Here is a 115084-nt window from a genome sequence, read left to right as displayed (position 1 = left end):
CCCGCTCGCGCCAGCCGATTCTAAAAAGAACCGATTCTGTCAGGCCCGCGCTATATGAACCAAGGCCATGCAGATTGCAACAGGTCAGCACCGGTAATTTGCGTTGTTTTCAATGTATGTGACCGGCAGGTGAAATCGCGTGTTTCACCGTCCGCCCGTTGCGCTTCCCTCCATCACAGCTGGCGCATTGGGTGCGAGCGCATTGCAGGATGGCGCGGCTTCAGCCGTCTGAGAGGTTGAAGCGGTTACACTATCCTGCTCGTATTTATCGACATTCATTGATTTGTTTTCGCGCCAGTTGCCGCGCAGGTAAAGAACACCCGCCATGAGCATGGTGGACAGCATGGCAACCGGAAAACTCAGCCACAGCGCATCCACGCCAAGCCATTGCCGCAAGCCGAGCGCAACGCCCAACCGCACCGGATACATCGATACGAAAAGGATGATGAGCGGCCAGATCACCTGTCCGTTGGCACGAACCGTTCCGAACAAAACCATTGAGACACCGAAGGCGATGAAGCCCCAGGTCGCCATTTTGCCAATATGCTGGCCGATCGGAATGGCCGGGCTTTCAGCGCCGAGAAATATTTGCATCGCTTGCCGGTCGGCAATGAGCAGCACAACAACAAGAATGCCGGTCATCAAGATTGCATAGAGCACACCGATGCGGGTGATACTGCTGACGCGGTCCCAGTTGCCAGCACCGATATTCTGCGCTGCCATGGCGCTGACCGCCGCTCCAAGCGCCATGGCGGGCATCTGCACATAGGTCCACAACTGTTGTGTTGCACCAAAAGCCGCTGTCGTATCGACGCCCTCCTGATTGACCAGTCGCATCATGGTCAGCATCGCGCTCGAAACCACGATCATCTGGATTCCTATCGGCAGCCCCTTGCTGAAAATGAGCTTCAGCACTTTGAGGTCTGGTATCAGAAACCGGAGTTCCGGCCCCTTCAAGCGCAAGGGGAGGTCCTTGTGGTAGATGTAAAACAGCATGGCGGCGAGGCTGATATAATTCGCGACCGCCGTGGCAAGCGCCGAGCCGGATATGCCTAATGGAGGAATAGGGCCAATCCCGAGGATGAGCAGGGGATTAAAGGCAATATCCAGAATAACTGCCAGGCCCATGAAGATCAGCGGGGTGATCGAGTCTCCGCTACCGCGCAGGGCCATCATCAGGATTGTCTGCATGAGGATGGCAGGCATGGCGACGAAGGTGACTTGCAGGAAGGCGCGGGCCAGAGGTTCGATCGTCTCCGGTGTGCCAAGCAGCGTCAGCACATGTGGCGCCAGAAACCAGCCGGCAATGGAAACAAGAATGCTGATCGGCACGAAAGCTCCCAGCGTCGTGCCGGTAATGGCGCGTGCAGTTTCGATTTCGCGGCGTCCGAAAGATTGTCCGATCAGAATGGTCGATGCCATGCCGAAGCCGAAGACAAAGGCCGTCAGCAGGAACATGACAAGATTGCCGTTGGTCGTGGCGGCCAGCGCATTTGTTCCGAGCAAATGGCCGATCCAGATCGTGTCTATGGAACCGTTTGCCGATTGCAGGATCGATGATCCAAGCGTCGGTAAGGCGAAGAGCAGCAGCGCTTGATTGATTGGCGCCGTCGTCAGATCCATCTGTGTCTTCATGCGCCCTCGGTAATATTATGAATTACGTTTTGCGAAATGCAGCATTTTCAAATTAAACCGAATTACCAAAATTTCTATATTTTTTGCTCGTTTGACTTGCAACGCACCGACTGCTTTCAAGCAATTCAAAAAGATTTTTATGCAATCTTGGTTTTGACGAATACGTCATAGCGGGTGCTTTTGCCGAGAATTTGATGTGATGGTTTACGCAGACCCGCCATTGGCTCGGCGCGCAATGGCCATTTCAGAACCACCCGATTGAGCGCTGCTTCCAGCGCCACCTGCATCAGCCTTTCCGCATCCGGGTCTGTACCGACGATCTCGCGGATTTGCCGCATTTCCTTTTTGACGAGCGCCGTGTTGCCGCGTGGCGGATGCATGGGGTCAACGAGAATTACCTGCGGCTTCAAGTTCGGCAGCAGTTCGCAGGAATCGCCATGCAGCAATGTCATGCGCGCAACGGTTTCGACATATTGTCCGCCCTCGGTGGCGGCGCGCGCCAGACCGTCGGCCAGCAATGCATGCATTTTCTCGGAACGTTCAATCAATGTGACCCGAGCGCCGAGCGATGCGAGCAAAAAGGCGTCACGGCCCAGACCCGCCGTCGCATCGACAATCTCCGGCGTGACGCCGCGGGTGAGGCCAACCGCTTTGGCAAGTGCCTGTCCGCGTCCTTCGCCGGAGCGAAACCGGTGACCGACAGCACCGCCAACGAAATCGACAACCAGCTCCGATGTATCTAGTTTCTGCGACATCATTGATCTCAGGGCGGGGTTAGAACGGGCAGGGCGCGGTGAATGTCACATCACGCCCATCGGGATGACGAAAGGCTAGCTTTTCGGCGTGGAGAAGCAAGCGGTCTGCTGCTGCCAGTGCTGCGCCTTCCGCATAGAATTCATCACCGAGAATGACATGTCCTATCGCCAGCATGTGGACGCGCAGCTGATGGGTGCGGCCAGTCAGGGGAAAGAGGCGCAAACGCGTGCTGTTTTCACCAACGCTCAGAACTTGCCAGCGTGTCTGCGCCGATTTGCCGTGCGCATGGTCCACGCGATGGCGCGGCTTGTTGTCGGGATCGATAGCCAGCGGCAGATCGATAAAGCCTTCATCACTATCCATACGGCCCCAGACTTCGGCGATGTAGGATTTCTCTGTGGTGCGAGCCTCGAACTGCGCAGCGACATGAGCATGGGCTTTCCGGTTCAACGACATCAGGACGAGACCGGATGTGTCCTTGTCCAGCCGGTTGATCATGAGCGCCTGCGGAAACTGTTTTTGCACCCGTGTAGCAAGGCTGTCGGAGAGAGCCGGGTGACGACCGGGAACGGACAAAAGCCCGCTTGGCTTGTCCAATACCAGAAGATCCGCATCGCGATGAATAATGGAGACATATGGCTCCAGCGGCGGATTATAAATAGGGGCTACGGATGACAACTCACTCATGCTGCCTTCTAGCATGGTTCAGCCGACACAGAGAAGTATGGTTGCTTTGGAACGGACATGGATATTGCTGGGAAACAAATGGCGGAGAGGGTGGGATTCGAACCCACGGTGGAGTTACCCCCACGCCGCATTTCGAGTGCGGTACTTTCGACCACTCAGCCACCTCTCCGCATTGTGCAATCCGGTAAAACGATCTATTTAATCGCACCGTCAAACAGCATCAAAAGCGAATGCTAAGTGTGTAGCGGCTCAATAGCGGGCTGATTGCAATTAGACAAGACCTAATTTGCATTCTCTCGTGAAAATTCTTGACTTTTCCCACGTTCCGAACCTATAAGCACCAGACCTTAGGCGTGGGGCAGTCCGCGCCTATTGTTTTGATTGAGGATTTCCGGATTTCCGGGTCGTCAATCAAGGGGCTCAAGCCCTTCACTTAACCGACTGATAAAAAGACGGCCCATCACTTCGGCGCTAATGTCGTGGAAATGAGAGCCGGACCGAACAACCGAAAGGACAACAAATGTTCGCAGTCATCAAGACCGGTGGCAAGCAGTATCGCGTTGCCGCAAATGACCTGATCAAGGTCGAAAAAGTTGCTGGCGAAGCCGGTGACATCGTAGAATTCGCAGAAGTTCTGATGGTCGGCACGACCATTGGCGCACCAGTCGTCGCAGGCGCTCTCGTGACCGCCGAAGTCGTCGAACAGGGCCGTGCCCGCAAGGTCATCGCGTTCAAGAAGCGTCGTCGTCAGAACTCGAAGCGCACCCGTGGTCATCGTCAGGAACTGACGACCATCCGCATCTCGGAGATCCTCACCGACGGCGCAAAGCCTTCGAAGAAGGCCGCTGAGAAGAAGGCTCCGAAGGCAGAAGCCGCCGAAGGCGAAGCCGCAAAGCCGAAGAAGGCAGCGCCTAAGAAGGCTGCAGCCAAGGCCGAGTCGGCTGAGTAAGTAGAGAGATTAAAGGAGAACACCAATGGCACACAAAAAAGCTGGCGGTTCCTCGCGTAACGGTCGCGATTCAGAATCCAAACGCCTTGGCGTGAAGAAGTTTGGCGGCGAAGCTGTGCTCGCTGGCAACATCATCGTGCGTCAACGCGGCACGAAGTGGCATCCGGGCGCCAATGTTGGCCTCGGCAAGGACCACACTATTTTTGCAACCACGAACGGTTCCGTATCTTTCCGTACGAAAGCCAACGGCCGCACGTACGTATCGGTAGACCCGATCGCGGAAGCAGCAGAGTAAGCCGGGCCTCTTAAAACCACCGGCGTCCCATCGGACCCGGTGTATATGGCAGCCTAGCCAAAAGATCGAAGGGAAGATGGGACCACCATCTTCCCTTTTTGCATCTGGAGGACAGACAAATGGTTGTCGACGTTTTAGAAGAAGATAGTTACGCAGAAAGCTGTACGAGCCGGAGAGAGCGTTTCGCCGATTTCTCTCCCGGTCTGGCAGCTGATCTGGAGTCAGAGTTGGCTCCTGAGTTAGCCCCTGAATTAGATTGCCCCGTCTTGGTCACCGAAAGGCTGGTTCTGCGCCCGCCGCATGTCGAAGACGTAGATGCCATTTCCTATCTTGCCAACAATCTTCGCGTCTCTGGCATGCTCACTCGCATGCCACATCCATATACGCGTGAGAATGCCGTCGACTTTGTCGAACGCGTGCGAAAAGGCGAGATGGGCAATTGCATCTACGCCATTACGCAAGCCGAGACCGGCATCTTTATGGGCTGTTGCGGCATTCATGCGAATAAACATGGCGACGGACTGGAGATCGGCTACTGGCTGGGCGAGCCCTATTGGGGGCATGGCTTTGCCACCGAAGCCGCCCATTCGTTGATCGATCTGGTGTTTCGGGCGACCGCAATCGACCGCCTGCATATTTCCTGCCGAGCGACCAACAATGGATCGCGTCGTGTGATCCACAAGTGCGGTTTCCAGTTCAGCAATATGGGCATGTCGGATACGCTTGCCGCCGGAAACGTGCCGGTTGAACGCTATGTTCTCGACCGGCGCACCTGGATCGGCCTAAGAAGCTGGCAGTCATAAGAACATAAGGCCCTGCGTGTTTCGCAGGGCCGCCTTGAACGCATCCCGAAAAGCATGAAGCGGTTTTCGGCAGATGGTCGGGAAAATATAAAGAGAATGGGGAATGCAATGAACGACGCTTATGTGAGTGCACCCGAAAGGATTGTGGTGCGCGCCCTCGATAAGGGCGATCTGCATCGCTATCGCGCTATCAGATTGAGCGCGCTGAGCCGCGCGCCAATGTCTTTCGGTTCAAGCTTCGAGGAAGAAAATGCCTATTCCGACAGCGTCTTCGCGCGCCGTCTGGAGCAGGTGGATGGCAATATTATCTTCGGCGCATTTGACGGTGAGAATCTGCTGGGCACGGCAGGGATGTTCCGCCACGATCGCAAATCCGAGCGCCATCGCGGAACGCTTTGGGGCGTGTTTGTAGCGCCGGAAGCGCGCGGGCTGGAACTGGGCAAGGCTCTGGTTCAAAAAGTGATCGAACATTCCGCGGCGCAGGTTGTGCTTCTCGATGCCAAGGTGGTGTCGACGAACGAACCGGCAAAGCGGATCTATCATGCGCTCGGCTTTAAGACCTACGGGCTTGAGCCGAAGTCGCTTTTTGTGCAGGGGCAGTATCTGGATCAGGAACTGCTCTATATCGACTTCAGCGAACCTGTCTGGAAAGACAAGTTCTGATGAAATCCAAGCACTGCAACTGTTTGCAGGAAACGGGTTTTGCTGTAATTGCAATTTGGCTCGCGCAAGATGATGCGCGGGCCCGGGTTTAGGGCGCGATTGCGCCGCAAGAGGTAAGGTTCAATGAAATTTCTCGATCAGGCCAAGATCTATATCCGCTCCGGCGACGGCGGGGCGGGGGCCGTATCGTTTCGCCGCGAGAAGTTTCTTGAATTCGGCGGTCCCGATGGCGGCGACGGCGGACGTGGCGGCAATGTCTGGGTTGAAGCGGTCGACGGCCTCAACACGCTGATCGACTATCGCTATCAGCAGCATTTCCGGGCCAAGACCGGCATGCATGGCATGGGTCGCAACATGACCGGCGGCAAGGGCGACGATGTCATTCTCAAAGTGCCGGTCGGAACGCAGGTTTTTGAAGAAGATGATGAAACGCTGATCTGTGACATCACAGAAGTCGGCCAGCGCTATCGTCTGGCCAAGGGCGGCAATGGCGGTTTTGGCAATCTGCATTTCACGACTTCAACCAATCGCGCGCCGCGCCGTGCCAATCCCGGACAGGAAGGCATCGAGCGCACAATCTGGCTGCGCCTGAAGCTGATCGCCGATGCCGGTCTGGTCGGTCTGCCCAATGCGGGCAAGTCCACCTTCCTGGCTAGTGTGACTGCAGCCAAGCCGAAAATTGCCGATTATCCGTTTACTACGCTGCACCCTAATCTTGGTGTTGCGCGCGTGGATGCGCGTGAATTCGTGATCGCGGATATTCCGGGTCTCATCGAAGGCGCCAGCGAAGGCGTTGGCCTTGGCGACCGTTTTCTCGGCCATGTCGAGCGCACGCGGGTTCTGCTGCATCTCGTATCGGCGCAGGAAGAAGACGTGGCGAAGGCCTATAAGGTCATTCGCGGCGAGCTTGAAGCTTATGAGCATGGTCTTGCCGACAAGACTGAAATCGTCGCGCTGTCGCAGATCGACACGCTCGATCCCGATGCGCGCAAGGCCAAGGTCAAGGCGTTGAAGAAAGCTTGCGGACGCGATCCGCTGCTGCTTTCCGCTGTCAGCCACGAAGGCCTGAACGATGCGCTCCGCCAGCTTGGCGCTGTTATCGACGCAAGTCGTGCGCAGGAAGCCGGAACGGCGCAAGTCGAAGAATAAGGCTGAATGCGGCGAGAGGAATGAGAGCATGCTGAAGCAACTGAAAGACTATCGCCGCATTGTTGTTAAAATTGGTTCTGCTCTTCTGGTGGATCGCGCCAAGGGGCTGAAGCGCGAATGGCTGGAAAGCCTGGGGCAGGACATTGCCGCCCTGCATCACGCAGGCGTCGAGGTGCTGGTGGTGTCGTCGGGCGCCATCGCGCTGGGGCGCACCGTGCTCGGCCTGCCGAAAAAGGCGCTGAAGCTTGAGGAAAGTCAGGCAGCCGCCGCTGCTGGCCAGATCGCGCTCGCCAAGGCCTATGCCGACGTGCTCGGCGGCCATGGCATCAAGTCGGGCCAGATTCTGGTGACGCTTTCCGACACTGAAGAGCGTCGCCGTTATCTCAATGCACGCGCGACCATCGAGACACTCTTGAAGCTCAAGGCTGTGCCGGTCATCAATGAAAATGACACGGTGGCGACGACAGAAATTCGCTATGGCGACAATGATCGTCTGGCCGCCCGCGTGGCGACGATGATGGGCGCTGACCTGCTGATCCTGCTCTCCGACATTGACGGGCTTTATACGGCTCCGCCGCATAAGAACCCGGATGCCGCGTTTCTGCCGCTGGTGGAAACCATCACGCCGCAGATCGAGGCTATGGCAGGCGCTGCGGCTTCCGAACTGTCGCGTGGCGGCATGAAGACCAAGCTCGATGCGGGCAAGATCGCCAATGCTGCTGGAACGGCGATGATCATCACATCCGGTATCCGCATGGGACCGCTTTCGGCGATTGATCGCGGCGAGCGTGCGACTTTGTTCGAAGCTGCCCGTGCCCCGGTTAATGCCTGGAAAACCTGGATTTCCGGCAATCTGGAACCGGCGGGTCGTCTCAGTGTCGATGCAGGCGCGGCCAAGGCGCTGAAATCGGGCAAGTCGCTATTGCCTGCGGGCGTGAAAAATGTCGACGGTCATTTCGAGCGCGGCGATACTGTGGCTGTGCTCAATGAAGATGGTCGTGAAATTGCGCGTGGATTGATTGCTTATGATGCCGAGGATGCACGCAAGATTGCCGGGCTTAAAAGCGATGAGATCAGCACCATTCTTGGCTATGATGCCCGTGCGGCAATGATCCATCGCAATGATCTCGTGGTGCGCGGCGCAGCCGTGGCAGCCTAGCGCACATCCCGAAAAGTGTGAAACGGTTTTCGGATAAGATGTGCGTTAAAATAAACATTGAGAGCGCCGATCTGATTCAATCAGATCGAAACGCGCTCTGACCGAAAATGCCTGAACAGGGAAAGGCGGGGAGAGGATGCTGAATAAAGTGGAAGCTGGAAGCGACATAGCCGCGATCATGGCCGAAGTGGGCCGCAAGGCGAAAGCCGCCGCAGCACCACTGGCGATTGCTGGCACGGAGCAGAAGAACAAGGCGCTTCTGGCTGCAGCCGATGCCATTCTCCAAAGCCGCGACGCCATCCTCGAAGCCAACAAGATTGATCTGGCCAACGCTGCCGCGAGCGGCATGGCCGCTTCCTTCGTGGATCGCCTGACGCTGGATGATAAGCGCATTGAGGGAATCGCGGAAGGCATCCGCGCCATTGCAGCATTGCCCGATCCGGTCGGTGCGGTGATTGCCGAATGGGATCGCCCCAATGGTCTGCATATCGAGCGCGTGCGCACGCCGCTTGGTGTTATCGGCGTCATTTATGAAAGCCGCCCCAATGTCACTGCGGATGCCGGTGCGCTCTGCCTTAAGGCTGGCAATGCGGTGATCCTGCGCGGTGGTTCGGATTCGGCCCATTCGTCTGCCGCGATTCACAAGGCACTGGTGGCAGGACTGGAAGCTGGCGGCTTGCCTGCCGATTCCATCCAGATCGTGCCGGTGACGGATCGCGCGGCGGTCGGTGAAATGCTGAAAGGGCTCGACGGCGCTATCGACGTCATCGTCCCGCGCGGCGGCAAAAGCCTCGTCGCACGCGTTCAGTCGGAAGCGCGCGTGCCGGTTTTCGCGCATCTGGAAGGCATCTGCCATCTTTATATCGACAAGACCGCAGATCTCGACATGGCGCGCAAGATCGCGGTCAACGCCAAGATGCGACGCACAGGCATTTGCGGCTCGGCTGAAACGCTGCTGGTGGATCGCGCGGTCGCCTCGACACATCTCGTGCCGATCCTTGAAGATCTGGCCGCCAAGGGTTGCGAAATCCGTGGCAGCGAAGAGGTGAAGGTGCTTTATCCGGCAGCCATTGCGGCGAGTGAAGAAGACTGGTCCACCGAATATCTCGACGCGATCATTTCAGTGACGCTTGTCGATGGCGTTGATGGTGCGATCCGGCACATCAACCGCTATTCCTCGCATCACACCGAAGCCATTGTCGCCGAGGATGCGGAAGCGGTTGCGCGGTTCTTCAATGAAATCGACTCGGCCATTTTGCTGCACAATGCCTCGACGCAGTTTGCGGATGGCGGTGAGTTTGGCATGGGTGCGGAAATCGGGATCGCCACCGGCAAGATGCACGCACGCGGCCCCGTCGGCGTCGAACAGCTCACTTCGTTCAAATATCGTGTTCGCGGCAACGGGCAGATTCGAAGCTGATGCGCTTTGGTTTCGGGCTTTCCGCACTGAAAGAACAATATCCGGACGTTGACGCAAAATATTTGCGCATGCCGCATGCCGAGAAAGGCATGGCGGTCGGCCTGTTCGGCGGTTCGTTCAATCCGCCGCATGGCGGTCACGCTCTGGTCGCGGAGATCGCCATTCGGCGGCTGAAACTCGATCAACTCTGGTGGATGGTGACGCCGGGCAATCCGCTGAAAGACACCCGTGAACTGGCACCTCTGGCCGACAGGCTGCGGTGGAGCGAAGAAATCGCCAGCGATCCGCGTATCAAGGTGACGGCGCTCGAAGCTGCCTTCAATGTGCGCTACACCGCCGATACGCTGGCCCTGATCCGCGACGCCAATCCCGGTGTGCATTTTGTCTGGGTGATGGGCGCGGACAATCTGGCGTCCTTCCATCGCTGGCAGCGCTGGCGCGAAATCGCCAATAATTTTCCTATTGCGGTGATCGACCGTCCTGGCTCGACGCTGGCATATTTGTCGTCGCGCATGGCGCAGACTTTTTCGCACAGCCGTCTTGATGAGCAATATGCGCCGATGCTGGCGCGCCGCACGCCGCCTGCATGGACTTTCATCCACGGGCCGCGCTCATCGCTGTCATCGAGCGCCATTCGCAAGTCCGGCACACGATCTTGATAGTTTGGTGACGGTTTAAACAAGATATATGCAAAAAAAGCGAGATAATCGAAAAAGTGAACGGCCCTGTAAGGTCGTGACTCTTGAAACAAAACAGGGACTCTGCCTATCTTAGGTTCGTACGGTGCTTTTACTGCCGTATCGGGTTGTTCTTGTTAGAAAGGCAATACACTGAGAACAGCACTTGAGAAGAAGGCTCTCCACGCGCCTTCACTGGTCAGGATGAACGAGACCGATCTCGTGTCCCAGACCTTCGACGCGGCCTTGGCCAGTCTCGAAAACTCCAAGGCAGAATCCATCATCCCCATCGACATTCGCGGAAGATCAACGATCGGCGATTATATGATCGTCGCGTCGGGCCGTTCGCACCGTCACGTGACGGCTGTGGCCGACCATCTTTTGCAGGCGCTCAATGAAGCGGGCTGCAAGAATGTGCGGGTCGAGGGGCTAGACAGTGGCGATTGGGTCCTGATCGACACGGGCGATATCATCGTGCACATCTTCCGTCCGGAAGTCCGTGACTTCTACAATATCGAGAAGATATGGCTTGATGACGATTTCGACGACGAACGAGCGTTGGAAACCGTCCATTGATCCGTCGACCGCTAAGGTCTGGCAGGCGTTGCGCACATCCCGGAAAGTGTGAAACGGTTTTCGGATAGGATGTGCGTAAAGTAAATGTTTGGAGCGTTGATCCGACGCAATCAGGTCGGAAGCGCTTTGGACCTCTGCCATATTGAGGGCGTGATGCGTGTGAGTGTTTTTGCCGTGGGCCGGATGAAAGCCGGCCCCGAACGGGAGCTGGTCGAGCGCTATTTCGACCGTTTTTCCAAAGCGGGTCCGCCTTTGGGGCTTGAATTCGCCGGTGTGAGCGAAATCCCGGAAAGTCGCGGCCAGACGGCAGAATTACGCAAGGCGGAAGAAGCACAGCGCATCAATGAAGCGCTGGACAATGGCGCGGCCCTCATTCTGCTCGACGAGCGCGGCAAGGCGTTGGGTTCCGAAGCCTTTGCCGAGCGCATCGGGCGCATGCGCGATGACGGCAAACGGCAGCTGATTGTTGCCATCGGTGGCCCGGATGGGCACGATCCGGCGCTGCGGTCGCGTGCCGATCTGGTTCTGGCTTTGGGAGAATTGACCTGGCCGCACCAGATTGCCCGCATTCTGATTGCCGAACAGCTTTATCGCGCGGCGACCATTCTGGCCGGTCATCCTTACCATCGCTCGTGATGATCTTTCTTTTGTCCATAAAGCGGTGAATCTGAGGATTGCTTCCCACAACGAAGTACGATCTAATATTATTAATAGGTTGTTTTTATTAGCAATATTTAAAATATTGGATTGAGATGAGCCGGTCTACTGTCATAACGCTATCGACCATTCCGCCACGTTTTCAGTTTTTAAGACCAACGCTGTTGTCGCTTCTGTCACAAAGACTGAAGGCGGCGGAAGTTCGCCTTTATATCCCCTACAAATACAGGCGTTTTCCCGATTGGGATGGAAAGCTGCCCGAAGTACCCGCAGGCATAACAATCGTCCGGTGTGATGAAGATCTCGGACCTGCGACCAAGGTTTTGCCTGCCGCCCGTGATCTACGGGGGCGGGACGTAGATATCCTGTTCTGCGATGACGACAAGATTTATGACGCCGGGTGGCACGGACGCTTCAAGGCGGAAGCGGCGCGCAAGCCGGGCCATTGCATTGTTGAAGTCGGCGAAACATTTCCCGATATTGCCGATGCGGGCAGGCTTGCCGACCGGCTTCCGCGCAGCCGCTGGAAGCTTAAGGACCGCAAATACAGAATGAAGCGCATTGCGTCCCTGTTTCTGCACAAGCCGGACCTCAGCACGCCCGGCTATGTGGACCAGATTTCGGGCTTTGCCGGTGTTCTCGTTCAGCCTGAATGGTTCGATGAACTGTTCTACAAAATTCCCGATGTCATGTGGACCGTGGATGACCCCTGGATTTCCGGCCATCTGGAAAGACGCGGCATTCCCATCTGGATGATCGGCCAGAACAGCCGCCGCGCCGAGGGTAAGGGCAGCTGCGTAAGCGCTTTGCTCGATTTTGTCGAAGACGGACAGGATCGCGTGGATGCAGATTTGCTGGTGATCGACTATTTCCGACAGAATTACGGTATCTGGAAGAAAACCGCTACGCTCGACGAGAAAGCGTGCCATCGCACGGCATCGATGCGCGAGATGATACGACGTAGGAAAATAGAGCTTGAACTGATCGCATCGTAAGACTGGTGAACAGAACTGTTCTGCGCGTTTTGTCCGCACCTGCTGGATTAAGTTTCGCGGGCCATTGTTTGCGATACCGGAGCTTATGGTTGATGTTTCGTTAACGGTATCGGGATAGGTTGATCGGAGCCTGATTTTTGGCCCTGATTTTAGCCTTGTTTCGCCCTGATAGAACACGCATGAGTCCTGTACGTCTTTTCAGCAAGCCCCGGCTGCTCGCTCTAGCGCGGGCGGGCTTTTTTGCGACCTGCGCTTTGGCTGGTATCGTGGCCTTTCCGCAGTCCGGTTTTGCGCAGGATGCCCTGCAGCAGCAACGCGATCAGGCGGCTGGCGAATATGAGAAGCTCACCGGTGAGCTTACCGTCACCGGAGACAAGCTCAAGCAGCTCGAGAGCGAAGTTGCGAGCCTCAAGAAGGATCAGGACACGATCACAGCCGCCCTGATCCAATCGGCCAAGACCGACAAGAAATTGCAGCAGGACATCACGGATATTGCCGAAAAGCTGGTCTCCCTGCATGAGCAGGAGGCTGGCATTCGCACGTCGCTGCGGGCGCGGCGCGGGGTTCTGGCGGAAGTGCTGGCCGCTTTGCAGCGCATGGGGCTCAACCCGCCGCCTGCCATTCTGGTCCGACCGGATGATGCGCTTGCCTCGGTGCGCAGTGCCGTACTGCTGGGTGCCGTGGTGCCGGAAATGCGCGAGCAGGTGGAAGAGCTGACGGGCGACCTGAAGGATATGCAGACAGTGACTGCGTCCATCTCGCAGGAGCGCGAGAAGCTGCAACAGACCCGCACCACGCAGGCTGAGGAGCAGAAGCGCCAGTCGCTTTTGCTCGATGAAAAGAAGAAGCTGCAATCCCAGTCGGAACAGGAAATGGAAGCGCAGCGCAAGCGCTCCGAAGAACTGGCCGCCAAGGCAGGCAGCCTCAAGGACCTGATCGACGGGCTCGACAAGCAGATGGCCGGTGTGCGCGATGCCGCCGATGCGGCGCGCAAGGCCGAGGCCGACCGTCTGGCATCGGCCCGCGAGCGGGCTGGCGAGGCGACGCCGGATGACAATCATCTGCGCGCGCAGACAAATTTCGCCTCCTTGCAAGGGAAGCTGGTTTTGCCGGCAGCAGGCAAGACGTCACGCCGCTTCGGCGACAAGGATGGCGCTGGCGGCGCCATGATGGGTCAGGTGCTGGAAACCTTGCCTTCCGCCACGATTACGTCACCTTCCGATGGCGTTGTGCTTTATGCGGGACCGTTTAGATCTTACGGGCAACTCTTGATCCTCGATGCGGGCAATGGATATCATATTGTGATGGCAGGCATGGGGCGAATCGACGTGGCGCAAGGCCAGTTTGTACTGGCGGGCGAACCGGTCGGGGCGATGGGAGATAAACTTCTCGCGAGTGTTGCGCCGATAGAGGTGGGCAATGGTGCGCCGTTGCTTTACATTGAGTTTCGAAAAGATGGAAAACCCGTCGATCCGGCCCCATGGTGGACCGAACGGCTTTCTGGAAGGACACAAAATGATACGTAAACTGTCGCTGCTGTTCGCCGGAGCCCTGATGGGGGCATCTGCCATGGTGATGGTGCAAGGCGCTCCAGCTTCGACGGCTTTCGCAGCCGCCAAGGATGCTGACGTCTATAAGGATCTGGCGCTTTTCGGCGATATTTTCGAACGCGTGCGCGCGCAATATGTGACGCCGCCGGATGACAAGAAGCTGACGGAAAGCGCCATCAACGGCATGCTGACCTCGCTTGATCCGCATTCGTCCTATCTCAATCCGGAAGCCGCGCAGGATATGCGCGTGCAGACGAAGGGTGAATTCGGCGGTCTCGGCATTGAAGTCACCATGGACAATGATCTTGTGAAGGTGATTGCGCCGATCGACGATACGCCTGCCTCGAAGGCCGGTGTTCTCGCAGGCGATCTGATCACCAAGATCGACGGTCAGGAAGTGCGCGGCCTCAGCCTTAACGATGCGGTCGACAAAATGCGCGGCGAAATCGGTTCCTCGATTGAGCTGACGCTGATGCGTCAGGGCGTCGACAAGCCGATCACGCTCAAGATTGCGCGTGCCGTCATCAAGGTGAAGGCCGTTCGTTACCGCGTCGAGAACGATGTCGGTTATGTGCGCGTGATTTCGTTCACCGAACAGACGGCTGACGATCTCGGCAAGGCGATCAAGGATATTCAGAGCAAGATTCCGGGCGACAAGCTCAAGGGCTTCGTGCTCGATCTGCGCCTCAATCCGGGTGGTCTGCTCGATCAGGCCGTTGCTGTTTCCGACGCTTTCCTCGACAAGGGCGAAGTCGTTTCGACCCGTGGCCGCGATCCGCAGGATGTGACCCGCTTCGATGCCCGCAAGGGTGATCTGACTGACGGCAAGCCGGTGATCGTGCTCATCAATGGCGGTTCGGCCAGCGCTTCGGAAATCGTTGCAGGTGCTCTTCAGGATCATCGCCGTGCGACGGTGCTCGGCACGCAGTCCTTCGGCAAGGGCTCTGTGCAGACGATCATTCCGCTTGGTGAAAACGGATCGCTGCGTCTGACTACGGCGCTTTATTACACGCCGTCGGGCAAGTCGATCCAGGGCAAGGGCATCACGCCGGACATCAAGGTTGAACAGCCGCTGCCGCCGGAACTGAAGGGTGAGGACGTCGTTCGCGGCGAATCCGAACTCAAGGGCCACATCAAGGGCAATGCTGAAGATGACAACGGCTCGGGTTCGTCGGCCTATGTGCCGGCCGACCCTAAGGACGATATCCAGCTCAACGAAGCTCTGAAGCTCCTGCGTGGCGAAGTGGCGAATGCCGCATTCCCGCCGGATCCGAAGAAGGGCGTGTTGAACTGATCGTTCCATGCTGGATCTGAACAGCCCGTTAGGACTGGATAAGAAACCGCGAAAGCGCGGGGGCGAACGCTCCCGCGCTTTTCGTTGGTCTTTGCTTGGCCTGGGCGCGGCAATCGTTCTGGGTGTCGCAGGCGGTATGATGGTCACCGTCTGGCAGACCAACCGCGATGCTTTTCGCAAGCCTGAAAAGGCGGCAGTCGCCGAGGTACAAACACCGGCTGATGCCGCGGTCAAAACTGGGCAGCAGGCATCGACTGCGACCGGTAACACACCCGCGCCGGGCACCGCGCTGCGCGGAACCGGAGGCCAGCAAACCGGCCCGGCAATCATCAAAGTCACGCCTGATATGCCAAATGTCACTGCCGGGACAGTGGATGGCAATGTTGTCGTCGTGCAGAACCAGCGCAAGACGGGGCAGGATCCGCGTGTTGCACATTTGCCGGAAAAGGAACTGGTCGAGCAAAGCCCGACCGGACCATTGCCAGTGCGCGGCTCTGACGGTTTGCGGCCGATGGATGCCTATGCCGTCGGCTGGTCGGGCGCGCGGGGCGCAAGGATCGCGCTGGTCATTGGCGGGCTTGGCCTGTCACAGACCGGTAGCATGGAAGCTGTAGAGAAGCTGCCATCGGAAGTGACGCTGGCCTTCGCGCCGCAAGGCAACAGCCTGCAACGCTGGATGCAGGCGGCGCGTCAGAACGGTCACGAGCTTTTGCTGCAACTGCCGATGGAGCCATTTGATTATCCGCGCATCAATCCGGGGCGCAACACGCTGACGGTGGATGACGGAGCCGCCAAAAACCAGACGTCGCTTTTGTGGGCATTGTCGCGCATGACCAACTATGCCGGTGTGATGAATTATATGGGCGCGCGCTTTACCGGTGAGGCAGATGCATTCGCGCCGGTGCTGGGCGAGATCGGCAGGCGCGGGCTTTATTATCTGGATGATGGCACTTCGGCGCGCAGTCAGGCCGATCAGATCGCGCAAAAGGACGCCGTGCCCTATGCGGCAGCCGATGTGCTGATCGATGCTTCGCAGGACCGTTCGGCAGTGCTCGACCGTCTCAATGAGCTGGAACGCATTGCGCGCGCCAATGGCAGCGCGATTGGCACTGGCTCTGCCTTCGGCGTGACCGTCGATGCAGTGCGGGATTGGGCGAACGAGGTCAAGAAGCGCGGCATCGAAATCGTTCCCGTTTCGGCGCTGGTCCGCGACCCGGAACGACACTAGTTTTTTTACGCATTATCCTACGCAAAACCGCTACGCACTTTTGCTGGAAATGCTGCATATCATGGAGAATGTCATGTCGAAGCACAAAGGCCCCGTCGATCCTGAAAGCTTGCCCTACCGCCCCTGTGTCGGGCTGATGGTGCTGAACAAGGCCGGTCTGGTCTGGGCCGGACATCGCATCGTCATTCCGGGCGATGAGATGGATGGCGCAACGCAACTCTGGCAGATGCCGCAGGGCGGCATCGACAAGGGCGAAGACCCGGTCGAAGCTGCACTGCGTGAGCTTTACGAAGAAACCGGCATGAAGTCGGTCTCGCTGCTTGCCGAAGCGCCGGACTGGATCAATTATGATCTGCCACCGCATCTGGTGGGGCAGGCGCTCAAGGGCAAATATCGCGGCCAGACGCAGAAATGGTTTGCCTATCGGTTCGAGGGCGATGAAAGCGAGATTGCAATCAATCCGCCGCCCGGTGGTCACACGGCTGAATTCGACAGCTGGGACTGGAAGCCGATGCAGCAACTGCCGGAACTGATCGTGCCGTTCAAGCGCAAGGTTTACGAGGAAGTCGTCGCTGCCTTCCGGCATCTGGCACCGTAATTTTCTGGCATATCCTGAAAAATGCGCAGTCGTTTCAGGATATGCTCAAATTTTCGCACCCCTCTTGTGTGCTCGACCAACATATTGTCAACTCACTCCAGATGCGCCGGGTGACGGCGCTCTAACTGTTTGTTTCGACGCACATCTCGCCCGAAAACCGTTTCACACTTTTCGGGATGTGCTCTGGAGGGAGAAAAGCGCATGGATGTTGGAAGTCTAATCGTATTTCTTTTTGTCGGTCTCGTCGCAGGCTGGCTGGCCGGCAAGGTCGTGCAGGGTGGCGGTTTCGGCATGATCGGCAATATTATTGTCGGCGTGATCGGTGCGTTCTTTGCAGGCTGGCTTTTGCCGCGCCTCGGCTTTTCCGTCGGCGGCGGTATCATTGCCTCGATCATCAATGCATTCATCGGCGCGGCAATACTTCTGATCATTCTGCGCATCGTCAAACGCGTCTGAGGATCAGTTCCATTTCTTGCAAGACCCGGCTTTGTCGAAGCCGGGTCGGTTCCTTTCCCGAAGTCCAGTGAAATGACACCGAATTCCAAACTGTCGCTCGGTCTGGTTCTTACCGCATCGGCTGGTTTCGTTGATGCGATAGCCTTTCTGCAACTGGGCGGTTTCTTCGCTTCCTTCATGAGCGGCAATACCACGCAGCTCGGCGTCGCACTCGCGGGGCAACCCGGCGTTCAAGGCTCCGTGCTGGTCTGGTTTCCCGCGATCCTCATCATATTGTTCTTCCTTGGCGCGTTTTTCGGCACGCTGACCGTGCGTGCCTATGGGCGCTGGGGCAGCCTCTATGTGATGGCCAGCGTCGTGGTGATCTTGCTGGCAGTGGGCGTGCTACGGCGGGAGGGATCGATGTTCATCCAGCCGGTGCTGCTGCTCGCCGCCGCCATGGGCGCGCAGAATGCCGCCGTACAGCCCATAGGCGCGGCGCGCCTTGGCGTGACCTATGTGACCGGAACGCTTTTCAATGCCGCCGCCGACCTTGCCTGTTCGCTGCGCGGCGAAACGCCAAAATGGCGCTGGTTGCAGCATGTTTCCGTCTGGCTGGCCTTGATGCTCGGCGCAGTTGCAGGTGGCCTCGGCCATGCGTTCATCGGCCTTGACGCATTGTTCGTTCCGGCGGCGATGATTGTTGGCGTGATGGTCGCCTATATGCGGCTCAATTGAGCATGCCTTATTTCAGCTGAACAGCGATTTTTCGCCTTCCACCAGTTCGGAGATGAGGGCGGATACGGCTGTCACACGCCGCAATGTGCGGGCGGATTCATGATAGGCGAGCCAATAGGCGCGCCGGATCACCCGGTCGGGCAGAACCGGCACAAGATCGGGGTCTGCGCGGGCGATGAACGAATGCAGAATACCGATGCCCGCACCTGCGCGCACCGCTTCCACCTGTCCCAATGCGCTCGACACCTCGAAAGCCGGTTTCCAGTCACGGCTGATTTCGGGCGCATAGGCAAGCGACGGGTTGATGACCAGATCTTCCACATAGCCGATCAGGCGATGGTGGTTGAGGTCTTCTGAATTCTCCGGTGTGCCATTGGCTTCCAGATAGCTGCGATGGGCATAGAGGCCGAGCGTATAATCGACCAGCCTGCGCGCAATGAGCCGCCCCTGATCTGGACGTTCAACGGTGATGGCAATATCGGCCTCGCGCCGGGACAGCGAGAAGGAGCGCGGCACGGGCACCAGCTGGATGGTGAGGTCTGGATATTGCTGTGTCAGCCGGGCGAGGCGCGGTGCAAGAAAGGTCACGCCGAAACCGTCTGGCGCACCTATGCGCACCGTGCCCGAAACCGCGACATCCGCATTGCCAACCTGCGCGCGGGCGGACAGCATTTCCGCTTCCATGCGCTCGGCGGCGAGCAGAAATTCCTCACCCGCCTGCGTCAGTGTCGAGCCATTGGTGCGGCGTGTCAGAAGCGTGGTGGAAAGCGCAGTTTCAAGCGCCGTCAGCCGCCGCGCCACAGTGGTGTGGTTCAGGCCAAGCCGCTTGGCTGCACCCAGAATCTGGCCCGAGCGCGCCACCGCGAGGAATATGCGAATATCATCCCAGTTCATAATGTACTTCACCTGAACATGATCTTGTCCGAAAACCGCTTCGCACTTTTCGGGATCATGGTCTCTTGCCTGAACATGATCTTGTCCGAAAACCGTTTCACACTTTTCGGGATCATGTTTCGTACTATAAAAAATGCACAACGGATACGCTTTTCAGCGCCTTGCAATCATGAATTTGCAGAGTCAGGATAGGGGCAAAGATGAGGGCAGGGTGTGTCCTCATAAACGGTAATCAGGGAGGTTTCTCGATGCGCAATATCGGACATTTCATCGGCGGCAAGCATGTTGCTGGTAATAGCGGTCGCACCGCCGACGTTTTCCAGCCGCTCGACGGCACGGTACAGGCCAAAGTCGCGCTTGCCACCAAGGCTGAAGTGCGCGCCGCTGTCGAAAACGCCAAGGCTGCGCAGCCAGCATGGGGCGCGACCAACCCGCAGCGCCGCGTTCGTATCCTGCGCAAGTTCCTTGAACTCGTTGAAGCCGAATATGACAGCCTGGCCGAACTGCTGGCGCGCGAGCATGGCAAGACCATTGCCGACGCCAAGGGCGACATTCAGCGCGGTCTCGAAGTGGTGGAAGTTTGCCTCGGCTCCGCACATATGCTGAAAGGCGAATTCACCGACAATGCCGGTACGGGCATCGACACCTATTCCATGCGCCAGCCGCTCGGCGTCGTTGCCGGCATCACGCCGTTCAACTTCCCGGCCATGATCCCGCTCTGGAAGGCCGGTCCGGCGATTGCCTGCGGCAATGCTTTCGTTCTGAAGCCGTCCGAGCGTGACCCGGGCGTTCCGATGCGTCTGGCTGAACTGTTCATGGAAGCCGGTCTGCCTGCCGGTATTTTCAACGTCGTCAATGGCGACAAGGATTCTGTTGATGCCCTGCTCGACGATCCGGACGTACAGGCCATCGGCTTCGTTGGTTCCACGCCGATTGCCCAGTATATCTACGGTCGCGGCTGCTCGAACGGCAAGCGCGTGCAGTGCTTTGGTGGCGCGAAGAACCACATGCTCATCATGCCGGATGCCGACATGGACCAGACTGTCGATGCGCTTATCGGCGCTGGTTATGGCTCGGCTGGCGAACGCTGCATGGCAATTTCGGTTGCTGTTCCTGTCGGTGAAGACACCGCCAACCGCCTGATGGAAAAGCTCATCCCGCGTGTTGAGTCGCTCAAGATCGGCCCATCCACCGATAATTCTGCCGATTACGGCCCGGTTGTCACGCAGGCCGCTCTTGATCGCATTCGCGGCTATGTCGATCTCGGTGTCGAAGAAGGCGCGAAGCTGGTCGTTGATGGCCGTAACTTCAAGATGCAGGGCTATGAAAATGGCTTCTACATGGGCGGCTGCCTGTTCGACAATGTGACGCGTGATATGCGCATTTATAAGGAAGAAATCTTCGGTCCGGTTCTCTCGGTCGTTCGCGCCAAGAACTACGAGGAAGCGCTCGCTCTGCCGAACGATCATGAATATGGCAATGGCGTCGCCATCTTCACCCGCGACGGTGATGCAGCTCGCGATTTCGCAAGCCGCGTGCAGGTTGGCATGGTCGGTATCAATGTGCCGATCCCGGTTCCGATCGCGTACTACACCTTCGGCGGCTGGAAGGCTTCCGGCTTCGGCGACCTCAACCAGCATGGTCCGGATGCATTCCGCTTCTATACCAAGACCAAGACCGTCACCTCGCGCTGGCCGTCTGGGGTTAAAGATGGGGCTGAGTTCGTCATCCCGACGATGAAGTAACCCCAGACGATTCTTTACGTTTGCGCGTCCTCGCTTCGCTGCGGACGCACGGCGTGGGGTTAAGGATGGGGCTGAGTTCGTCATCCCGACGATGAAGTAATTAGGCGTCTTAATAGTCGCGATATCTGATACGAAACCCCGCCTTTGAGGCGGGGTTTTTCTTTCGCCGGTGGTTTCCGGTCTTTTGCGGTAGGATTCCTTGTCCGACTGTGCTACGGCGACGCTGTCCCCTTTCCTGAACGCAAAACGCTTCAGCAACGAAGAGACCGTTTCCTATGGCTGTCAGCTCAAAGCATATTCCCGCTCCCGATCTTCATCGGGTGCGCCGCGCCCTCCTTTCCGTTTCCGACAAAACTGGTCTGATCGAATTCGCCAAGGCGCTTCATGCGCATGGCGTCGAGATACTCTCGACCGGCGGTACGGCCAAGTCCATTGCCGCAGAAGGCATTCCGGTTCGTGACGTTTCCGAAATCACCGGCTTTCCCGAAATCATGGATGGGCGCGTCAAGACGCTGCATCCGGCAGTCCATGGCGGTCTGCTCGCCGTGCGCAACGATCCGGAACATGTTGCCGCGATGGAAGAGCACAAGATCGGCGGCATCGATCTTGCCGTGATCAATCTCTATCCGTTCGAGGAAGTCCGCTTCCAGGGTGGCGACTACGACACCACGGTTGAGAATATCGATATTGGCGGCCCGGCGATGATCCGCGCTTCGGCCAAGAACCACGCCTATGTCGCAACTGTTGTCGATCCGACAGATTATGACGAGGTGGTCACCGAGCTTGAGAAGCATGGCGGTTCGCTGCCGCTCGCTTTCCGCAAGAAGCTTGCTGCCAAGGCCTTCTCGCGCACTGCGGCTTATGACGCGGCGATTTCCAACTGGTTCGCTGAAGCCATTGAAGAAGAAACGCCGGTTTGGCGTTCGGTTGCAGGCAAGCTGCATTCGGTCATGCGCTATGGTGAAAATCCGCATCAGACCGCTGGTTTCTATCTCTCGGGTGAAAAGCGCCCGGGCGTTGCCACGGCAACCCAGCTTCAGGGCAAGCAGCTTTCCTACAACAACATCAATGACACCGATGCAGCTTTCGAACTCGTCGCGGAGTTCGATCCGGCGCGCACGGCAGCTGTCGCCATCATCAAGCACGCCAATCCGTGCGGCGTGGCGGAAGGTGCATCGATTAAAGACGCTTATCTGAAGGCATTGGCCTGCGATCCAGTGTCGGCTTTTGGCGGCATTGTTGCCCTCAACAAGACGCTGGATGAAGACGCTGCCGAGGAAATCGTCAAGATTTTCACGGAAGTCATCATCGCTCCAGATGCAACGCCGGGCGCACAGGCCATCGTTGCCGCCAAGAAGAACCTGCGCCTGCTGGTGACGGGCGGTCTTCCCGACCCACGCGCCAAAGGCATTGCCGCGAAAACGGTTGCCGGTGGCTTGCTGGTTCAGTCGCGCGACAACGGCGTTGTCGATGATCTCGACATCAAGGTCGTGACCAAGCGCAGCCCGAGCGAAGCCGAACTGAACGACATGAAGTTCGCTTTCCGCATCGCCAAGCACGTGAAGTCGAACGCCATCGTCTATGTGAAGGACGGCGCAACGGTTGGTATTGGCGCAGGCCAGATGAGCCGTGTCGACTCCGCGCGCATCGCCGCCCGCAAGGCGGAAGATGCGGCGGAAGCTGCCGGTCTCGCAGAGCCGCTGACCAAAGGTTGCGTGGTCGCTTCCGATGCGTTCTTCCCGTTTGCAGACGGTCTGCTTTCGGCTGTGCAGGCGGGCGCCACGGCTGTGATTCAGCCCGGCGGATCGATGCGTGACGAAGAAGTGATCGCTGCCGCCGATGAGCATGGCATTGCCATGGTGATGACCGGGATGCGTCATTTCCGCCATTAATTCATTGGCTTACAATTTGAAAACGAGCCCCGAAACGAAAAATTTCGGGGCTTTTTGTTTTCGTTGAGTTTCGAATTGTTTCGTTTTAAATTCATTTATGAACTATTCCGCAAGTGCGGGCATGTTTTGCCTCACAGGGAGGATGCCAGGGTATGAGCGGAGATATTCATCACCGGATGTAAACTGAAAGCGTTTTACAGAAAGATATTCGACGGGAGGATACCGTGAGTACGAAGCAATTTATCGGTTCCATCGATCAGGGAACCACCAGCACGCGCTGCATCATTTTCGATCAGCGCGGCGATATCATCGCCATGGATCAGCGTGAGCATGAGCAGATCTACCCCAAGGCTGGCTGGGTTGAGCACAACCCGGTTGAGATCTGGCGCAACACGCAACACGTCGTCGCCGAGGCGATGAAAAAGGCCAGGCTGACGGCAGCCGATATCACCGCTGTCGGCATTACCAACCAGCGCGAGACAACGCTGCTCTGGGACAAGGCCACTGGCCAGCCGCTTTACAACGCGCTGGTCTGGATGGATACGCGCACCGCCGACCTCGTGGCGCAATATATCAAGGATGGTGGCGCCGATCGTCTGCGTGCCAGAACCGGCCTCCCGATCACCACCTATTTTTCCGGGCTGAAACTGCGCTGGATCCTCGACAATGTTCCAGGCGCCCGTGAAAAGGCAGAGGCTGGCGAGGCGCTGTTTGGCACCATCGATACATGGCTGACCTGGAATCTGACTGGCGGTCCGAAGGGCGGCATCCACATTACCGATGTTACCAATGCCTCGCGCACACAGCTCATGAATATTGCCAGCCTGCAATGGGACGAGGAAATTCTGGACCTCTTCCATATTCCACGCGGCTGTCTGCCGGAGATACGCTCGTCAAGCGAGGTCTATGGCGAGATTACCGTCCGCTCCCTGAACGGTGTGAGGCTTGCCGGCATTCTTGGCGATCAGCAGGCGGCGCTTTTCGGTCAGGCCTGTCTTGAGCCTGGTGCGGCCAAGAATACCTACGGCACGGGCTGCTTCATGCTGATGAATACGGGCGACAAGCTCGTTTCTTCCAATTACGGCCTGCTGACCACCGTTGCCTACAAGCTCGGCGATGCGCCTCCGGCTTACGCGCTGGAAGGTTCCATCGCTATCACCGGCGCTCTGGTGCAATGGCTGCGCGATAATCTTGGCATCATTCGCAACAGCAGCGATATCGAAACACTCGCCCGTACCGTTGATGATAATGGCGACGTCTATTTCGTGCCTGCATTTTCCGGCCTCTATGCGCCGCATTGGGAATCGTCGGCGCGTGGCGTCATTGCCGGGCTGACCCGCTTTGCCAATAAGGGCCATATTGCCCGCGCTGCACTGGAAGCAAGCTGCTATCAGGTGCGTGAGGTGCTGGAAGCCATGGTGAAGGATTCCGGTGTCGAGATCAGCGAATTGCGCGCTGATGGCGGCATGACCGTCAACGATTTCGTCATGCAGTTTCAGGCCGATATTCTGGACGTGCCGGTGGTTCGCCCCAAGATTGTGGAAACCACGGCGCTGGGGGCTGCTTACTCTGCTGGTCTCGCCGTTGGCTACTGGAAATCCACGGAAGATGTCGTGGAAAATTGGCAGGTTGGTCATCGCTGGCATCCGAAGATGCCGAAGAAGGAGCGCGAAAGCCTTTTCGCTTCCTGGGAAAAAGCGGTGCAGCGTTCCCTGAACTGGGTGGATTGAAGCTGAAGCGCGGTCTTTGAGACCAGGCAGAATAGAGAATTACAAAGCTTTTTTGGCAGGCCGGTGGGCAATACGCGTCCACCGGATGAATTTCTGCAAACTGATTTTTCGGGATGAGATTATGACAAGTGGTTTTTTAGGCGAATTTCTCGGCACAATGGTGCTGATCGTGCTGGGCGACGGGGTCGTCGCAAATGTGCTTTTGGCACAATCCAAGGGACAGAATTCCGGTTGGATCGTTATTTCGGTCGGCTGGGGGCTGGCCGTGTTGTGCGGTGTGATGGTTTCAGTTGCAGCGGGCGCTGCCGGCCATCTCAATCCTGCCGTCACGCTGGCTTTCTATGCGGCAGGAAGTTTTCCGGCGGCGGAAGTGGTCCCCTATATCGCCGCGCAATTGCTGGGCGCTTTTGTCGGAGCCGTGCTGGTTTATCTTGCCTATCTGCCGCACTGGAAGCCGACTACGGATAAGGCGCTAAAGCTTGGCGTGTTTTGCACGGCTCCGGCAATCAGGAACATTCCGGCCAATTGTGTGACCGAAGTCATCGGCACTTTCGTGCTTGTCTTCGTCGTCATCGCCATCGGCGCGAAGGCTGTTGGAGCCGATGGCGTTCTCGGTCCTCTGATGGTCGGTCTTCTTGTCTGGGCGCTTGGTGTTTCGCTTGGCGGACCGACTGGTTATGCCATCAACCCGGCGCGTGATCTCGGCCCGCGCATCGCGCATGCTTTGTTACCGATCCCGGGCAAGGGTGGATCGGACTGGTCTTACGCATGGGTGCCCGTTGCCGCACCGATCATCGGCGGCCTGCTGGCCATTGGCGCGGCCAGCGCGGTCGGCATGATGTGAGCGAAGATCATGGAACTGGCGCGATCATTCTCGCGCCAGTTTTCAGGACGGCTGGCTGGCAGGATAGGGCGTTGCCTTTGCCAAAAACAGACCGGCGGCGAAAAACAGAACAAGCACCGCCATTCCAATTGCTGCTGATCCACTGATGGCCGTGACGGTGGCGACCAGAAATGGGGCCAGAAAGCTGGTTGCACGACCCGCCAGCGCATAAATGCCAAAATAGCGGCCTGATTCTTGCGGCAGGATACTGCGTGCAAACCATGAGCGCGACGATGCCTGTACCGGGCCGAAGGCCGCGCCGATCATCAGGCCATAAATCAGATAGGCATGTTCGGCAGGCGTCGAGAAAAGCCCGTGCGCGCTGCTTTCGACAAAGGGAAGCAATCCGAAGAATGTATAGTCGCGCCCTGTCGATACGATGCCGAGCGTGGCGAGCAGCAGCAGCACCAGCGACCCAATGACCACGGCTTTCGAGCCGAAGCGCGTATCCACGCGGCTGGCGGCAAGGCAACTGAAGATCGCCATCACATTGAGGATCATGCCGAAAAGGCCAATCTCGGTAATCGACCAGTGAAACATGGCTGCGGCATAGCCTCCGCCCAGCGCCAGCAAAGCGTTGACGCCATCTTGATAGACCATGCGGGCAATGAGAAAACGCATGATGCCGGAACGCTGACGCACTTCGCGCAGTGTGGTTTTCAGTTCCGAAAGACCATGGCGCAGCGCCTTGCGCAATGGTTCGCCCCCTGCCGAATCCGGTGTGAACAGAAACATCGGCAGCACGAACACCAGATACCAGAGTGCGGCAAGCGGTCCGGTGATGCGCGCATCTTCGCCGGTCGCAGGATCAAGGCCGAAGAGAGGGTCAATGCCGATGATCGTCTTGCCGGTCTGCGGAGATCCGGCCAGAAACAGCACGACAAAGATCAGCACGATCATGCCGCCGAGATAACCAAGCCCCCAGGCGATATTGGAGATGCGCCCGATATCCGCGCGCGGCACGAGACGCGGCATCATGGAATCATTGAAGACGATGGAGAATTCGGCAGCAATCGAGGCGATTGCAAAGGCCAGCAACACCCAGAACAGGCTTGCGCCCGGCGCGGCGAACCAGAGCAGCGACAGGCTGACGATCTTCAAAACGGCGAAGAAGCCTATCCAGGGTTTGCGTGCCCCCGTGCGGTCAGAAACAGCGCCCAGAACAGGCGACAGAATGGCGATGACAAAGCCTGCCGCAGCGATGCCGTAGCCCCACGCAACCTGACCGGCTTCGGGGTTCGCCGCCATGCGGGAGATGAAGTAGGGGCCGAAAACGAAGGTCGTGACAACGGTGAAAAACGGTTGCGCCGCCCAGTCGAACAGCATCCAGCCCCATATGCCGCGACGAGATGCATAGCTGCGTTCGCTGACTGCCTGATCGGTCAAATGCCACTCCCTTGCGAATGTGGCCGGAGCTTATACGGACCATGGTTGCCCGACAAGAAATGAAAAGGGCAGCTCTAAGCTGCCCTTTAAATTTTTGTTGTCGGTGCGGATTATTGCGCCAGATCCGACATCAAGCCCGCAGCAACCGCCAGACGCGAGACGGTGAGGTCTCCACCTTCGGTGAGCGCGACCATGCGGTTTCTCACCTGTTCGATCTGGACGCCGTCCGCATCGAGCCATGCCGCAGCCGGGTCTTTCTCCTTGGCGAAGCGCTTCAGAGCGGCGATGGTGATCCCGCGTGCGGCCTGCGTGATGGTCTCGCTGGCACGCGACAGAGCCAACCCGTCATAATAGTCGGTGACGGGGATAGACCGTGCCGCATCTTCGATGCGTCCGATGCGGAAGGCTTCCGACACGCCGAAATAGGCCTTGGCCGTTGCCACCAGATCGGCTTCCGCCAGATGCGCGATCAGCGCGATATCCGGCATGATGCCCGCAAGCTGGAGATTGGCGAGACGCTGGGCCAGCTTTTCCGGTGCACCCTTTTCAACGAAGGCGGCCTTGTCGGCACGCACAGCGTTGCGCAGGAATTCCGGCATCAGGCCTTCGAACCGCGGTTCCAGTTCGGCACGCGCCTTGACGATGGTGCCGACCAGCTCGGTGAGGTTTGCGCGGGTCGTATCGTTGCGCAGCACCCAAGCCGTCGTCGCCTGCAGCATTTCGCCGACGAGATGGTAGAACTGGTTCTGCACATCGCCAGGGACCTTGTTGTCCAGCGCGTCGATGGCGTCGTAGATCGCATCGATCTCGAAGCCGTCACGCACCGCCACATAGGCGCGAACGATATCCGAAGGCGACTTGCCGGTCGTATCGGCCAGACGGCTGATGAAGGTGATACCGCCGCGATTGATGACATCATTTGCCAGCAAGGTTGCAACGATTTCCCGCTTCAGACGGTGGCCGGAGATTTCCTCGGCATAGGTTTTGGCCATGCGCTTCGGGAAATAGCCGAACAGCAGCGACTGGAAGTAAGGCTCGTCGGGGAGTGCACTCGCCACCAGATCGTCGGAGAGCGACAGCTTGGCATAGGCCAGCAGAACCGCCAGTTCCGGACGGGTCAGCGGCTGGCTAGCCTTCTGGCGCTCAGTCAACAGCGCATCCGACGGAAGATACTCGACCTTGCGGTCCAGAAGCTTCCGGTTTTCCAGCTCCGCCATGAAGCGCGCCTGATAGGGGAGCTCCGCCAAACCCTGACGCTCACTCAGCGAAAGCGCCAGCGGCTGGAGATAGTTGTTGCGCAGCACCAGTTCCGAAACATCGTCGGTCATGCTGACCAGAAGCTTGTTGCGGGCAGGGCGCTTCAGCTTGCCTGAACGCATGGCGGCGGCCAGAGCAATCTTGATGTTGACCTCAACGTCCGAGCAGTTGACGCCAGCCGAATTGTCGATGGCGTCAGTGTTGCTGCGACCGCCGGCGAGCGCATATTCGATGCGTCCGCGCTGGGTCATGCCGAGATTGGCGCCTTCGCCGATCACGCGGGCCCGCACGTCCGAGCCGGTGATGCGAATGGCATCATTGGCGCGGTCGCCGACCTGTGCATCGGTTTCGCTGGAAGCGCGGATATAGGTGCCGATACCGCCGAACCATAAGAGATCAACCTGAGCTTTCAGGATGGTCGTCATGATTTCCTGCGGCGTTGCCGTGGTCTTGGCAAGGCCGATTGCGGCTGCTGCTTCGGCAGACAGTGTGATGGTCTTCTGGCTGCGGCTATAGACGCCACCACCCGACGACAGCTTCGAACGATCATAATCCTGCCAGCTTGATCGCGGCAGTTCGAACAGGCGCTTGCGCTCGGCAAAGCCGTCAGCCGGAACCGGGGTCGGATCGATAAAGATGTCGCGATGGTCGAAGGCCGCAATTAGCTTGATCTGCTCGGAAAGCAGCATGCCGTTGCCGAACACGTCGCCCGACATATCGCCCACGCCGACAACCGTAAACGGCTCGGTCTGGATATCCATGTCGAATTCACGGAAATGCCGCTTCACGGCTTCCCAGCCGCCACGGGCGGTGATGCCCATGCCCTTATGGTCGTAACCGGCAGAACCGCCCGATGCGAAAGCATCGTCCAGCCAGAAATCATGCGCCTGGCTGATGGCATTGGCCGTATCGGAGAAGGTGGCTGTGCCCTTGTCGGCGGCGACGACGAAATAAGGATCGTCATTGTCGTGACGCACGACATTTTGCGGCGGTACCACATCGTTGTCGTGGATATTGTCGGTGACCGAAAGAAGCGTCGAGATGAACACCTTGTAGGCGTCGCGACCCGCCTCAAAGACGGCGTTGCGGTCGCCGCCCACTGGCAGGCGCTTCGGATAGAAGCCGCCCTTGGCGCCGACCGGCACGATCACGGCATTCTTCACCTGCTGCGCCTTCACGAGGCCCAGCACTTCGGTGCGGTAATCCTGTGCACGGTCCGACCAGCGCAGACCACCACGTGCGACAGCACCGAAACGAAGATGCACGCCTTCGACTTCCGGGCCATAGACGAAGATTTCGCGATACGGGCGCGGATCAGGCAGTCCGTCGACGAGACGCGGATTGAGCTTGAACGCAAAGGTCACGCGCGGCTTGCCGTCACCATCCAGCGTATAGGCATTGGTGCGCAATGTCGCTTCAATCAGGTTGCGGAACCGGCGCAGGATCTGATCGTCATCAATGCTCGGCACGCCCAGAAGCGCTGTTTCGATGGCGTCGATCAGCTTCTTTTCAGCCGTATCACGGCGCTTGGCCGATGGGTTGAAACGCAGATCGAACAGCGAATAGAGGTCGCTGGCGATTTCCGGATAACGGTTGAGCGCGGCTGCGATGAAGCCCTGCGAATAGGCGATACCTGCCTGTTGCAGATAACGGCCATAGGAGCGCAGGATCATGATCTGACGCGCGGTGAGGCGTGCCGTCTGTACCAGCGCATTATAGCCGTCATTGTCGGCAAAGCCGTCCCAGACAGTGCGGAATACGTCTTCCAGCATTTCGCCGTCATCGGTGAGATCGACAGGAGCGCCATAGGCGTTGACGAGCTGCATGTCGTGAACATAGACCGGCGCCCCGTCTTTACCGGCTTGCGGCAGGTCGATGGTCTGTTCGCTGACGACGCGGAAGCCCATATTTTCCAAAAGCGGCACGCGCTGTGACAGCACGACCGGTGCACCGTGATGATAGAGCTTCAGTGAAACCGCATCTGGTCCATCGGTGCGATAGCGGTAAAAATCCACGAAAAGCGGCGCTTCCGGGCTGAGACCGGCAATGCGCTCGGCATCGACCAGCGCTTCCGGCGCGGTGAAGATTTCGCGATAGGATGGCGGGAAGCTTGCGGCCAGCGCCACGACGCCTGCATCGGCATTTTCCACGCTTTCACGCACCGCATCTTCCCAGGTGCGAACCATGGCGCGGACTTCCGCTTCCAGTGCTTCGCGGTCGATATGCGGGGTGGATCGTTCGTGACGGCGAATGACGAACTGAACGCGCGTCAGGCCGTTCTGCAGGAAAACCGGATGGAATTCAAAGCTGTCGCCGCCATAGACGTCGACGAGATAGCGGCCGATCTTTTCACGCACGACCGAGTCGTAACGATCACGCGGGATATAGACGAGCACAGTCGCGAAACGGCCGAAACGGTCGAGACGGGGAATGGCACGGACACGCGGACGCTCGCCAAGCGCGAGGATGAGTTCGGCATTGGCCGTCAGACTTTCCGTGTCGATCTGGAAAAGCTCATCGCGCGGATATTCTTCCAGCACATTGATCAGCGCCTTGCCCGAATGGTCTTCGCGGTTGAAGCCCAGATGCTTGATGACCGCATCGGCCTTCGAGCGAATGAACGGGATGCTGGCGACCGAGCTGATGTAAGCGACCGAGGTGAACAGGCCGACGAGGCGCAGTTCACCCACGGCTTCGCCCTTCGGTCCGAAGATCTTCACGCCGATATAATCGAGATAGGAGCGGCGATGCACCAGTGACAGCGTATTGGCCTTGGTGACGATCAGCGGTTCGCTGCTGTCGAGGAATTCCGTGACCTCACGCGGCGTTACCGTGTCGTCGTCATCCTTGCGCAAGACGCGCACTTCATTGTCGCCAAGGACGCCGAGCGGCTCCTTGATGGCGACGAGGCTGCGCTTCTTGCCCGAGCCTTCAAAGGCCAGTTCACGCATGCCGAGGAAGATGAAATGATCGTCGCGCAGCCATTCGAGGAAGGCGATGGCTTCGGGCATGGCGGCATTGCCGTTCAGCTCGTAAGCGCGCTTGTAATCCACAATGGCGTCATCGAGACGCTTCAACATCGGCTTCCAGTCGCCCACGGCAAAACGCACCTGACCGAGAACGCGCTTGAGCCCGTCCGTCAGGTCGGCCTTGGCCTGCTTGCCAAGCGCGGGGAGGTGAATTTGCACAAGGCTGACGCGCTCAACGCCCTTGGCGGGTGCGAGCTGCGATGCTTCGCCGAGAATGACCAGTCCATCCTTTTCCCGAGCAATATCGAGAACCGGGTGCACGACCATGAAAATCTGGCTGACGTGATTGTTCAGCTCGCCCAGAATGGAATCGAGCAGGAACGGCATATTGTCGTTGACGATGGTGATGACGCTTACCGGGCGACCATGGCGTTCGATACCGTTATCGACGCTGATGATGCTCTTGCCCTTGCGGTAGGATTCAAGCGCCGCATAGCCGTGGCGGGCAGAACTGTCGAGAGCTTCGGCGTCGTAAGCAGCCAGATCTTCTGGCGGAGCCCACTCGAAGAGGAGCTGTGAGAAGGCTGCCAGCGCCTTCGGCTTCCCCCCCTTTTTTTCCTCTTTGCTTGCCTTGGAATTCTTAACTTTGCTCGACCGATCCTGCTTTGCAGTCACGTCGGATACTCCTGTCATGATGGCAATGCGCGCCAAACTAGCAGATTAGACATTTGTTTCGATGACAAATCGCTGCGAATAACGAAAATTTTCCCGAAAAGTCAGAAAAATGGCATCTAATCCATTTAATTTGGAACAAAATATCGAAAACTTCGGGCAATTTTTCTAAAAATACCGGAGAAATTCACCGTGCACTACAAATTGGCCTCCGACGGCGGCGGGAATGGCTCCGCTTCGCCGCAATTCAGACCAAAGTCGAAGATGATTCTGAGATGCTGGAGCGGTTCCAGTTGGAACGGAATCGTGGAACCGCTCCATCCATTTTTTAAGCATTATCCTACGCAAAACCGCTACGCACTTTTGCTGGAAATGCTCTGGAGCCGTCAAAGTTCGATCAGATGATCGTCCAGTTCGTTAATATTGTCGGCGCCTGCGGGGAAGTGTTTTTCCAGTAGCGTGCCCGCCTGACCAATCGCCATGACGAAGCCTTCCGCCATCTGCGAGCGCGATGCGTGATGGATCAGCGTTGCGACAATGGCGTTCCATTCGTCCTGCTCGACACGCGCATGAATACCCGCATCGGCGATGACTTCGGCATAGTGCTCAGCCATGGAAACGAAGAGCAGAATGCCGGTGCGTTTTTCAGTGATGTGGACGTTGCGCGCCAGGAATTGTTGCAGTGCGTTGAGATGGGCGCGCTTGTAGCGGATACGGCGGGGCACCAGCAACATGCGGATCGATGGCAGGAGCCAGAGAACCAGCATGGCCGAAATGAAGGCGGCAAGAATGGCAAGGCCGAACATCGGCAGGCTGATATCAAACCAGTACCAATGCGCGAGCAAGGCGGCGATGACCGAAGCAAGCAGAATGCCGCAGGTAGCGACAAAACCGGCTGCGAAGAAATAGTCGTCGCTGCTGCGCGCCAGCACGGCGTAGATTTCGCCGCTGGTCTCGGCTTCTGCCTGCCGGATTGCCTCCGCAATGCGGGCATGGTCTTCAGCGCCAATCAGCGTGTGATGCTTCATCGTCGCGTCTCCCTACCAGCTACCCGAGGCGCCGCCGCCACCCGATGAGCCGCCGCCGCCGCCAAAGCCGCCGCCGCCACCGCCACCGCCGGATGACCAGCCACCGCCGCCGCCCCAGCCGCCGCCACGACCACCGGAGCCACCGCTTGAATTGGTGTTGATTGTCATGCCCAGCCATTCATAGCGACCGGGGCCGAGCTTGCGTCCGAAGATCGGGGCAAGCACGGCAAAGCCAAAACCGCCGAAGAAGATCAGGCACCAGAAGGTGATGAAGATAACGGCAACCCAGTCCACATCGTCCGAACTGGTTTGCGCATTGCGCTTGGCGCGCGCTTCAAGCTCGGCGGCGTCGCCGGAGAGAACGGAGAGAATGCCGTCCACACCCTGCACGATACCGCCGCTATAATCGCCAGTACGGAAGGCGGGAATAATGGTGCCGTTGATGATAACGCTCGACAGCGCATCGGTCATCGTGCCCTCAAGCCCGTAACCGACCTCGATGCGCACCTTGCGGTCGTTCGGCGCGACAACGAGCAAGATACCGTTGTTTTCCTGCTTCTGGCCGAGAGCCCAGCTGCGGAACAGGCGGTTTGAATAGGATTCAATGTCCTCGCCATTGAGGCTCGGCACCGTCACCACCACCACCTGATCGGACGACTTGGCTTCAAAATCCGCCAGTTTCTGGGTCAGCTGCTGACGCTCTGCCGGATCGATGATGCCCGCATTGTCCACCACGCGACCGGTGAGGGTCGGCGTCTGCTTCGTTGTGTCCTGCGCATAGGCAACCGAGGTCGGTTGCAGCGTCAGGACAGCGGAACACAGCAGAACGATGCATGCAAACAGGTATCGCGGCCAGTGAAGGCCGCGATGATCACGCGAAAATGCTGTGCCCGCCGCCACGGAAGCGACCGTCAGTTAAACTTGACTTGCGGTGCTGTCTGGCTGCCAGCATCAGCGCTGAAGGTCTGCATCGGCTGGGCGTCGCGATACCAGATCCAGGTCCAGATCATGGTTGGCATGGTCCGTAGCGTGGTGTTGTAGACGCGAACCGCCTCAATATAGTCGCGGCGCGCCACGGCGATGCGGTTTTCCGTGCCTTCGAGCTGCGATTGCAGCGCGAGGAAGTTCTGATTGGCCTTGAGGTCCGGATAGCGCTCGACCACCACCATCAGGCGCGACAGGGCGCTGGTGAGATTGGCCTGATTGTCCTGGAACTGCTTGAAGAGTTCAGGATTGTTGAGCGTTTCCGGCGTGATCTGCACCTGCGTCGCCTTGGCGCGCGCATCGATCACCGCTTGCAGCGTATCCTTTTCATGAGCGGCATAGCCCTTCACGGTCTCGACCAGATTGGGCACGAGATCGGCGCGGCGCTGGTACTGGTTCTGCACCTCGCTCCAGGCGGCCTTGGCCTTTTCCTCATTGGTCGGGATCGTGTTGAAACCGCATGCAGAAAGCAGCGGAACAAGAACGGCAAGACCAAGAGCAATGAAAATACGGCGGAAAGAAAAAGAAGAGGCAACCGTCGCAGCCGACATGGGTTTCTCCTGAAAAAGGACGCTTTGCCAAGCGCCCGAACACGGATGTCGTAGCCCGAATATTCGCAATCACGCAAATGCGAGCCGTCAAATCAATAAGATAGCGTAATTTCGCGCCTCGTCCAGTCCGTTTGGTGAGAGTATGCCATGCATGTCAACTCTATGTTGACTTAGTCAACACTTTAGATATTGATAGAGTCAACATAGGGAGGCGCCGCGCCATGGCGTATGAAGCGATGACGAAACCGGAAAACCGGGATGATATTGGCGCATTGCGCGCTTTCAATCGTGTCTATACGCGCCGCCTTGGCCTGTTGAACGCGCATCTCGACAAAAGCCCGTTCACCTTGACCGAGGCGCGTATTCTTTACGAAATCGCACATCGTTCCGCGCCGACGGCGGCGGATATCATGCGAGCGCTCGGACTTGATCGCGGCCAGCTCAGCAGGACATTGAAGCGCTTCACCGAGCGCGGCCTGATTGAGACGGAGCCGCATCCGGAAGGCGGTCGCAGCCGCCCCATTTTGCTGACCGAAACTGGCGGCAAGACATTCAGCGCTCTGGAGCGCAATACCTGCGAGGCCGTGGGCGAACTTCTCGATGGTTTAAATCCCGACCGCCGCCGCGATCTGCTGACGGCAACCGGTGCGATCATGCGCGTTTTTGACGAAGGTCAAACGGGGCAGGTGCTTTTGCGTGATCTCAAAGCCGGTGATCTCGGCTGGATCATTCATCGCCAAGCCGTTCTCTACACCGGAGAATATGGCTGGAATAATGATTACGAAGCGCTCGTCGCCCGCATTCTTGCCGATTTCACGCAGAATTTCGACCCCGCCCATGATGCAGCATGGGTTGCGGAAATCGACGGTCGCATCGTCGGCTCGGTCTTTCTGGTCAAGGGCGACCAGCCCAGGCTTGGCAAACTGCGTCTGCTCTATGTCGAGCCGGATGCGAGGGGTGCGGGTGTCGGAGCGAAACTCGTCAATGCCTGCATCGAGCGCGCACGGGCTGTCGGCGATGAGCGCCTCACACTCTGGACGAATAGTGTTCTAACGGCTGCACGGCGTCTTTATGAGCGCGCCGGATTCAAGCTTGTCGATGAAGCACCGCACCATTCCTTCGGTGTCGATCTGATTGGCCAGACATGGGAACTGGACCTCGCGGCAAGTCTTCCCGGACAAATGAAGGCCAGCGCATAAAAGAAAAGCGGCGGATTGCTCCGCCGCTTTCTCAAAACGCAAACTGCGCGAAAGATTATTCGCTTGCAGCAGCTTCTTCAGCCGGAGCAGCGGCAGCAGCAGCGGCTTCTGCAGCCTTGGCAGCAGCTTCTTCTTCAGCCTGCTTGGCCAGAGCGATACGCTCCTGAGCCTTCTTGCCTGGCTCACCCTTGGTCGGGTTGCTGCGAGCAGGACGCTTGGCAATGCCAGCCTGGTCGAGGAAACGCAGAACGCGATCGGTCGGCTGTGCGCCCTGAGCGATCCAATGCTGGATGCGGTCGGCGTCGAGCTTTACGCGTTCAGCGTCCTTGGCCAGCATCGGGTTCCATGCGCCAACGGTTTCGATGAAACGGCCGTCGCGCGGGCTGCGGACGTCGGCAACGACGACGTGGTAGTAAGGACGCTTCTTGGAGCCAGCGCGGGCGAGACGAATCTTGAGGGACATTTTTTCTTTCCTTTAGACAATTGTTTGGCCCTGACGGGCTATCGGTAGTTCTGCCCGTCGGGGCAATGGATCGAGCCGTTATCGGCTATTTATTTTCCGCTGTGATTGGCAGCGGCATGCTCATGATGCCGAATGACTTCCTTCACGATGAAGTTCAGGAATTTTTCGGCGAAATCGGGGTCGAGATGGGCATCGACAGCCAGAGCGCGAAGACGCTCGACCTGACGCTTTTCGCGAGCCGGGTCAGCCGGGGCAAGGCCCCGTTCGGCCTTCAGTACGCCCACTGCCTTTGTGCAGCGGAATCGTTCGGCCAGCATATGGATCAGCGCCGCATCGATATTGTCGATGGAGGCACGCAGTGACAGAAGTTCGGCGGGTGCAGTGTTCTGTTCGTCGCTCATAATGCTCACTTCTTCTTCGGCAGACCTGGAAGGCCGCCACCAAGACCCGGAAGCTTGGGTCCGCCCAAACCGGGGAGACCGCCGCCAGAAAGTCCAGGCAGGCCGCCGCCTTTCGTCAGACCGGCTGCTTCCGCCTGCTTGGCAAGCGCTTCAAGCTGCTTCGGGTCCATCTTCGACAGATCCGGCATGCCGCCGAGGCCGCCCATGCCGCCGCCCAGACCGCCAAGGCCCATCTTGCTGGCAAGACCGCCCATCATCTGCTTCATCATTCCGCCCTTGCCCTTGCCCATGACTTTCATCATGTCGGCCATCTGGCGGTGCATCTTGAGAAGCTTGTTGATGTCGGCGGCGTTGGTGCCCGAACCCTTGGCAATGCGCTGCTTGCGGCTGTGCTTCAACAGGTCTGGATTGGCGCGCTCAGCCTTGGTCATGGAACCGATAATGGCGAGCTGGCGGTCAAACACCTTATCATCGAGACCGGCTGCCGCGACCTGATCCTTCATCTTGCCCATGCCGGGCATCATGCCCATGATGCCGCCCATGCCGCCGAGCTTCTTCATCTGGCCCAGCTGGTCGGCGAGATCGTTGAGATCGAACTTGCCGGACTGCATCTTCTTGGCCATCGCAGCGGCTTTTTCCGCGTCGATGTTTTCAGCAGCCTTTTCGACGAGCGAAACAATGTCGCCCATGCCGAGAATGCGGTCGGCGATACGCTTGGGATAGAACTCCTCAAGCGCATCCATTTTTTCGCCGGTGGCGATCAGCTTGATCGGCTTGCCGGTGATGGCGCGCATCGAAAGGGCTGCACCGCCGCGACCGTCACCGTCCATACGGGTCAGAACGATACCGGTGATGCCGACGCGTTCATCAAAATTGCGCGCCAGATTGACGGCGTCCTGACCGGTCAGGCTGTCGGCGACGAGCAGAATTTCATGCGGATTGGCGGCCTTGCGGATATCCGCCATTTCCACCATCAGCGGCTCGTCAATATGCGTGCGACCGGCGGTGTCGAGAATGACGACGTCGTGGGCGCCAAGCTTGGCGGCCTGTACGGCGCGCCTGGCGATTTCAACCGGCGACTGACCGGCAATGATCGGCAACGTGTCGACACTGGTCTGGATGCCGAGCTGACGAAGCTGCTCCTGCGCGGCCGGGCGGCGCGTATCGAGCGAGGCCATCAGCACTTTCTTGCGCTGGCGCTCGGTCAGGCGCTTGGCGATCTTGCCGGTGGTGGTCGTCTTACCCGAGCCCTGCAAGCCGACCATCATGATGACGACTGGCGCTGGCGCATTCAGATCGATGGAGACGCCTTCGGTGCCGAGCATTTCGATAAGCTCGTCATGGACGATCTTAACGACCATCTGGCCGGGCTTGATGCTTTTCAGGATTTCAGCGCCGACAGCCTTCTCACGAACGCGGTCGGTAAAGGAGCGAACCACTTCCAGCGAAACGTCGGCTTCGATGAGCGCACGACGCACTTCGCGCAGCGCTGCCGTCACGTCGCTTTCAGAGAGAGCGCCGCGTCCGGTGAGGCCGTTCAGGATGGAGCCAAGACGCTCCTGAAGTGATTCAAACATCGCGTTTCCTTATATCCGGGAGTAGGCGGGAGGCTTATCCGGGATAGATCGTCCCGCGTGTCTGCCAGTTCAAGAAGCACCCAAAGCGGTACAGCACCCGAGGGCGCAACGCGCTGTCGGATGTGGACCTCCGGGATCGCTTTATACCATAATGGGTCCCGGTCGGTGGCTCGCGTTCTGAAGATCGCGGATAGATTGAGGGGTGGATTAGGACTCGAAGCGCGGAATGTCAAGCAAAACTCGGTCGTTTTGCCGTTCTTTCACCCGATTTAGCGCATATCCGCCGATGACATTACAGTGTGGGAATGGCAAATTCCCGCATAAGGCGAATCAATTTCGCGGACAGTTCACAGCAGATCACTCACTAAGGAGATAAGAATGGCGTTGACTGCCAAGGGCCGGATTTGGGCGGCGACAGTTCTTGCAGCGGGCATGTTTGCGGGTGCAGGTGCGGCGGAAGCCGCACAATGCGGCAATAATGCTGCGGGTTACAATGCGTGGCTGCAGCAGACCCTGAAGGAAGCGCCATCGCGCGGTGTTGGCAAGGCCGGCCTCAGCGCGCTGGCCAGCACCAAATATGCGCAGGCTACCATCAATGCCGATCGCAACCAGAAGAGCTTCAAACTCTCCTTCGAAGACTTCATGAAGAAGCGCGGCGCGGATACGATCATCAAGCGCGGCAAGGCCATGAAGGCGCAGAATGCAGCTCTCTTCGCCAATATTGAAAAGCGCTATGGCGTTCCTGCCGGTCCGCTGATCGCGATCTGGGGCATGGAAACCGGCTTTGGCAACTATCTGGGCAAGCAGCACACGGTTTCAGCCGTTGCAACGCTGGCTTATGACTGCCGTCGTACCGACTATTTCACCGAACAGCTCTATGCTGCTCTCAAGCTCGTCGATCAGGGCGATCTCAGCCCGCAGGCTGTCGGCGCCATGCATGGTGAAGTTGGCCAGACCCAGTTCATGCCGGCTAACGTCCTGAAATACGGCGTCAGCGGTTCGGGCAGCGCCCATTTCGACCTGAAGAACAAGGCGGACGCTCTTCACTCGACCGCCAACTTCCTGGTCGGTCACGGCTGGAGCCGCGGCGCTGGCTACCAGCCGGGCGAGCCGAATTACGGCGCGATCCAGGGCTGGAATGCAGCGCAGGTTTACCAGCGTGCTATCGCCGTCATGGGCAAGGCTATCGACGGGAACTAAAGGGCATATGGAGCGCTGCTGAAGCGCTCCGTATGTTCTGGAACTAAAAAAGCCCCGGTCAAACCGGGGCTTTTTATTGCCGTCTGGCAAGAATTACAAAATGGGCTCGCCAGCTTCAGGGCGTTTGAAGTCGCCCGTCTGGTGATCCATCACCCAAAGCTCGCCGGTCGAAATATCGAACCACGCGCCATGCAGGCTGAGCTTACCCTTCTTTTCCAGAATATCGACGCAAGGGAAGGTGCGCAGATTATTCAGCGAATAGCGGATCGAAATGCGCTCCAGCGCTGTCTGGCGCTCGGTCGGCGTCATCAGGCTGTTGCCGCCGACGGCTTCAGCCGCTGGCGCAATCAGGCTCATCCATTTGCCGATGAAATCACCGGGCGACAGAGGCGCGCTTTCCGTATCGAGCGCAGCCTTGATGCCGCCGCATCGTCCATGGCCCATGACCACGATATGCTTCACCTTGAGGCTTTGCACGGCAAATTCCAGCGCAGCCGATGCCGCATGAAACTCGCCATCGGGCTCGTAGGGGGGGATGAGATTGGCAACATTGCGCAGGACGAAGATTTCGCCGGGCGCAGAGTTGAAGATTGTTTCGGGAGCAGCACGGGAATCGCAGCAGGCAATAACCAGAGTTTCCGGTGATTGTCCTTTTTCCGCCAGTTCGCGATAGCGCGCGGTTTCCCGTGCGAAATGCTCCGTCATGAAGGTTTTGTAACCCGAGAGGAGTGTGTCCGGAAGATCAGCCATGGCGTTCCAATATCCTTATCGAAAACCGAGATCAATCAAAATGATCAGGCCCATATCGTCATTCGCAGACCGTGTGCATCATGCTCGGCATGGGCAGGATGTGCTCGGGCTTTGCCGTGCGTATAACGTCTGGCCACGAGAAACATGGCGCAGGCGTCGAGAAAGTCATCATCTTTCGCGCCTCGCGGAGCGCGCAGACTGACAAAATTTTCCGGCAGGCCGCGACGTATCAGCAAGGCTTGGCGTTCCGCCATGCCTTCCGGATTGACAAGGCCTTTAATTTTCTTGGGCAGCGTCATGGCGCTGGGACCACTGGGCCCGCCGTTCAGCATGGCGAAGGCGAGTTCGGGGTGAGATTCGATTACACGCTCGCGCAATTCTGGCTCGCTGCGCAGAACCGTGTCTAGTTCGCGGATTTTCGGGAACAGCCCGAAAGCCTGCCGGGAAACCTTGCGTGGCGGATCGGACCGCTCCAGCGAACGCGCGCAGCTTTCGCGATAGTCTTCGGCATAAACGGCTTCGCGTGGCGGAATGGAAAAGAGGCTCGACTGTCTGGCACCAAGATGCACCCGCGCTGCGCGTTCGGCTGCCCGTGTGCCTGTTTCGGGCAGCCCGATCGGCATGTCGACCGCGATGGTGGCATTGTCCGGCAGCGCTGCAATCAATGCGGCAAAGCTACGGAAGACGTCGGCACGCATGCTGCTGCCTTCACCTGATACAGCGATCCAGCCGCCGGGGCAGCCATCGACGCCAGCAACGGGCGTCGCTTCACGCGTCAAGCGCGCAATCCCTTGGTTGGGTGCACAAGGCGTCGCGTCTGCACCATGGCCATGGGCGTGGCAAGGCTGGAGGCGTCAGCTTCCAGCATCAGCTCATCGGCGCCGCGTTTTGCCGACCGCGCCATGATCTCGAATACGGCAGCCGTGGTGCTCTGCAAGGTCTTTTCTTCCGACTGCCCGGAAAGGCGGCGTGCGAGAAACACAGCCGAAGTCAGATCACCAAGTCCGTTGGTCGGACCATCCACACGGCGGTGCTCGGCCATCAGCGCCATGGTCGGCGTCAGCAATATATTGCCGATACTGCCCGCCATCAGCGGGAAGGCGGAAGTAACCAGCATGGTGGCCGGTCCGGCGTCCAGTGCAGCTTCCATCAGCGATTTGTTGTCTTCCAGTGGCACGCCGGTCAGCCAGGACAGTTCGAACCGGTTGGGTGTTGCTATATCGGCAAGCGGCATGAGCTTGTCGCGGATGCCGATAGCGGTTGCCTCCGGCACATAGAGGCCTTTCTCGTCACCAATCACCGGATCGCAGAGATAGACGGCGTTCGGGTTTTGGGCCTTGACGCCCTTGACCAGCTCGGCAACGGCTGCCGCCTGTTCCGGGTGGCCAAGATAGCCGGTCAGGATTGCGCCGACTTCACCAAGCCATGGAGCACGCTGAAGATCCTGCATCAGGCGCAGAAACTCTTCCGGCGGCGGCACGATGCGCCCGGCAGGGCCATGGCCGGGATGCCAGGGCAGGACCACGGTTGGCACGGCCCAGACTGGAAACCCCAGTGTTTCCAATGCGAAGACAGCGGCTCGGTTGCCCACCGAACCGCGCACGACATGGCTTGAAATGACAATAACGGTTGTCGCGTCCGAAGGCGCAGAAAGCGTCATGTTAGACCTAGCTTTGCATGAGATAAAAGACGAGCCAGACGATGATCGCCAGCGTGATGAGAAGGCCGAGGGTTCGTCCGATGCGGGTGGCCCAGATTTCGATATGGTCGTTTTCCGGTGTGTCCCCGGCAGCAAGGTGATTGGCTGTGCGGGCAAAACCGCGACGGACGAGGCCGTCCGCCCCGGTTTGTTCGCGGTCCAGCCGATCCAGAATACGGCGCGCTTCTTCCTGGCGCTCGCGTCCCGGACCGCCGGCATCCTCGCCTATGCCAGCCTGCTGGCGTTCACCCATGATCTGTCTGCCTCGCCGAAGTGACTCGCAAAACCCGGCGTAGCATCATGCTTGCAACGTGGTTCTGCAAGCGGAATAGTTGCATTCTATGAGAGCTTTACGACGAGCTTGCCGAAATTGCCGCCTTCAAGCATCGAAATAAAGGCTTTCGGTGCGTTTTCGAGCCCTTCCACAATGTCTTCGCGATAGCGAATTTGTCCATCGGCGATCCATTTCGCCATATCGTGATAGAAGGCGGGGCGCTGGTCGGCAAAGTCGCGCTGGATGAAGCCGCGGATGGTCAGGCTCTTCGACAGGATATCGCGCATCAGCACCGGCAGGCGGTCGGGACCGTCAAATGGACCGCTCTGGTTATATTGCGCGATGAGCCCGCAAACCGGCACGCGGGCAAAAGGATTCAGCAACGGGAAGACCGCTGCGAAAACCTTGCCGCCGACATTCTCGAAATAGACGTCGATACCATTCGGGCATGCAATCGCCAGTTCCTGGGCGAAGTTCGGGCTGTGATGGTCAACGGCAACGTCGAAACCGAATTCGTCAATCAGCGCCTTGCACTTGTCCGCGCCGCCCGCAATGCCGACCGCCCGTGCGCCCTTCAGCTTGGCGATCTGACCGACAGCAGAACCAACGGGACCGGTAGCCGCCGCAACGACAACGGTTTCGCCTTCCTTGGGCTGGCCGATGGTCAAGAGGCCGGAATAGGCGGTGAAGCCCGGCATGCCGAGAACGCCAAGCGCCGTGGTCAGCGGCGCTTGCTCAGGATCAAGCTTGCGTAAGGTTGAAGCATTCGCCAACGCATAGCTTTGCCAGCCGGAATGGGACAGTACGAAGTCGCCCGGCGCGAAGCCCGCGCTTTGGCTTTCCACCACTTCGCCCACCGTGCCGCCTTCCATGACGGAACCGATCTCCACCGGAGCGGCATAGGATTTGGCGGCGCTCATGCGGCCGCGCATATAGGGGTCGAGCGAAAGATAACGCAGCTTCAGAAGCACTTCGCCTTCGCCCGCGCTCGGAACTGCCGCTTCTTCGAGCCGGAAGTTTTCCGCTGTGGGGCGTCCGTCGGGACGGGATGCGAGCACGATGCGCTGGTTGATCTTTTCGCCCATGGGATAAACTCCTGTTGTTGAGGACCGGCGTTAAACCGGAACGGTATGCTGTGCATCCGGTTCCGCAACGGTTACTCACTTTTGAAGACGGCTTGGTGAAGAACTGATATGGAATGACGAAGTGGCTATTTGTAAATCCATTCGCTCTGAGGCCAAAGCAAAATGACCCAAGATACGTTGTTTCTTCTGACGCCGGGTTTCAAAGATCCGGCCTATCCCGGACAGGAATTCTACTGCTGGCATTGCGCGCTGATTGAGGGTGTTCTGGCGTCATTTCCAAAACTTGGGCGCGATTTGAAGATCGAGCGCGTAGCGTTTGCCAGACCGCGTGAGACGGTGATCCAGCTTGCAGGCGAAGAAAACCAGTCTTTGCCATTGCTGGTTTTGAAGGACGGCGACCGCTCACCGTTCGAAACGGGCACCTATCAGGGACGATCACTGATTGCCGATCCGCACAAAATTCTGGCTGCTTTGACGGAGCGGCACGATTTCCCGCCGCTACATCCGTGATTGAACGGAAATTTGCTTAGACGTAGCTGCCGAGCGCCACGCGGCTGAACTGCCAGTTGATTTCCGGCAGTTCGGAAGCCGGGAAAGACAGCACGATCTGTTTGGATGTAACAGGCCCGCGGAAACCGGCGAAGAAGATCGTGTCTTCCAGTTGCGGCGCGACTTCGAAACAGGAGAAAACCCATGTGTCGTCGCGATCAGCAGACAGGACGATCAGGCCATTTTCATCGTAGGAAATATCGACCGTCGGGTGCAGATGGAACCGCACCGCAATATTGTCACGTCCATTGGATTTCAGCGGTCGCCCGTCGCCGCGATAGAAGCGGTCAGCACCCTGAATGACACTGCCATTGTGAGAGAGTACCAGCCGGCGCTCATGATAAATGCCGAACAGGCGCGCATAGCCGTCATGGCTCGCCACAAAACCCTGACGGCCCATTTCCTCGATGCGGTCGCGCTGCACACGCGTTGGCCCGGCAATGATCGGCGTGCCGATCATATTGGAAAGGCCTGCGTTGAGGCTGAACCGGCATGACGATGTGTCGTTGATGGTCGCTGTCGAATGGGCGGCGGTCGAACGTCCCAATGGACGAAATTCCGGCGGGCCGAAACGGTCGATGCCGGAATTGACGATATAGCGCTGGCGCCCGGAGGACATTTCGAAAGCGAGGCAGCCCGCATGGGCGTCCCGCGAAGCAGTGACCGGCGGCGGCAGGCCCGTATCGGCGATGATCGTTGTCGATCCCATGGAAAGACGTTCATAGCCGGAATAGGGCGCGTGGGTCAGTGGTGAACCAGCGGTTTCATCATGACGCAGCACTGAAATGATGCGTTCCGGCATGGTCGGGCCGACGCCGTTGAACAGCGCAAGGCTGCCATCTTGATGACGGAAGAAGCGCAATGCGGGCAGCATGCGCTCAACTGCCTCGATCAGGGCCTTTGGCGGGGATTCTGTGCCATTGGCATAGGTCTGGCGCAGTGGCAGAAGATCGGCCAGCAGCTCCAGTACCGTAACCGGATTACGCGAGATATGCCCGCCATCGGGCAAAATCTGGCGCTTCAGCTCATATTCGAGATTGCGTCGGGCAGCACGCGCGGTCGGCGGTGAGACCGGCAATGCAAGCGCTGCGAAAGCCAGCGCGATGCGTGCGCGCAGCCGCTCTTCACCGTCGTCCATCGCGCCCGCCACGGTGCGCAGATAGCGGACCTGCATGGCAAGAGAGCGCATGAATTTGCGATAGGCTGGCATTTCCGCGCCGGAAAGGATCAGGTTGGAATGCTGGAGCCAGGCGATGATACGCTGCGCCGTCACTTCGGGCGCCCAGGCGAGACCGCCGATGCGCTTGCCGAACATGCGCATCCAGTCATCGACAAGCGCCCGTGCATTGGCGGTTGCCAGTTCGCTGTTCGCGCTTTTCAGATGACGCAACCAGCCGAAGCTTTGCAGCGCCGCTTCCCATTCGGGTGTCGGCGGCTCAACGGCAAAGGGCGATAGCCCGCCGGTTTCGACAAGGCGGCCCGCAAGCGCAAAGCGCCCGTGATAGAATTCCTGCGCCAGCTGCGGGTCGGCAACACGCAGATCCGGCGGTGCAATCAGGATACGGTCGGGCGTAAAGCCGGTGAAGCGCCAGCTGTAAAGCGGCCCCATACGCAGGCGGCGGCTAAACTTGCGCCACGCCTGTGCAACGGCCAGTCCCCAAAGGTGAGGGGTTTCGCTGAGGGCGACTGCCACCCGGTCTTTCTCCGTATCGTTTGTCATTGTGTTTACGCATTATCCAACGCAAAACCGCTTCGCACTTTTGCTGGAAATGCTCTAATCCTTCAGGCCGGATCAGAATTCCGGCCTTCTTTACAATTCTATAGAATGGTGAATCGAGCGTTAACCATAACGGGTATCGCTGCCCGTTATGACAATTTTTACGATTTGCTCGGCTTGAAGCGGGCTAGATTATGCTCACGAGCACCGCTTGAAGCGTGCTGCGAAGAAACCGTCCATACCCGCCATATGCGGATCGCCGTCGAAACGGTCCGCTGGCAGATCGGCTGGCGTGGAGCGCAGATAGCCTTCGCTGGTGATCAGCCCTTCAAGACCGGGACAATCATCCAGAGTGATCGGGTAGGGCTCAAGCAGCGGATTTTCCGCCGCCTTGCGAGCCATTTCCTCACCTTCAAGCGGATGCAGCGAGCAATTGGAAAAGACGATAACGCCGCCCGGCTTTACCAGCGTTGCGGCATGGGCCAGCAGCTTGCCCTGAAGGTCGGCGAGCTTGGTGATATCTTGCGGCGTCTTTGTCCAAGGAACATCGGGATGACGACGCACCGTGCCGGTGGAAGAGCAGGGCGCATCAAGAAGAACAGCATCGAAAAGCTCTTCCGGCGCGAAATCCATCAGATTGGTCGCAACGGTCTTCGCCTCGTAACCAAGGCGTTCCAGATTGCCGCGCAAACGCTTCAACCGGTTTTCAGACAGATCGAGCGCGGTGACATCCGCGCCCTGCTGCACGAGCTGGGACGTCTTGCCGCCAGGTGCCGCACAAAGATCGGCGACGCGCTTGCCTTTGATGTCGCCCATCAGGCGGGCGGGCAGGCTTGCCGCCACATCCTGCACCCACCAGTCACCCTCGGCAAAGCCGGGCAGGTCGGTCAGTGCGCCATCAACGGTCTGCACGCGAACGGAGCCGTTCGGCAATGCAATGCCGCCGAGTTTCTCAGCCCAGACCTTCGGATCGCCCTTTACGGTGAAATCGATCGGCGGCTCGTAGGCGTGCATGGCGAAGATGGCTGCGGCTTTTTCCGCGCCGTAAGCATCGACAATGCTCTTGGAAAACCATTCGGGCACATTGCCTTCCGGTAGCAACGTGTGTGCGAGCGCACGTTCCTTGTTGCGCGACAGACGGCGCAGCAATGCATTGACCAGACCGGCATATTTCCGATTGCGTGGATCGGCATTGGCAGCTTCCACTGCCAGATCCACCGCCGAATGATCGGGAAGATCGAGATAGAAAATCTGCGCCACGGCGACATGCAGCAAATGCTTCAGCGCGACGGCGTTTTCCGGCAATGGCCGGTCGAGACGCTTCGAAATGGCCCGTTCAATAGCGCCGCGATTGCGCAGGCTTGCACCCAGAATAGCGCGCACCAGCGCGCGGTCACGCGGTTCCAGCGCCAGATATTGCGGGTGGCCATGGCTGTTGTCGGTCAGTCCATCGAGCGAAGTGTTCTTTTCAATCACTGCACCCAGCAGACGCGCCGCACATTGGCGCGCCGGCAAGCCGGGACGGTCCACCACATTGCTCTGTACTAACGGCTTGTTGTTTCCGCGTTTTGGCGCGGGTTTCTTATCGTTCACGCTGTTCTACTTTATCTGGCGCGGATCTCATCCAAAAACCGCTTGGCGCTTTTTGGGATACGCTTTTAGGACCATGGGCCCCGATAGCCGGAACCGCCACTGTTGTTATCGCCTGCATTACCCCATGGACCACTACTTTGGGAAGGGGCAGCAGCGCGGGGAGCCATTCCGGCTGAGCGAATACCCATTTCTCCGGCCAGCTGTTCAAGCGCTGCGATGCGATTATCGGTGTCCGGGTGGGTCGAGAAAAGATTGTCGGCGCCGCGTCCGCTCAGCGGATTGATGATGAACATATGCGCGGTTGCCGGGTTGTGTTCGGCTTCCTCGTTCGGGATAACCTTGGCGCTGCGCGCGATCTTGTTGAGCGCAGAAGACAGCCACAGCGGATTGCCACAGATTTCCGCGCCGCGCTTGTCGGCAGCATATTCGCGGGTACGGCTGACGGCCATCTGAACGATCATTGCGGCAAAGGGCGCGACAATCATCGCCAGAATAGTGCCGATGACGCCAATGACGCCATTGCCGTTTTCACGGTTGCCGCCCAGAAAGAAAGCGAAGTTGCCGAGCATCGAAATGGCACCTGCCAGCGTCGCCACGATGGTCATGGTGAGCGTGTCGCGGTTCTGCACATGCGCCAGCTCGTGCGCCATGACGCCTGCGACTTCTTCCGGGGTCAGGCGCTGGAGAAGACCGGTTGTGGCGGCGACTGCTGCATTTTCGGGGTTGCGCCCGGTGGCAAAAGCATTGGGCTGGTCTTCGTGGATGATGAACACCTTCGGCATGGGCAAACCGGCATTGGCGGCAAGCCCGCTCACCATGCGGTAATAATCCGGGGCCGTGCGCTCATCCACCTGCTGCGCATTGTACATGCGCAGCACCATTTTGTCGGAGTTCCAATAGCCGAACAGGTTCATGCCGACAGCGAACACCAGCGCGATCATCATGCCGCCGCCGCCGCCCAGCAAATAACCGATGCTCATGAACATGACTGTCATGAGAGCAATCAGCATGGCAGTTTTCGTCATATTCATGCGTCGTGGTCTCCAATTCAGCGAGAGTTTATCTCAAACAGGGTTTTGCGTCCCACCTATTCCTGCCTATATGATGGGTATCAAATGCCTGCGCTTCAATAATAGGACTTCAGCGGATGACCGATAAACTCAACGAAACCGACATCGACGAGAACGTTGCGCCGCGCAAGTTTGACGATCTGCCTCCGGCTGCCCAGCGCGCCCTCAAGGAAGCGGAAGAACGCCGCGCCGCTGAAACGAATGCCAAAGCCCCGCGTGAAATCGGCGGGCGCGGCGGCAAGGACCCGGCGCGTTTCGGCGATTGGGAGATCAAAGGGCGAACCATCGACTTCTAAGCGTGGGATATTTTGCTCCTGCGGCCTGCGCGCCCCTCATCCTGAGCCGGTGCGCAGCACCGTGTCGAAGGACGGGGTATACGTCCCTCCTGATCCTTCAGACAGCGTCCTTCGACAAGCTCAGGACGCTTCCTCAGGATGAGGAGGGCGGAGGGCGCTTCTCAAAAAGAAAGGCCGGGAAATTCCCGGCCTTTTTTGTTTTACTTCTTGTTCTGACGGTTGGCGATCAGATCGTCCACGACGCCCGGATCGGCGAGTGTCGACGTGTCGCCCAGTGAGCCGAAATCGTCCTCGGCGATCTTGCGCAGGATACGGCGCATGATCTTGCCCGAGCGGGTCTTCGGCAGGCCCGGCGCGAACTGGATCTTGTCCGGCGTTGCAATCGGGCCGATTTCCTTGCGCACATGCTGGGTCAGCTCCTTGCGCAGCTCATCAGCGTCCTGCGCCTCAGCGCCCGTCATCAAGGTGACGTAGCAATAGATGCCCTGTCCCTTGATCGGGTGCGGATAGCCCACAACGGCTGCTTCCGAAACCGAGTGATGCGAGACGAGCGCCGATTCGATTTCCGCCGTGCCAAGACGGTGGCCGGAAATATTCAGCACGTCATCGACGCGACCGGTAATCCAATAATAGCCGTCTTCATCGCGGCGGCAGCCGTCACCGGTGAAATACTTGCCTTTATAGGTGGAGAAGTAAGCCTCGATGAAGCGCTTGTGGTCGCCATAAAGCGTGCGCATCTGGCCCGGCCAGCTGTCGGTGATGCACAGATTGCCATCAGTCGCGCCGTCGACAACATTGCCCTCATTGTCCACGAGCTGCGGCTTGACGCCGAAGAACGGCCGTGTGGCGGAGCCGGGCTTGAGATCGGTTGCGCCGGGCAGTGGCGTGATCAGAATGCCGCCGGTTTCCGTCTGCCACCAGGTATCGACGATGGGCGACTTTTCATCGCCGACCACATGATAATACCATTCCCAGGCTTCCGGATTGATCGGCTCGCCGACCGAACCGAGCAGGCGCAGCGATGAGCGGGAAGAACGCGTGACGAATTCATCGCCAGCGCCCATCAGTGCGCGGATCGCCGTCGGTGCGGTATAGAAGATGTTGACGTGGTGCTTGTCGATGACTTCCCAGAACCGGCCCTGATCGGGGAAATTCGGCACGCCTTCAAACATCAGCGTCGTGGCGCCATTGGCCAGCGGGCCATAGACGATATAGGAATGGCCGGTGACCCAACCCACATCCGCCGTGCACCAATAAGTGTCGCCGTCATGATAGTCGAAGACATATTGATGGGTCATCGAGGCATAGACCAGATAACCGCCAGTGGTGTGCAGCACGCCTTTCGGCTTGCCGGTGGAGCCGGATGTGTAGAGGATAAACAGCGGATCTTCCGCATTCATCGGTTCCGGTTCGCAATGCGGTTCAACGCTGGCGACTTCCTGATGATACCAGAGGTCGCGGCCACGGCCCCAACTGACCTTGCCGCCGGTGCGGCGCACGACCAGCACCTTGTTGACCATGACATATTGCTTGGCGGCAATATCGATGGCGGTGTCGGTGTTTTCCTTCAGCGGAACCGGCTTGCCACCACGCACGCCTTCATCGGCGGTGATGACGAAAGTGGATTCACAATCGACGATGCGGCCAGCCAGTGCTTCCGGCGAGAAGCCGGCAAAAACCACCGAATGCACCGCGCCGATGCGCGCGCATGCCAGCATGGCATAGGCGGCTTCCGGGATCATCGGCAGATAGATCGTAACGCGGTCGCCCTTCTTGACGCCGTGCTTCTTGAGCACATTCGCCATGCGGCAAACGTTTTCATAAAGCTCGCGATAGGTGATCTTCTTGTCGATATAGGGGTTGTCACCTTCCCAGATGATGGCGACCTTGTCGCCACGGCTCTTCAGGTGACGGTCGATACAGTTGTAGGAGACGTTGGTAACGCCGTCCTCATACCACTTGATGGATACGTCGCCGTTGAAATCGGTGTTCTTGACCTTGGTGAAAGGCTTGAACCAGTCGATGCGGCGACCGTGCTTGGCCCAGAAGCCATCCGGATCGCTCACGCTTTCCTTGTACCATTCAAGGTAGGTCTCATTGTCAATGAGCGTGTTCTTCTTTGCCTCCGGCAGTACGGGGTAAAGCTTTTCCGACATCATTTCCTCCAAGTTTCACCAACGTCCTCTCGTCAGTGCGTGGTTCGTAACCACTGTTGGGTCTTATCTAGCTTCCTAAGCGGTGAAGGTAAATTAGACGATTGGTGCGTCTCCCGTCCACAATGACGCAGGCTAAATCTTTGAATTGGCAGCACTCATAGCTATTTGTTGCTAACATATTGTTTTTACACTTTAAAAACCATTTGGAGTGATTATCTCGAATACAGGAGCCGAATATATGGCTCTTCACAAAAAGGGGAAATCGCCATGACGACGTCCGCTTTTCACGCGAAATCGGCCTTCGAACTGCAACTCGCCGGTTATGGTTTGACGACGGCAAAACTCTTCTATCACATGCCGGATCATCCGCATCTGCTTCAGCTGTTTGTCTGGCAGGAATATGATGTCGCGCCGGAATTTCCGGTGCTGCATCATTTCATCGAATTCTGGAAACGGGAGATCGATGGGCCGCTGCATTCGGTGACCTATACGCATTGCCGCTTGCTCGGCCCATCGGACTGGAGGAATGTGCAAGGGGAGATCGTTCTGCACTGAACGATAATGTGAGCAAACAGGCAACCGAGGCCATATGACGCTTCCGCATCTGACCAATCCCGGCAAGGCACTCCTTTATGCCTCGAAGACATTGCTCGGTTGCCTTATTTGCTGGTTCGCACTTCGCTGGGCGGGGATTGAACATCCAATCTGGGCCGTGATTACTGTCCTGATCATTTCCGATCCGGATGTGCGCGCAACGCTGGCATTGGCGCAGGCCCGGGCGATCAACACGGCGGTCGGTTGCACCATCGGGATGCTGACGATCTGGATATTCGGTTATTCTCCGCTGGCCAGCCTGTTCGGCGCAGCATTGACGGTGTTGCTCATCCTGATGATCGACAAATATCCGATCAATTGGCGGCTGGCGCCCGCAACCGTGGTGATTGTCATGGATGCGGGACGCTTTGCCCAGACGCGCAATGAGGAATTGCTGCTCGCCCTTTCAAGGCTTGTCGAAATCGCGCTTGGATGCGCCGTGGCGATTGCGCTTGCCTGGGTCTACACGCGGATCATCGGTCGCATCAAAGCGCGCAGTGAGGTTCAGGCCGGAGACGCATAGGAACGTCCGCCAAAAATCGCCGAGCCGACACGAACCGGTTGGATGATCTCCAATATACCATGGATAGCACTTTTGATCGGCTTGTCTCTTTATAAGAGCACAATTGCGTTCGAATGTGCCTGTACATCAGCCGCAGTCATATACAATGATTGCACCGACTTCTAATAAATGAACTACTTTTAATTATTATTACTTATGCGTATGCCGGCATCAAGAATTTTGCGCCCTCTGGCGTTTCACTTGAATTTATTTCAGCGAAATAAGCACTCTTATCGTTTTCTAAATAAAAAAGCGTATAATTAGAATTTTTATCTTCGTAAATATTGACATAATCACGATCCGTATCGATAGATTTAATATTAAATTTTAACTGGTCTTCTATTTTTCCATAGGAAAGTTCGGAATAATGGAGTTTATATCCATTTTTTACGATAGTATTACTTGATACGCAAAGGTAAGGCCCTGCTTCAAATGCGTCCGAGCTTTTTGTATACTGAATAGCTGTAGGGTAACGTTCGTCATAATTAAGGTTCCAACGAGTACTATAGAAATCGGAATCTTTTGTAAGGATAACAGCCCATGTTTTTTCATCTATATTATCGCCTATTGTTAGAAAATTCTTTCGATCTTTCGTCAAAAAACCAAATGTTCCAAATAATCCATTATCATCCATAGGTTACTCTCCTCAAGCTTGATGATTTGAATCAGAAAATTTTAATATTATTTATCAATTAATACTTTTAGTATTACTGTTCTTCTATTAGGTCAAATTGTCGATCTTACGCGTTCTCGTTCATACTGGTGCTGCTTGTGATATCGGAATGACCAGTCATGCCCGGAGGCAACCCGAGGTAAAAATAAGTATGACGAAATATATGATTTCAGTTTTACATAGTTCCTATTATGCAAAACATTTCATCGTATATAGCAGACTGTTTTACATTGTCAAAAAAGTATAAATTTGATTTATCGTTCTGAATAGAAAAGAGTTTCCAATTTTCATCTCTGCTATCAACTATAGTTGACCAAATTATACCAATTAAATCTACGGTGGTGGGGGCTATTTTATAAGGGCCTATTAAGTTACTTTCATCGTTGGATAATACGGCGTAGCGGAGATCGTATCCATCCAGCTCTATGCTGTTGCTTCCCATTCCTAAATAAAGGCCGCCGCTGGATGTACTAAATGATGATTGTAGTTGTATGGTCGTGGGTTCATTCTCTGAATTCTCTGATATATTCCATGAGCAAGTGTTGGGATCAAAGTAATTCGAAATGCCGATACCCCACACGTTTTCTCCCATGCTTTTTCCGATTGTCAGGTAGCCGTTGTTAAGAAAATTTTTAATTGATACTTCCATCTAAGCAATCTCGCTGGATTACGCTTGAAGAACGCCATAATGTTACGCTGAATTCTCGAGAATTATAGCTGTAAAACATCGCCGCTTTACCTGCCGCCAAAAATCGCCGAGCCGACACGAACCGAAGTCGCACCGAAGCCGATGGCGGTTTCATAATCGCCTGACATGCCCATGGAGAGCTTTTCGACACCAGCTTCGCGGGCGAGCTTTTCCAGCAGGGCAAAATGCGGTCCCGGATTTTCATCTGCCGGTGGAATGCACATCAGTCCTTCGATGGCGAGGCCATGTTCGCTGCGGCAGCGTGTGACGAACGCAACGGCATCCTTCGGCGCAATGCCGGCCTTCTGCTCTTCCAGACCCGTATTGACCTGCACATAGAGTTTCGGGCTCTTGCCCTGCTTATTGATCTCGTCGGCAAGGGCTGCTGCGATCTTCTCGCGGTCGACGGTTTCGATGACGTCGAAGAGGGCAACGGCATCGGCGGCCTTGTTCGATTGCAGCGGGCCGATCAGATGCAGTTCGATGCCGGAATAGGCTTCGCGCAGTTCAGGCCATTTGCTCTGTGCTTCCTGCACGCGGTTTTCGCCGAAAACGCGCTGTCCGGCATCGAGCGCCGGGCGGATCGCATCCGCATCGAAGGTTTTCGACACGGCGACGAGCGTGATCGAGCCTTTGTTACGATGCGCTTCTTTTTCGGCAGTGGCGATTGCGGCCTTGACCGTGTTCAGGTTCGTGACGATATCTGACATGAAACTCTCGCTTTCAGGCTTTTCATCCGCAAAAGGTTGACGCTTTCGCCAATACGTGGTGAAGGTCGCCATTAAATATCGACTCTCCTTATTGCATCACCTTCGTACGAGTAAATACGGACATGGCAGCCGAACGTTATAATCCGCGCGTGGCGGAAGCTCACTGGCAGAAAGTCTGGGAAGAAAACCGGACTTTCGAAACGGACAACAGCGATCCGCGCGAGAAGTATTATGTGCTTGAGATGTTCCCCTATCCATCGGGGCGCATCCATATGGGCCATGTGCGCAACTATGCGATGGGCGATGTCGTTGCCCGCTACAAGCGCGCCAAGGGGTTCAACGTGCTCCATCCGATGGGTTGGGACGCGTTCGGCATGCCTGCGGAAAACGCGGCGATGCAGAACAAGGTGCATCCGAAGGAATGGACCTACCAGAACATCGACACGATGAAGCGCCAGCTCAAGTCGATGGGCCTGTCGCTTGACTGGTCGCGCGAATTCGCGACCTGCGATGTGGAATATTATCATCGTCAGCAGATGCTGTTCATCGACCTGTTCGAAAAAGGTCTGGTGACGCGCAAGACCTCCAAGGTCAACTGGGATCCGGTCGACAATACCGTGCTCGCCAATGAGCAGGTGGTGGATGGCCGCGGCTGGCGCTCTGGGGCGCTGGTCGAACAGCGCGAACTGACGCAGTGGTTCTTCAAGATCACCGATTTCAGCGAAGAATTGCTTGCCGGTCTCGATACGCTCGACCAGTGGCCGGAAAAAGTCCGCCTGATGCAGCGCAACTGGATCGGCAAGTCGGAAGGCTTGCAGGTTCGTTTCGCGCTCGACGGCAAGACGGCGCCGGAAGGCTTCTCGGAAGTCGAAGTTTACACGACACGTCCCGATACGCTGTTCGGCGCGGCTTTTGTCGCGATTTCCGCCGATCATCCGCTCGCCAAGAAGCTTGCAGAAAACAATGCGTCGCTCACCGGCTTCATCGAAGAATGCCACCAGCATGGCACCTCGCTTGCAGCGCTTGAAACCGCTGAAAAGAAAGGTTTCGATACCGGCGTCAAGGTCAGGCATCCGTTCGACGAGAACTGGGAGCTGCCGGTCTATGTCGCCAATTTCGTATTGATGGAATATGGCACAGGCGCTGTGTTCGGCTGTCCTGCACATGACCAGCGCGATCTGGATTTCGCCAATAAATATGCGCTGAAGGTAACGCCGGTCGTTCTGCCGAAGGGCGACGATGCGGCGACTTTTGCCATCACCGATACGGCTTATACCGATGACGGCGTGATGATCAATTCGCGCTTCCTTGATGGTATGACGCCGGAAGCAGCCTTCGACGAGGTCGCAAACCGTCTGGAACAGTCCACGCTCGGCAATCAGCCGCAGGCGGCCCGCAAAGTGCAGTTCCGTCTGCGCGACTGGGGCATTTCGCGCCAGCGCTATTGGGGCTGCCCGATCCCGATGATCCATTGCGAAAGCTGTGGCGTCAATCCGGTGCCGCGCGCCGACCTGCCCGTCAAGCTGCCGGACGATGTCGATTTCGACCGTCCGGGCAATCCGCTGGACCGTCACGCCACATGGCGTCATGTGAAGTGCCCGAAATGCGGTGGCGAAGCCCGTCGCGAGACGGACACGATGGATACGTTCGTCGATTCGTCCTGGTACTATGCGCGCTTCACGGCCCCTTGGGAAAACGAGCCGACGGATCGTGCGATTGCTGATCGCTGGCTGCCGGTCGATCAGTATATCGGCGGTGTTGAACACGCGATCCTGCATCTGCTCTATTCGCGCTTCTTCACCCGCGCCATGAAGGCCACAGGTCATGTCGGTCTGGACGAGCCTTTCAAGGGCCTGTTCACGCAGGGCATGGTCGTGCACGAAACCTACAAGGCCGATGGTCAGTGGGTTGCGCCTGCCGATATCCGTATCGAGGACATTGACGGCAAGCGCATTGCAACCATGCTGGATAGCGGCGCGCCGGTCGAAATCGGTTCCATCGAGAAGATGTCGAAGTCGAAGAAGAATGTCGTCGATCCTGACGATATCATCTCTTCTTATGGTGCAGATACCGCGCGCTGGTTCATGCTGTCCGATTCGCCGCCTGAGCGTGACGTGATCTGGACGGAGGCAGGTGCCGAAGGTGCGCATCGCTTCGTGCAGCGCGTCTGGCGTCTGGTGTCGGAAGCAGCCGAGCACCTGAAAGATGTGTCGCCCAAGACCGGTTCGCAGGGCGAAGCCCTTGCCGTTTCCAAGGCCGTGCACAAAACGGTCAACGCTGTTGGCGACGATATCGAAAAGCTCGCCTTCAATCGCGGCGTTGCGCGTCTTTATGAGCTGGTGAATGCGCTTGCAGCACCGTTGCAGCTTGTCGCCTCGGACAAGGCCGATGACGAGCTGAAGGGCGCTGTTCGTGACGCCACGGAAAAGCTCATTCAGATGCTCGCACCGATGATGCCGCATCTGGCCGAACAATGCCTGACGGAACTGGGCGGCAAGATCGCCGGACAGGAAACGTTGGTCGCCCGCGCGCCATGGCCGGCATTCGATGCCGCATTGGTGGTGGAAAACGAGATTGTGATGCCCGTGCAGATCAACGGCAAGAAGCGTGGGGATTTGACAATCGCCCGCGACGCTGATCAAGCTAGCATTCAGCAGGCGGTGCTCGAACTTGACTTCGTCAAGGCTGCGCTCAACGGGGGCTCGCCGAAGAAGATTATCGTGGTGCCGCAAAGGATCGTCAATGTCGTTGCCTGATCGTTTCCTCTCCGCAATCAAGACTTTCCGCGTCGCTTTTGTGGCTGTGGGAGCTGCGGCTCTTCTGGCTGCCTGTACAGTGCAGCCGCTCTATTCGTCGGGCGGCGGCGCTGGTGGTTCGATCGGTGGCAGCGTGACGCCGGATATGCGCACCAAGCTGGCTTCCGTGTCCATCGATGCGGCTCATGACGTATATGGCCAGCAGGTTCGCAATCGCCTGATCTTCCTGTTGGGCGGCGGCGCTGGTGAACCAGCCAATCCGATGTATCATCTGAGCCTCGGCCTGACCACGAGCACGATTTCCGCGGTGAGCGTCGATATCGGCGATCAGACCGACCGTACGGGCCGTCCATCGGCTGGTATCGTCAAGGCGACGTCGAATTTCGTGCTGCGTGACAAGGACGGCAAGCCGCTTGCCACGGGTACACGCACGACGGGCGCTTCCTTCGATCGTCCGCGTCAGGAATTCGCAAACCTGCGTGCAGAACGCGATGCGCGCAAGCGCGCCGCGGAAGAACTGGCAGAGCAGGTTTTCCTCGCGCTGGCACAGAAGCTGTCGAAGCTCTGATCGGTTCTTTGATCTGAAATTCAGAAAGCGGCGCCTCGGAGCGCCGTTTTTTTATTTCTTTTATTGCAAAAAGGCTCAAGGAATTCAGCAAGGTAACATCGCTGTTCCCTGCAAACATTTTTATAACTCCTTGTTTCAAATGAACTAATTTACAATTTGCATATTGCCCGAGGCGTGACGCGAAAAATGGGAAGGGACTTGCCCGAAGCGTCATGCATGAAAGCCGCTCGGTATTGCCGTCGGTTCAATCATAATTTCAGGAGTATTCAGATGATGCGATTTTCAGACGTTTTGCGAGGCGCGGTCTTTGCGGCAATAGGCGTGGCGGGTCTGGCCGTTGCTGGCCCGGCAGCGGCACAGGAAAAAGCAGCACCACTGAAGTGGCAGTTTTTTCAGGCCGACGAGAATGGCTTCAACCGGACGCCGGTTCTGTTGACCGGAGAGAAAGAGGCCATTCTTCTCGATGGTGGTTTCACCTTCTCCGATGGCAAGGCGGTTGCCGAGAAGATCAAGGAAACCGGCAAGAAGCTCACCACGGTCTATGTCAGCCAGAGCGATCCCGACTATTATTTCAATCTGCGTGAAATCAAGTCGGCTTTCCCGGATGTCAAAATCATTGCTGCCCCTGAGGCCGTTGCAGCCATCAACGGCAATGTCGAGACGAAGCTGAAGGTCTGGGGACCACAACTCAAGGAGAATGGCCCGCAGAGCCTGTCCGATCTTGTTCTGCCGCAGGCATCGGATGAGAAGACACTCACGCTGGAAGGCAACGAGATCGAGATTGTTCCGGCTGAAGGCATGAAGAACCGCCGCTATCTCTGGGTGCCATCGCTGAAGGCCGTGTTCGGTGGCGTCCTGATTGGCGCAGGCGAGCATATCTGGCTGGCCGATACGCCCGACCTGGCGCAGCGCGAAGCTTGGATCAAGACGCTGGATGCAATTGCCGCACGCAATCCTGAAGTCGTCGTCCCCGCCCATATGAAGGCTGGTTCTGCGACCGATGTTTCTGCGATCAAATTCACCCGTGATTATATCGCTGCGTTCGATGAAGAGGCCGCGAAGGTCAAGGACAGCGCAGAGCTTATCGCCGCGATGAAGAAGCGCTATCCTGATCTTGGTGGCGAAAGCAGCCTGGAACTGGGCGCGAAGGTCATCAAGGGCGAGATGAAATGGGAATAATGCGCCGGCAAAGCACAATCGGATCTCAGCCCGGACTGTAGTAACAGCCTTGGCTGGTTGATTGGAATTTGTGGTTCGCATCGAGATCGATATAAAGGGCGGCACGGTTTGTGCCGCCCTTTATTGTGTCAGCCTGTTGCGGAGATCATGCGCCTCGTTTCCTTTTCGGCCAAAGGCTATCGTTCGCTGCGTTCTGTCCGGTTTGATCTTGGGCAGGTGACGGTGTTCGTCGGTGAAAACGGCGCTGGCAAATCCAATCTCTATCGGGCTTTGCAACTGATCAAGGCGGCTGCTGAAGGCAATTTTTCGACAGAGATTGTCCGGGAAGGCGGCATGCAGTCGGCCATGTGGAGCGGCGGTCGTCGCAAGCACGAATCGGCGCGGATTATTCTGGAAGCGGATTTCGAGGATGAAAGGCTGGCATCGCGCCTGTCCTATCGGATCGAGGCGGGTTTGCCGCCACCAGTGTCCGGCGCCTTTCCGTTCGAGCCGCAGATCAAGGAAGAGCAGCTCAATCTCGATACAGGTCGCCGCCCGGTCGATCTCATGGATCGGCGCGGCCCGGCGGTTTTTGCCCGCGACGGGGAGGGGCGGCGCATGGAGCATCCGGCGCGGCTTCTGACATCGGAAAGCGGGCTGGCGGTGCTCGGCCAGTCGGGGCATTATCCGGAAATCGGCGACCTCTCGGCGCAAATGCGCGGATGGCGCTTTTATCACGGCTTCAGAAGCGATCGCGACGCACCGGCGCGTCATCCTTCTATCGCGGCCACAGCGGCCATACTGGACGAGGATGGCGGCAATCTCGCCTCGGTCTTCGCCACGCTTGCGCATATCCGTCAGGATACGGTCGATCTCGACCGTTTTATCGCAGAGGCGCTCGATGGCGCTAAACTGGTCGTTCCCTATCCGGAGGAAACCGCCAGTTTCGGTCTGAATTTCCCGGCTTTCCCGCCCCGCATTTTTCGTCCCGGTGAGTTGTCGGACGGACAGATTCGGCTGCTGGCGCTGGCAGGCGCGCTTCTGTCCTATCGCCTGCCGCCGCTGGTTGCGCTGAACGAACCCGAGGCGAGCCTGCACCCGGACATGATCCCGTCACTGGCCAGAATGATCGCGCAGGCATCCGAGCGCAGCCAGATCTGGGTGGTAACCCATTCCAGCGCGCTCGCCCATGCCATTGCCGACCATTGCGGCAGCAGGCCGATTCGCGTGAGCAAGCAGGACGGCGAGACGGTTCTGGAATAGTGAGCTGCAATAAAAAAGGCGGGCCATGAGCCCGCCTTTCATCTGTCTCGTTAGGTCGCTGATTAAGCGATCTTCTGGCCGGTCTTCGCCCAATCGGCGAGGAAGGTTTCGAGGCCCTTGTCGGTCAGCGGATGCTTGACGAGCGCCTTCAGCGTTGCCGGAGGTGCGGTCACGACATCGGCGCCGATAAGCGCTGCTTCCTTGACGTGATTGACGGTACGAACCGAAGCGGCAAGAATTTCGGTGCGGAAATCGTAATTGTCGAAGATCGTACGGATTTCGGCGATCAGTTCCATGCCGTTGACGCCCATATCGTCGATACGGCCAATGAACGGCGAAACGAAGGTAGCGCCAGCCTTGGCGGCGAGCAGTGCCTGATTGGCCGAGAAGCAGAGGGTCACGTTGGTCTTGTGGCCGTCCGAGGTCAGGGCCTTACAAGCCTTGAGGCCGTCGAGCGTCAGCGGCAGCTTGATGCAGATATTGTCTGCGATCTTGGAGATGACGGCCGCTTCCTTCATGATCTGCTCATACTCGGTCGCAGCAACCTCGGCCGAAACCGGGCCCTTGACGAAGGAGCAGATTTCCTTGGTAACTTCAATGATGTCACGACCCGACTTCAGGATGAGGGACGGATTGGTGGTCACGCCATCGACCAGTCCGAGGTCGTTCAGTTCGCGGATTTCCTTGACGTCCGCAGTGTCCACGAAAAACTTCATAACAGCGTTCCTCCATAATGAGCGCGGGTGGTTTTTGGGAGCTAAATCCATTTAAGTCCCGGAAGGTGGCTTTTCTTTAGCGCAAAGCCGCGCCAAGGTCACGCGATCATGTCGAAAGATTCGCACGATATTGCTAACCCCGTTCCAGGCCTCTTTCCGAGCCTCGCGCCGCGCGTGGTTCCGGTGCTGGTGCCTATGCCAGCAGAACGGCCTTATTCTTATATGGTCCCGGAGGGCATGAACGTCCAGCCCGGGTCGATCGTGCGCGTCCCGCTCGGACCGCGTGAAGTTGCGGGTATCGTCTGCGAAGGCGAAACCGATGCGGTCGATGCCAAAAAATTGCGATCTATTTCCGAAGTTTTCGATTGTCCGCCCGTGGATAGCGAGATGCTTCGTTTCATGCGCTGGGCTGCGGACTACACGCTTTCGCCCCCCGGCATGGTGGCGCGCATGGTGTTGCGCGTGCCTGCGGCCTTCGATCCCGAACCATCGGTTCCGGGCTTGCGCTATTCAGGCGGCGAGCCGGAACGCATGACCGATGCCCGTGCCCGCGTAATGGAGCTTGCTCGCGACGGACTGGCCTGGACGCGATCCGGTCTGGCCCATGCGGCTGGTGTTTCGACGACGGTCGTGGAAGGGCTGAAGGCGCAAGGCGTTTTCGATGAAGTGATGCTGCCGCCGCCCGCCGTGGTGGCGAAGCCGGATACCGATTACGCCCGCGCCACGCTTTCGGAAGACCAGCAGGCAGCAGCCGAAATGCTCTCTGATTCCGTCGCGGCGGACTGTTTTTCCGTTTCGCTTCTTGATGGTGTCACTGGCTCCGGGAAGACCGAAGTTTATTTCGAAGCCGTCGCCAAGGCCTTGGAGCAGGGCAAGCAGGTGCTGATTCTCCTGCCGGAAATCGCCCTGACGCAGCAGTTTCTCGACCGGTTCCACAACAGGTTTGGAGCCAAGCCAGCCGAATGGCATTCCGACCTCGCGCCGCGCACGCGTGAGCGCGTCTGGCGTCAGGTTACCGAAGGCACGGTGCGTGTGGTTGCAGGCGCGCGTTCGGCGCTGTTTCTGCCCTTCAAGGAACTGGGTCTGATCATCGTCGACGAAGAACATGATCCGGCTTACAAACAGGAAGACCGGGTCTTCTACAATGCCCGCGACATGGCTGTCGTGCGCGGCCACATTGGCGGCTTTCCGGTGGTGCTGGCCTCTGCCACGCCCTCCATCGAAAGTCAGGTCAATGCGGATCAGGGCCGTTACAAGCGAATCAAGCTTTATGGGCGCTATGCGGAAGCAGCCCTTCCCGATCTGAAGACCATCGACATGCGGCGCTCGCCGCCGCCGCCGGGGCGCTTTCTGTCACCTGCACTGACCGAAGCCGTCGGGAAGACGGTGGAGCGCGGTGAACAGGCGCTGCTGTTCCTCAATCGTCGTGGTTATGCGCCGCTGACCTTGTGCCGCGTCTGCGGCCATCGCTTCCAGTGTCCGCAATGTTCAAGCTGGCTGGTCGAGCATCGCTTTCGCGGTCAATTGATGTGCCATCAATGCGGTTATCACGAGCCGACGCCCGAAGCCTGCCCGGAGTGTGGCACGCTCGATCATCTGGTCGCCTGCGGTCCGGGCGTGGAGCGCATCGCGGAAGAAGTTGCGGCGACCTTCACCGACGCGCGAATCATAGTGCTTTCGTCTGATATGGCGGGGGGCGTGAAGCGGTTGCGTCTGGAACTCGATGCCATTGCGAAGGGCGAGGCTGATATCGTCATCGGCACGCAGCTCGTCGCCAAGGGGCACAATTTCCCCAATATGACGCTGGTGGGCGTAGTGGATGCCGATCTGGGGCTGGCCAATGGCGACCCGCGCGCCGCTGAACGCACCTTTCAGCTTCTCAATCAGGTTACCGGACGCGCGGGGCGAACGGGCCGCAAGAGCCTCGGTCTGATCCAGACTTACCAACCGGACCATCCGGTTATGCGCGCTATCGTCAGCGGCGATACCGAGGCGTTTTATGCACGCGAAATCGAGGAGCGAGAGCGCAGTGCACTGCCGCCATTCGGGCGGCTGGCCGCGCTGATCATCTCTGCCGATAATCGTCCGGATGCTGAAAATCATGCCCGCGCCCTTCGCCGCGCCGCGCCGTCCTCTTCGGAGGTTTCGGTGCTCGGTCCAGCCGAAGCGCCACTGGCGCTGGTGCGCGGAAGGCATCGGTTCCGAATATTGATCCACGGGACAAAACGCGCGGATATTCAATCCTTTATCCGCGCTTTGCTGGCCGCTTCGCCGAAGGAGCGAGGGTCTATCAGAGTGCAGGTCGACATCGATCCGCAAAGTTTCCTGTAGCCGCGCATATCCATCGAAACGGTTTCAACAAATTGGGGGTTGCTTCTCTAGTCACTAGAGGATGCAGAGTGGTTTCCAAGGTTCCACTGAGGCTTGAAACCAATGAAATATGACCCTGTCAACCAAACGAGATCTTCGACTAAAACCGGTCCCGCATTCTGGCTGATCACCCTTGTGGGGCTGGCAGTCTGGACATTGCTGATGTGGTTTGCCTACGCCATATCGGATGCTGTGATTGTCTGGATCAGCGGTAACGGAGCGGCTTTGGCCGAAGCCGGAAAAGGCCTGATCGGCGCAGAAGTGGCCACGCTGCTGAACACCTCCAAGCTGGACCAGGTAGCCAGCACGGGGGTTGGATTGCTGCAGTCCTTGCTCGGTCCCGCACTTGGGATCATCTGGGCGATTGGTGCGGTGGCCATTCTTTTCCTGCGGTCGATTCTGACACGTATCATCGGGATGCGCGGTTCGATGTCGCGCTGAACGCCGGCACCACATGCTTGAATTGCTTGGCAACTTTTCCGAAAACCGTTTCACCCGCTTCGGGATGCGCTCGAGCGTGTTCAGGCGGTGTGATCGGTTTTCGTTTGTGCAAAACTGGTTTATAGCCGTGCTGTTCAAATTTGAGGGTGATCGCGATGGAATTCTATCTTCCCACCACGACCGGCGAATGGCTCGCCTGGAGCTCGGCAGCCGTGACCGCCTTTGCGGGCATCGTGATGCTGTTTGCGCCCGGTATCACCATGAAGCTCTTGCGGTTGCAGGCGATCAATGCGCGGCCCGAAGCCTTCAGCGCCATCCGCGCAGTGCTGGCTGGTCCCTATCTCGCTCTCGGTCTTGGCGCTCTTATCTTTGCACAGCCCTACCTGTGGATCGTTTTGGGTGTGGCATGGGGCTTTGCGCTGTTCGGTCGCTTCATCTCGATGATGTCCGATAGGGGCGGCACCGTCTATAACTGGTTGGCAGCAATTGTAGAATTCCTTCTGGCCGCCGGGCCACTGCTCTACGCTTTTGGCTTCATCGGTTAACCCTGCGACTTTTTTGATCTGAAAACGCGACAAAACTTACACAAAAGTGCGGGATTCGCGTGTTGCGAGTCCTGTTCGTCTATGCTAGACGGCAATCACATTTCGGTGTTGACGTGCTCGCGCGTCAGTGGTTTTCCGGAAACATTCAATAAAATCATCGGCTTGGCGTCCTGAGCAATAGTGGGCCCCAAAAGGATGGTTTCAACGTAGAGAGCAGGTTGTTCGTGGCTGAAACGTCTTCGCTCATTTCAGGTGTGGCACAGCGTTACGCCGGATCGCTTTTCGAGCTGGCGCTCGAAGCCAAGTCCGTTGCTGCTGTGGAGAAAGATCTTGTTCGTTTCGAGGCGCTTCTGAGCGGAAGCGAGGACCTCAAGCGTCTGATCTCCAGTCCGGTATTTTCTTCGGAAGACCAGCTCCATGCGATCGGCGCCATTGCCGACAAGGCGGGCATCACGGGTCTGGTCGGAAATCTTCTGCGCGTCGTCGCAGCGAACCGCCGCCTTTTCGCCCTGCCGGGCATTATCGCCGCATTCCACAAGATTGCTGCTGAACATCGCGGAGAAGTTTCCGCCGATGTCACTTCCGCGCATGCGCTCACCGCTGCGCAGGAAAACGAATTGAAGGCAACGCTGAAGAGCGTGGCCGGCAAGGACGTGACGATCAACGTCACCGTCGATCCGTCGATCCTCGGCGGTCTTATCGTCAAGATGGGTTCGCGTCAGATCGACACGTCCCTTCGCACCAAACTATCTTCTCTCAAGCTTGCACTGAAAGAGGTCGGCTGATGGACATCCGCGCTGCGGAAATTTCCGCTATCCTGAAAGAGCAAATCAAGAACTTCGGCAAGGAGGCTGAGGTCTCCGAGGTCGGTCAGGTTCTGTCCGTCGGCGACGGTATTGCTCGCGTCTATGGTCTGGACAATGTTCAGGCTGGTGAAATGGTCGAATTCCCCGGCGGCATTCGCGGCATGGCGCTCAACCTTGAAAACGACAACGTTGGTGTCGTTATCTTCGGTGCCGACCGTGACATCAAGGAAGGCGACGTCGTTAAGCGTACCGGCGCCATCGTTGACGTGCCGGTTGGTCCGGGCCTGCTGGGCCGCGTCGTTGACGCGCTCGGCAACCCGATCGACGGCAAGGGCCCAATCGTTGCCACCGAGCGTCGCCGCGTCGACGTGAAAGCACCGGGCATCATCCCGCGCAAGTCGGTTCATGAGCCAATGTCGACCGGCCTCAAGGCTGTTGACGCTCTGATCCCGGTTGGTCGTGGTCAGCGCGAGCTGGTCATCGGTGACCGTCAGACCGGCAAGACCGCCATCATTCTCGACACCTTCCTGAACCAGAAGCCGATCCACGACAACGGCCCGGACAGCGAAAAGCTTTATTGCGTTTACGTTGCTATCGGCCAGAAGCGTTCGACTGTTGCTCAGTTCGTCAAGGTTCTCGAAGAACGCGGCGCTCTCGAATATTCGATCGTTATCGCTGCTACCGCTTCCGATCCGGCTCCGATGCAGTACCTCGCTCCGTTCGCAGGTTGCGCAATGGGCGAATACTTCCGTGACAACGGTCAGCACGCTCTCATCGGTTACGACGATCTGTCCAAGCAGGCTGTTGCTTACCGTCAGATGTCCCTTCTGCTTCGTCGTCCTCCGGGCCGTGAAGCTTATCCGGGCGACGTTTTCTACCTGCACTCGCGTCTTCTGGAACGTGCTGCAAAGCTCAACGACGAAAACGGCGCTGGCTCGCTGACGGCTCTGCCGGTCATCGAAACACAGGGCAACGACGTTTCGGCCTTCATTCCGACCAACGTGATCTCGATCACCGACGGCCAGATCTTCCTCGAAACCAACCTGTTCTATCAGGGTATCCGTCCGGCTGTTAACGTCGGTCTGTCGGTTTCGCGCGTTGGTTCTTCGGCTCAGGTCAAGGCCATGAAGCAGGTTGCCGGTTCGATCAAGGGCGAGCTCGCCCAGTATCGTGAAATGGCCGCCTTCGCACAGTTCGGTTCGGATCTCGATGCCTCGACCCAGCGTTTGCTGAACCGTGGTGCACGTCTGACCGAGCTTCTCAAGCAGCCGCAGTTCTCGCCGCTCAAGACGGAAGAACAGGTTGCCGTGATTTTCGCCGGCGTGAATGGCTATCTCGACAAGATCGCCGTCAACCAGGTTGGCAAGTTCGAAGCAGGTCTTCTTTCTTCGCTGCGCACCGAGCACAAGGATGTGCTGGATGCGATCCGCGATCAGAAGGCGCTCACCGACGACATCAAAGCAAAGCTCAAGGCAGCGGTCGACGCGTTCGCCAAGTCTTTCGCTTGAATTTTGTGACGGGATGAACGGATGCCTTCACTAAAGGATCTGAGAAACCGTATCGCCTCGGTCAAGGCGACGCAGAAAATCACCAAGGCGATGCAGATGGTCGCCGCGGCGAAGCTGCGCCGTGCCCAGGAAGCTGCGGAGGCCGCACGGCCTTACTCGCAGCGCATGGGCGCCGTTCTCGCGAATATCGCGCAGAATGTCAGCGGCGAAGATGCACCGGCATTGATGGCCGGTACAGGTAAGGACGACGTGCATCTGCTCGTCGTCTGCACTGCAGAACGTGGCCTTTGCGGCGGTTTCAATTCGCAGATCGCACGCCTGGCGCGCGATCATACCCGCAAGCTCCTCGCTGAAGGCAAGACGGTCAAGATCATCACGGTCGGCAAGAAGGGCGCAGATATTCTGCGTCGCGAATTTGCCTCTCTGATCATCGACCACGTCAATTTGCGCGAAGTCAAGCAGCTCGCTTTTGTGCATGCCGACCAGATCGGCCACAAGGTGATCGAGCTGTTCGAACAAGGCGCTTTTGATGTCTGCACCCTGTTCTATTCCGAATTCAAGTCGGTGATTGCACAGATCCCGACTGCACAGCAGATCATTCCGGCTTCGGCTGGCGATGTTGCGCAGGCGGACACTGCAAGCGATGCGATTTATGAGTACGAACCTGATCCTGCGGCGATCCTGAGCACGCTGATCCCGCGCAATATTTCGGTCCAGATTTTCCGCGCTCTCTTGGAAAATGTGGCGGGCGAAATGGGCGCGAAGATGAGCGCGATGGACAATGCGACGCGTAATGCCGGTGACATGATCAACAAGTTGTCGATCACGTATAACCGTCAGCGTCAGGCTCAGATCACCAAGGAACTGATCGAAATCATTTCGGGCGCGGAAGCGCTCTAGGGTTTACCGCACGGTCTATCCGGGAAGTCTGCAACTTTTCGGGACCATGCTAACGGAAGGTAAGGATCGATGGCAAAAGCAGCGACCCCGAAAACTACCGCCGCGGCCGAAGCAAAGCCGGCAGCGGCGAAGAAGGCTCCAGCCAAGGCTACACCGGCTAAGGCGGCTGCCGCCAAATCTCCGGCAACCAAGTCTCCTGCAGCTCCCAAGGCTGCAACGACCGGCGCAGTCGGCAAGATCACTCAGGTCATCGGCGCTGTTGTCGACGTACAGTTCGAAGACGGTCAGCTGCCGCTGATCCTCAACGCTCTGGAAACCGACAATCTGGGCAACCGCCTGGTTCTCGAAGTTGCGCAGCATCTGGGCGAAAACACCGTTCGCACCATCGCCATGGACTCGACCGAAGGTCTGGTTCGCGGTCACGAAGTGCGCGACACCGGCAACCCGATCATGGTTCCGGTTGGTGAAGAAACCCTCGGCCGCATCATGAACGTCATCGGCGAGCCGGTTGACGAAGCTGGTCCGATCAAGACCACTGCCCGTCGTGCGATCCACCAGGAAGCTCCTGAGTACATCGAACAGTCGACCGAAGCTGAAATCCTCGTTACGGGCATCAAGGTCGTTGACCTTCTCGCTCCTTACGCCAAGGGTGGTAAGATTGGTCTGTTCGGCGGCGCAGGCGTCGGCAAGACCGTTCTCATCATGGAACTGATCAACAACGTCGCCAAGGCGCACGGTGGTTACTCGGTATTCGCTGGTGTGGGTGAACGTACCCGTGAAGGTAACGATCTTTACCACGAAATGATCGAATCGGGCGTTAACAAGCTCGGTGGCGGTGAAGGCTCCAAGGCCGCACTCGTTTACGGTCAGATGAACGAGCCTCCGGGTGCGCGCGCTCGCGTTGCTCTGTCGGGTCTGACGGTTGCTGAAAACTTCCGTGACAAGGGCCAGGACGTTCTGTTCTTCGTGGACAACATCTTCCGCTTCACGCAGGCTGGTTCGGAACTTTCGGCTCTTCTCGGCCGTATTCCTTCCGCTGTGGGTTATCAGCCGACGCTGGCAACCGACATGGGCGCGATGCAGGAACGCATCACCACGACGACCAAGGGTTCGATTACCTCGGTTCAGGCAATTTACGTTCCTGCCGACGATTTGACCGATCCTGCACCGGCAACGTCGTTCGCTCACTTGGACGCGACCACCACGCTGAACCGTTCGATCGCTGAAAAGGGTATTTACCCGGCTGTGGATCCGCTGGAATCCACGTCGCGTATGCTCGATCCGATGATCGTTGGTGAAGAACACTACGCCGTCGCCCGTCAGGTTCAGTCGATCCTTCAGCGCTACAAGTCGCTTCAGGACATCATCGCCATCCTCGGCATGGACGAACTGTCGGAAGACGACAAGCTGACCGTTGCGCGCGCTCGTAAGATCGAACGCTTCCTGTCGCAGCCGTTCTTCGTTGCTGAAGTCTTCACCGGTTCGCCAGGCAAGCTGGTTGACCTCGCCGACACCATCAAGGGCTTCAAGGGCCTTTGCGCAGGTGAATACGATCATCTTCCAGAACCGGCCTTCTACATGGTCGGCTCGATTGAAGAAGCGATCGAAAAGGCGAAGAAGCTGGCTGCCGAAGCCGCTTGATGAATTGAGTTTCCCGGTGGGCCGAAAGGCCCACCGAGACGACCTCTTCATTTGTTTGAGCACGATTTTTTCGAAAACCGGTTTCCAGTTTCGAGGTCGCGCTCTTGGGATTTGGAGCATTTCCAGCAAAAGTGTGAAACGGTTTTGCGTCCGGAAATGCGGGAAAAAAATAGTTAGAACGGCTCCAACGATTCCATTTTAACTAGATCGCTCGAAGTGAGAACCATGGCTCAAGCTTTCCAATTCGAACTCGTGTCGCCTGAACGCCTCCTGCTTTCCGCGCAGGTGACGGAAGTCGTCATTCCGGGTAGCGAAGGCTATCTGACGGCTCTCGCCGGTCATTCGCCGCTGATGTCGACGATCATGCCGGGAGTCGTTTCGGTGAAGCTTGCCGACGGCAAGTCCGACTCTTACGTGGTTTTCGGCGGTTTTGCCGATATTACCCCACAGAGCTGCACCGTGCTGGCCGAATCCGCAACGCATGTCGACGCCATTGAGCCGTCGGACATCACGCGCCGCATCGATGAAGCCCGCAAGGCGCTCGATGATGCGACGTCGCCGGAGCATCGCACCAAGGCCGAAATCTTCCTGCACCAGCTGATGACGCTGCAGGGCGCGGTTATACCGGGCTGATCGGCTAAGAAATTCACAGATTTTCCCGAGAAGCGGACTTCGGTCCGCTTTTCTTTTTGGTTTCATTTACAGCGCATATTTTTCTTTTTAACGACTATTCATTTTTCAAGTTATTTCGGTTCTTAAATCCAGGCTTCAGGCACAACTTATTTGGTTTTACTCCCCTGGCTGAGGGAAAAACTTCACGCTTGCGTGACTTGTGCGTGTAACCATTGAAAATGAACCGTGAGCCATTTATCCAGAAACACAATCGTTAGTTTACTAATATATAAGGCATCGGATATGAGCACGACAGATCTCAGAGCAGAAATGATTGATGCCATGGCGAAGGTGAACCGCAAGCTTCGCACCGTTTTTGACGCCAGGGTGAAGGAGCGGGGCCTGACATTGGCGCGCGCGCGCACGCTGCTGGCACTGATTGAACAGGAAGGCCTTTATCAAAAAGAACTGGCTGAAACACTCGAGATTGAGAATGCGACCATGGTTCGCCTTCTCGACGGCTTGGAGCGTCAGTCGTTCATCGAGCGTCAGACGGTTGAAGGTGACCGGCGCGCCAAGCGCGTCGTCATGACCGAAGAGGGCAAGGTTCTGGCGGAGCAGGTTGAGAAACTCGCCGGTGATGTGCGCGAGGACCTGCTTGAAGGCGTTACCGATGAAGAATTGAGCGTTGCACTGAACGTGCTACGCAAAATGTCGGCATCGATGAACAAGACCCACTAAGAAACAAGACATCTTCCCACGCGGACGAGCCGGAGCCTTCGCTCCGGCTTTTTTGTTTCAATCACGGTTTTGTGAAAACCTGCCCCGAAGCCGGACGGCTTGCGCCATCTTTCGGTCGCCAGTTCACCGTTCACTGGTCCCACAATTTTGCGGACGGAACGCATGTCCAGAAAGACGCGAGACGGCTTTCGAAAAGGGTGAGCGTTCAAACCAACACAGAAGGCGCCTTTCAACGGATCGAACCGATGCCGTGGCGCTTTGCCTGACGGGAGCGTCGGAAATGCGTTATTCGACCCAGACCCTGGTGGGCCTCATGGCCATTGTCTCCATCGTGTCGGTGCAGGCGAAGGACATGCGCCATGGCACCCGGCATGCCTATGCGCGGGCGCTCAACGATGTGAATACGGATGACGGCATGGTTTTCGACACCAATGCATCAGCCTCTTACGGCGTGAGAACGACAGAGCGCTCGCGTAGAAGTTCCCGTATGCGTTAGGGTGCAAGCGTGCGCAGATATTCCATCAGTTCACTTGCGGTGTTGCTGGCGCGTTCCGGTTCACGGGACACGATGGCTTCGATGAGCGCGGCATGGGCATTGGCTGAGCCTGTGATGCTGGCCGATGGGCGCAAGCGGAACCAGAACCGGCGGCTATGCGTCTGAAGCGGAGCCGCGAGGCGGGTCGCATAGGGATTGTTGGCCGCGGTGCCGAGCACAATGTCAAAAGCCTTGTCGGCGTCGAGAAATGACTGTACGTCCTCATCCGGGATTGCCTGCCGCATGGCTGCTGCCGCCGCTTCCAGCCGCTGATAGTCGCGTGGGCTACCGAAGCGCGCTGCATCGCGCGCCAAGACGCGTTCAACGCCTTCGCGGGCATCCAGCACCTTGGCGAAATCCTTCGGGTCAATCGGCGCAATCGCAATGCCGGAACGGGGGCGGACTTCCATCAGTCCTTCCCAGGCAAGCCGCTGAATGGCTTCTCGCAGCGGCGTCCGGCCCATGCCGGTCAGCTCGATGAGCGTGCGTTCGTTGACCACGGCTCCCGGCTCCAGCTCAAGCGTCACGATCATGCGCTCCAATGTGCGATAGGCCTGGTCGGCAAGGCTTTCGCCGCCCAGACCGTCAATAGCGGTTGCCGGTTTGCCGGTGGCGCTTTTCATCGACCGTTCGCGGAGGCTCGTCTGTGTCATGTGGTCCGGTGTCCTGCATGATGGCAATTGACATGAAACAATCCTACAAATATATCTCTGATATATCAATACGACCAAGGGTGCAGTCATGCCGGACCCGCGTTTGCTTTAACCGGGTTTCGGCATAGTGTTATTCCAAAATTTTGTTAGACGGGTTGGCGCTCCGATTTCAAAGTCGCTCTGATTTCGAACGCGCACCATGCCAGAACGGCATCGGTTGCGCATACGGAACTCGGGCACCGGGAAACCGGTATTGACAAAGACAGGGGCTCCATCCGTGATGACGCCTCTCATAAGGACCGGTGGGGAGCCGCACAAGAATGAAATCTGATCCCAACAAGCAGCAAAAAATGGGACAGCAGGATATTGTTATCATCGGTGGCGGAATTGTCGGTTCTGTGACGGCAGCCCTCCTGACCGAAGCCGGGCGCGATGTGCTGGTCATTGATCGCACGGGCATCTGTGAGGAAACGAGTTCCGGCAATGCGGCGGCGCTCGCTTTTTCGGAAATTCTGCCGCTGGCTTCCAAGGGTGTCATGCGCAAGGTGCCGGGCTGGCTGATGGACCCGCTGGGGCCTTTCTCCATTCGCCCGTCCTATTTCCCGAAAATGGTGCCGTGGCTCTATCAGTTCTGGCGCGCCAGCAGCGCTCAAGCGCTGGAGAAAACCGCTGTCACGCAGGCCAATATCATGCGGCTTGCGGCAAGCGAAATGCTGGCACTGATCGACCGCGCCGATTTGCGCGACCGTTTGCAGGAAAACGGCAATCTGGAACTTTATGAAAGCGAAGCCGAGCTGAATGCCGCTCTCCCAAGCTGGGACATTCGCGAGAAGGCTGGCATTGCGCATGAGCATGTCCATGGTGCGCGGTTGGCCGAATTGCAGCCGGGCCTCAGCCCGCGCATCGTGGCCGGAACCTTCGTGCCCGGCTGGAAAAATGTCAGTGACCCGAAACTGTTCGGACAGGCTGTCTGGGCCTATGCGGAACGCCTTGGCGCACGCTTCCTGAAAGCGAAAGTGACGAGTGCGCAACCGGCAGAAGGCGGCGCGCGCGTGCGCCTTGAAGACGGCACCGAGATCAGCGCAAAAAACCTCATCGTGATGACCGGCGCTTTTTCGCGGGAGTTTGCGAAAGGGTTCGGTGATGCGGTGCCGCTCGATACCGAGCGCGGTTACAACACAACGTTGCCGGTGGGCGCTTTCGATGTGAAGCGACAGCTCACTTTCCCGAGTCACGGTTTCGTCGTCACGCCAATGGCGACAGGATTGCGCGTGGGCGGCGCGGTTGAATTCGGCGGGCTCGATCTGCCGCCGAATTATGCGCGCTCCAAAGCGATGCTGACCAAGGCTTCCCGCTTCCTGCCCGGCCTCAAAACTGAAGGCGGACGCGAGTGGATGGGCTATCGTCCGTCCATTCCGGACTCGGTGCCGGTCATTGGCCGCGCCTCGTCGGGCGGAAATATTTTCTACGGCTTCGGCCATGGCCATCTTGGCCTCACACAATCCGCAGCGACCGGACGCCTGATCCGCGATCTGATCACCGGCGCGAAGCCTGCAATCGACATCGAACCATTCAAGCCACAACGTTTTCGGAACTGACCATCATGGCAAGACATTCCTTTTTCTGCGTCGACGGACATACATGCGGTAACCCTGTGCGTCTGGTGGCGGGCGGCGGCCCGAACCTCGAAGGTTCGACCATGATGGAAAAGCGCGCACATTTTCTGCGCGAGTTTGACTGGATCCGCACCGGCCTGATGTTCGAACCACGCGGCCATGACATGATGTCGGGATCGATCCTTTATCCGCCGACGCGCCCGGATTGCGATGTGGCGGTGCTGTTCATCGAAACCTCCGGTTGCCTGCCCATGTGCGGTCACGGCACCATCGGTACCGTGACCATGGCCATTGAACAGGGCCTCGTCACGCCAAAGACGCCGGGTAAGCTCAACCTCGACACGCCAGCCGGTCTGGTTGCCATCGAATATGAGCAGAACGGCCAGTATGTGGAGCGCGTGCGCCTCACCAATGTTCCGGCTTTCCTCTATGCGGAAGGCATGGAAGTGGAATGCCCTGATCTCGGCACACTCAAGGTCGATGTGGCCTATGGCGGTAATTTTTATGCCATCGTCGAGCCGCAGGACAATTACACCGACATGGCCGATTACAGCGCCCAGCAGCTGATCGCCTGGAGCCCGGTTCTGCGTCAGCGTCTCAACGAGAAATACAAGTTCCAGCACCCGCTGCTGGCCGATATCAATCGTCTGACGCATATCCTCTGGACCGGCAAGCCGACCCAGCCGGAAGCTCATGCCCGCAACGCCGTCTTCTATGGCGACAAGGCCATCGACCGTTCGCCTTGCGGAACCGGCACCTCGGCGCGCATGGCACAGCTCACCGCCAAGGGCAAGCTGAAGCCGGGCGATGAATTCGTGCATGAATCCATCATTGGTTCGCTGTTCCACGGTCGCGTCGAGCGCGCAGTGGAAGTCACAGGCCCTGCTACGGGCCAGGATACCGTCCTGCCGGGGATTATCCCGTCAATTGCGGGCTGGGCACGGATGACCGGTTATAATACCATCTTCATTGATGACCGGGATCCGTTTGCTCACGGTTTCACAGTTGCGTAAAACGGGTACGGTTGGCCAAAAGCGGCCAACCACCCAATTTCTTGCCCTTTGAGGCTTCGGGGAAAACATGGGATAAGGCGTCCGTTTCGGTAGAAAAGGACGCGAAAGGGGCGTTTAGTAGGGGACATAACTGGTTTGCAGAAGGATGAAGCAATTAGTCTTTTGTTTAAGACGAAAGGGGCTTGCATTCCTTGATGCAGCCGTTAGGTGTAATCGACCGGGAAAAAAATGAGGGTGCACGAAATAATGATGCGCCAATAAGATTCCGGCTTGTTAAATGGGTGGCTTTTCGATGGAATATTTCCTCCAGCAGGTGATCAACGGGCTCGCGCTCGGTTCGATCTATGGCCTGATCGCCATCGGCTACACGATGGTCTATGGTATCATTGGCATGATCAACTTTGCTCATGGCGATGTCTTTATGCTCGGCGCCTTTATGGCGCTGATTGTTTTTCTAATCATCACAACTTTCATCGGAGCGCTGCCGATTGCGCTGCTTCTGCTTCTGATGATGGTGGTTGCTATGCTCATGACCGGCTTGTGGAGCTGGACGATCGAGCGCGTGGCTTATCGGCCGCTGCGCGGTTCGTTCCGCCTTGCACCGCTGATCACGGCGATCGGCATGTCGATCGTCTTGTCCAACTTCGTCCAGGTGACGCAGGGTCCGCGCAACAAGCCGGTTCCGCAGCTCCTAAACGGCTCGTACAGCCTGTTCGGTTCCAGTGTCACGATTTCGCTCAAGCAGATCGTCGTCATCGTGGTAACGGCGGTGCTGCTGGCGATCTTCTGGTACATCGTCAATCGCACATCGCTCGGTCGTGCGCAGCGTGCCTGTGAGCAGGACCGCAAGATGGCCGCACTTCTCGGCATCAATGTTGACCGCGTGATTTCGCTCACCTTCGTGATGGGCGCCATGCTCGCAGCCGTTGCCGGTACGCTTTACCTGTCCTTCTACGGTGTGATTTCCTTCGCCGACGGGTTCATCCCCGGCGTCAAGGCGTTCACCGCTGCGGTTCTGGGCGGTATCGGTTCGCTTCCGGGCGCGGTTGTCGGCGGTCTGCTGATCGGTCTGATCGAAGCGCTCTGGTCGGCTTATTTCTCGATCGACTACAAGGATGTCGCGGCGTTCTCGATCCTGGCCATCGTGCTGATCTTCATGCCGTCGGGTATTCTTGGCCGTCCTGAAGTCGAAAAGGTGTAATCATGGCTGTACAGTCGAGTTCACGCCCGGATTCCCTTTTTGGCCGGGCCATTCGTGAAGGTATCATCGCCGGTCTTCTGGCGCTGGGTCTCTTCGTCCTGATCATCGGTTTCAAGACCGAGCAGAACATCAACAATGAACTGGTGCTGGTACAGCGCTGGGGCGCGCTGGCCGTCATGGTTGCGCTGGCGGCAGCCGGACGCTTCCTGTTCGTCGCCTTCCTGCAGCCGCAGCTCGAGGCGCGCAAGCTCGCCAAGAGCAAGCGCACGGTGGATACCTCGGAAGGCCAGTCCTTCTTCCGCACCCATTTCTCCAAGCTTGGCGTCGCCTTCCTCTTTGCCTATCCGATCCTGATCGTCATGGCTCTGGGCTGGCAGGGCTCGCTCAAATGGGTGGATAATTTCGGCGTCCAGATCCTCATCTATGTGATGCTGGCCTGGGGCCTCAATATCGTCGTCGGTCTCGCCGGTCTTCTCGATCTCGGCTATGTGGCCTTCTACGCTGTCGGCGCATATTCTTACGCGATCCTGTCGAGCTATTTCGGTCTGTCGTTCTGGATGCTGCTGCCCATTGCAGGCATTCTGGCGGCAACATGGGGCGTCATTCTGGGCTTCCCGGTCTTGCGTCTGCGCGGTGACTATCTCGCCATCGTGACGCTGGCTTTCGGTGAAATCATCCGTCTGGTGCTCATCAACTGGACCGATCTCACCAAGGGCACTTTCGGTATTTCGGGCATTGCCAAGGCAACCTTCTTCGGTCTGCCGTTCAAGGCCGGTCCGGATGGTTTTGCCGCCCATATGGGAATTGCTTTCTCGCCGGCGCATTACAAGTTCTTCCTCTATTACGTCATTCTGCTGCTGGCGCTTCTGACTGCCTGGGTTACGATCCGTCTGCGTCGCATGCCGGTTGGCCGCGCATGGGAAGCGCTGCGTGAAGACGAAATCGCCTGCCGTTCGCTCGGCATCAACACCACGACCACCAAGCTCACGGCTTTTGCCACGGGCGCGATGTTCGGTGGTTTTGCGGGCTCCTTCTTCGCCGCACGTCAGGGCTTTGTGAGCCCGGAATCCTTCGTGTTCCTTGAATCCGCGGTTATCCTCGCCATCGTCGTTCTCGGCGGTATGGGGTCGCTCGTCGGTATCGCCATCGCCGCAGTCGTCATGATTGGCGGCACGGAAATCCTGCGCGAAATGGGCTTCCTGAAGGTGATCTTCGGTCCCGACTTCACGCCGGAACTCTATCGCATGCTGATCTTCGGCCTCGCTATGGTGGTCGTCATGGTCTGGAAACCGCGTGGCTTTGTCGGAAGCCGAGAACCAAGCGCGTTCCTGCATGCAAAGAAGATGGTGTCGGGTGCCTTTACCAAGGAAGGGCACGGCTGATGGCGGAGACAGCGACAATGTCTGACAATGTTCAGAAAAACCTGGTTCAGAAAGACACCGTTCTTCAGGTTGAGCATCTGTCGATGCGCTTTGGTGGCCTCGTCGCCATCAACGATCTGAGCTTCGATGTGAAGCGTGGTGACATTACCGCGCTCATCGGCCCGAACGGTGCCGGTAAAACAACGGTCTTCAACTGCATCACCGGCTTCTACAAGCCAACGGGCGGCATGTTGACCATGCATCGGAACACGGGCGACACTTTCCTTCTGGAACGTCTTCCGGATTTCCAGATCACCAAACAGGCCAAGGTGGCGCGTACCTTCCAGAATATTCGTCTGTTCTCAGGCCTGACCGTTCTGGAAAACCTGCTCGTCGCCCAGCACAACACGCTGATGCGGTCGTCCGGTTTCACGATCCTCGGCCTTCTGGGCCTGCCGGGCTATAAGAAGGCCGCCAAGGAAGCCATCGAAAAGGCGCGTTACTGGCTGGATAAGATCAATCTGACTGCGCGCGCAGACGATCCGGCTGGCGATCTGCCTTATGGCGATCAGCGCCGTCTGGAAATCGCTCGCGCCATGTGCACCGAGCCGGAAATTCTCTGCCTTGATGAACCGGCAGCAGGTCTGAATCCGCGCGAGTCGGCTGAGCTGAACAAGCTTCTGCTCGATATCCGCAAGGATACCGGGACGTCGCTCCTGCTGATCGAGCACGACATGTCGGTGGTTATGGAGATCTCCGACCACGTGATCGTGCTGGAATATGGCACGAAGATCTCCGACGGCACGCCGGAAGAAGTCCGCAACGATCCGCGCGTTATCGCCGCTTATCTTGGCGTTGACGACGAGGAAATCGCCGATCTGATCGACGAGGCGGACAAGCCTGGTGTGACCGATGCCATCGATCTTGTTACGACGCAGCTTGCCGAAGAAGCGATCGAACAGGAAGAGGCTGCGGAAGTTTCCCGACTTGCCGGTGGATTGGACGCAGCTCGCGATGGCAAGGCCGACAATCTGACGCTCGTGAAGGGCATCGGTGCGGTTAACGAAAAGAAGCTGAACGAGCACGGCATCTATCATTTCGATCAGATCGCCGCATGGTCCGAAGCTGACATCAAGCAGGCTGAAACCTATCTGGAATTCGATGGCCGCATCGCCCGTGAAGACTGGGTGGGGCAGGCCAAAAAGTTGGCCGCTGGCCAGGCGACCGAATTCTCGAGCCGCGTCGAAGCCGGCGATGTTCCGACGAGCCACAAGACCGCTCCCGCAAAGGCGCCGCCAAGCCGAAAAGCTCCGGCCAAGCCGAAGAAGGGAGGCGAATGATGCAGGCTGATCCCATGCAGAAAAAGCAACCGCTTCTGGCCGTTGAAAAGGTCGAGACCTATTACGGCAACATCTGTGCGCTGAAGGGTATCGACCTGACAGTGGACGAAGGCGAAATCGTGGCCCTGATCGGTGCCAATGGCGCTGGCAAGTCCACGCTGATGATGACGATTTTCGGTTCGCCGAAGGCACGCACTGGTCGCGTTCTCTTCAACGGCAAGGACATTACGTCCATGCCGCCACACGAGATTGCCAAGTTGCGTATCGCGCAGTCGCCGGAAGGTCGCCGCATCTTCCCGCGCATGACGGTTCTCGAAAATCTCCAGATGGGCGCGAGCCTCGATCATCAGAAGTACTTCGAAGAAGACGTGAAGCTGATGTTCGACCTGTTCCCGCGTCTCAAGGAACGCATCAGCCAGCGTGGCGGCACGTTGTCGGGCGGCGAACAGCAGATGCTGGCCATCGCCCGCGCGCTGATGGCGCGTCCGAAGCTTCTGCTTCTCGATGAGCCGTCGCTTGGTCTTGCACCGCTGATCGTCAAGCAGATTTTCGAGGCGATCAAGGAACTGAACCGCACACAGGGCCTCACGGTATTTCTCGTCGAGCAGAACGCATTCGGTGCGCTCAAACTCGCCGACCGTGGCTATGTGATGGTCAACGGATCGATCACGATGAGCGGCTCTGGCCGTGATCTTCTGGCCGATCCGGAAGTGCGCGCCGCCTATCTCGAAGGCGGAAGGCATTAAGGAGAAAGTCATGCAAGGTATTCTCTACGAAGAACCGTCTTTCTGGCTGTTTTTCCTCATCACATGCGTGCTGGGCGGCTGGGCCGCCTGGATGACAGGTCGGGCCTGCGCGCAGACCTGGCGCAGCCTGCCGCAGCTTCTGGTCTATCTGATCCCGCTGGGCGCTGCTGTGCGTTTCATCCACTTCGCGCTGTTTGAAGGAACGCTGCTTTCGTTCCACTATTATCTGGTGGACACGATCGTTCTGATGATCGTTGGGACAATCGGCTTCCAGTTCACGCGCACCAAACAAATGGTGCGGCAATATGGCTGGCTTTATGAAAAAGCTTCGCCGCTGAGCTGGAAAGCAAAATAATTCGAAGCTTCGCCGTTCGCGGCGAAGCTTTTTTTAAAAGATCACGTTGACAGTACTATGATTCAGCGTAGATATTGCTGAGTATTCAGCAAGATAATAAGGCGGTGCTAAAACATCGCTTCGGGGTAAATACAAGGATGGGAGTTCCAAAAATGAAGAAGTATCTTTTTTCGGGCGTGGCTCTTGCTGCTGTGATGGCTTTTGGCGGCTCTGCATGGGCTGATGTACTTCTGGGCATCGGTGCGCCGCTGACCGGCCCGAATGCCGTTTACGGTGCGCAGATCCAGAAAGGCGCCGAAGCCGCCATCAAGGAAATCAACGATGCTGGCGGCATCAACGGCGAGAAGATCGCGATTACGCTCGGCGACGACGTTTCGGATCCGAAGCAGGGCATTTCGGTTGCCAACAAGTTCGCTGCCGATGGCGTGAAGTATGTTGTCGGCCACTTCAACTCGGGCGTTTCGATTCCGGCTTCGGAAGTCTATGCCGAAAACGGCATTCTCGAAATTTCGCCTGCTGCAACCAACCCGGTCTATACCGAGCGTCAGCTCTGGAACACGTTCCGTACCTGCGGCCGTGATGACCAGCAGGGTATCGTTGCCGGCCAGTACATCTTCGACAACTTCAAGGACGCGAAGATCGCCGTCATTCACGACAAGACCCCTTATGGTCAGGGCCTTGCCGACGAAACCAAGAAGAAGCTCAACGAGCTGGGCACCAAGGAAACCCTTTATGAAGGCGTAAACGTCGGCGAAAAGGATTTCTCGGCTCTGATCGCAAAGCTCAAGCAGGCTGGCGTCACAGTCGTATATTGGGGTGGCTTGCATCCGGAAGCTGGCCTGATCATCCGTCAGATGGCTGACCAGGGCCTCAAGGCTCAGTTCATCTCGGGCGACGGTATTGTGTCGAACGAACTGGCTTCGATTGCTGGCGATGCTGTTGCCGGTACGCTGAACACCTTCGGTCCAGATCCGCGCAACAACCCGGACAATGCTGAACTTGTCAAGAAGTTCCGCGACGCTGGTTTTGAGCCGGAAGCCTACACGCTTTACTCCTACGCTGCCGTTCAGTCGCTTGCTCAGGCCGCCAAGGCTGCAGCCAGCAACGACCCGCAGGAAGTTGCGAAGGCGCTGAAGGCAAAGGGTCCGTTCAAGACCGTGCTCGGCGATATTTCCTACGATGAAAAGGGCGATCCGAAGCTCCCAGGTTACGTCATGTACAAGTGGGAAAAGGGCGCTGACGGGAAATATACCTACATTCAGCAGAAGTAATAACGCAGCATTATTGCGTAACTGGAAATGCCCGGCCATCGTGCCGGGCATTTTTGCTTTCTCGCATCTAATATAGGTCTGTAAAAAGTAGCTGACTCTTATTGATGGGTTATACCGCATTGCGTTGATAGACGTGTGCGGTCTGGAGAATGGAATATCTATTCGAAACAATGAGTTGCGTCGATTATGGCAGAGGCGATTTTACGGAAGCCGCCGTAGCCGCATAAACTCATGCGGAAAACGCCGAAAGTAGGCGATTTCTACGCTTTACTTTTATGTCTCTGCGAATTTACCTGTCTATGTGATTTCGCGTAGTGTGATTCTCTACGCTCAATCTCGCCTTCTGGGGAGGAGGCCGATCATTCGGGCGGAGGTGTTTTATTTCCCCCAAGCTGCGCCCGGAAACGGGCATATGGAATATCGGTTTTCTCATACGGTCTGCCGCTTCGGCTGCGATTCCTGCCGGGAGTGCGCTTTCCAATTCGCATTTGGTCGCCGGGATAGTTGTCTGGCGGCAGGGTGCTTTGAGCATTTCCGGGCAAAACTGCGCAGCGGTTTTGCGTCGGATAATGCGTGAAAACAATGAGACAGAGCGGTGCCGGTGGGTTGGTTTTCACTGGAAACGTTTGAAGTGGGAGTAATCGAAATGAAAAAGTCTTTGTTCTGCGGCGTTTGCCTTTCGGCTCTGGTCGCTTTTGGCGGCGCAGCCTTTGCCGATGTGATGGTTGGTGTTGGCGCACCTTTGACCGGTAGCCAGGCAGCCTTTGGCGAACAGATCAAGCGCGGTGTTGAAGCCGCTGTCGCGGAAGCCAATGCCAAGGGCGGCATGAATGGCGAAAAGATCAGCATCGTCTATGGCGATGATGCCGCCGACCCGAAGCAGGGCATTTCGGTTGCCAACAAGTTCGTTGGCGATGGCGTTCAGTTTGTCATCGGTCACTTCAATTCCGGCGTCAGCATTCCGACTTCGGACATCTATGCCGAAAACGGCGTGCTGATGATCGCACCGGGAACAACCAACCCGACCTTCACCGAGCGTGAACTGTGGAACACCTTCCGCACCTGCCGTCGTGATGACCAGCAGGGTATCGTTGCCGGCAAGTACATGGCCGACCATTACAAGGACGGCAAGGTTGCCATCCTGCACGACAAGACGCCTTATGGTCAGGGCCTCGCCGATGAGACCAAGAAGTCGCTCAACGAGAACGGCATGAAGGAAACGCTTTATGAAGGCGTGAACCAGGGCGACAAGGATTTCTCGGCGCTGATTTCCAAGATGAAGGCTGCTGGCATCACCGCTGTCTATTGGGGTGGCATGCACCCGGAAGCTGGTCTTCTGATCCGTCAGATGGCCGATCAGGGCCTCAAGGCGCAGTTCATTTCGGGTGACGGCATCGTCTCCAACGAACTGGCTTCGATTGCCGGTGATGCAGTGGCTGGCGTCATGAACACCTTCGGCCCGGACCCGCGCGACGACAAGTCGAATGCTGAACTCATCAAGGCGTTCCGCGACAAGGGGTTTGAGCCGGAAGCCTATACCTTCTACGCTTATGCCGGTGTGCAGTCGCTGGTCAGCGCCGCCAATGCAGCTGGCAGCAACGATCCGCAGGAAGTTGCAACCGCAATGAAGGACAAGGGTCCGTTCAAGACTGTTCTTGGTGAAATCTCTTTCGACAAGAAGGGTGATCCAAGCCTTTCGCCTTACGTCATGTTCGAGTGGCGCAAGGGTGAAGACGGCAAGTATAACTACTTCCAGAAGTAATGTTGCCTGATATATTGGCATAAATTGCTATAAAATTAATCAGAATGCCCGGCTTTTGGTCGGGCATTTTGTTTTTAATTGGCGGTTGCACAGTTTGTTTGCGCTTGATCCTATTGCAGGGTAAGCAATGGCGCCTTCGTCATTGCAGTAAGGGAGATCTGCCTTGCCTATCAGGAAAATTCTGGTCGCCAATCGATCCGAAATCGCAATTCGCGTATTCCGCGCCGCCAATGAGCTTGGGCTCAAAACGGTGGCCATATGGGCTGAGGAGGACAAACTTTCCCTGCATCGCTTTAAAGCGGACGAGAGCTATCAGGTCGGGCGCGGGCCGCATCTGGCCCGCGATCTGGGGCCGATCGAAAGCTATCTGTCGATCGATGAGATCATCCGCGTCGCCAAGCTTTCGGGGGCAGATGCTATTCATCCGGGCTATGGCCTTCTGTCGGAAAGCCCGGAATTCGCCGAAGCCTGTGCCGAAAACGGCATCATCTTCATTGGGCCGAAGCCGGAAACCATGCGCCGTCTCGGCAACAAGGTTGCTGCGCGCAATCTGGCCATCGAAATTGGCGTGCCGGTGGTGCCAGCCACCGATCCGCTGCCGGACGATATGGAAGAGGTCAAGAAGCTTGCGGCGCAGGTCGGTTATCCGGTCATGCTCAAGGCAAGCTGGGGCGGCGGCGGTCGCGGCATGCGCGCCATCCGCTCGGAAGCCGATATTGCCCGCGAGGTCACGGAAGCCAAGCGCGAAGCCAAGGCGGCTTTCGGCAAGGACGAGGTCTATCTCGAAAAGCTGATTGAACGCGCCCGCCATGTTGAAGTGCAGATTCTGGGCGATACGCATGGCAATGCCGTGCATCTGTTCGAGCGCGACTGCTCCATCCAGCGGCGCAACCAGAAAGTTGTCGAGCGGGCGCCAGCCCCTTATCTCAACGACGCGCAGCGTCAGGAACTGGCAGATTATGGCCTGAAGATCGCGCATGCGACCGATTATATCGGCGCGGGCACGGTGGAATTCCTGATGGATGCCGATAGCGGCAAGTTCTATTTCATCGAGGTCAATCCGCGTATTCAGGTTGAGCATACCGTCACCGAGCAGGTGACTGGCATCGATATCGTCAAGGCGCAGATCCATATTCTGGAAGGTTTTGCCATTGGCACGCCGGAATCAGGCGTACCGCGTCAGGAAGATATTCGTCTCAACGGCCATGCCCTCCAATGCCGTATCACGACGGAAGATCCGGAACAGAACTTCATCCCCGATTACGGGCGCATTCAGGCTTACCGTTCGGCCTCGGGCTTCGGCATTCGCCTTGATGGCGGCACGGCCTATTCGGGCGCGTTCATCACGCGCTATTACGATCCGCTGCTGGTGAAGGTCACGGCTTCGGGCGCGACGCCGCTGGAAGCCATCCGTCGCATGGATCGCGCACTGCGTGAATTCCGTATTCGCGGTGTGGCCACAAACCTCACCTTCCTTGAAGCGATCATCAATCATCCGAAATTCCTGTCGAATGACTATACGACGCGCTTCATCGACACGACGCCGGAACTGTTCGAGCAGGTAAAGCGACAGGACCGCGCCACCAAGCTTCTGACCTATATTGCCGATGTGACCGTGAACGGTCATCCGGAAACCAAGGGACGTGCCAAGCCGGCTAAGGATGCTGCAAAGCCGCGCGTGCCGTGGTTTGGCGACACGCCGGTTGCGGATGGCACCAAGCAGCTTCTGGACAGTCTCGGACCGAAGAAGTTTGCCGAATGGGTGCGCAATGAAAAGCGCGTTCTGGTCACCGATACGACGATGCGTGACGGCCATCAGTCGCTGCTGGCCACGCGTGTGCGCACCTATGACATTGCGCGCATTGCCAATACCTATGCGCAGGCGCTGCCAAACCTGTTCTCGCTGGAATGCTGGGGCGGGGCGACCTTCGACGTGTCGATGCGCTTCCTGACCGAAGATCCGTGGGAACGTCTGGCGCAGGTGCGCGAAGGCGCGCCGAATCTGCTTCTGCAAATGCTGCTGCGTGGTGCCAATGGCGTTGGCTACAAGTCCTATCCGGATAATGTGGTGAAGTATTTCGTGCGGGAAGCCGCGCGTGGCGGCATCGATTTGTTCCGCGTGTTCGACAGCCTCAACTGGGTTGAGAACATGCGCGTCTCGATGGATGCGGTGCTGGAGGAAAACAAACTCTGCGAAGCGGCCATCTGCTACACCGGCGATATTCTGAACCCCGAACGCGCCAAGTATGACCTCAAATATTACGTCAATCTGGCGAAAGAGGTCGAAAAGGCAGGCGCGCATATCATCGCCGTCAAGGATATGGCGGGCTTGTTGAAGCCTGCTGCGGCGCGGGTGCTGTTCAAGGCGCTGCGTGAAGAAACCGATCTGCCGATCCATTTCCACACCCATGACACGTCCGGCATTTCCGCTGCGACGGTGCTGGCAGCCGTGGATGCGGGCGTCGATGTGGTCGATGCTGCCATGGATGCCTTGTCCGGCAATACATCGCAGCCTTGCCTTGGCTCCATCGTGGAAGCACTGCACGGTGCCGAGCGTGATCCGGGTCTCGATCCGGAATCGATCCGCCGCATTTCCTTCTATTGGGAAGCTGTGCGCAATCAGTATGCGGGCTTTGAAAGTGACCTCAAGGGACCAGCTTCGGAAGTCTATCTGCATGAAATGCCGGGCGGTCAGTTCACCAATCTCAAGGAACAGGCGCGTTCGCTCGGACTTGAAACCCGCTGGCATGAAGTGGCGCAGGCCTATGCCGATGTGAACCGCATGTTTGGCGATATCGTCAAGGTCACGCCGTCCTCCAAGGTGGTGGGCGATATGGCGCTGATGATGGTCAGCCAGGATCTGGATGTCAGCGATGTCGAGAACCCGGACAAGGATATCGCCTTCCCGGATTCCGTGGTGTCGATGATGCGCGGTGATCTCGGACAGCCGCCTTCGGGCTGGCCGGCGGCGCTTCAGAAAAAAGTGCTGAAAAGCGAAAAGCCGTTCACTGTGCGTCCCGGCTCGCTGCTGCCTGCCGCCGATCTCGATGCGGAGCGTAACGGGTTTGAGGAAACCGTGGGTCGCAAGATCGACGATCAGGAGTTTGCTTCGGCGCTGATGTATCCGAAAGTATTCACGGATTTCGCCGCCGCACAGGAAACCTACGGTCCGACAAGTGTTCTGCCGACACCGGTTTATTTCTACGGCCTCAAGCCGGAGGAAGAAGTCTTTGTCGATCTGGAACGTGGCAAGACGCTGGTGATCGTCAATCAGGCGATGAGCGAGACCGACGAAAAGGGCATGGTCACCGTGTTCTTCGAACTGAACGGTCAGCCGCGCCGTATCAAGGTGCCGAACCGCGCCAAGGGCGCCTCGGGCGGTGTCCGCCGCAAGGTGGAAACCGGTAATGACAATCAGGTCGGCGCGCCGATGCCGGGTGTCATCTCGACGGTTGCCGTCGCCAGTGGCCAGAAGGTTTCGCAGGGCGACGTGCTGCTCTCCATCGAAGCGATGAAGATGGAAACGGCCATTCATGCCGAGCGCGACGGCACCATTGCCGAAGTGCTGGTACGGCCCGGCGAGCAGATCGACGCGAAGGATCTGCTGATTGTGTATTCGGAATAGTTTGCGTTCAGCCCGAGCCGGATGATTTCAAGCTCCATGTGCACCACGCTTCCCCCTCATCCTGAGCTTGTCGAAGGACGAGGGCAGGCGCTGTGCGTTTCCCTCGCCCTTCGAGATGCCGTTTTCAACGGCTCCTCAGGATGAGGGAAAGAGAAGCCTATTCCTCTGACCACCGATATTGAAAATGCCGCGCCCCTTAAAAGGCGCGGCATTTTGTTTGCGCTTGCAGTACGCGCAAATTCTGGTATGCATGTTTATGCCGATTTATGCATGTTTATGCGTGTTAGGAGAAACAAGTGGCGACGGAACTTTTGCTTCACGAAAGACAGGCGCGTATTCAGGACCTGTTGCAGCAGTCTGGCCGTGTGCTGGCGGCTGAGCTGGCCGAGAGCTTTGGCGTGTCGGAAGATACGATCCGGCGCGACTTGCGCGAAATGGCGGCTGCGGGTCTGTGCAAGCGTGTTTACGGCGGCGCTCTGAAAGCTGCACCGTCATCGCTGTCGCTGGCTGAGCGCGATGTGGAGCGCACGGAGGCCAAGGCGGCGCTGGCGGATGTACTGCTCGGCCTGATCGAGCCGGGCATGACGGTGTTTCTGGATGCCTCCTCGGTCAATACGGCTTTGGCGCGGCTTTTGGTAGAACGCGGCAAGGCGATGACACTTGTCACGAATACGCCGTCGATTGCCACTATTCTGCTTGCTGCGCCCGATATTGAACTCATCATGATCGGCGGGCCGATTGATCGCCGTGTCAGTGCTGCGGTTGGCGCACGCGCCTTGCGTGATGCGGAATTGTTGCGTCCCGATCTTTGTGTGCTGGGCGCCTGCGGTGTTGCGGCGGAAATCGGCGTCACGGCGCTTTTTCTGGACGATGCCGAGTTCAAGCGCACCATTGCCAGCCGCAGCCGGTCTGTCGTACTGGCAATCACCAATGACAAGCTTGGCACTGTCGCAGCGCACGATGTCATCTCACTGGACGATGTCGGCGTCATGGCTGTCGAACAGGATGCCGATGAAGAATTGCTCGCGCCCTTTGTTGCGGCGAGCGTGAATATACTACGCGCGGCAGCAGGCCGTGGCTGAGGGAAATATGGAACAGGTTTCCGGACGGGAAGATACCGCGCCGTCGCGCGCGCCGATGATCACCAAAGAGCGTATTGCTGTTGCGCTGCTCTTTCTGGCAAACGGCTATATTTTCGGTGGTTGGGCTCCGAAAATTCCTGAATTTGCCGCACGCCTTGGGCTGGATAGTGCGGGCATGGGACTGATGATCCTCGTCTTCGGCATCGGTTCGCTGTCCATGATGCCGGTGGCAGGCGCTTTATCGGCGCAGCGTGGTTCCGGTGCGGTGGTGCGCATTTTCGCGATCGCCTTCATTCCGGCGCTGCTGATCATTGCCTTGGTGCCGAATGTTGTCACCGCCGTGATCGTGATGTTCTATTTCGGCGGTACGATGGCTGCGATGGATGTGGCGATGAATGCCAATGCGGTCGCCGTGGAAAAATCCATGCGTCGTGCCATCATGTCGTCCTGTCATGCCTTCTGGAGCCTCGGCGGGCTTATCGGCGCGGCCAGTGGCGGCTTTCTCATCGCGCAGTTCGGCTCGACCGTTCATGCGCTGGTGTCGACCGTTGTTGCAGCGGTGCTGATCGCGGTCGCGTGGCCATCAGTCATTGCCGACAAGTTCCATCACCCGAGCGGCGAGAAGCAGAAGCTGACCTTGCCGCGCAATCCGCTGCCCTGGCTGGTTGGTGTGATGGCTTTGTTTTCGATGGTGCCGGAAGGGGCCATCATCGACTGGAGCGCCTATCATATGCGTCAGGATCTGGGCGCGTCGGTGACGCTGGCGGGCTTCGGCTTTGCGGCCTTCTCGTTCTCCATGGCGGTGATGCGCTTTGCGGGCGATCTGGTGCGCGACCGTTTCGGCGCAGTGCGGACGCTCCGCGCCTGCACGGTGATTGCCATTATCGGCATGTTGATCGTCGGTTTTTCCACCGATCCTTATGTGTCGCTGGTCGGTTTTGCCATTTGCGGCATCGGCATTTCCAACATGGTGCCGATTGCCTTCTCTATGGCGGGTAACATGCCGGGCGTAAACCCAAGCGTCGGCCTGTCGATTGCAACGACGCTTGGCTATTCCGGCATGCTGGTGGCCCCATCACTGATCGGCTTTGTCGCCAGCCATAGCGGTTTCGGTGTGGTGTTCATCGCGCTGCCAGCACTGCTTCTGGTAGTGCTCGCCTTTTCCAGTCTCGCTCGTTACGCCGACCAGAAGCATTAGAGCATTTCCAGCAAAAGTGCGAAGCGCCTACGCGGGGAAATCAGTTCACTGGACTGATTTCTAATCCCGCTTCGATGCGTAGGACAATGCGTGAAAACAAATGGATAGACCTGTTTACTCAGCAGTCCAGCCGCCTTCAACCGGCAGGGCCGCGCCATTGATCTGCGCGGCCGCATCCGTGGCGAGGAAGGCTGCAAGCGCCCCGATCTGTGCGGTGGTGACGAATTCCTTCGTCGGCTGTTTATCGAGCATCACTTCGCGGATCACCGTTTCACGATCCATGTTGTGGGCCTTCATCTGGTCTGGAATCTGCGCCTCCACAAGCGGTGTCAGCACATAGCCGGGGCAGATGGAATTGGCAGTGATTTTGGCCGTCGCCAGTTCCAGCGCCAGTGTCTTGGTAAAGCCCACAATGCCGTGTTTGGCAGCGACATAGGCCGACTTGAACGGTGAGGCGACCAGTCCGTGGGCGGACGCGATATTGATGATGCGACCCCAGCCGCCCGCACGCATATGCGGGATGGCGGCCGCGGATGTATGGAAGGCCGAGGTCAGGTTGATCGCGATAATGCGGTCCCATTGCTCGGTCGGAAACTCTTCCACCGGCGCAACATGCTGGATGCCTGCATTGTTGACCAGAATATCGGCGCTGCCGAACGCCTTGACGCTGTCGGCGACCAGCCTGCGACAGTCGTCGCCCTTCGACATATCGGCTGCGATATAGACCACGCTCGCGCCATGTTCTTCGCCCAGCATGCGGGCAAGGGCATGATCTTCGTCGCGGTCGGTGAAGGAATTGATCACAACGTTGTGTCCCGCGGCTGCCAATGCATGGGCGATGCCAAGGCCGATCCCGGAATTGGAGCCGGTGACAATAGCGGTTTTGCGGGCAGTTGCGTCGGTCATGGGCGGGCGTCCTCGTTTATGATGACGCGCATAATGAGAGGGCGACAATGCGTCGGCAAGTGATTATATAGATCGAAATCCTTATAAGTGCAGACCCAGTTAAGAACAGAGCAAAATGTCTTCCGAGACCGTCAGCTATTTCTCGCATCCTTTCCCTCGCCGCCAATCGGTTGGTGTTAGCGTCGGTGGCGTTATCGTCGGCGGCAGTGCGCCCGTTGTCGTGCAGTCGATGACCAATACGGATACGGCGGATGTGGATGCCACCGTCGCGCAGGTCGCAGCCTTGCACCGCGCAGGGTCCGAGATTGTGCGCATTACGGTGGATCGTGATGAATCCGCCGCTGCCGTGCCGAAAATTCGTGAAAGGCTGGAGCGTCTGGGACATGACGTGCCGCTGGTCGGAGACTTTCATTATATCGGCCACAAGCTGCTCGCGGATCATCCGGCCTGCGCGGAAGCGCTTGCGAAATATCGCATCAATCCGGGCAATGTCGGTTTCAAGGACAAGAAGGACAAGCAGTTCGCCGATATCGTCGAAATGGCGATCCGTTACGACAAGCCTGTCCGTATCGGCGTGAACTGGGGTTCGCTCGATCAGGAGCTTCTGACCACGCTGATGGACCGCAATCAGGATGCAGGCGCACCACTGAGCGCGCAGGAAGTCATGCGCGAGGCCATCGTGCAGTCGGCCCTGATTTCCGCCAATCTTGCCGAAGAGATCGGCCTTGCTCGCGACAAGATCATTCTGTCGGCCAAGGTCAGTCAGGTGCAGGATCTGATCGCTGTCTATACGATGCTGGCGCAGCGTTCCAATCATGCGCTGCATCTGGGTCTCACTGAAGCTGGCATGGGCACCAAGGGCATTGTCGCTTCGTCGGCGGCCATGGGCATCCTGTTGCAGCAAGGTATTGGCGACACGATCCGCATTTCGCTGACCCCGGAACCGGGCGGCGACCGCACCCGCGAGGTGCAGGTGTCGCAGGAACTTTTGCAGACCATGGGCTTCCGTCAGTTCATCCCGATTGTTGCGGCGTGCCCCGGTTGCGGACGCACGACGTCGACAGTGTTTCAGGAACTGGCGCAGACCATTCAGGACGACATCCGCCGCAACATGCCGGTCTGGCGTGAGAAATATCCGGGCGTGGAAGCATTATCGGTCGCGGTAATGGGCTGCATCGTCAACGGTCCGGGCGAATCGAAGCACGCCGATATCGGCATTTCTCTTCCCGGCACGGGCGAAACGCCGTCCGCACCGGTCTTTGTCGATGGCAAGAAGGTGACGACGCTGCGCGGTCCCGCCATTGCCGCAGATTTCCAGAAGATGGTTGCCGATTATATCGAGAACCGCTTTGGGCTTGGCCAGAAGGTCGCTGCCGGGCAGAACTAACACTACATTGCATTCTTCGTGATGCCGGTCTGCAACGAGCAATTTCCTGCGCTCCGGTGCTCAAAAATCACTCGTTTCGCCACGGTCTGACGAATTTGCAACTGTAGTACTAAGCCGAGCAGCTTACGGCGCGCGTAGCGGTTTCCGGTGTTGTTTTCAGTGTCGCTGCCCAGAAGACCAGCGTGACGAGACTTATGCCTGCGCCAAGCAGGCACACGCCGTTCCAGCCCGCATGGGCATAGACCCAGGTTGAAATCGCTGAACCGCTCGCGCTGCCTATGGAATAGAAAACCATGTAGGCGGCGGTGAGCCGGTTCTGCGCGTCCGGACGCACACGATAGATCATTGCCTGATTGGTCACATGCACCGCCTGAAGCCCGAAATCAATAATCAGCACACCGACGATCAGCCAGAGCAGCGATTGCCCGAGCAGGGCAATGGGCGCCCATGCCACCAGCATTAGCGCAAGTGCTATGCCGGTCATGCGCTGGGCATGGCCGCGATCCGCAGCACTCCCGGCCCGCGAGGCAGCCAGTGCTCCGGCAGCGCCCGCGAGGCCAAACAGGCCGATCTCCGCATGGCTCAATTCAAAGGGTGGTGCACTCAGCGGCATCACCAACGGTGCGAGCAAGGTGGTGATATCGGCAAAGATCAACATGGCGATGATGGCGCGAATGCGCAGCACTGGTTCTTCTTTGAACAGGGTTGCGAGCGACAGGATCAGTGCCGGATAGGAAACGCTAGCGGCTTGTCGCTTTTGGCGCGGCAGGCTGCGCCAGAGCATGAGACCGATCAGCAAGGTAACAACTGCCGAACTCAAATAGACACTGCGCCAGCCGCCAATGTCGGTCAGCGCGCCTGCAACTGCGCGGGCGAGCAATATGCCTAGTACGATACCGCTCGTCACAATCCCCACGACATGGCCACGCCGCATCGGCTCCGCGAGGCTTGCCGCATAGGCCACGAGCGCTTGTGTAACCACGGCAAGAAGGCCGGTCGCAGCCATTGCGAGAAAGAGCAGGGCGGGTTGTCCGGCAATACCGACGGCTGCCAGTGTCAGCGAAGACAGCAGGAAATGCGCGACGATCAGTTTGCGCCGGTCGAAGAGGTCGCCAAGCGGCACCAGAAAGATGAGGCCCAGTCCGTAGCCAATCTGACTCGCACCGACGATCAGTCCCGCTGTGGAGCGGTCCAGTCCGATATCGTCGGCCATCACATCCAGCAACGGATGCGCAAAATAGACATTGGCAACGGCAAGACCGCTGGCAATGGCAAACAGAAGAAGTGTGGAGGTGGAGAGCGACGGACGCGCATCACTGTTCGCGGCAGTTTGCGCTGCCGCGTTGGGAGAGATTTGCATGATGAACTCCAGCAATTTTGGTTTTAAAATGAAACCATTTTGCTTGTAGCGAAATAAGTTTTATATTGCAACCAAATTGAATGAATGGAGTGAAGATGGTTCGCAAGAAGAGCCTGAAAGGCGACTATTGCCCCAGTGCGCGGGCACTGGACGTGATTGGTGACTGGTGGTCGCTGCTGATCGTGCGGGAGGCTTTTGACGGCGTGACACGCTTCAGCGCCTTTCAGAAAAATCTGGGTATCGCGCGCAATATTCTGGCCGAGCGTCTGCGCAAGCTGACCGGCGAGGGTATTCTGGAAAGCGTGCCTGATCCCAATGGCGGTGCGCATCAGGAATATGTGCTGACTGCGAAAGGGCGCGATCTTTTGCCGGTCGTGGTCGCCTTGCGGCAATGGGGCGAGAAGCATCTGTTTGCGCCGGAGGAGCCGCATTCACGACTGGTCGACAGCGTGTCTGGTCAGAACATTGCAAAGCTCGACGTGCGCGCGCAGGATGGGCGCATACTTTCTGTCGATGATGTCGTTCTGATCAAGGTCCGGGAAGATGATCTTTGAGTATCAGCTCTGGCGTTCGGCGATGAAGCGTGCAGCCTGCTTGAGAATATCGGCATCCTTGCCGAAAGGAGCAAGCAGGCTTTCCGCCTGAGCCACGAGACCTGACAGTTGCTTGCGCGTCCAGTCGATGCCGTGCAGCGCCACAAGGGTTGCCTTGCCGGCAGCAGCATCCTTGCCGGTTGCCTTGCCCATTGCAGCGGCGTCTGCCGTCACGTCCAGAAGGTCGTCGGCAAGCTGGAAAGCAAGGCCGATGGCTGAACCGAACTCTGCCATGCGTTCGCGATCCTCGCGGGAGGCGTCGGCGATGATGGCTCCTGCCTCGCAGGCAAAGCGGATCAGCGCGCCGGTCTTCATCGCCTGAAGCGTGATGATACCGGCTTCGTCCGGCTTTTTTGTCTCGGCCATCAGGTCTAGGGCCTGTCCGCCTGCCATGCCGCCAAGGCCGGAAGCACGGGCGAGGGCGGAGACCAGTTGTACGCGCACGGACGGATCGAGATCGGTCTCGTCAGAAGCGACAATGTCGAATGCATAGGTAAGAAGGCTGTCGCCCGCGAGAATCGCAGCCGCTTCGTCAAAGGCTTTGTGCACCGTTGGCTGGCCACGACGCAGATCATCGTCGTCCATGGCGGGAAGATCGTCGTGAACGAGCGAATAGCAATGGATGCATTCCAGCGCTGCCGCGACCCGCAGGACGGCATCGCCGCTCTTGCCGAACAATGCAGCACTTTCCACAACCAGGAACGGACGCAGTCTTTTACCGCCATTCAGCACGCCATGACGCATGGCGGCGATCAGCCGTTCCGGACGGGCGATCTCACCGCTGCGCAGGCGCTCGTCAAGAAGCCCGATCAGCATCGTTTCCACTTCGTGGGCGCGACGGTTCAGAGCATCGGTGAATTCGACAGTCACATGTTCCATGATGATCGGCATGGACGAAAGCGCTAATTTGGTCAACTGGGCATATCGATCAGCACAGGCTTTTTCATCAGACGGTCATCAAACGATATGTTTCCGGCTTGTTTCCAACGCAGGATTATGGAATCGGGTTCTATATTATTAAAGAATGGTTTATGTCGCTGGGGGAGTACATCAGGCGGTGGACGTGGCCAAAATCATCTTGAAGAGCAAAAACGGGCGCAGTTATCTGGCCGATCCCGTGTGGGGACGCCGGATTATTCTGGCGTTCCGCGTTTTGCTGGTGCTGGCGGTGTTGCCGCTCTTTCTCCTCCTCGTCTATTCAATCCCTTTCGTGCGCCCTGTCTCGATGCTCATGGTGAAGGACTATGTCCTGTTGCAGAATGTCGATCGACGCTGGGTGAGCATCGACGATATTTCGCCCAACGTGATCAATGCGGTGATGATGGCTGAGGACGGCCAGTTTTGCAGCCATGGCGGTGTGGACTGGCATCAGTTGAGCATTGTACTCGATGATGCCGGCGAAGGCGGCCCAAGCCGGGGCGCTTCCACCATCACCATGCAGACAGTGAAGAATCTCTTCCTGTGGAATGGCCGCTCTTTCATCCGCAAGGGGCTGGAATTTCCGTTGGCGCTGGCTGCCGATGCGATCCTGTCGAAGCGCCGGATCATGGAGATCTATCTGAACATTGCCGAGTGGGGCCCAGGCATTTATGGTATTGAAGCCGCCGCACAGCATTATTTCAAGCGACCGGCGGCAAAGCTGAATACTCAGCAGGCAGCGCTTCTGGCTGTGACGCTACCCAATCCGGCGCTGCGCAATCCGGCCAAGCCGACGCGCAACATGCAGCGCATCGCGCGGATCGTTGCCGGTCGTGCGGTACGCTCTGGTCCCTATGTGACCTGCGTACAATAAATGCGAGTCATGAAAAAAAGATCAGACTCCGACTGGTCAAAGCCCGCAAGAGCGTGTATAGGCACCTGACTTTCCGGAATTTTGTCCGCTGTGACAGGCTCCACCGGGGCCGTGCCGGACGTTTATTGACCGATCAGTGGAGCTGGATCCATGGCAGTACCTAAAAGAAAAACGTCTCCGTCGAAGCGCGGCATGCGCCGTTCGGCTGACGCTCTGAAGGCCCCGACCTATGTCGAGGACAAGAACTCGGGCGAACTTCGTCGTCCGCATCATATCGATCTGAAGAGCGGTATGTATCGCGGCCGTCAGGTCCTCGAAGCTAAGGAATAGGTCTGACGCTGCGGTTCCCGCAGCCTAGCAGACACGTTTCAAAAAAACGCCGTTTCCGGGAAACCGGAAGCGGCGTTTTCTTTTATTATCTTTCGGAATTTTAGAGAAACAAAGAATAAATCGCCGGACGCAAGCCACCTTAAAGTGACCGGACATTTTTTCGCCTTAATGTAGTCCTTGAAAAGTATTGTTTGTTATAAATTTAATTAAGGGTGGCTATCAATGGATGATATCATCAAGGCAATTATATTAAACTCCGGTGTTTCTTTTAGGTCTGCGTATTCTTTATTTAATGTAATAGATAGTGCAGACTATAAAGATAACTTCTCGAAATATATGTCTGACACACCTAATCTTGACGGGAAGTTAGATGAAAATAGCGCAAGGGCTATAGTGCATTTCGCCCACAAGAACTTGCGATGACAGATAAAAAATGAAGGCCGCGATTATTTCGCGGCCTTTCTCATTTTAGGCTCAGCCTGCATCTGCTGTGAAGCCGGCCTTTTCTATACCGGCAATGGCGACTGCTTCGTCATTGTCTGACGTATCTCCGGAAACGCCGACGGCGCCTACAATTTCTCCATCGCTATTCTTGATGATGACGCCGCCAGGTACTGGAACGATTTTGCCGCCGGAAACGCCGGAGAGGCCTTCCAGAAAATGCGGGCGATCCTTTGCCTGATTGTGCAGCCAGCGCGAGCCAGTCCCGACCGCCAGAGCGCCAAAGGCCTTGCCGGATGCGATCTCGAAGCGGAGGATCGATGTGCCGTCCTGGCGCTGGAACGCCTTGAGATTGCCACCTGCATCGAAAACCGAGACGGCAAGCGGCTTGAGCTTCAGATCAGCGGCCTTGGCAAAGGCTGTTGCGATGATGGAATTGGCCTGATCGAGCGTGAGTTGGACCATGGGAACCTCCTGTTTCAATGCAGCCATTTTAGCGTCTGGCGGATGATCCGCACCCGCTAAAGTACCTCAATTCTGGAGAAACAGCTTTTCGGTTTGTCGAAGGTTTATGATGTAATCCTTGCCAAGCCGGGCTTTTTGGTTTTTCTCTGTCGCAACAGTTTGTCACGGAGGAATAGCATGACTGCCGCAACCGATCCGAAAGCCATCGTAATCGCCAGCGCCGCTCGCACGGCAGTGGGGTCGTTCAACGGTGCTTTCGCCACTGTGCCTGCCCATGAACTGGGCGCGACGGTCATCAAGGCGGCTCTGGAACGGGCAGGCGTTGCAGCTGAAGACGTCGATGAAGTCATTCTCGGACAGGTGCTGACGGCAGGCGAGGGACAAAACCCGGCACGGCAGGCCGCAATGGCGGCCGGTTGTCCGAAAGAAGCAACGGGCTTTGCGATCAACCAGCTTTGCGGCTCCGGCTTGCGCGCCGTTGCGCTTGGCATGCAGCAGATCCAGTCCGGCGATGCGAAGGTTATCGTGGCTGGTGGTCAGGAATCCATGTCCATGGCACCGCATTGCGCGCATTTGCGCGGCGGCGTGAAAATGGGCGACTTCAAGATGATCGACACCATGCTCAAGGACGGCCTGACCGATGCGTTCCACGGCTATCACATGGGGATCACCGCAGAAAACATTGCACGCCAGTGGCAATTGACTCGAGCCGATCAGGATGAATTCGCACTCGGCTCCCAGCAGAAGGCGGAAGCCGCGCAAAAGGCCGGAAAGTTCGAGGATGAAATCGTCCCGTTCACAATCAAGACGCGCAAGGGCGATGTCGTTGTTTCGTCCGATGAATATATTCGTCCGGGCACGACCATCGAAGCGCTCACCAAGCTGAAACCCGCCTTCGACAAGGAAGGCACGGTGACGGCGGGCAATGCCTCCGGTCTGAATGACGGCGCCGCAGCAGTCGTGCTGATGGAAGCCGAGGAAGCCAGCAAGCGTGGCGTGAAGCCGCTGGCGCGTATTGTTTCCTGGGCAACGGCTGGTGTCGATCCGTCGATCATGGGTACGGGTCCAATCCCGGCAACGCGCAAGGCACTGGAAAAGGCGGGCTGGACGATTGACGATCTGGAACTGGTGGAAGCGAATGAAGCTTTCGCCGCACAATCCTGTGCGGTTGTTCGCGATCTTGGCCTGAACCCGGAGATCGTCAACGTCAATGGCGGCGCAATAGCCATCGGTCATCCGATTGGTGCGTCAGGCGCGCGCGTGCTGACCACGCTGCTTTATGAAATGAAGCGCCGTGATGCCAAGCGCGGTCTGGCGACGCTCTGCATCGGTGGTGGCATGGGCGTTGCCATGTGCGTCGAACGGGACTGATCCGCGCATCCCAACTGGCTTTATCTTTCGGGCAGGCTGTGGGTTTCCGCAGCCTGCCTTTTTATGTCCGCAATGACAGGCTTGATGGCGAATGCAGTCGGGGAGCATTCCGGCAAACCGCTCAAAGGTTAACGCCAAACCGCTTCTCTGTCCGGTTTTCGGGGCTATCGTTGTGTCAATCGATGTTCCAATATGGTGCGCTTTGGTGAAAGCCTACCAGATGTGGTGAGAACAAAGAGAGAAAATTGATGAATCACCGATTCGTCGCCGATTCGTTCCGGCTTTGGCCTGAAGGTTAACGAAAATGGCTTTCACGGCTTGATTTTCGATAACCAACTATTAGGAATTGTTAAGTTTTCTTTAAACTGCTCAAAGTGCTGTCATTGGCTGTTGACGCACTTCTGGCAAAAGTTAACGGCGATGGCGTTCTGTTCTGTTTATATCGGGACGTCGCATCTATGAGATTCAGCATATGGTGGCTATCGACAATCCGGTTACCATATGTTGCCGTGAACAAAAGGCGAAGGAATCAGAGTCAGCGATTCGTAGCCGATTCGTTCCAGAGTCGTTCTATTCGTTAAATCGGGTCGTTCGCGAAGATTGACCATTTGTAAAAAATATCGGGCTGCCTATTTTAAAATCGCGGGTGGTTCAAACTTAACAGGAGCGCTTTCGGCCAAGGTCGTATAGTGCTATCGCAAGACACGACAATCGGCCTCCCAATTGCATGTTGGGGTGCCTGCACCGGGAATTCTATTATTGGCATGAATCAACGCCCTGCCCATGATTTGCCGCTGACCCTGAGCGGCCGCGACGTGACTGCGGTGCTGGGGCCAACCAATACCGGCAAAACCCATCTCGCAATCGAGCGTATGCTGTCGCACGGGAGCGGCATGATCGGCCTGCCGCTGCGCCTTCTGGCGCGCGAGGTCTATAATCGTGTCGTAGAACGGGTCGGCGTGGCCAATGTCGCGCTGGTCACCGGCGAGGAAAAGATCGTCCCGCCCACAGCGCGTTATTCCGTTTGCACTGTTGAAGCCATGCCACGCCGCACCGATGTGGCATTCGTCGCCATCGACGAGGTGCAGCTCGCGGGCGATCTCGAACGCGGACATATTTTCACAGACCGCATTTTGCATCTGCGCGGACGGCAGGAAACGCTCCTGCTTGGTGCCGCCACCATGCGCGCCATTCTGGAAAAGCTTCTGCGCGGCATTAATGTGGTGACGCGCCCGCGCCTGTCGCATCTGGCTTATGCCGGTTCCAAGAAGATCACGCGCCTGCCGAACCGTTCGGCCATCGTCGCTTTTTCCGCCGATGAGGTTTATGCGATCGCCGAGCTGATCCGTCGCCAGCGCGGCGGGGCTGCTGTGGTCATGGGCGCTTTGTCGCCGCGCACGCGCAATGCGCAGGTTGAGCTTTATCAGTCCGGCGATGTCGATTTTCTGGTGGCGACTGATGCCATCGGCATGGGACTCAATCTCGATGTCGATCATGTGGCCTTTGCGCAGAACCGCAAGTTTGACGGTTACCAGTTCCGTGATCTCACGCCTGCCGAAGTGGGGCAGATCGCCGGTCGCGCCGGTCGCCATCTGCGCGACGGCACATTTGGCGTGACGGGGCAGGTGCAGCCCTTCGACGATGAACTGGTCGAACGGGTTGAAGCGCATAATTTCGATCCGGTGAAAGTGCTGCAATGGCGCACCGAGCGTTTCGACTTCTCGTCGATTGAGGCACTGCGCCGATCACTGGAAACACCAGCCCCGGTTGAGGGACTGGCCAAGGCTTTGCCGGCTGTTGACCAGCAGGCGCTTGAAAATCTGTCGAAAGACGGAGAGATTGTGCGCCTCGCGACAACACCGGCGCGTATTGAACTTTTGTGGGATGCCTGTGCGCTTCCCGATTATCGTAAGATCGCACCGGCACAACATGCCGATATCATTGCGTCTATCTATCAGGATCTAGTGCGCCGAGGGAGCGTCGATGAAGATTATATGAGCGAACAGGTGCGCCGCGCCGACAGTACAGAGGGGGAAATCGACACTCTGTCGCACCGCGTGGCGCAAATTCGAACCTGGACTTTTGTGTCGCATAGGCCCGGATGGCTTGCCGATCCGACACACTGGCAGGAAAAGACGCGCGAAATAGAGGACAGATTGTCCGACGCGCTGCATGAAAGGTTGACGAAACGCTTTGTAGACCGCAGGACAAGCGTGCTTATGAGGCGCCTGAGAGAGAATGCCATGCTTGAAGCAGAAATCAGCCCGGCCGGAGACGTGAGTGTCGAAGGCCACAATGTTGGGCAACTGGAAGGATTCCGTTTCACCGCCGACGTCCAGGCCGAGGGGCCGGACGCGAAGGCAGTGAAGACGGCTGCGCAAAAGGCGCTGGCCGCCGAGTTCGATCGCCGTGCGGAGCGCTTTGCGGCTGCTCCCAACGGAGACTTCGCGCTTGGTTCGGACGGTGTCTTGCGCTGGGTCGGTGCGACCGTCGCAACTTTGGTTGCAGGTGACGACATTCTGAAGCCGCGCACGGTGATCCTTGCCGACGAACAGCTCACCGGTCCCGCACGGGACAAGGTCGCTGCGCGCATCGACCGTTTCGTGGCGCATCACATCGAAACCGTTCTGAAGCCTCTGACCGATCTGGCTGGCGCTGACGCGTTGACCGGCATGACGCGCGGTCTGGCTTTCCAGATCGTCGAGAACCTCGGTATTCTCCAGCGCCGTGAGGTGGTGGAGGAAGTACGCGGTCTCGATCAGGATTCGCGTGCGGCGCTCCGTCGTCTCGGCGTGCGTTTCGGTGCCTATCACGTCTTCATGCCCATGCTGCTGAAGCCGGCTCCTGCCGGTCTCATCACGCTGCTCTGGGCCTTGAAGAACGATGGTCGCGAGCGTGCCGGCTACGGCGATGTGGTCAATGTTCTGGCTGCCGGTCGTACGTCGGTTGTCGTCGATCCGGCTTTCGATCCGATGTTCTACCGTCTGGCAGGCTATCGCGTGCTTGGCCGTCGTGCGGTTCGTATCGACATTCTGGAACGTCTTGCTGATCTCATCCGTCCGGCTCTGGCCTGGCGTCCGGGCTCGGGTGCTCGTCCGGATGGCGCTTATGACGGCGGACGTTTCATCGTCACGCCTGCCATGATGTCGATCCTCGGTGCGACCACCGAAGACATGGAAGAAATCCTCAAGAGCCTGGGCTATCGCCATGAGGCGATGGAAGCAGCCGATGTTGCGGCCAAGCTTGCGGAACTGGATGCCTTTGCCGCCGAAGCTGCCGCCAAGGATGCAGGTGTTGCTGTTTCCGCTGTTGCGGCGGAAGCTGAAAAGCCTGCCGTGCCTGCGGCAGAACCTGTGCCCGCACCGGTTGTCGCTGTTGAAGTGAAGGCCGAAGAGCCAGCACCAGCAGCGGAAGCTCCAGTCGCCGAAGCCGCTGCACCTGCCGGTGACGCGGTCGCGGAAGAACCAAAGCCGGTTCTCCTGTGGCGTCAGGGCCGTTTCGAAGGTCGTAACCGCAATCAGGAACAGAACAACCGTCAGCGTCATGGTGGCCAGCACAATCGCGGCCAGCAGGGCGAGGCGCGCAAGTCCGAAGGCGGTGACGAGCAGAATGCACGTGGCGGCAAGCGTTTCGACAAGAACAAGCGTCACAATCATGACGGCGAAGGTCAGGGCAAGCGCGAGGGCTTTAAGGGCAAGCCCCGTGATGGCGGCGGTCGTGACCGCCAGCCAAAGCGCGAGCATGGCGCTTCTCACGGCGCATCGCAGGGCAACAAGCGCTTCGAGCAGGAACGCCCCGCACGGATCGATCCCGATTCGCCGTTCGCCAAGCTTCTGGCTCTCAAGGAGCAGATGAAGAAGTAAGATGACCGGTGAACCGAGCGGAAGACAGCGGATCGACAAGTGGCTGTTCTTCGCACGCGTGGTCAAATCAAGATCGCTGGCGGCGAAACTCGCCGTCGGCGGCAAGGTCCGGGTCAACCGCGACAAGATCGATCAGGCTGCACATCAGGTGAAAGTCGGCGATGTGCTGACCGTCACGCTTGATCGCCGCATCCTCGTTTACAAGGTGCTTCTGCCCGGCGAGCGGCGCGGCCCTGCACCGGAAGCGCAGCTTCTCTATCAAGATATGTCACCAGCTCCGGTATCGTCGAGCGATCCGACAGTCACAGCTCTGCCGCAGCGTGAGAGCGGCGCTGGACGCCCCACCAAGAAAGAACGCCGCGATACGGACCGCCTGCGCGGGATTTGATCCGGACGCGTTGCCGCAGTCGCAGAAGTGGCCGCGATGGAAATTGCGCTCTAAGGCGTTTTGACGAAAGTGTTTTCTACGCTTTCAGGTTGAGACGAAATGCGGTTTCCGCCATTTGCGTGATGCTTACAATGCGGCGATTGCACCCTTGTCAGAGCGCAATAAAATCGTTACCTCACGCTGTGTCACGCTGGACATGACGATAAAATGGGTCATCCGATCCGCTATCGTTTTCATGGACCGTGACGTCGTGGCGAGATATTTCATGACATAGCCATTTCCATGGGCCTGTCGGATATCGGCGCAAAACACCAGGATGGATAAACCACCTCTCGGAAAGAGGGGCGGTAACAGGAGTTCGACGATGACCTATGTCGTGACCGATAATTGCATTCGCTGCAAATATACGGACTGCGTCGAGGTCTGTCCGGTCGATTGCTTCTATGAAGGCGAGAACATGCTCGTCATCAATCCTGACGAGTGCATCGACTGCGGCGTGTGCGAGCCGGAATGCCCTGCTGAAGCCATCAGCCCGGACACCGAGCCTGGCCTCGACAAGTGGCTGGAACTCAACACGGAATATGCGGCGAAGTGGCCGAATATCACCGTCAAGAAGGATGCCTTGCCGGAAGCCAAGGAAATGGACGGCGTCACGGGCAAGCTCGAGAACCATTTCTCCCCGGAGCCAGGCAGCGGCGACTAACCTGCCTATCGTCTTGTCATCGCATGTAGATTAGCATTGCCTTGCACTTGCTTTTTCTACATGAAGGCGGCAAAAGACGAATAAAATCACGGGAAAGCACCGGCAAAACAGGTGTATTAGGTTGCCAGACGGGACATATCTGGCAATTTGTTGATTCTTTCGCGAAATTGTGTTAGCCTCCACCAATAATTTCGGTGACTGGACGTCAATTCGTGGCGCAAATGCGTTTTTCTCAGAAAGGCTGATGTTTTTTACCGGGCTAAAATTGGCACCGGGGTGGATGATTGCGATCAAACGCAAGGTCCTGAAAAGTTCTTGGCTTCTCAGGACGGTTTTATGCGCCGCAACACCATTCCGTTTCTGCCCCTTTTCTTGCCCGATAGAGAAAATCTGCCGTTAGAGACGTTTCCGGTCATCGCATTTTGCAGTCAGATGGAAAACATCTGACGCCGCATAAATGCGCCTTAACAGCGGCTTGGAGCGCCGGTCTGCTTTCGTCAGATCGCAATTGGCTCCGGTGCCGACAACAGCTTCCGTGCTTTGTAGAAGCGCGGTCGAAGATCATGTGTCAACCGGCGGGTCGCGCCGGGCACAACAGGGAGTATTGAAGCGTATGTCATCCCAGCAGAAAAAACCCGCAATCCGTGGTGGTTTCAAGACCGGTGAGTCGATTGTGTATCCGGCTCATGGCGTTGGTCAGATCGTAGCGATCGAAGAGCAGGAAGTGGCTGGTCACAAGCTTGAACTTTTCGTGATCGATTTCGAAAAAGACAAGATGCGTCTGAAGGTACCGGTCGCCAAGGCCGCAACCATCGGTATGCGCAAGCTGTCTGAAACGGATTATGTGGAGCGTGCTCTGAAGGTGGTGCAAGGTCGTGCCCGTGTAAAGCGTACCATGTGGTCGCGCCGCGCGCAGGAATATGATGCAAAGATCAATTCCGGCGACCTGATCTCTATTTCGGAAGTTGTGCGCGATCTTTATCGTGCAGAAAACCAGCCGGAACAGTCCTATTCCGAACGCCAGCTTTATGAAGCTGCTCTCGACCGCATGGCTCGCGAAATCGCAGCCGTCAACAAGCTGTCGGATACCGAGGCTGTCCGTCTCATCGAAGCCAATCTCGCCAAGGGACCGAAGCGCGGCAAGGCCGATGCTGAAGCCGACCTTGAAGATGATGAAGTTGAAGCTGCATAAGTTTCACTTTTCTCGATGTTTTAAAAAGCCCGGCGAAAGCCGGGTTTTTTTATTTCTACTGTTTCGAAGCGAGTTTCACTTCGGTCGGGTTATGCTGTCGGCTACCGTGACTTGCTTCAAACTTGAATGATTTTCTAAATCAATCATTTACCCAGCCGACTTTTGTCAGCGTTGTCAGAGATTTATACTTTTCGAAGGGAACCGGATCGCTTTTCGCGCGTTGTGCAAGACACCAGTTCGTAATGGGTTTGTTTTGCGGCGTTTGAACGTGTGCCTCAAGACTGTCCAAAGAGGGCGTTCTGAACGACTTTTGTTAGTGTTCAATTGTTCTTCGCGTAACTGGCATATCCTTCAGCCTGGCGTCCAGAAGGGTGTCAGTTCAGAACAGGAGAACCAGATGAAGCCGTCATCAATAAGCAGTTCTTCCGCAGTTCCCGCACATCGCATGCCTCCGGCTGCGCGTAATCTCCCAACGCCAGCCTCGTCCTCCCAGTCCATGATCCGTAGCGCAATGTCGGCTCCTTATCTGGAGCGCGAAGAGGAGCGGGACCTCGCCATTCGCTGGAAAGAGTTGAAAGATCAGGATGCCCTGCATCGCATCACCTCGGCGCATATGCGCCTTGTGATTTCCATGGCCGGGCGCTTTCGCAAGTTCAAGCTGCCGATGAACGATCTCATTCAGGAAGGCTATGTCGGCCTTCTGGAGGCAGCCGCACGTTTCGATCCGGACCGTGAGGTCCGTTTCTCGACCTATGCATCCTGGTGGATCCGTGCATCCATGCAGGACTATATTCTGCGCAACTGGTCCATCGTTCGCGGTGGCACAAGCTCAGCCCAGAAAGCTTTGTTCTTCAATCTTCGCCGTCTGCGTTCCAAGCTTGCACAGGCTGACGACAGCATGACCAAGGCGGAAATCTATCGCGAGATTTCAGATCAGCTTGGCGTTTCGGCCACCGATGTGGAGTTCATGGACAGTCGCCTGTCCGGTCCCGACAGTTCCTTGTCTGCGCCGGTCAATAATGATGAGTCCGGGGCGTCGCGACGTATGGATTTTCTCGTCGATGATCATCCGCTTCAGGATGAAGTTGCCGAAAGCTCCATTGACATGGAACGCCGGAACCAATGGCTGCATGTTGCGCTGCACTCGCTCAATGAGCGTGAGTTGCACATCATCCGCGAGCGCCGTCTGGACGATGATGGCGTAACACTGGAAGCGCTGGGCGAAAAGCTCGGTATTTCCAAGGAGCGCGTGCGCCAGATCGAAAGCCGTGCGCTGGAAAAGCTCAAGATTGCGCTGCTCAGCCAGCATGAACTGGCGGCCTATCAGGCCTGACGGTGAAACATTCAGGTAACGCAAGAAAAGGGGCGGTTGGACCGCCCTTTCTTTTTGGTATCAGGACTTGTCGCCTTCGAGACGGTTTGTCCAATCCTCGACCTTGCGGTTTTCAAGGCGACGGATGGCATAGCGCTTCCAGCCGTCGGCCAGATGCGGAATTTCCGCCATGAGCGCCAGCTCGTCGTAATTGAGCATATCGACATAAAGCAGGTGCCAGACGCGGTGGAGCGACCATTCGGGTGAAAGACGATCAACCAGCACCATGCTGTCGCCGGTCTGCGCTTCGCCTTCTTCCAGCACGCGATAGTACCAGCCGGTTCTGCCGGTCTTCTGGACGCGCATTGCCATATCGGGCGTCTCGAAGCGAGCATTGAGCTTCCAGCACGGCTGACGCCCTTGAGAAACTTCGATCAGCGCCGTACCGAAGCGGAAACGGTCGCCGACAGCGACATTGTGCTCATCAAGACCGGTGGTGGAAATGTTTTCGCCGAAAGCGCCAGCTGTACCAAGCCGATGATTGTCGCCAATGTCCGTGCGCCACACGGCGTAATGATCGCGAGGATAATGATGCAGGGCCTTTTCAGGCCCGCCATGCACCTTGCGGTCGCCTTGCTCGTCGCAATCCAGACCGACCAATGTCACGCGGACCTTGCCAGAAACGGGGCGCTTGTCGATCGCGCTCGGCGCGTTACGCGGACCGAGTGGAGCGATCTGGCCTGCAAGCAATGCGTCGATGCGGGTTTCCATATTATTCACTGATTATCTTCACGCGGTCGCCAACGGAGACGGTGGCGCCGGCTGGCATGGCGTTGAGCAGGCGGAACAGTTCGAGTTTGCGCGTGGTGCCCTGAACACGTGCTGACAAGCTTGCCATTGTGTCGCCCGGCTTTGCCGTCACGACGCGGATGCGCAGCGGCTTGATGGCGTTTTGCTCGGCAGGCGTGAGAAGGCGGAAGGACTGCGTCACGGTCTGCGAAGCGGGCAGCAGTGCGTTGCTGCCTTTCGGTGCCGCCGTCAGGAAACGATAGACCTTGTTGTTTGCGGCAATGACCACGATGTCGAACTGCCAGCGGTCGGCAGCAGCGCGCGCGGTTGCGGCAGGCAATCCGTTGATGGTGGTTGCCTGAATGGAGCTTTCGTCCAGACCCGTCACCCAGCCCGACTTGATATAATCGGTAAGGCTTGAACCGGATGGCAGGGAAGCGCCGTCAAAGCGAATTGCCACTTCACCCGGACCGCTCGCCATGACTGCCGTGGCCGAATTGTCGATGGTGAAGCCGTCGGGTGCGCGGAACGTCACGCCGAGCTTCGGATGAATGAAGGTCTGTTCGCGAATATAGCCCTCATTGGGCGAGTCGCCGTAGAGCAGCCCGTCAATGCCATCGAGGAACGAATCGCGGTCGGTTGTGCCGACACCCGGCGCGCCGATGCGGCGGGCATGGCCCAGCGCCAGTTCGATGCGTTGCGGTGTGGCGGGGTGGCTTGCGAGGAAGTCGAGGCTGGCGTCGGTCGCGCCCGACACCGAACGGAACCCGGTATAGGCCTCCATCGATTGCAGGAAACGCGCCGAGGCGAACGGGTCATACCCTGCTTCGCCGATCATCTTGATGCCGATAGCATCGGCCTGCAGTTCCTGATTGCGCGAGAACTGGGCAAGGCGCAGCTTGCCGCGAATGAGCGCTTCACGACTGGCGGATTCGTTATGCAGCACTTCGCTGGCCACGCGACCGGCGATTTCTGTTTCCGCTTCCTTCTCCTGACGCAGAATGCCGTGATTGGCGACGACGTGGCCCATTTCATGCGCGATCACGGCTGCGACTTCCGAGGAGTCATTGGCAAGCGCGAGCAGGCCGCGCGTCACGTAGAGATAGCCGCCGGGCAGGGCGAAGGCGTTGATGTTGGGTGAATCAAGAATGGTGATGCGGTAGGTCTGGTCCGGCTTGTCGGAAACGGTCGTGAGCTTGCCCACGATCTTCGCGACCATGCGCTCCAGCCGCTGGTCCTTATATTCGCCGCCATAGGTGGCGAGGATACGCGGATGCTGTTGCGCACCGATCTGCGCCAGCTTGTCGTTGCGCGTCACATTATCGACGGTCACCGGATTATCCGATGGCTGCAAGCCGAGATCCTTGCTGGAATTGATCGACTGGCACCCGGAAATCAGGGCGACGGCAAACAAGCCAAAACCCACGGCTGTTTTCCGCCAATTGCGCTGCGTCCGTTCTGGCAGGGAGACTGGAAGACACAGGGAGGCCCGGATAAGGGTCTTGTGACGGAACAGTATTTTATCCTCGCGATTCATACATCATCAGGTCGTCCGCAAATCTAGTCACAGACCAGCAGACGTACAAGCGGCCCAGTAGAGTTGAATAAGGTTCTTCCGGGCGGATTGCGAACAAAATATGTCCGCAACCGTAACTCTATTTGAGATTACCCTCGCTTCTCACCGATATAGCGCCGAAGCGCTTCAGGTCCAGTCTCTGAGAGAAGGTCGCGAGCATGGCCTTGCGCCGCGACCGCGCCATTTTCGATGAACAGCAATTGTGCATCGAGATAGAGCGCGTCTTCCGGCGTATGCGTGACCATCAACACGGTCATGCCGGTTTCACGGCGCAGTTCGTTGACGAGATCAAGCATTTGATGCCGCAAGGCCGGCCCAAGCGAGGCGAAGGCTTCATCCAGCAACAGTACAGGGCGTTCGCGAACGAGCACGCGGGCAATCGCCACCCGCTGGCGTTCACCGCCGGACAGGGCTTCGGGCTTGCGCTGTTCCTTGTCCTTGAGGCCCACACGGGTCAGCGCGTCGGCAATGGCAGCGCGGTCGCCATCTGTCAGTTTCAGGTTGGGCGCGCGACCGAGGCCGACATTTTGCGCCACAGTCAGGTGGGCGAACAGATTGTTTTCCTGAAACACCATCGAAACCGGCCGTTGCGGCGGCGGAAGACGTGTCACATCGATACCACCAATAGCAATGGCGCCCGATGAAGGCGTCTCGAAACCGGCAATGAGGTTCAGGAGCGTCGACTTGCCCGAGCCGCTTGGGCCGACAATGGCCGCAATAGCGCCGCCCGCAATAGCCAGATCGAAGCGCATTGCGGTTTCGCCATAGCTGAAGCGCACGTCGGTAAGGCGGATGTCGGCGGAAGCAGTCATGAAGCGGAATTCTCTTTCCGGGATGTGGCGGCGCGGTCGGCAAGCATCATCAGACCGAGGCAGAGAAGCCCCAGAATGAGCGCCAGACCGGCAGCATCGAATGTGCGGTAACTGCCCATGCGCTGCAATAGAAGATAGGGCAAGGTCTGAAGCGCATCGCTGCCGAACAGCGCGATTGTGCCAAGGTCGCCAATGGAAAGCGCCATGGCAAAGGCGAAAGCCATGCCAAAGGGTCTGCGGATTGACGGCCAGTCGATGAGCCGCAGCCGGTTGAAACCATGAATACCGAGCTGTGCGCAGAGCCGGTTGTGACGCGCGGCTGCCGTGTCCCAGGCTGGGCGCAACAGCCGGACTGCGAAAGGCATGGCCATGGCTGCGTTGACCGTGACCACCATCACCGGCGCTATGGCAAAAGGATTGGTGAAGTGACGCAGCAGGATGAACCATCCCGCGCCGATCACGATGGGCGGCATGACGAGAATGAGGCTTGCGCCCGTGTCGAACAGGCTGGCTATCCGGTTGCTCCTGACCGCTTCCCGGGCCGAAACGAGCGCCAGCGAGAGAAGCACCGAGAGCGTTGCCGCAGAAAAACCGAGCGCAAGGCTGGTGCCGATGGCGCGCCAGACCGTCTTTTCGCTGAGCAGGCGCATGAGTTCGGCAGCAAGACCAGATACGACCACGCCCGCAATCGGCAAGGCGACATAAAGAAAGCCGATGAGTATGGCGATGATGTTGAACAGGCGTTCGCCCCGCTGAGGCTTACCGTAACGGCGCGGTGTTGCCGTGTGTGTAAAGCCTTCTTCAGAGGGACGCCCGGTCAGGCGTAAGGCCAGCAGGATCAGCAAGGTCAGCCCGAGCTGGGTGACGGTGAGCGCCACGGCGCGCGCCGGGTCGAAATCGAAATGCAGGCTTTGATAGATCGCCACTTCCAGCGTAGTCGCGCGCGGACCGCCGCCAAGCGTCAGCACGGTGGTGAAGCTTGTCACGCACAGCATGAAGATCAGCCCCGCCATGCCGGGGAGGCTGCGACGGATAACCGGCCATTCGATCAGCCGGAAACGGGCGCGATTGCCCATGCCCAGCTGGGCTGCCAGTTTCCAGTAATCGGCGGGTATCGTTTCATAAGCGGCGAGAATGAGCCGCACCGCCAGCGGCATGTTGAAGAACACATGCGCGATCAAAATGCCCGTAATGCCATAGATATCCGGCTGGAACGGATGACCCGCAGCGTCCGACATATGGGCGATCAGGCCGTTTCGACCGTAAATGCTGGTAACGCCCAGCACGGCCACAAGAGCAGGCAGCGCGAGCGGCAGGGCGAACAGCCGCAGAATAAAACCCCGTCCGGGAAAATGCGCTTCCGAATGCAAGGCGCGCGCAACGGGAATGGCAAAGGCGATCGAAAGCAGGCTCGACGCGATGGCCTGTATGATGGTGAAACGGGCGGTTCGCCAGAGATAGGCATCGAAATTTGTGGCGGCATCGAAGCCGCCGCTGGCTTCAAAAGCGAGCGCGATGAGTGCGCCACCGGCCAGCACGGCAAGGAAGGCCAGCGCCAAAGCCCCCGCGACGGGTTTCATCGCGGGGGTGGAGCTGGTGTTTTTGCCTGCTGGAGTGCCGATCATTTGCTGGTAGCTGCCAGCCATTCATCGACCCAGGCCTTGCGGTTCTTCGCAACCTCGTCGGATGGAATGAGCAAGGTCTTTTCCGGTTTCGGCAAGGCGTCGAAAGCGGCGGGAAGCGGCGTTGATGTCTTGCCTGCCGGGAACATCCAGTTGGTTTCCGGGATGACATCCTGAAAGCCCGGGCCGGTCATGAAGGACAGGAACTTCTGCGCCAGCGGGTTCTTGGCGCCGGTCGTCGTCTGGGCGGCAAGCTCAATCTGGAGGTAATTGCCTTCCGGATAGGCCAGCGCCTTGTAGCGATCCGTCTTCTCCGCAATGACATGATAGGCTGGCGAACTGGTATAGGAGAGCACCATCGGCGCTTCACCCTTGGTGAAGAGGCCATAGGCTTCCGACCAGCCCGGCGTGACGGTGAGAATGCGCTTCTGCAATTTCTGCCAGGCGTCGCCTGCCTGATCGCCGTAGACAGCCTTCATCCAAAGTAGCATACCAAGACCCGGTGTCGAGGTGCGCGGGTCCTGTAACACGATCTTTTGCGACGGGTCGCCTTCGACCAGTTCCTTCAGGCTCTTGGGCGGATTGGGCAGCTTTTCCGAATCATAGACAATGGCGAAATAGCCATAGTCATAGGGCACGAAAATATCGTCCTTGAAATCGCCCGGGACGCTGACATTGCCAAGATCGATGCCGCTTGGCGCGAAGAAGTCAGTGGCGTGCGCTTCCGTGGTCAGATTGGTGTCGAGGCCAAGCACGATATCGGCCTTGGTGTTGCCGCCTTCAAGCTTCAGCCGGTTGAGCAGGGCCACACCATCGGCGGAAGCGACCCAGTTGATCTCGCAATCGCATTCCTTCTCGAAGTTTTCCTTTACCTTGGGGCCGGGACCCCATTCGGAAATGAAACTGTCATAGGTATAGATGGTGAGCTTGTCCTTGGCCTGTGCCGCAGGGGCCAGACTAACGGCTGCCGCGAAAGAGAAGGCCAGCAAAGATAACAGCCGCATAACGGCACGTCCTTTCATCAAGTTAAAAGGATTTAGCGCCGCTTGGGGTCTGGAACACAACCACATCCGAAAAGCTGCTACTTTTCGGGATCGTGCCGCAGAGCAGCATCTAATCCCTCCGCCGGTGCAAACCGGATCAGGTTCAGCGGGTTGGTTTTTTGAAAAACCTCTCAGCCATTCATGGGAACAAATGGCACCCCGTTAGAGCGTTGCGACATTAATATGTCAGGCTATGAAGGGCAAGAGAGGCAAAAGCGATACAAACTCGGGCACAGCGGACTTCCTGCCGCGATTTGCCCATGATATGAGCGGCTTATGAGCACATTCGTCATCCTTCTCGGCGGCGATCTCGTCGTAACCGAACGGCTGCGGCAGCAGATAGCCGGCGCGCGTATTCTTGCAGCCGATGGCGGTATTCGTCATGCAGCCGCTCTGGGCGTCGAGCCGGAACTGTGGCTCGGTGATTTCGATTCGACGCCGCAAGACCTGCTCGATCAATATGCGCATGTGCCGCAAAAGACATTTCCCCGCGCCAAGGACATGACGGACGGTGAACTGGCTTTCGAGGAAGCTTTTGCGCGTGGCGCGACACGCGCCATTTTGTGCGGTGCTTTCGGCGGGCAGCGCACCGACCACACACTGCTACATCTCACAATGGCGACGGCGCAGGCAAACAAGGGGCGGAATGTCCTCCTGTCCAGTGGTGCGGAAGAAGCATGGCCGGTGACGGCTGGCGAGTTTGCCTATGATTTCCCCGATGGCACGCTGTTCAGCGTCATTAGTTTCACCTCTGTGGACGGACTTTCAATCACAAATGCAGAGTGGCCGTTAGACAACGTGACCCTTCCTTTTGGTTCTTCGTGGACAGTTTCCAATATAGTGCGTGGAACACTTCGCATTACTGTGCGTTCTGGCTTAGCGATACTTGTTGCAAACTTAAATTCGGAGCATGCTGACGGCGTGTCGCTAACCTTACCGATTGAAAAGGCTTGACGCTCGACAGCGAAACGTATTTCAAATGCGTAAGCGGGTTTATTAGTTAGCGCCGAAATTGGGGACGCAAAATCGGCACCTGAAGTGTCAACTTTGACAGGAGATTGTTTGATGAAGTCACGTCTTTCCATGATTGCGGTTGCCGGGGTGCTCGCATTGTCGACAGCAGCATGCACGACCAACGAACAGCGTACGGCTGGTTACGGTGTTGGCGGTGCAGCAATCGGTGCTCTCGCCGGTGGTGCAATCGGCGGTAACGGCCGTGGCGCTCTCACGGGTGCTGCTATCGGTGCTGTTGCCGGTACGCTGGTTGGCGCTGCCCAGACGCGTAATGGCGTGCAGTACTGCCGCTATCGCGACAATTATGGCCGCGTCTATGAAGCACGCTGCCAGTAAGCTTGAAGCTTAAAATCGTATGATGGACAGGCCGGGGAAACCCGGCCTGTTTGTTTTTCGCGCCTCTTTCCTATCGATCCATTTGACAGAACGGCTTTTGTCGCGGACAAGCAGGGCGGAATTTCAAAGCACATCCCGAGAACCGCCCAGAAAGCCTCAGAAGACACCATGGCACCACCGCTCCTTCGCCTAGACCAGATCAAGCTCACCTTCGGCGGTACGCCGCTTCTGGAGGATGCGAGCCTTTCGGTGAGCGAGGGCGATCGTATTGCGCTGGTCGGGCGCAATGGTTCCGGTAAATCCACGCTTTTGAAGATCGCTGCAGGCATGGTTGAACCGACCTCGGGCGAAGTGTTCAAGCATCCGGGCGCGACCGTTCGCTATCTGCCGCAGGTGCCGGATATGGACGGCTTCGCCAGCGTGCGCGCCTATGTCGAAGCCGGGCTGGGGCCGACTGACGATCCGCATCGCGTGACCTATCTTCTGGAGCATCTGGGCCTGACCGGCGACGAAAATCCGGATCATCTTTCGGGTGGCGAAGCGCGCCGCGCAGCGCTGGCACGTGTGATCGCGCCGCAGCCCGATGTGCTTTTGCTGGACGAGCCGACCAACCATCTCGATCTGACGACCATCGAATGGCTGGAAGGCGAATTGCGCCAGATCCGTTCGGCCATCGTGCTGATCTCGCATGACCGTCGCTTTCTGGAAAATGTCAGCCGCGCCACTGTCTGGCTCGACCGTGGCATCACACGCCGTCTGGACCAGGGTTTCGGCCATTTCGAGGAATGGCGCGACAAGGTTCTGGAAGAAGAAGAGCGCGATCATCACAAGCTTGGCCGCCAGATTGCCCGCGAGGAGCATTGGCTGCGCTATGGCGTGACGGCACGCCGCAAGCGCAACATGCGCCGCCTTGGCGAATTGCATTCCATGCGCGCGGATTTCCGCAATCACCGCAAGGCGCAAGGGTCGGCGGTTCTGACCGCCAGCGATTCCAAGGAATCCGGCAAGCTGGTGATCGAAGCCAAGGGGCTCAACAAAGCCTATGGCGATCGTGTTCTGGTCAAGGATTTCTCCACACGCGTGCAGCGCGGCGACCGCATCGGTCTGGTCGGCCCGAATGGCGCGGGGAAAACCACACTGCTTTCGCTCCTGACCGACAAGCTGGCGCCGGATTCCGGCACGCTGCGGCTGGGCGTCAATCTGGAAATGGCCGAGCTTGACCAGAAGCGTGACAGTCTCAATCTGGATGAGACGCTGTCGCATTATCTGACTGACGGGCGCGGGGAAAACCTCGTCATCAATGGCGAGCAGCGCCACGTCGTTTCCTATATGAAGGACTTTCTGTTCCAGCCGGAACAGGCCCGCACGCCAATCCGCGAGCTTTCCGGTGGCGAAAGGGCGCGTCTGATGCTGGCCCGTGTGCTGGCTCGCCCCGCCAACCTGCTGATCCTCGACGAACCGACCAACGATCTCGACATGGAAACGCTGGATCTGTTGCAGGAACTGGTCGCAGGTTTTCCGGGCACGGTTATTCTGGTCAGCCATGATCGCGATTTTCTCGACCGCACGGTGACGTCTGTGATTGCGCCGGAAGGCGACGGGCGCTGGCTGGAATATGCGGGCGGCTATGCCGACATGATGGCGCAGCGCAAGGAACAGGCGCTGGAGCGTCGCAACGTCAAGACGGCGAACGCCCGCGCTGGTGATAAGGGCGGCGATAGCAGCGAGGAGGTTTCGCAGCCGAAGCGTGAGGAAAAGCGCAAGCTCTCCTTCAAGCAGAAATTTGCGCTGGAAACACTGCCGGGCAAGATGGATGCTCTGGGCAAGGAAATCACTGTCCTTGAAGGCAAGCTTGCCGATCCGCAGCTCTATGCCAAGGACCCGACGCTTTTTGCCAAGACCGCTGATCTTCTGGAAAAGAAGCGCAACGAGAATGCCGCCATGGAAGAAGAATGGCTGGAACTCGAAATGCTGCGCGAAGAAATCGAGGGTTAATCGAACCTGCCGATATGCCGGCGAGGATGGTCTGCAAATGGCGATTTCCTACGCTTCCGGTGCTCACGTACATTGAGTACGCTTCGCTCCGGGTCTCGGAAATCACCATTTTCGCCTCATCCTGGCCGACATATGTGCCCGCTGGATAGGACTTTTAGGCGCTTGCCTTGTTGAGCAGAGCGATATCGCTGTCACGAAGCTTCAGCTCGGCGGCAGTGATCAGCTCTCCCAATTGGGTCAGGCGTGTGGCGCTGGCAATCGGGGCGGTGATCGACGGGTGCGCGATCAGCCAGGCGATAGCCACCTGTGCCTGCGTGGCGTCGACATTGCGGGCCACTTCGTCCAATGCGGCAATGATCCGCGAACCGCGATCCGTCAGATATTTCTCAACCGACTTGCCACGGGCGCTCTGGCCAAGATCATCGGCAGACCGGTATTTGCCGGTCAGGAAGCCCGCCGCCAGTGCGTAATAGGGAATGACGCCAATCTCATTGTCGCGGCAGATTGCTTCCAGCCCGTCCTCGAAACCCGACCGGTCATAGAGATTATAGAGCGGCTGCAAGGTTTCGTAGCGTGGGAGGTTGTGTTTCTTCGCAACGTCCAGCGCTTCCGTCAGGCGTTCCGGCGTCAGGTTGGAAGCGCCGATGGCGCGCACTTTCCCGGCGTCGATCAGCTCTTTATAGGTGCCGAGCGTGTCTTCGAACGGTGTTTCGGGATCATCCCAATGCGACTGATAGAGGTCGATATAGTCAGTTTGCAGCCGCTTGAGAGAGGCGTCGACGGCTTTGCGGATATAAGCGGGCGAGAGGCCTTTTTCATCAGGCCCCATTTCCGAGCCCACCTTGGTCGCGATAACCACCTTGTCGCGCAGGCCGCGGGATTTCAGCCAGTTGCCGATAATGGTTTCGGATTCGCCACCGACATTGCCGTTGGCCCAGGCGGAATAGACATCCGCCGTGTCGATGAAATTCAGGCCTGCATCGACAAAACGGTCGAGCAGCGAAAACGAAGTCGCTTCATCGACCGTCCATCCAAATACATTGCCGCCGAAGCAGAGCGGCGAGACTTTTAGTTCGGTACGTCCGAGCTTCTTAAACTCCATGGACCTAATCCCCTTCCTCTGAATACGAATCAGGCTTGATCCGCCGGGTTCCGATTTCAGGAAGAAGGGGTAAAAGCTCCGGGAAGAGCTTTCGGTCAGCCCATGCCAAGCGCGTCCATATAGAGCTGGAGCATCGCTTCTTCTTCCTGACGTTCATGGTCTTCTTTTTTACGCAGACGAATAATGGTCCTCACGACCTTGCTGTCAAACCCTGAACCCTTCAATTCCGCGTAAACTTCCTTGATATCGTCAGCGATGGTCTTTTTTTCTTCTTCGAGGCGCTCGATGCGCTCGATGAAGGCACGCAACTGGCCGACGGCAATGGTTTGGGCTTCGCTGGTAATGTCGTCGCTCACGCGGTTTCTCCAATTCTCATTTTGATGGGTGCGAATGGTGCAGATGCACGGTTTCGCATGTCTGAAACTCTGGACCGGTTTTCCCGCGAGTCGCGGGCAAAATTAAGAGCCTTTTCGATGCCCGGCACAATTTATGGGGTCAAACCCTGTGGAACATTGTGGAACACTGTGGAAAAGCGGCGCTTCACGCCACTGCGCCTGTGCGCGAGCCGAAGTGCCGGACGTCATGAATGCCTTCGAGCGTGTTGATCTGCCGCAGCATCGGGGCAAGCCGCTCCGCCCATTCCACCGCTCCTGCCTCATCGGCAATCAGGTCCTGCCGCACTTCGATCAGCACATGGGCAAAGCCTTTGGCCGTGGCGTGGCGATACATGGCATCGTTGCGCAGTGCGCCGTCATAAGGCTCGTTGTCGCCAACCACCAAACCCGGCTCGGCGCGCAGCAGGGAGAGAAGCGGGAGGGTGGCACGGTCGTCCTTGTCCCAGAGCAGGCCGATATGCCAGGGGCGGGCCTTGTCCTTCCAGCGCGGGGTGAATGAATGGATCGAGACGATGAAAGGCGCATGGCCGCTTTCGCTTGCGACGCGGGCGCTCATTTCTGTCACAGCATCATGATAGGGACGATAGAAACGGGTCAGTCGATCTTCGAGCTCGCCTGCCGACATTGGATAGTTGCCGCTGATAACGGCACCGTCCGAGAGCTGCATGATGAGCGTCGGGTCGTCCTCGCCGCGATTGGGATCGATCAGCAGGCGGGAGAAACCGCCCAGCACCGCTGGCGCTCCCAGTCGGGCAGCCAGTTCCCGCGTCAGGGCTTCGACACCGATGTCATAAGCAATATGACGGTCGAATTCGCTTTCTTCCAGACCCAAACTACCGTATTCGGCAGGCACGTCGCGCCGTGCATGGTCGGCGGTCAGAAGCAGGCCGAGGCGAAAATCGCCTTCAACCCTGTAAACAGGCGAGAACGAAGTGGCTGACGGTTTGGCGAACGACACGGATTGAATTCCCAGGAACAATTCGGGATTGATTTTCATCGGGCG

104 protein-coding genes, 2 tRNA genes and 1 riboswitch (1 of these 107 running past the window's edge) are annotated in these 115084 nt (G+C 57.7%); of the genes, 66 read left to right on the top strand and 40 right to left on the bottom strand.

Features of this window, described 5'->3' with window-relative positions; translation table 11 throughout:
* The 5 genes from FGI60_RS18930 to FGI60_RS18910 all read right to left on the bottom strand — a co-directional run.
* Nucleotides 1-5, bottom strand: a tRNA-Gly gene (locus tag FGI60_RS18930); it reaches 70 nt to the left of the window's first position.
* A 139-nt stretch (nt 6-144) separates the two neighbouring features.
* Nucleotides 145-1635, bottom strand: a complete 1491-nt coding sequence (locus FGI60_RS18925) for an MATE family efflux transporter (RefSeq protein ID WP_138786497.1) — start codon at nt 1633-1635, stop codon at nt 145-147.
* A 137-nt stretch (nt 1636-1772) separates the two neighbouring features.
* Nucleotides 1773-2390, bottom strand: coding sequence for a class I SAM-dependent methyltransferase (locus FGI60_RS18920; RefSeq protein ID WP_138786496.1), 618 nt, complete (start codon nt 2388-2390; stop codon nt 1773-1775).
* Between the two features lie 19 nt (nt 2391-2409).
* Nucleotides 2410-3078, bottom strand: coding sequence for a pseudouridine synthase (locus FGI60_RS18915; RefSeq protein WP_138786495.1), 669 nt, complete (start codon nt 3076-3078; stop codon nt 2410-2412).
* Nucleotides 3079-3157: 79 nt separating this feature from the next.
* Nucleotides 3158-3247, bottom strand: a tRNA-Ser gene (locus FGI60_RS18910).
* Nucleotides 3248-3598: 351 nt separating this feature from the next.
* Between FGI60_RS18910 and rplU the strand changes: the two genes are divergently transcribed.
* From rplU to FGI60_RS18820, 17 genes are all read left to right on the top strand, one after another.
* Nucleotides 3599-4027, top strand: a complete 429-nt coding sequence (gene rplU, locus FGI60_RS18905) for a 50S ribosomal protein L21 (protein WP_078340917.1) — start codon at nt 3599-3601, stop codon at nt 4025-4027.
* 25 nt (nt 4028-4052) lie between these two features.
* Nucleotides 4053-4322 carry a 50S ribosomal protein L27 gene (rpmA, locus tag FGI60_RS18900; protein ID WP_010661520.1) on the top strand — a complete coding sequence of 90 codons (270 nt, stop codon included), beginning with the start codon at nt 4053-4055 and terminating at the stop codon, nt 4320-4322.
* 119 nt (nt 4323-4441) lie between these two features.
* A complete protein-coding gene (locus FGI60_RS18895) occupies nt 4442-5125 on the top strand; it encodes a GNAT family N-acetyltransferase (RefSeq protein WP_078340916.1) in 684 nt (227 codons plus the stop codon).
* A 108-nt stretch (nt 5126-5233) separates the two neighbouring features.
* Nucleotides 5234-5788, top strand: coding sequence for a GNAT family N-acetyltransferase (locus tag FGI60_RS18890; RefSeq protein ID WP_138786494.1), 555 nt, complete (start codon nt 5234-5236; stop codon nt 5786-5788).
* A 123-nt stretch (nt 5789-5911) separates the two neighbouring features.
* Nucleotides 5912-6937, top strand: coding sequence for a GTPase ObgE (obgE, locus tag FGI60_RS18885; RefSeq protein ID WP_138786493.1), 1026 nt, complete (start codon nt 5912-5914; stop codon nt 6935-6937).
* A 28-nt stretch (nt 6938-6965) separates the two neighbouring features.
* Complete coding sequence (gene proB, locus FGI60_RS18880; RefSeq protein WP_138786492.1) at nt 6966-8096, top strand: glutamate 5-kinase; 1131 nt, start codon at nt 6966-6968, stop codon at nt 8094-8096.
* 136 nt (nt 8097-8232) lie between these two features.
* The gene (locus tag FGI60_RS18875; protein ID WP_138786491.1) at nt 8233-9516 is read left to right on the top strand and encodes a glutamate-5-semialdehyde dehydrogenase; all 1284 of its coding nucleotides are present in this window, start codon (nt 8233-8235) and stop codon (nt 9514-9516) included.
* Nucleotides 9516-10175 carry a nicotinate-nucleotide adenylyltransferase gene (locus FGI60_RS18870; protein WP_138786490.1) on the top strand — a complete coding sequence of 220 codons (660 nt, stop codon included), beginning with the start codon at nt 9516-9518 and terminating at the stop codon, nt 10173-10175. Before FGI60_RS18875 ends, FGI60_RS18870 begins: the two co-directional genes overlap by 1 nt.
* A gap of 222 nt (nt 10176-10397) precedes the next feature.
* Nucleotides 10398-10769, top strand: coding sequence for a ribosome silencing factor (gene rsfS, locus FGI60_RS18865; RefSeq protein WP_078340911.1), 372 nt, complete (start codon nt 10398-10400; stop codon nt 10767-10769).
* Nucleotides 10770-10922: 153 nt separating this feature from the next.
* The gene (gene rlmH / locus FGI60_RS18860; RefSeq protein WP_138786489.1) at nt 10923-11405 is read left to right on the top strand and encodes a 23S rRNA (pseudouridine(1915)-N(3))-methyltransferase RlmH; all 483 of its coding nucleotides are present in this window, start codon (nt 10923-10925) and stop codon (nt 11403-11405) included.
* A gap of 116 nt (nt 11406-11521) precedes the next feature.
* A complete protein-coding gene (locus FGI60_RS18855; protein WP_138786488.1) occupies nt 11522-12421 on the top strand; it encodes a glycosyltransferase family 2 protein in 900 nt (299 codons plus the stop codon).
* Between the two features lie 179 nt (nt 12422-12600).
* On the top strand, nt 12601-13947 hold the full coding sequence (locus FGI60_RS18850) for a murein hydrolase activator EnvC family protein (protein ID WP_138786487.1): 1347 nt from the start codon (nt 12601-12603) through the stop codon (nt 13945-13947).
* Nucleotides 13937-15265 carry a S41 family peptidase gene (locus FGI60_RS18845; protein WP_138786486.1) on the top strand — a complete coding sequence of 443 codons (1329 nt, stop codon included), beginning with the start codon at nt 13937-13939 and terminating at the stop codon, nt 15263-15265. Before FGI60_RS18850 ends, FGI60_RS18845 begins: the two co-directional genes overlap by 11 nt.
* A 7-nt stretch (nt 15266-15272) precedes the next feature.
* Entirely contained in the window at nt 15273-16493 is a 1221-nt protein-coding gene (locus FGI60_RS18840; RefSeq protein WP_138786485.1) for a divergent polysaccharide deacetylase family protein, read from the top strand.
* 73 nt (nt 16494-16566) lie between these two features.
* Nucleotides 16567-17091 (top strand): RNA pyrophosphohydrolase, encoded by a 525-nt coding sequence (locus FGI60_RS18830; RefSeq protein WP_078340931.1) that lies wholly within the window; start codon nt 16567-16569, stop codon nt 17089-17091.
* A 201-nt stretch (nt 17092-17292) separates the two neighbouring features.
* Nucleotides 17293-17547 (top strand): GlsB/YeaQ/YmgE family stress response membrane protein, encoded by a 255-nt coding sequence (locus tag FGI60_RS18825; protein ID WP_078340905.1) that lies wholly within the window; start codon nt 17293-17295, stop codon nt 17545-17547.
* 72 nt (nt 17548-17619) lie between these two features.
* Nucleotides 17620-18264: a YoaK family protein gene (locus FGI60_RS18820; RefSeq protein ID WP_138786483.1), complete on the top strand. Its 645-nt coding sequence runs from the start codon at nt 17620-17622 to the stop codon at nt 18262-18264.
* A gap of 12 nt (nt 18265-18276) precedes the next feature.
* Here FGI60_RS18820 and FGI60_RS18815 read toward each other — a convergent pair whose 3' ends face one another.
* Nucleotides 18277-19158, bottom strand: a complete 882-nt coding sequence (locus FGI60_RS18815; RefSeq protein ID WP_138786482.1) for a LysR family transcriptional regulator — start codon at nt 19156-19158, stop codon at nt 18277-18279.
* A 248-nt stretch (nt 19159-19406) separates the two neighbouring features.
* On the opposite strand from FGI60_RS18815, the gene FGI60_RS18810 reads away from it, so the two are divergent.
* The 4 genes from FGI60_RS18810 to FGI60_RS18795 all read left to right on the top strand — a co-directional run bounded on the left by FGI60_RS18810 (nt 19407) and on the right by FGI60_RS18795 (nt 25369).
* The gene (locus FGI60_RS18810) at nt 19407-20903 is read left to right on the top strand and encodes a CoA-acylating methylmalonate-semialdehyde dehydrogenase (protein WP_078340903.1); all 1497 of its coding nucleotides are present in this window, start codon (nt 19407-19409) and stop codon (nt 20901-20903) included.
* Between the two features lie 275 nt (nt 20904-21178).
* Nucleotides 21179-22795, top strand: a complete 1617-nt coding sequence (purH, locus tag FGI60_RS18805) for a bifunctional phosphoribosylaminoimidazolecarboxamide formyltransferase/IMP cyclohydrolase (RefSeq protein WP_138786481.1) — start codon at nt 21179-21181, stop codon at nt 22793-22795.
* A 224-nt stretch (nt 22796-23019) separates the two neighbouring features.
* Nucleotides 23020-24525 (top strand): glycerol kinase GlpK, encoded by a 1506-nt coding sequence (gene glpK / locus FGI60_RS18800; protein WP_138786480.1) that lies wholly within the window; start codon nt 23020-23022, stop codon nt 24523-24525.
* Nucleotides 24526-24646: 121 nt separating this feature from the next.
* Nucleotides 24647-25369 carry an MIP/aquaporin family protein gene (locus FGI60_RS18795; RefSeq protein ID WP_138786479.1) on the top strand — a complete coding sequence of 241 codons (723 nt, stop codon included), beginning with the start codon at nt 24647-24649 and terminating at the stop codon, nt 25367-25369.
* Between the two features lie 42 nt (nt 25370-25411).
* Here FGI60_RS18795 and FGI60_RS18790 read toward each other — a convergent pair whose 3' ends face one another.
* The 5 genes from FGI60_RS18790 to FGI60_RS18770 all read right to left on the bottom strand — a co-directional run bounded on the left by FGI60_RS18790 (nt 25412) and on the right by FGI60_RS18770 (nt 34255).
* Nucleotides 25412-26734 (bottom strand): MFS transporter, encoded by a 1323-nt coding sequence (locus FGI60_RS18790; protein WP_374844145.1) that lies wholly within the window; start codon nt 26732-26734, stop codon nt 25412-25414.
* Nucleotides 26735-26904: 170 nt separating this feature from the next.
* A complete protein-coding gene (locus FGI60_RS18785) occupies nt 26905-31695 on the bottom strand; it encodes an NAD-glutamate dehydrogenase (protein WP_138786507.1) in 4791 nt (1596 codons plus the stop codon).
* Between the two features lie 383 nt (nt 31696-32078).
* The gene (locus FGI60_RS18780; RefSeq protein WP_138786477.1) at nt 32079-32720 is read right to left on the bottom strand and encodes a TPM domain-containing protein; all 642 of its coding nucleotides are present in this window, start codon (nt 32718-32720) and stop codon (nt 32079-32081) included.
* 12 nt (nt 32721-32732) lie between these two features.
* On the bottom strand, nt 32733-33563 hold the full coding sequence (locus tag FGI60_RS18775; RefSeq protein WP_407921692.1) for a TPM domain-containing protein: 831 nt from the start codon (nt 33561-33563) through the stop codon (nt 32733-32735).
* Nucleotides 33564-33631: 68 nt separating this feature from the next.
* Nucleotides 33632-34255, bottom strand: a complete 624-nt coding sequence (locus FGI60_RS18770; RefSeq protein WP_138786475.1) for a LemA family protein — start codon at nt 34253-34255, stop codon at nt 33632-33634.
* A 221-nt stretch (nt 34256-34476) separates the two neighbouring features.
* Here FGI60_RS18770 and FGI60_RS18765 point away from each other — a divergent pair, with 221 nt between their 5' ends.
* Entirely contained in the window at nt 34477-35454 is a 978-nt protein-coding gene (locus FGI60_RS18765; protein WP_374843722.1) for a bifunctional helix-turn-helix transcriptional regulator/GNAT family N-acetyltransferase, read from the top strand.
* A gap of 55 nt (nt 35455-35509) precedes the next feature.
* On the opposite strand, the gene rpsP is transcribed toward FGI60_RS18765, so the two are convergent.
* The 3 genes from rpsP to ffh all read right to left on the bottom strand — a co-directional run bounded on the left by rpsP (nt 35510) and on the right by ffh (nt 37895).
* Nucleotides 35510-35917, bottom strand: a complete 408-nt coding sequence (rpsP, locus tag FGI60_RS18760) for a 30S ribosomal protein S16 (RefSeq protein ID WP_078339574.1) — start codon at nt 35915-35917, stop codon at nt 35510-35512.
* Between the two features lie 89 nt (nt 35918-36006).
* Nucleotides 36007-36318: a chorismate mutase gene (locus FGI60_RS18755; RefSeq protein WP_078339573.1), complete on the bottom strand. Its 312-nt coding sequence runs from the start codon at nt 36316-36318 to the stop codon at nt 36007-36009.
* A gap of 5 nt (nt 36319-36323) precedes the next feature.
* Nucleotides 36324-37895 carry a signal recognition particle protein gene (gene ffh, locus FGI60_RS18750; RefSeq protein WP_078339572.1) on the bottom strand — a complete coding sequence of 524 codons (1572 nt, stop codon included), beginning with the start codon at nt 37893-37895 and terminating at the stop codon, nt 36324-36326.
* Between the two features lie 378 nt (nt 37896-38273).
* Between ffh and FGI60_RS18745 the strand changes: the two genes are divergently transcribed.
* Entirely contained in the window at nt 38274-39095 is an 822-nt protein-coding gene (locus tag FGI60_RS18745; protein ID WP_138786474.1) for a lytic murein transglycosylase, read from the top strand.
* A gap of 93 nt (nt 39096-39188) precedes the next feature.
* Here the strand turns inward: FGI60_RS18745 and FGI60_RS18740 are convergent, their stop codons facing one another.
* The 5 genes from FGI60_RS18740 to FGI60_RS18720 form a co-directional block, all read right to left on the bottom strand.
* Entirely contained in the window at nt 39189-39845 is a 657-nt protein-coding gene (locus FGI60_RS18740) for a carbonic anhydrase (RefSeq protein ID WP_078339570.1), read from the bottom strand.
* Between the two features lie 44 nt (nt 39846-39889).
* A complete protein-coding gene (locus tag FGI60_RS18735) occupies nt 39890-40624 on the bottom strand; it encodes a DUF429 domain-containing protein (RefSeq protein WP_138786473.1) in 735 nt (244 codons plus the stop codon).
* On the bottom strand, nt 40621-41505 hold the full coding sequence (gene pdxY, locus FGI60_RS18730) for a pyridoxal kinase PdxY (RefSeq protein ID WP_078339568.1): 885 nt from the start codon (nt 41503-41505) through the stop codon (nt 40621-40623). The genes FGI60_RS18735 and pdxY overlap by 4 nt, the downstream gene beginning before the upstream one ends.
* Nucleotides 41506-41512: 7 nt before the next feature.
* A complete protein-coding gene (locus tag FGI60_RS18725; protein ID WP_138786472.1) occupies nt 41513-41797 on the bottom strand; it encodes a hypothetical protein in 285 nt (94 codons plus the stop codon).
* An 86-nt stretch (nt 41798-41883) separates the two neighbouring features.
* A complete protein-coding gene (locus FGI60_RS18720; RefSeq protein ID WP_138786471.1) occupies nt 41884-42903 on the bottom strand; it encodes an NADP-dependent oxidoreductase in 1020 nt (339 codons plus the stop codon).
* A gap of 162 nt (nt 42904-43065) precedes the next feature.
* Here FGI60_RS18720 and FGI60_RS18715 point away from each other — a divergent pair, with 162 nt between their 5' ends.
* The gene (locus FGI60_RS18715; protein ID WP_138786470.1) at nt 43066-43413 is read left to right on the top strand and encodes a DUF3088 domain-containing protein; all 348 of its coding nucleotides are present in this window, start codon (nt 43066-43068) and stop codon (nt 43411-43413) included.
* Between the two features lie 16 nt (nt 43414-43429).
* On the opposite strand, the gene FGI60_RS18710 is transcribed toward FGI60_RS18715, so the two are convergent.
* The 3 genes from FGI60_RS18710 to htpX all read right to left on the bottom strand — a co-directional run bounded on the left by FGI60_RS18710 (nt 43430) and on the right by htpX (nt 47793).
* A complete protein-coding gene (locus FGI60_RS18710) occupies nt 43430-45172 on the bottom strand; it encodes a heparinase II/III family protein (protein WP_078339564.1) in 1743 nt (580 codons plus the stop codon).
* 195 nt (nt 45173-45367) lie between these two features.
* Complete coding sequence (locus FGI60_RS18705) at nt 45368-46762, bottom strand: RsmB/NOP family class I SAM-dependent RNA methyltransferase (RefSeq protein WP_138786469.1); 1395 nt, start codon at nt 46760-46762, stop codon at nt 45368-45370.
* Nucleotides 46763-46827: 65 nt separating this feature from the next.
* Nucleotides 46828-47793: a zinc metalloprotease HtpX gene (gene htpX, locus FGI60_RS18700; protein ID WP_138786468.1), complete on the bottom strand. Its 966-nt coding sequence runs from the start codon at nt 47791-47793 to the stop codon at nt 46828-46830.
* Nucleotides 47794-47909: 116 nt separating this feature from the next.
* Between htpX and FGI60_RS18690 the strand changes: the two genes are divergently transcribed.
* Nucleotides 47910-48128 (top strand): DUF1674 domain-containing protein, encoded by a 219-nt coding sequence (locus FGI60_RS18690; RefSeq protein WP_138786466.1) that lies wholly within the window; start codon nt 47910-47912, stop codon nt 48126-48128.
* A gap of 200 nt (nt 48129-48328) precedes the next feature.
* Here the strand turns inward: FGI60_RS18690 and acs are convergent, their stop codons facing one another.
* A complete protein-coding gene (acs, locus tag FGI60_RS18685; RefSeq protein ID WP_138786505.1) occupies nt 48329-50284 on the bottom strand; it encodes an acetate--CoA ligase in 1956 nt (651 codons plus the stop codon).
* 267 nt (nt 50285-50551) lie between these two features.
* On the opposite strand from acs, the gene FGI60_RS18680 reads away from it, so the two are divergent.
* Together FGI60_RS18680 and FGI60_RS18675 are read left to right on the top strand one after the other, a co-directional pair.
* Nucleotides 50552-50839, top strand: coding sequence for an usg protein (locus FGI60_RS18680; protein ID WP_078339559.1), 288 nt, complete (start codon nt 50552-50554; stop codon nt 50837-50839).
* A 34-nt stretch (nt 50840-50873) separates the two neighbouring features.
* A complete protein-coding gene (locus tag FGI60_RS18675; protein WP_138786465.1) occupies nt 50874-51401 on the top strand; it encodes an FUSC family protein in 528 nt (175 codons plus the stop codon).
* Between the two features lie 193 nt (nt 51402-51594).
* On the opposite strand, the gene FGI60_RS18670 is transcribed toward FGI60_RS18675, so the two are convergent.
* The 3 genes from FGI60_RS18670 to FGI60_RS18660 form a co-directional block, all read right to left on the bottom strand.
* Nucleotides 51595-52074, bottom strand: coding sequence for a hypothetical protein (locus FGI60_RS18670; RefSeq protein ID WP_138786464.1), 480 nt, complete (start codon nt 52072-52074; stop codon nt 51595-51597).
* A gap of 214 nt (nt 52075-52288) precedes the next feature.
* Complete coding sequence (locus tag FGI60_RS18665) at nt 52289-52762, bottom strand: hypothetical protein (RefSeq protein WP_138786463.1); 474 nt, start codon at nt 52760-52762, stop codon at nt 52289-52291.
* A gap of 86 nt (nt 52763-52848) precedes the next feature.
* Complete coding sequence (locus tag FGI60_RS18660) at nt 52849-53511, bottom strand: YggS family pyridoxal phosphate-dependent enzyme (RefSeq protein ID WP_138786462.1); 663 nt, start codon at nt 53509-53511, stop codon at nt 52849-52851.
* A gap of 122 nt (nt 53512-53633) precedes the next feature.
* Between FGI60_RS18660 and leuS the strand changes: the two genes are divergently transcribed.
* From leuS to FGI60_RS18640, 4 genes are all read left to right on the top strand, one after another.
* A complete protein-coding gene (leuS, locus tag FGI60_RS18655; RefSeq protein WP_138786461.1) occupies nt 53634-56267 on the top strand; it encodes a leucine--tRNA ligase in 2634 nt (877 codons plus the stop codon).
* Entirely contained in the window at nt 56254-56835 is a 582-nt protein-coding gene (lptE, locus tag FGI60_RS18650) for an LPS assembly lipoprotein LptE (RefSeq protein ID WP_138786460.1), read from the top strand. The genes leuS and lptE overlap by 14 nt, the downstream gene beginning before the upstream one ends.
* Nucleotides 56836-57108: 273 nt before the next feature.
* A complete protein-coding gene (locus tag FGI60_RS18645; RefSeq protein ID WP_445433039.1) occupies nt 57109-58014 on the top strand; it encodes an MBL fold metallo-hydrolase in 906 nt (301 codons plus the stop codon).
* A 147-nt stretch (nt 58015-58161) separates the two neighbouring features.
* A complete protein-coding gene (locus FGI60_RS18640) occupies nt 58162-59256 on the top strand; it encodes an AAA family ATPase (RefSeq protein WP_138786458.1) in 1095 nt (364 codons plus the stop codon).
* 62 nt (nt 59257-59318) lie between these two features.
* On the opposite strand, the gene fsa is transcribed toward FGI60_RS18640, so the two are convergent.
* Entirely contained in the window at nt 59319-59972 is a 654-nt protein-coding gene (fsa, locus tag FGI60_RS18635) for a fructose-6-phosphate aldolase (protein WP_078339553.1), read from the bottom strand.
* A gap of 108 nt (nt 59973-60080) precedes the next feature.
* Between fsa and FGI60_RS18630 the strand changes: the two genes are divergently transcribed.
* The 10 genes from FGI60_RS18630 (at nt 60081) to FGI60_RS18585 (ending at nt 70032) form a co-directional block, all read left to right on the top strand.
* On the top strand, nt 60081-62303 hold the full coding sequence (locus FGI60_RS18630) for a primosomal protein N' (RefSeq protein ID WP_138786457.1): 2223 nt from the start codon (nt 60081-60083) through the stop codon (nt 62301-62303).
* Nucleotides 62304-62405: 102 nt separating this feature from the next.
* Nucleotides 62406-62783, top strand: coding sequence for a hypothetical protein (locus FGI60_RS18625; protein ID WP_138786456.1), 378 nt, complete (start codon nt 62406-62408; stop codon nt 62781-62783).
* A 155-nt stretch (nt 62784-62938) separates the two neighbouring features.
* Nucleotides 62939-63328, top strand: coding sequence for an AGROH133_08824 family phage infection protein (locus FGI60_RS18620; RefSeq protein WP_138786455.1), 390 nt, complete (start codon nt 62939-62941; stop codon nt 63326-63328).
* Nucleotides 63329-63552: 224 nt separating this feature from the next.
* Nucleotides 63553-64113 (top strand): F0F1 ATP synthase subunit delta, encoded by a 561-nt coding sequence (locus FGI60_RS18615; RefSeq protein WP_078339551.1) that lies wholly within the window; start codon nt 63553-63555, stop codon nt 64111-64113.
* Nucleotides 64113-65642 carry a F0F1 ATP synthase subunit alpha gene (gene atpA, locus FGI60_RS18610; protein WP_078339550.1) on the top strand — a complete coding sequence of 510 codons (1530 nt, stop codon included), beginning with the start codon at nt 64113-64115 and terminating at the stop codon, nt 65640-65642. The genes FGI60_RS18615 and atpA overlap by 1 nt, the downstream gene beginning before the upstream one ends.
* 21 nt (nt 65643-65663) lie before the next feature.
* A complete protein-coding gene (locus tag FGI60_RS18605; protein ID WP_138786454.1) occupies nt 65664-66542 on the top strand; it encodes a F0F1 ATP synthase subunit gamma in 879 nt (292 codons plus the stop codon).
* 69 nt (nt 66543-66611) lie between these two features.
* Nucleotides 66612-68183: a F0F1 ATP synthase subunit beta gene (gene atpD, locus FGI60_RS18600; RefSeq protein WP_138786453.1), complete on the top strand. Its 1572-nt coding sequence runs from the start codon at nt 66612-66614 to the stop codon at nt 68181-68183.
* A gap of 225 nt (nt 68184-68408) precedes the next feature.
* A complete protein-coding gene (locus FGI60_RS18595; RefSeq protein WP_078339547.1) occupies nt 68409-68816 on the top strand; it encodes a F0F1 ATP synthase subunit epsilon in 408 nt (135 codons plus the stop codon).
* A 282-nt stretch (nt 68817-69098) separates the two neighbouring features.
* The gene (locus tag FGI60_RS18590) at nt 69099-69536 is read left to right on the top strand and encodes a MarR family winged helix-turn-helix transcriptional regulator (RefSeq protein ID WP_138786452.1); all 438 of its coding nucleotides are present in this window, start codon (nt 69099-69101) and stop codon (nt 69534-69536) included.
* A gap of 280 nt (nt 69537-69816) precedes the next feature.
* Nucleotides 69817-70032, top strand: coding sequence for a hypothetical protein (locus tag FGI60_RS18585; RefSeq protein WP_138786451.1), 216 nt, complete (start codon nt 69817-69819; stop codon nt 70030-70032).
* On the opposite strand, the gene FGI60_RS18580 is transcribed toward FGI60_RS18585, so the two are convergent.
* Nucleotides 70029-70694, bottom strand: a complete 666-nt coding sequence (locus FGI60_RS18580) for a GntR family transcriptional regulator (RefSeq protein WP_235889857.1) — start codon at nt 70692-70694, stop codon at nt 70029-70031. The genes FGI60_RS18585 and FGI60_RS18580 overlap by 4 nt on opposite strands.
* Nucleotides 70695-71044: 350 nt before the next feature.
* Between FGI60_RS18580 and FGI60_RS18575 the strand changes: the two genes are divergently transcribed.
* From FGI60_RS18575 to FGI60_RS18515, 12 genes are all read left to right on the top strand, one after another.
* On the top strand, nt 71045-72322 hold the full coding sequence (locus FGI60_RS18575; protein WP_138786449.1) for an NAD(P)/FAD-dependent oxidoreductase: 1278 nt from the start codon (nt 71045-71047) through the stop codon (nt 72320-72322).
* A gap of 5 nt (nt 72323-72327) precedes the next feature.
* Entirely contained in the window at nt 72328-73353 is a 1026-nt protein-coding gene (locus FGI60_RS18570) for a 4-hydroxyproline epimerase (protein WP_138786448.1), read from the top strand.
* Nucleotides 73354-73645: 292 nt separating this feature from the next.
* Complete coding sequence (locus FGI60_RS18565) at nt 73646-74554, top strand: branched-chain amino acid ABC transporter permease (RefSeq protein WP_078339595.1); 909 nt, start codon at nt 73646-73648, stop codon at nt 74552-74554.
* 2 nt (nt 74555-74556) lie between these two features.
* A complete protein-coding gene (livM, locus tag FGI60_RS18560; protein ID WP_138786447.1) occupies nt 74557-75936 on the top strand; it encodes a high-affinity branched-chain amino acid ABC transporter permease LivM in 1380 nt (459 codons plus the stop codon).
* Nucleotides 75936-77255 (top strand): ATP-binding cassette domain-containing protein, encoded by a 1320-nt coding sequence (locus FGI60_RS18555; RefSeq protein WP_138786446.1) that lies wholly within the window; start codon nt 75936-75938, stop codon nt 77253-77255. Before livM ends, FGI60_RS18555 begins: the two co-directional genes overlap by 1 nt.
* Nucleotides 77255-78001, top strand: coding sequence for an ABC transporter ATP-binding protein (locus tag FGI60_RS18550; protein ID WP_078339540.1), 747 nt, complete (start codon nt 77255-77257; stop codon nt 77999-78001). Before FGI60_RS18555 ends, FGI60_RS18550 begins: the two co-directional genes overlap by 1 nt.
* 10 nt (nt 78002-78011) lie before the next feature.
* Nucleotides 78012-78356, top strand: a complete 345-nt coding sequence (locus FGI60_RS18545) for a DUF6867 family protein (protein WP_078339539.1) — start codon at nt 78012-78014, stop codon at nt 78354-78356.
* Nucleotides 78357-78508: 152 nt separating this feature from the next.
* Entirely contained in the window at nt 78509-79627 is a 1119-nt protein-coding gene (locus tag FGI60_RS18540) for a branched-chain amino acid ABC transporter substrate-binding protein (protein WP_113534752.1), read from the top strand.
* A gap of 646 nt (nt 79628-80273) precedes the next feature.
* Nucleotides 80274-81389 carry a branched-chain amino acid ABC transporter substrate-binding protein gene (locus FGI60_RS18530; protein ID WP_113534751.1) on the top strand — a complete coding sequence of 372 codons (1116 nt, stop codon included), beginning with the start codon at nt 80274-80276 and terminating at the stop codon, nt 81387-81389.
* Between the two features lie 163 nt (nt 81390-81552).
* Entirely contained in the window at nt 81553-85014 is a 3462-nt protein-coding gene (gene pyc, locus FGI60_RS18525) for a pyruvate carboxylase (RefSeq protein WP_138786444.1), read from the top strand.
* Nucleotides 85015-85310: 296 nt separating this feature from the next.
* On the top strand, nt 85311-86096 hold the full coding sequence (locus tag FGI60_RS18520) for a DeoR/GlpR family DNA-binding transcription regulator (RefSeq protein ID WP_138786443.1): 786 nt from the start codon (nt 85311-85313) through the stop codon (nt 86094-86096).
* Between the two features lie 7 nt (nt 86097-86103).
* Nucleotides 86104-87294, top strand: coding sequence for an MFS transporter (locus tag FGI60_RS18515; protein WP_138786504.1), 1191 nt, complete (start codon nt 86104-86106; stop codon nt 87292-87294).
* 114 nt (nt 87295-87408) lie between these two features.
* Here the strand turns inward: FGI60_RS18515 and FGI60_RS18510 are convergent, their stop codons facing one another.
* On the bottom strand, nt 87409-88200 hold the full coding sequence (locus FGI60_RS18510; RefSeq protein ID WP_138786442.1) for a 3-hydroxybutyrate dehydrogenase: 792 nt from the start codon (nt 88198-88200) through the stop codon (nt 87409-87411).
* 115 nt (nt 88201-88315) lie between these two features.
* Between FGI60_RS18510 and ispG the strand changes: the two genes are divergently transcribed.
* Nucleotides 88316-89587: a flavodoxin-dependent (E)-4-hydroxy-3-methylbut-2-enyl-diphosphate synthase gene (gene ispG / locus FGI60_RS18505; RefSeq protein ID WP_138786441.1), complete on the top strand. Its 1272-nt coding sequence runs from the start codon at nt 88316-88318 to the stop codon at nt 89585-89587.
* A gap of 109 nt (nt 89588-89696) precedes the next feature.
* On the opposite strand, the gene FGI60_RS18500 is transcribed toward ispG, so the two are convergent.
* On the bottom strand, nt 89697-90947 hold the full coding sequence (locus FGI60_RS18500) for an MFS transporter (protein WP_138786440.1): 1251 nt from the start codon (nt 90945-90947) through the stop codon (nt 89697-89699).
* A gap of 95 nt (nt 90948-91042) precedes the next feature.
* Here FGI60_RS18500 and FGI60_RS18495 point away from each other — a divergent pair, with 95 nt between their 5' ends.
* A complete protein-coding gene (locus FGI60_RS18495) occupies nt 91043-91501 on the top strand; it encodes a winged helix-turn-helix transcriptional regulator (protein ID WP_138786439.1) in 459 nt (152 codons plus the stop codon).
* Nucleotides 91502-91504: 3 nt separating this feature from the next.
* On the opposite strand, the gene FGI60_RS18490 is transcribed toward FGI60_RS18495, so the two are convergent.
* Complete coding sequence (locus FGI60_RS18490; protein ID WP_138786503.1) at nt 91505-92419, bottom strand: polyprenyl synthetase family protein; 915 nt, start codon at nt 92417-92419, stop codon at nt 91505-91507.
* Between the two features lie 184 nt (nt 92420-92603).
* Between FGI60_RS18490 and mtgA the strand changes: the two genes are divergently transcribed.
* Both mtgA and rpmF read left to right on the top strand, forming a co-directional pair.
* Nucleotides 92604-93332, top strand: a complete 729-nt coding sequence (gene mtgA, locus FGI60_RS18485; protein ID WP_171058805.1) for a monofunctional biosynthetic peptidoglycan transglycosylase — start codon at nt 92604-92606, stop codon at nt 93330-93332.
* Nucleotides 93333-93482: 150 nt separating this feature from the next.
* Nucleotides 93483-93662, top strand: coding sequence for a 50S ribosomal protein L32 (gene rpmF / locus FGI60_RS18480; RefSeq protein ID WP_006467787.1), 180 nt, complete (start codon nt 93483-93485; stop codon nt 93660-93662).
* A gap of 474 nt (nt 93663-94136) precedes the next feature.
* On the opposite strand, the gene FGI60_RS18475 is transcribed toward rpmF, so the two are convergent.
* Nucleotides 94137-94568 carry a GlcG/HbpS family heme-binding protein gene (locus FGI60_RS18475; protein ID WP_138786437.1) on the bottom strand — a complete coding sequence of 144 codons (432 nt, stop codon included), beginning with the start codon at nt 94566-94568 and terminating at the stop codon, nt 94137-94139.
* Between the two features lie 177 nt (nt 94569-94745).
* On the opposite strand from FGI60_RS18475, the gene FGI60_RS18470 reads away from it, so the two are divergent.
* The 6 genes from FGI60_RS18470 (at nt 94746) to FGI60_RS18445 (ending at nt 103418) form a co-directional block, all read left to right on the top strand.
* Nucleotides 94746-95939, top strand: a complete 1194-nt coding sequence (locus tag FGI60_RS18470) for an acetyl-CoA C-acetyltransferase (protein ID WP_138786436.1) — start codon at nt 94746-94748, stop codon at nt 95937-95939.
* Nucleotides 95940-96703: 764 nt separating this feature from the next.
* Nucleotides 96704-99802, top strand: a complete 3099-nt coding sequence (locus FGI60_RS18465; RefSeq protein ID WP_138786435.1) for a helicase-related protein — start codon at nt 96704-96706, stop codon at nt 99800-99802.
* 1 nt (nt 99803) lies between these two features.
* Nucleotides 99804-100190 (top strand): RNA-binding S4 domain-containing protein, encoded by a 387-nt coding sequence (locus FGI60_RS18460; protein WP_078339527.1) that lies wholly within the window; start codon nt 99804-99806, stop codon nt 100188-100190.
* 364 nt (nt 100191-100554) lie between these two features.
* Nucleotides 100555-100893, top strand: coding sequence for a ferredoxin FdxA (fdxA, locus tag FGI60_RS18455; RefSeq protein ID WP_078339526.1), 339 nt, complete (start codon nt 100555-100557; stop codon nt 100891-100893).
* Between the two features lie 613 nt (nt 100894-101506).
* Complete coding sequence (locus FGI60_RS18450) at nt 101507-102085, top strand: CarD family transcriptional regulator (protein WP_078339525.1); 579 nt, start codon at nt 101507-101509, stop codon at nt 102083-102085.
* Between the two features lie 397 nt (nt 102086-102482).
* Nucleotides 102483-103418: an RNA polymerase factor sigma-32 gene (locus tag FGI60_RS18445; RefSeq protein WP_138786434.1), complete on the top strand. Its 936-nt coding sequence runs from the start codon at nt 102483-102485 to the stop codon at nt 103416-103418.
* 60 nt (nt 103419-103478) lie between these two features.
* On the opposite strand, the gene FGI60_RS18440 is transcribed toward FGI60_RS18445, so the two are convergent.
* From FGI60_RS18440 to thiB, 5 genes are all read right to left on the bottom strand, one after another.
* Nucleotides 103479-104168, bottom strand: coding sequence for an MOSC domain-containing protein (locus FGI60_RS18440; protein ID WP_138786502.1), 690 nt, complete (start codon nt 104166-104168; stop codon nt 103479-103481).
* 1 nt (nt 104169) lies between these two features.
* The gene (gene cdlP / locus FGI60_RS18435) at nt 104170-105651 is read right to left on the bottom strand and encodes a cell division protease CdlP (protein WP_138786501.1); all 1482 of its coding nucleotides are present in this window, start codon (nt 105649-105651) and stop codon (nt 104170-104172) included.
* 200 nt (nt 105652-105851) lie between these two features.
* Entirely contained in the window at nt 105852-106574 is a 723-nt protein-coding gene (gene thiQ, locus FGI60_RS18430; RefSeq protein WP_138786433.1) for a thiamine ABC transporter ATP-binding protein, read from the bottom strand.
* On the bottom strand, nt 106571-108199 hold the full coding sequence (thiP, locus tag FGI60_RS18425) for a thiamine/thiamine pyrophosphate ABC transporter permease ThiP (RefSeq protein WP_138786500.1): 1629 nt from the start codon (nt 108197-108199) through the stop codon (nt 106571-106573). Before thiP ends, thiQ begins: the two co-directional genes overlap by 4 nt.
* Nucleotides 108196-109200 (bottom strand): thiamine ABC transporter substrate binding subunit, encoded by a 1005-nt coding sequence (gene thiB / locus FGI60_RS18420; RefSeq protein WP_138786432.1) that lies wholly within the window; start codon nt 109198-109200, stop codon nt 108196-108198. Before thiB ends, thiP begins: the two co-directional genes overlap by 4 nt.
* Nucleotides 109201-109296: 96 nt before the next feature.
* A riboswitch (TPP riboswitch) is annotated at nt 109297-109411 on the bottom strand.
* 104 nt (nt 109412-109515) lie between these two features.
* Between thiB and FGI60_RS18415 the strand changes: the two genes are divergently transcribed.
* The 3 genes from FGI60_RS18415 to FGI60_RS18405 all read left to right on the top strand — a co-directional run bounded on the left by FGI60_RS18415 (nt 109516) and on the right by FGI60_RS18405 (nt 112584).
* Nucleotides 109516-110193 carry a thiamine diphosphokinase gene (locus FGI60_RS18415; protein ID WP_138786431.1) on the top strand — a complete coding sequence of 226 codons (678 nt, stop codon included), beginning with the start codon at nt 109516-109518 and terminating at the stop codon, nt 110191-110193.
* A gap of 111 nt (nt 110194-110304) precedes the next feature.
* Complete coding sequence (locus FGI60_RS18410) at nt 110305-110589, top strand: glycine zipper domain-containing protein (RefSeq protein WP_078339519.1); 285 nt, start codon at nt 110305-110307, stop codon at nt 110587-110589.
* Nucleotides 110590-110757: 168 nt separating this feature from the next.
* Nucleotides 110758-112584: an ABC-F family ATP-binding cassette domain-containing protein gene (locus tag FGI60_RS18405; protein ID WP_138786430.1), complete on the top strand. Its 1827-nt coding sequence runs from the start codon at nt 110758-110760 to the stop codon at nt 112582-112584.
* A gap of 154 nt (nt 112585-112738) precedes the next feature.
* Here FGI60_RS18405 and FGI60_RS18400 read toward each other — a convergent pair whose 3' ends face one another.
* From FGI60_RS18400 to FGI60_RS18390, 3 genes are all read right to left on the bottom strand, one after another.
* On the bottom strand, nt 112739-113686 hold the full coding sequence (locus FGI60_RS18400) for an aldo/keto reductase (protein WP_138786429.1): 948 nt from the start codon (nt 113684-113686) through the stop codon (nt 112739-112741).
* Between the two features lie 95 nt (nt 113687-113781).
* A complete protein-coding gene (locus tag FGI60_RS18395) occupies nt 113782-114042 on the bottom strand; it encodes a DUF2312 domain-containing protein (RefSeq protein WP_061348000.1) in 261 nt (86 codons plus the stop codon).
* A 184-nt stretch (nt 114043-114226) separates the two neighbouring features.
* On the bottom strand, nt 114227-115078 hold the full coding sequence (locus FGI60_RS18390; RefSeq protein WP_138786428.1) for an N-formylglutamate amidohydrolase: 852 nt from the start codon (nt 115076-115078) through the stop codon (nt 114227-114229).
* Nucleotides 115079-115084 lie beyond the last annotated feature (6 nt).

Origin of the sequence: Brucella haematophila (assembly GCF_005938105.1) — a bacterium.
Lineage (GTDB): Bacteria > Pseudomonadota > Alphaproteobacteria > Rhizobiales > Rhizobiaceae > Brucella > Brucella haematophila.
This window is presented reverse-complemented; position numbering and strand designations above follow the sequence as displayed.

Bases quoted from the DNA above. Each gene is read 5' to 3' on its own strand.
- FGI60_RS18925 (WP_138786497.1), bottom strand. From the start codon at position 1,635: ATGAAGACACAGATGGATCTGACGACGGCGCCAATCAATCAAGCGCTG.
- FGI60_RS18920 (WP_138786496.1), bottom strand. From the start codon at position 2,390: ATGTCGCAGAAACTAGATACATCGGAGCTGGTTGTCGATTTCGTTGGC.
- FGI60_RS18915 (WP_138786495.1), bottom strand. From the start codon at position 3,078: ATGAGTGAGTTGTCATCCGTAGCCCCTATTTATAATCCGCCGCTGGAG.
- rplU (WP_078340917.1), top strand. From the start codon at position 3,599: ATGTTCGCAGTCATCAAGACCGGTGGCAAGCAGTATCGCGTTGCCGCA.
- rpmA (WP_010661520.1), top strand. From the start codon at position 4,053: ATGGCACACAAAAAAGCTGGCGGTTCCTCGCGTAACGGTCGCGATTCA.
- FGI60_RS18895 (WP_078340916.1), top strand. From the start codon at position 4,442: ATGGTTGTCGACGTTTTAGAAGAAGATAGTTACGCAGAAAGCTGTACG.
- FGI60_RS18890 (WP_138786494.1), top strand. From the start codon at position 5,234: ATGAACGACGCTTATGTGAGTGCACCCGAAAGGATTGTGGTGCGCGCC.
- obgE (WP_138786493.1), top strand. From the start codon at position 5,912: ATGAAATTTCTCGATCAGGCCAAGATCTATATCCGCTCCGGCGACGGC.
- proB (WP_138786492.1), top strand. From the start codon at position 6,966: ATGCTGAAGCAACTGAAAGACTATCGCCGCATTGTTGTTAAAATTGGT.
- FGI60_RS18875 (WP_138786491.1), top strand. From the start codon at position 8,233: ATGCTGAATAAAGTGGAAGCTGGAAGCGACATAGCCGCGATCATGGCC.
- FGI60_RS18870 (WP_138786490.1), top strand. From the start codon at position 9,516: ATGCGCTTTGGTTTCGGGCTTTCCGCACTGAAAGAACAATATCCGGAC.
- rsfS (WP_078340911.1), top strand. From the start codon at position 10,398: ATGAACGAGACCGATCTCGTGTCCCAGACCTTCGACGCGGCCTTGGCC.
- rlmH (WP_138786489.1), top strand. From the start codon at position 10,923: ATGCGTGTGAGTGTTTTTGCCGTGGGCCGGATGAAAGCCGGCCCCGAA.
- FGI60_RS18855 (WP_138786488.1), top strand. From the start codon at position 11,522: ATGAGCCGGTCTACTGTCATAACGCTATCGACCATTCCGCCACGTTTT.
- FGI60_RS18850 (WP_138786487.1), top strand. From the start codon at position 12,601: ATGAGTCCTGTACGTCTTTTCAGCAAGCCCCGGCTGCTCGCTCTAGCG.
- FGI60_RS18845 (WP_138786486.1), top strand. From the start codon at position 13,937: ATGATACGTAAACTGTCGCTGCTGTTCGCCGGAGCCCTGATGGGGGCA.
- FGI60_RS18840 (WP_138786485.1), top strand. From the start codon at position 15,273: ATGCTGGATCTGAACAGCCCGTTAGGACTGGATAAGAAACCGCGAAAG.
- FGI60_RS18830 (WP_078340931.1), top strand. From the start codon at position 16,567: ATGTCGAAGCACAAAGGCCCCGTCGATCCTGAAAGCTTGCCCTACCGC.
- FGI60_RS18825 (WP_078340905.1), top strand. From the start codon at position 17,293: ATGGATGTTGGAAGTCTAATCGTATTTCTTTTTGTCGGTCTCGTCGCA.
- FGI60_RS18820 (WP_138786483.1), top strand. From the start codon at position 17,620: ATGACACCGAATTCCAAACTGTCGCTCGGTCTGGTTCTTACCGCATCG.
- FGI60_RS18815 (WP_138786482.1), bottom strand. From the start codon at position 19,158: ATGAACTGGGATGATATTCGCATATTCCTCGCGGTGGCGCGCTCGGGC.
- FGI60_RS18810 (WP_078340903.1), top strand. From the start codon at position 19,407: ATGCGCAATATCGGACATTTCATCGGCGGCAAGCATGTTGCTGGTAAT.
- purH (WP_138786481.1), top strand. From the start codon at position 21,179: ATGGCTGTCAGCTCAAAGCATATTCCCGCTCCCGATCTTCATCGGGTG.
- FGI60_RS18795 (WP_138786479.1), top strand. From the start codon at position 24,647: ATGACAAGTGGTTTTTTAGGCGAATTTCTCGGCACAATGGTGCTGATC.
- FGI60_RS18790 (WP_374844145.1), bottom strand. From the start codon at position 26,734: ATGCTGTTCGACTGGGCGGCGCAACCGTTTTTCACCGTTGTCACGACC.
- FGI60_RS18780 (WP_138786477.1), bottom strand. From the start codon at position 32,720: ATGAAGCATCACACGCTGATTGGCGCTGAAGACCATGCCCGCATTGCG.
- FGI60_RS18770 (WP_138786475.1), bottom strand. From the start codon at position 34,255: ATGTCGGCTGCGACGGTTGCCTCTTCTTTTTCTTTCCGCCGTATTTTC.
- FGI60_RS18765 (WP_374843722.1), top strand. From the start codon at position 34,477: ATGGCGTATGAAGCGATGACGAAACCGGAAAACCGGGATGATATTGGC.
- rpsP (WP_078339574.1), bottom strand. From the start codon at position 35,917: ATGTCCCTCAAGATTCGTCTCGCCCGCGCTGGCTCCAAGAAGCGTCCT.
- FGI60_RS18755 (WP_078339573.1), bottom strand. From the start codon at position 36,318: ATGAGCGACGAACAGAACACTGCACCCGCCGAACTTCTGTCACTGCGT.
- ffh (WP_078339572.1), bottom strand. From the start codon at position 37,895: ATGTTTGAATCACTTCAGGAGCGTCTTGGCTCCATCCTGAACGGCCTC.
- FGI60_RS18745 (WP_138786474.1), top strand. From the start codon at position 38,274: ATGGCGTTGACTGCCAAGGGCCGGATTTGGGCGGCGACAGTTCTTGCA.
- FGI60_RS18740 (WP_078339570.1), bottom strand. From the start codon at position 39,845: ATGGCTGATCTTCCGGACACACTCCTCTCGGGTTACAAAACCTTCATG.
- pdxY (WP_078339568.1), bottom strand. From the start codon at position 41,505: ATGACGCTTTCTGCGCCTTCGGACGCGACAACCGTTATTGTCATTTCA.
- FGI60_RS18725 (WP_138786472.1), bottom strand. From the start codon at position 41,797: ATGGGTGAACGCCAGCAGGCTGGCATAGGCGAGGATGCCGGCGGTCCG.
- FGI60_RS18720 (WP_138786471.1), bottom strand. From the start codon at position 42,903: ATGGGCGAAAAGATCAACCAGCGCATCGTGCTCGCATCCCGTCCCGAC.
- FGI60_RS18715 (WP_138786470.1), top strand. From the start codon at position 43,066: ATGACCCAAGATACGTTGTTTCTTCTGACGCCGGGTTTCAAAGATCCG.
- FGI60_RS18710 (WP_078339564.1), bottom strand. From the start codon at position 45,172: ATGACAAACGATACGGAGAAAGACCGGGTGGCAGTCGCCCTCAGCGAA.
- htpX (WP_138786468.1), bottom strand. From the start codon at position 47,793: ATGAATATGACGAAAACTGCCATGCTGATTGCTCTCATGACAGTCATG.
- FGI60_RS18690 (WP_138786466.1), top strand. From the start codon at position 47,910: ATGACCGATAAACTCAACGAAACCGACATCGACGAGAACGTTGCGCCG.
- acs (WP_138786505.1), bottom strand. From the start codon at position 50,284: ATGTCGGAAAAGCTTTACCCCGTACTGCCGGAGGCAAAGAAGAACACG.
- FGI60_RS18680 (WP_078339559.1), top strand. From the start codon at position 50,552: ATGACGACGTCCGCTTTTCACGCGAAATCGGCCTTCGAACTGCAACTC.
- FGI60_RS18675 (WP_138786465.1), top strand. From the start codon at position 50,874: ATGACGCTTCCGCATCTGACCAATCCCGGCAAGGCACTCCTTTATGCC.
- FGI60_RS18670 (WP_138786464.1), bottom strand. From the start codon at position 52,074: ATGGATGATAATGGATTATTTGGAACATTTGGTTTTTTGACGAAAGAT.
- FGI60_RS18665 (WP_138786463.1), bottom strand. From the start codon at position 52,762: ATGGAAGTATCAATTAAAAATTTTCTTAACAACGGCTACCTGACAATC.
- FGI60_RS18660 (WP_138786462.1), bottom strand. From the start codon at position 53,511: ATGTCAGATATCGTCACGAACCTGAACACGGTCAAGGCCGCAATCGCC.
- leuS (WP_138786461.1), top strand. From the start codon at position 53,634: ATGGCAGCCGAACGTTATAATCCGCGCGTGGCGGAAGCTCACTGGCAG.
- lptE (WP_138786460.1), top strand. From the start codon at position 56,254: ATGTCGTTGCCTGATCGTTTCCTCTCCGCAATCAAGACTTTCCGCGTC.
- FGI60_RS18645 (WP_445433039.1), top strand. From the start codon at position 57,109: ATGCGATTTTCAGACGTTTTGCGAGGCGCGGTCTTTGCGGCAATAGGC.
- FGI60_RS18640 (WP_138786458.1), top strand. From the start codon at position 58,162: ATGCGCCTCGTTTCCTTTTCGGCCAAAGGCTATCGTTCGCTGCGTTCT.
- fsa (WP_078339553.1), bottom strand. From the start codon at position 59,972: ATGAAGTTTTTCGTGGACACTGCGGACGTCAAGGAAATCCGCGAACTG.
- FGI60_RS18630 (WP_138786457.1), top strand. From the start codon at position 60,081: ATGTCGAAAGATTCGCACGATATTGCTAACCCCGTTCCAGGCCTCTTT.
- FGI60_RS18625 (WP_138786456.1), top strand. From the start codon at position 62,406: ATGAAATATGACCCTGTCAACCAAACGAGATCTTCGACTAAAACCGGT.
- FGI60_RS18620 (WP_138786455.1), top strand. From the start codon at position 62,939: ATGGAATTCTATCTTCCCACCACGACCGGCGAATGGCTCGCCTGGAGC.
- atpA (WP_078339550.1), top strand. From the start codon at position 64,113: ATGGACATCCGCGCTGCGGAAATTTCCGCTATCCTGAAAGAGCAAATC.
- FGI60_RS18605 (WP_138786454.1), top strand. From the start codon at position 65,664: ATGCCTTCACTAAAGGATCTGAGAAACCGTATCGCCTCGGTCAAGGCG.
- atpD (WP_138786453.1), top strand. From the start codon at position 66,612: ATGGCAAAAGCAGCGACCCCGAAAACTACCGCCGCGGCCGAAGCAAAG.
- FGI60_RS18595 (WP_078339547.1), top strand. From the start codon at position 68,409: ATGGCTCAAGCTTTCCAATTCGAACTCGTGTCGCCTGAACGCCTCCTG.
- FGI60_RS18590 (WP_138786452.1), top strand. From the start codon at position 69,099: ATGAGCACGACAGATCTCAGAGCAGAAATGATTGATGCCATGGCGAAG.
- FGI60_RS18585 (WP_138786451.1), top strand. From the start codon at position 69,817: ATGCGTTATTCGACCCAGACCCTGGTGGGCCTCATGGCCATTGTCTCC.
- FGI60_RS18580 (WP_235889857.1), bottom strand. From the start codon at position 70,694: ATGAAAAGCGCCACCGGCAAACCGGCAACCGCTATTGACGGTCTGGGC.
- FGI60_RS18575 (WP_138786449.1), top strand. From the start codon at position 71,045: ATGAAATCTGATCCCAACAAGCAGCAAAAAATGGGACAGCAGGATATT.
- FGI60_RS18570 (WP_138786448.1), top strand. From the start codon at position 72,328: ATGGCAAGACATTCCTTTTTCTGCGTCGACGGACATACATGCGGTAAC.
- FGI60_RS18565 (WP_078339595.1), top strand. From the start codon at position 73,646: ATGGAATATTTCCTCCAGCAGGTGATCAACGGGCTCGCGCTCGGTTCG.
- livM (WP_138786447.1), top strand. From the start codon at position 74,557: ATGGCTGTACAGTCGAGTTCACGCCCGGATTCCCTTTTTGGCCGGGCC.
- FGI60_RS18555 (WP_138786446.1), top strand. From the start codon at position 75,936: ATGGCGGAGACAGCGACAATGTCTGACAATGTTCAGAAAAACCTGGTT.
- FGI60_RS18550 (WP_078339540.1), top strand. From the start codon at position 77,255: ATGCAGGCTGATCCCATGCAGAAAAAGCAACCGCTTCTGGCCGTTGAA.
- FGI60_RS18545 (WP_078339539.1), top strand. From the start codon at position 78,012: ATGCAAGGTATTCTCTACGAAGAACCGTCTTTCTGGCTGTTTTTCCTC.
- FGI60_RS18540 (WP_113534752.1), top strand. From the start codon at position 78,509: ATGAAGAAGTATCTTTTTTCGGGCGTGGCTCTTGCTGCTGTGATGGCT.
- FGI60_RS18530 (WP_113534751.1), top strand. From the start codon at position 80,274: ATGAAAAAGTCTTTGTTCTGCGGCGTTTGCCTTTCGGCTCTGGTCGCT.
- FGI60_RS18515 (WP_138786504.1), top strand. From the start codon at position 86,104: ATGGAACAGGTTTCCGGACGGGAAGATACCGCGCCGTCGCGCGCGCCG.
- FGI60_RS18510 (WP_138786442.1), bottom strand. From the start codon at position 88,200: ATGACCGACGCAACTGCCCGCAAAACCGCTATTGTCACCGGCTCCAAT.
- ispG (WP_138786441.1), top strand. From the start codon at position 88,316: ATGTCTTCCGAGACCGTCAGCTATTTCTCGCATCCTTTCCCTCGCCGC.
- FGI60_RS18500 (WP_138786440.1), bottom strand. From the start codon at position 90,947: ATGCAAATCTCTCCCAACGCGGCAGCGCAAACTGCCGCGAACAGTGAT.
- FGI60_RS18495 (WP_138786439.1), top strand. From the start codon at position 91,043: ATGGTTCGCAAGAAGAGCCTGAAAGGCGACTATTGCCCCAGTGCGCGG.
- FGI60_RS18490 (WP_138786503.1), bottom strand. From the start codon at position 92,419: ATGGAACATGTGACTGTCGAATTCACCGATGCTCTGAACCGTCGCGCC.
- rpmF (WP_006467787.1), top strand. From the start codon at position 93,483: ATGGCAGTACCTAAAAGAAAAACGTCTCCGTCGAAGCGCGGCATGCGC.
- FGI60_RS18475 (WP_138786437.1), bottom strand. From the start codon at position 94,568: ATGGTCCAACTCACGCTCGATCAGGCCAATTCCATCATCGCAACAGCC.
- FGI60_RS18470 (WP_138786436.1), top strand. From the start codon at position 94,746: ATGACTGCCGCAACCGATCCGAAAGCCATCGTAATCGCCAGCGCCGCT.
- FGI60_RS18465 (WP_138786435.1), top strand. From the start codon at position 96,704: ATGAATCAACGCCCTGCCCATGATTTGCCGCTGACCCTGAGCGGCCGC.
- FGI60_RS18460 (WP_078339527.1), top strand. From the start codon at position 99,804: ATGACCGGTGAACCGAGCGGAAGACAGCGGATCGACAAGTGGCTGTTC.
- fdxA (WP_078339526.1), top strand. From the start codon at position 100,555: ATGACCTATGTCGTGACCGATAATTGCATTCGCTGCAAATATACGGAC.
- FGI60_RS18450 (WP_078339525.1), top strand. From the start codon at position 101,507: ATGTCATCCCAGCAGAAAAAACCCGCAATCCGTGGTGGTTTCAAGACC.
- FGI60_RS18445 (WP_138786434.1), top strand. From the start codon at position 102,483: ATGAAGCCGTCATCAATAAGCAGTTCTTCCGCAGTTCCCGCACATCGC.
- FGI60_RS18440 (WP_138786502.1), bottom strand. From the start codon at position 104,168: ATGGAAACCCGCATCGACGCATTGCTTGCAGGCCAGATCGCTCCACTC.
- thiQ (WP_138786433.1), bottom strand. From the start codon at position 106,574: ATGACTGCTTCCGCCGACATCCGCCTTACCGACGTGCGCTTCAGCTAT.
- thiP (WP_138786500.1), bottom strand. From the start codon at position 108,199: ATGATCGGCACTCCAGCAGGCAAAAACACCAGCTCCACCCCCGCGATG.
- thiB (WP_138786432.1), bottom strand. From the start codon at position 109,200: ATGCGGCTGTTATCTTTGCTGGCCTTCTCTTTCGCGGCAGCCGTTAGT.
- FGI60_RS18415 (WP_138786431.1), top strand. From the start codon at position 109,516: ATGAGCACATTCGTCATCCTTCTCGGCGGCGATCTCGTCGTAACCGAA.
- FGI60_RS18410 (WP_078339519.1), top strand. From the start codon at position 110,305: ATGAAGTCACGTCTTTCCATGATTGCGGTTGCCGGGGTGCTCGCATTG.
- FGI60_RS18405 (WP_138786430.1), top strand. From the start codon at position 110,758: ATGGCACCACCGCTCCTTCGCCTAGACCAGATCAAGCTCACCTTCGGC.
- FGI60_RS18400 (WP_138786429.1), bottom strand. From the start codon at position 113,686: ATGGAGTTTAAGAAGCTCGGACGTACCGAACTAAAAGTCTCGCCGCTC.
- FGI60_RS18390 (WP_138786428.1), bottom strand. From the start codon at position 115,078: ATGAAAATCAATCCCGAATTGTTCCTGGGAATTCAATCCGTGTCGTTC.